Annotated in this window: 108 protein-coding genes and 8 pseudogenes (1 of these 116 running past the window's edge); 32 read left to right on the top strand and 84 right to left on the bottom strand. The window is 34.7% G+C overall.

Annotation, left to right across the window (positions count from 1 at the left end):
- Positions 1-989: the 3' portion of an ArsB/NhaD family transporter gene (locus ACVWY7_RS21055; protein WP_073525305.1), read on the top strand. Its footprint begins 337 nt before the window's first position; only the last 989 of its 1,326 coding nucleotides appear in the window; the start codon falls outside the window, past its left edge; the stop codon is at positions 987-989.
- A 169-nt stretch (positions 990-1,158) separates the two neighbouring features.
- On the opposite strand, the gene ACVWY7_RS21050 is transcribed toward ACVWY7_RS21055, so the two are convergent.
- Positions 1,159-1,386 carry a hypothetical protein gene (locus ACVWY7_RS21050; RefSeq protein WP_001047303.1) on the bottom strand — a complete coding sequence of 76 codons (228 nt, stop codon included), beginning with the start codon at positions 1,384-1,386 and terminating at the stop codon, positions 1,159-1,161.
- Between the two features lie 99 nt (positions 1,387-1,485).
- Positions 1,486-1,575 (bottom strand): annotated as a pseudogene (locus tag ACVWY7_RS21045) (GNAT family N-acetyltransferase); the annotation flags it as partial.
- Positions 1,576-1,855: 280 nt separating this feature from the next.
- Here ACVWY7_RS21045 and ACVWY7_RS21040 point away from each other — a divergent pair.
- Positions 1,856-2,620, top strand: a complete 765-nt coding sequence (locus tag ACVWY7_RS21040; protein ID WP_073525309.1) for a DUF817 domain-containing protein — start codon at positions 1,856-1,858, stop codon at positions 2,618-2,620.
- A 280-nt stretch (positions 2,621-2,900) separates the two neighbouring features.
- Here the strand turns inward: ACVWY7_RS21040 and ACVWY7_RS21035 are convergent, their stop codons facing one another.
- From ACVWY7_RS21035 to ACVWY7_RS21025, 3 genes and pseudogenes are all read right to left on the bottom strand, one after another.
- Positions 2,901-3,758, bottom strand: coding sequence for a PhzF family phenazine biosynthesis protein (locus ACVWY7_RS21035; protein ID WP_105989637.1), 858 nt, complete (start codon positions 3,756-3,758; stop codon positions 2,901-2,903).
- A 120-nt stretch (positions 3,759-3,878) separates the two neighbouring features.
- Positions 3,879-4,049: pseudogene (locus ACVWY7_RS21030) on the bottom strand (DUF4003 domain-containing protein); the annotation flags it as partial.
- A 216-nt stretch (positions 4,050-4,265) separates the two neighbouring features.
- Positions 4,266-4,721, bottom strand: coding sequence for a DinB family protein (locus ACVWY7_RS21025; RefSeq protein WP_001081142.1), 456 nt, complete (start codon positions 4,719-4,721; stop codon positions 4,266-4,268).
- A 195-nt stretch (positions 4,722-4,916) separates the two neighbouring features.
- On the opposite strand from ACVWY7_RS21025, the gene ACVWY7_RS21020 reads away from it, so the two are divergent.
- Complete coding sequence (locus ACVWY7_RS21020) at positions 4,917-5,360, top strand: DinB family protein (RefSeq protein WP_000903450.1); 444 nt, start codon at positions 4,917-4,919, stop codon at positions 5,358-5,360.
- Positions 5,361-5,440: 80 nt separating this feature from the next.
- The gene (locus ACVWY7_RS21015) at positions 5,441-5,977 is read left to right on the top strand and encodes a GNAT family N-acetyltransferase (protein WP_212114976.1); all 537 of its coding nucleotides are present in this window, start codon (positions 5,441-5,443) and stop codon (positions 5,975-5,977) included.
- A gap of 112 nt (positions 5,978-6,089) precedes the next feature.
- On the opposite strand, the pseudogene ACVWY7_RS21010 reads toward ACVWY7_RS21015, so the two are convergent.
- The 4 genes and pseudogenes from ACVWY7_RS21010 to ACVWY7_RS20995 form a co-directional block, all read right to left on the bottom strand.
- Positions 6,090-6,362: pseudogene (locus ACVWY7_RS21010) on the bottom strand (DUF2690 domain-containing protein); the annotation flags it as partial.
- Positions 6,363-6,522: 160 nt separating this feature from the next.
- The gene (locus ACVWY7_RS21005) at positions 6,523-7,227 is read right to left on the bottom strand and encodes a histidine phosphatase family protein (protein ID WP_000797133.1); all 705 of its coding nucleotides are present in this window, start codon (positions 7,225-7,227) and stop codon (positions 6,523-6,525) included.
- Positions 7,228-7,390: 163 nt separating this feature from the next.
- On the bottom strand, positions 7,391-7,915 hold the full coding sequence (locus ACVWY7_RS21000) for a GNAT family N-acetyltransferase (RefSeq protein ID WP_212114973.1): 525 nt from the start codon (positions 7,913-7,915) through the stop codon (positions 7,391-7,393).
- A 6-nt stretch (positions 7,916-7,921) separates the two neighbouring features.
- Positions 7,922-9,823 carry an endonuclease MutS2 gene (locus tag ACVWY7_RS20995; protein WP_073525313.1) on the bottom strand — a complete coding sequence of 634 codons (1,902 nt, stop codon included), beginning with the start codon at positions 9,821-9,823 and terminating at the stop codon, positions 7,922-7,924.
- Between the two features lie 612 nt (positions 9,824-10,435).
- Here ACVWY7_RS20995 and ACVWY7_RS20990 point away from each other — a divergent pair.
- The gene (locus tag ACVWY7_RS20990; protein WP_429667260.1) at positions 10,436-11,191 is read left to right on the top strand and encodes an exosporium leader peptide-containing protein; all 756 of its coding nucleotides are present in this window, start codon (positions 10,436-10,438) and stop codon (positions 11,189-11,191) included.
- Between the two features lie 94 nt (positions 11,192-11,285).
- Here the strand turns inward: ACVWY7_RS20990 and amyS are convergent, their stop codons facing one another.
- A complete protein-coding gene (gene amyS, locus ACVWY7_RS20985; protein ID WP_212114969.1) occupies positions 11,286-12,827 on the bottom strand; it encodes an alpha-amylase in 1,542 nt (513 codons plus the stop codon).
- 203 nt (positions 12,828-13,030) lie between these two features.
- On the opposite strand from amyS, the gene ACVWY7_RS20980 reads away from it, so the two are divergent.
- Together ACVWY7_RS20980 and pepF are read left to right on the top strand one after the other, a co-directional pair.
- Entirely contained in the window at positions 13,031-13,822 is a 792-nt protein-coding gene (locus ACVWY7_RS20980; protein WP_212114967.1) for an arylamine N-acetyltransferase family protein, read from the top strand.
- A gap of 117 nt (positions 13,823-13,939) precedes the next feature.
- Entirely contained in the window at positions 13,940-15,727 is a 1,788-nt protein-coding gene (gene pepF / locus ACVWY7_RS20975) for an oligoendopeptidase F (RefSeq protein WP_212114965.1), read from the top strand.
- A 35-nt stretch (positions 15,728-15,762) separates the two neighbouring features.
- On the opposite strand, the gene ACVWY7_RS20970 is transcribed toward pepF, so the two are convergent.
- A complete protein-coding gene (locus tag ACVWY7_RS20970) occupies positions 15,763-16,896 on the bottom strand; it encodes a serine hydrolase domain-containing protein (protein ID WP_000915213.1) in 1,134 nt (377 codons plus the stop codon).
- Between the two features lie 258 nt (positions 16,897-17,154).
- Between ACVWY7_RS20970 and ACVWY7_RS20965 the strand changes: the two are divergent.
- Positions 17,155-17,379, top strand: a pseudogene (locus tag ACVWY7_RS20965) (hypothetical protein).
- Positions 17,300-17,482 (top strand): hypothetical protein, encoded by a 183-nt coding sequence (locus ACVWY7_RS20960; RefSeq protein WP_001167458.1) that lies wholly within the window; start codon positions 17,300-17,302, stop codon positions 17,480-17,482. Before ACVWY7_RS20965 ends, ACVWY7_RS20960 begins: the two are co-directional and overlap by 80 nt.
- Here ACVWY7_RS20960 and ACVWY7_RS20955 read toward each other — a convergent pair.
- The gene (locus ACVWY7_RS20955) at positions 17,479-18,723 is read right to left on the bottom strand and encodes an MFS transporter (RefSeq protein ID WP_033681848.1); all 1,245 of its coding nucleotides are present in this window, start codon (positions 18,721-18,723) and stop codon (positions 17,479-17,481) included. The genes ACVWY7_RS20960 and ACVWY7_RS20955 overlap by 4 nt on opposite strands.
- An 85-nt stretch (positions 18,724-18,808) precedes the next feature.
- Between ACVWY7_RS20955 and ACVWY7_RS20950 the strand changes: the two genes are divergently transcribed.
- The 3 genes from ACVWY7_RS20950 to ACVWY7_RS20940 all read left to right on the top strand — a co-directional run bounded on the left by ACVWY7_RS20950 (position 18,809) and on the right by ACVWY7_RS20940 (position 20,933).
- Positions 18,809-19,660, top strand: a complete 852-nt coding sequence (locus ACVWY7_RS20950) for a LysR family transcriptional regulator (protein WP_000351666.1) — start codon at positions 18,809-18,811, stop codon at positions 19,658-19,660.
- Entirely contained in the window at positions 19,653-20,162 is a 510-nt protein-coding gene (locus ACVWY7_RS20945; RefSeq protein WP_000544591.1) for a DUF3916 domain-containing protein, read from the top strand. The genes ACVWY7_RS20950 and ACVWY7_RS20945 overlap by 8 nt, the downstream gene beginning before the upstream one ends.
- A 93-nt stretch (positions 20,163-20,255) precedes the next feature.
- Positions 20,256-20,933, top strand: a complete 678-nt coding sequence (locus tag ACVWY7_RS20940) for a YdcF family protein (RefSeq protein WP_000236548.1) — start codon at positions 20,256-20,258, stop codon at positions 20,931-20,933.
- A gap of 49 nt (positions 20,934-20,982) precedes the next feature.
- On the opposite strand, the gene ACVWY7_RS20935 is transcribed toward ACVWY7_RS20940, so the two are convergent.
- From ACVWY7_RS20935 to ACVWY7_RS20915, 5 genes and pseudogenes are all read right to left on the bottom strand, one after another.
- The gene (locus ACVWY7_RS20935) at positions 20,983-21,927 is read right to left on the bottom strand and encodes a glycerophosphodiester phosphodiesterase (RefSeq protein WP_073525320.1); all 945 of its coding nucleotides are present in this window, start codon (positions 21,925-21,927) and stop codon (positions 20,983-20,985) included.
- A 538-nt stretch (positions 21,928-22,465) separates the two neighbouring features.
- Positions 22,466-23,257 carry a hypothetical protein gene (locus tag ACVWY7_RS20930; RefSeq protein ID WP_000501768.1) on the bottom strand — a complete coding sequence of 264 codons (792 nt, stop codon included), beginning with the start codon at positions 23,255-23,257 and terminating at the stop codon, positions 22,466-22,468.
- A complete protein-coding gene (locus ACVWY7_RS20925; protein ID WP_326969401.1) occupies positions 23,232-23,885 on the bottom strand; it encodes a hypothetical protein in 654 nt (217 codons plus the stop codon). The genes ACVWY7_RS20930 and ACVWY7_RS20925 overlap by 26 nt, the downstream gene beginning before the upstream one ends.
- Before the next feature lie 16 nt (positions 23,886-23,901).
- Positions 23,902-24,273, bottom strand: a pseudogene (locus tag ACVWY7_RS20920) (type VII secretion protein); the annotation flags it as partial.
- 221 nt (positions 24,274-24,494) lie between these two features.
- Positions 24,495-26,114, bottom strand: coding sequence for an FAD-dependent oxidoreductase (locus ACVWY7_RS20915; protein ID WP_456523956.1), 1,620 nt, complete (start codon positions 26,112-26,114; stop codon positions 24,495-24,497).
- A gap of 463 nt (positions 26,115-26,577) precedes the next feature.
- Between ACVWY7_RS20915 and ACVWY7_RS20910 the strand changes: the two genes are divergently transcribed.
- The 5 genes from ACVWY7_RS20910 to ACVWY7_RS20890 all read left to right on the top strand — a co-directional run bounded on the left by ACVWY7_RS20910 (position 26,578) and on the right by ACVWY7_RS20890 (position 31,029).
- A complete protein-coding gene (locus tag ACVWY7_RS20910) occupies positions 26,578-26,922 on the top strand; it encodes an ArsR/SmtB family transcription factor (RefSeq protein WP_000571875.1) in 345 nt (114 codons plus the stop codon).
- 18 nt (positions 26,923-26,940) lie between these two features.
- On the top strand, positions 26,941-27,939 hold the full coding sequence (locus ACVWY7_RS20905; protein WP_456523955.1) for an NADP-dependent oxidoreductase: 999 nt from the start codon (positions 26,941-26,943) through the stop codon (positions 27,937-27,939).
- Between the two features lie 164 nt (positions 27,940-28,103).
- The gene (locus ACVWY7_RS20900) at positions 28,104-29,570 is read left to right on the top strand and encodes a protein adenylyltransferase SelO (RefSeq protein ID WP_212114948.1); all 1,467 of its coding nucleotides are present in this window, start codon (positions 28,104-28,106) and stop codon (positions 29,568-29,570) included.
- A gap of 215 nt (positions 29,571-29,785) precedes the next feature.
- Positions 29,786-30,898 (top strand): response regulator aspartate phosphatase, encoded by a 1,113-nt coding sequence (locus ACVWY7_RS20895; RefSeq protein WP_000495318.1) that lies wholly within the window; start codon positions 29,786-29,788, stop codon positions 30,896-30,898.
- Positions 30,895-31,029: a hypothetical protein gene (locus tag ACVWY7_RS20890; protein WP_260857899.1), complete on the top strand. Its 135-nt coding sequence runs from the start codon at positions 30,895-30,897 to the stop codon at positions 31,027-31,029. Before ACVWY7_RS20895 ends, ACVWY7_RS20890 begins: the two co-directional genes overlap by 4 nt.
- Positions 31,030-31,173: 144 nt before the next feature.
- Here ACVWY7_RS20890 and ACVWY7_RS20885 read toward each other — a convergent pair whose 3' ends face one another.
- The 14 genes from ACVWY7_RS20885 to ACVWY7_RS20820 form a co-directional block, all read right to left on the bottom strand.
- The gene (locus ACVWY7_RS20885) at positions 31,174-31,782 is read right to left on the bottom strand and encodes an FMN-binding negative transcriptional regulator (protein WP_144507937.1); all 609 of its coding nucleotides are present in this window, start codon (positions 31,780-31,782) and stop codon (positions 31,174-31,176) included.
- Between the two features lie 132 nt (positions 31,783-31,914).
- Positions 31,915-32,442, bottom strand: a complete 528-nt coding sequence (locus ACVWY7_RS20880) for a GrpB family protein (RefSeq protein WP_144507935.1) — start codon at positions 32,440-32,442, stop codon at positions 31,915-31,917.
- A 23-nt stretch (positions 32,443-32,465) separates the two neighbouring features.
- Positions 32,466-32,813 carry a DUF4260 domain-containing protein gene (locus tag ACVWY7_RS20875; RefSeq protein ID WP_001172049.1) on the bottom strand — a complete coding sequence of 116 codons (348 nt, stop codon included), beginning with the start codon at positions 32,811-32,813 and terminating at the stop codon, positions 32,466-32,468.
- Positions 32,814-32,825: 12 nt separating this feature from the next.
- Entirely contained in the window at positions 32,826-33,794 is a 969-nt protein-coding gene (locus tag ACVWY7_RS20870) for a bile acid:sodium symporter family protein (protein WP_000865841.1), read from the bottom strand.
- A gap of 4 nt (positions 33,795-33,798) precedes the next feature.
- A complete protein-coding gene (locus ACVWY7_RS20865; protein WP_000406944.1) occupies positions 33,799-35,190 on the bottom strand; it encodes an FAD-binding oxidoreductase in 1,392 nt (463 codons plus the stop codon).
- Positions 35,191-35,359: 169 nt separating this feature from the next.
- Entirely contained in the window at positions 35,360-35,758 is a 399-nt protein-coding gene (locus ACVWY7_RS20860) for a DUF2871 family protein (protein WP_000737904.1), read from the bottom strand.
- 355 nt (positions 35,759-36,113) lie between these two features.
- Positions 36,114-36,926 (bottom strand): glycosyltransferase, encoded by an 813-nt coding sequence (locus ACVWY7_RS20855; protein WP_000054587.1) that lies wholly within the window; start codon positions 36,924-36,926, stop codon positions 36,114-36,116.
- Positions 36,927-37,155: 229 nt separating this feature from the next.
- Positions 37,156-38,496, bottom strand: a complete 1,341-nt coding sequence (locus tag ACVWY7_RS20850; RefSeq protein WP_000426891.1) for an FkbM family methyltransferase — start codon at positions 38,494-38,496, stop codon at positions 37,156-37,158.
- Between the two features lie 453 nt (positions 38,497-38,949).
- Positions 38,950-39,516 carry an acyltransferase gene (locus ACVWY7_RS20845; RefSeq protein ID WP_001084175.1) on the bottom strand — a complete coding sequence of 189 codons (567 nt, stop codon included), beginning with the start codon at positions 39,514-39,516 and terminating at the stop codon, positions 38,950-38,952.
- On the bottom strand, positions 39,509-40,639 hold the full coding sequence (locus tag ACVWY7_RS20840) for an aminotransferase class I/II-fold pyridoxal phosphate-dependent enzyme (protein WP_001084734.1): 1,131 nt from the start codon (positions 40,637-40,639) through the stop codon (positions 39,509-39,511). Before ACVWY7_RS20840 ends, ACVWY7_RS20845 begins: the two co-directional genes overlap by 8 nt.
- 19 nt (positions 40,640-40,658) lie before the next feature.
- Positions 40,659-43,214 carry a glycosyltransferase gene (locus ACVWY7_RS20835; RefSeq protein ID WP_456523954.1) on the bottom strand — a complete coding sequence of 852 codons (2,556 nt, stop codon included), beginning with the start codon at positions 43,212-43,214 and terminating at the stop codon, positions 40,659-40,661.
- 152 nt (positions 43,215-43,366) lie between these two features.
- The gene (locus tag ACVWY7_RS20830) at positions 43,367-44,158 is read right to left on the bottom strand and encodes an enoyl-CoA hydratase (RefSeq protein WP_456523953.1); all 792 of its coding nucleotides are present in this window, start codon (positions 44,156-44,158) and stop codon (positions 43,367-43,369) included.
- A 339-nt stretch (positions 44,159-44,497) separates the two neighbouring features.
- Positions 44,498-47,413 carry a collagenase ColA gene (colA, locus tag ACVWY7_RS20825; protein WP_073525331.1) on the bottom strand — a complete coding sequence of 972 codons (2,916 nt, stop codon included), beginning with the start codon at positions 47,411-47,413 and terminating at the stop codon, positions 44,498-44,500.
- Between the two features lie 201 nt (positions 47,414-47,614).
- A complete protein-coding gene (locus ACVWY7_RS20820) occupies positions 47,615-48,292 on the bottom strand; it encodes an MgtC/SapB family protein (protein ID WP_001275624.1) in 678 nt (225 codons plus the stop codon).
- A 289-nt stretch (positions 48,293-48,581) separates the two neighbouring features.
- Here ACVWY7_RS20820 and ACVWY7_RS20815 point away from each other — a divergent pair, with 289 nt between their 5' ends.
- Both ACVWY7_RS20815 and ACVWY7_RS20810 read left to right on the top strand, forming a co-directional pair.
- On the top strand, positions 48,582-49,100 hold the full coding sequence (locus tag ACVWY7_RS20815; protein ID WP_001103107.1) for a GNAT family N-acetyltransferase: 519 nt from the start codon (positions 48,582-48,584) through the stop codon (positions 49,098-49,100).
- On the top strand, positions 49,097-50,014 hold the full coding sequence (locus ACVWY7_RS20810; protein WP_000749338.1) for a hypothetical protein: 918 nt from the start codon (positions 49,097-49,099) through the stop codon (positions 50,012-50,014). The genes ACVWY7_RS20815 and ACVWY7_RS20810 overlap by 4 nt, the downstream gene beginning before the upstream one ends.
- 21 nt (positions 50,015-50,035) lie before the next feature.
- Here the strand turns inward: ACVWY7_RS20810 and ACVWY7_RS20805 are convergent, their stop codons facing one another.
- A complete protein-coding gene (locus ACVWY7_RS20805) occupies positions 50,036-50,944 on the bottom strand; it encodes a VOC family protein (protein ID WP_000238838.1) in 909 nt (302 codons plus the stop codon).
- A gap of 174 nt (positions 50,945-51,118) precedes the next feature.
- Positions 51,119-52,030, bottom strand: a complete 912-nt coding sequence (locus tag ACVWY7_RS20800) for a VanW family protein (protein WP_000488991.1) — start codon at positions 52,028-52,030, stop codon at positions 51,119-51,121.
- Between the two features lie 363 nt (positions 52,031-52,393).
- Here ACVWY7_RS20800 and ACVWY7_RS20795 point away from each other — a divergent pair, with 363 nt between their 5' ends.
- The gene (locus ACVWY7_RS20795) at positions 52,394-52,735 is read left to right on the top strand and encodes a hypothetical protein (RefSeq protein WP_002054129.1); all 342 of its coding nucleotides are present in this window, start codon (positions 52,394-52,396) and stop codon (positions 52,733-52,735) included.
- Positions 52,736-52,851: 116 nt separating this feature from the next.
- On the top strand, positions 52,852-53,943 hold the full coding sequence (locus ACVWY7_RS20790) for a DUF3900 domain-containing protein (protein WP_000345026.1): 1,092 nt from the start codon (positions 52,852-52,854) through the stop codon (positions 53,941-53,943).
- A 311-nt stretch (positions 53,944-54,254) separates the two neighbouring features.
- Here ACVWY7_RS20790 and ACVWY7_RS20785 read toward each other — a convergent pair whose 3' ends face one another.
- The 9 genes from ACVWY7_RS20785 to ACVWY7_RS20745 form a co-directional block, all read right to left on the bottom strand.
- On the bottom strand, positions 54,255-54,602 hold the full coding sequence (locus ACVWY7_RS20785) for a hypothetical protein (protein ID WP_000566110.1): 348 nt from the start codon (positions 54,600-54,602) through the stop codon (positions 54,255-54,257).
- 31 nt (positions 54,603-54,633) lie between these two features.
- Positions 54,634-54,849, bottom strand: a complete 216-nt coding sequence (locus tag ACVWY7_RS20780) for a hypothetical protein (protein ID WP_073525337.1) — start codon at positions 54,847-54,849, stop codon at positions 54,634-54,636.
- Positions 54,850-54,943: 94 nt separating this feature from the next.
- Complete coding sequence (locus tag ACVWY7_RS20775) at positions 54,944-55,789, bottom strand: exonuclease (RefSeq protein ID WP_073525339.1); 846 nt, start codon at positions 55,787-55,789, stop codon at positions 54,944-54,946.
- Positions 55,790-55,977: 188 nt separating this feature from the next.
- Positions 55,978-56,178, bottom strand: coding sequence for a cold shock-like protein CspB (cspB, locus tag ACVWY7_RS20770; RefSeq protein ID WP_001179150.1), 201 nt, complete (start codon positions 56,176-56,178; stop codon positions 55,978-55,980).
- A gap of 216 nt (positions 56,179-56,394) precedes the next feature.
- Positions 56,395-57,294 (bottom strand): WD40/YVTN/BNR-like repeat-containing protein, encoded by a 900-nt coding sequence (locus ACVWY7_RS20765; protein WP_000449514.1) that lies wholly within the window; start codon positions 57,292-57,294, stop codon positions 56,395-56,397.
- 16 nt (positions 57,295-57,310) lie between these two features.
- The gene (locus tag ACVWY7_RS20760; protein WP_001062763.1) at positions 57,311-57,754 is read right to left on the bottom strand and encodes a flavodoxin; all 444 of its coding nucleotides are present in this window, start codon (positions 57,752-57,754) and stop codon (positions 57,311-57,313) included.
- A 141-nt stretch (positions 57,755-57,895) separates the two neighbouring features.
- Complete coding sequence (locus ACVWY7_RS20755) at positions 57,896-58,516, bottom strand: acetate uptake transporter (RefSeq protein ID WP_000070938.1); 621 nt, start codon at positions 58,514-58,516, stop codon at positions 57,896-57,898.
- A gap of 86 nt (positions 58,517-58,602) precedes the next feature.
- The gene (locus tag ACVWY7_RS20750) at positions 58,603-58,998 is read right to left on the bottom strand and encodes an NUDIX hydrolase (RefSeq protein ID WP_000620855.1); all 396 of its coding nucleotides are present in this window, start codon (positions 58,996-58,998) and stop codon (positions 58,603-58,605) included.
- Positions 58,995-59,336, bottom strand: coding sequence for an ASCH domain-containing protein (locus tag ACVWY7_RS20745; protein WP_001268360.1), 342 nt, complete (start codon positions 59,334-59,336; stop codon positions 58,995-58,997). Before ACVWY7_RS20745 ends, ACVWY7_RS20750 begins: the two co-directional genes overlap by 4 nt.
- A gap of 110 nt (positions 59,337-59,446) precedes the next feature.
- On the opposite strand from ACVWY7_RS20745, the gene ACVWY7_RS20740 reads away from it, so the two are divergent.
- Positions 59,447-60,004: a CatB-related O-acetyltransferase gene (locus ACVWY7_RS20740; protein WP_000966316.1), complete on the top strand. Its 558-nt coding sequence runs from the start codon at positions 59,447-59,449 to the stop codon at positions 60,002-60,004.
- A 34-nt stretch (positions 60,005-60,038) separates the two neighbouring features.
- Here the strand turns inward: ACVWY7_RS20740 and ACVWY7_RS20735 are convergent.
- A pseudogene (locus ACVWY7_RS20735) lies at positions 60,039-60,228 on the bottom strand (hypothetical protein); the annotation flags it as partial.
- 106 nt (positions 60,229-60,334) lie between these two features.
- The gene (tnpB, locus tag ACVWY7_RS20730; protein WP_456523952.1) at positions 60,335-61,462 is read right to left on the bottom strand and encodes an IS200/IS605 family element RNA-guided endonuclease TnpB; all 1,128 of its coding nucleotides are present in this window, start codon (positions 61,460-61,462) and stop codon (positions 60,335-60,337) included.
- Between the two features lie 450 nt (positions 61,463-61,912).
- On the opposite strand from tnpB, the gene ACVWY7_RS20725 reads away from it, so the two are divergent.
- Entirely contained in the window at positions 61,913-62,662 is a 750-nt protein-coding gene (locus ACVWY7_RS20725; RefSeq protein ID WP_456523951.1) for a (S)-benzoin forming benzil reductase, read from the top strand.
- 35 nt (positions 62,663-62,697) lie between these two features.
- On the opposite strand, the gene ACVWY7_RS20720 is transcribed toward ACVWY7_RS20725, so the two are convergent.
- The 6 genes from ACVWY7_RS20720 to ACVWY7_RS20695 all read right to left on the bottom strand — a co-directional run bounded on the left by ACVWY7_RS20720 (position 62,698) and on the right by ACVWY7_RS20695 (position 69,204).
- Positions 62,698-63,531 carry a GNAT family N-acetyltransferase gene (locus ACVWY7_RS20720; protein ID WP_073525349.1) on the bottom strand — a complete coding sequence of 278 codons (834 nt, stop codon included), beginning with the start codon at positions 63,529-63,531 and terminating at the stop codon, positions 62,698-62,700.
- 66 nt (positions 63,532-63,597) lie between these two features.
- The gene (gene argH / locus ACVWY7_RS20715; protein WP_212114983.1) at positions 63,598-65,124 is read right to left on the bottom strand and encodes an argininosuccinate lyase; all 1,527 of its coding nucleotides are present in this window, start codon (positions 65,122-65,124) and stop codon (positions 63,598-63,600) included.
- Between the two features lie 83 nt (positions 65,125-65,207).
- Positions 65,208-66,317 (bottom strand): serine hydrolase, encoded by a 1,110-nt coding sequence (locus ACVWY7_RS20710; RefSeq protein WP_000751372.1) that lies wholly within the window; start codon positions 66,315-66,317, stop codon positions 65,208-65,210.
- 116 nt (positions 66,318-66,433) lie between these two features.
- Positions 66,434-67,381 carry a nucleoside hydrolase gene (locus ACVWY7_RS20705; protein WP_009879443.1) on the bottom strand — a complete coding sequence of 316 codons (948 nt, stop codon included), beginning with the start codon at positions 67,379-67,381 and terminating at the stop codon, positions 66,434-66,436.
- 101 nt (positions 67,382-67,482) lie between these two features.
- Entirely contained in the window at positions 67,483-68,922 is a 1,440-nt protein-coding gene (gene panF, locus ACVWY7_RS20700) for a sodium/pantothenate symporter (protein WP_212114946.1), read from the bottom strand.
- A 3-nt stretch (positions 68,923-68,925) separates the two neighbouring features.
- Complete coding sequence (locus ACVWY7_RS20695) at positions 68,926-69,204, bottom strand: YhdT family protein (protein WP_000800722.1); 279 nt, start codon at positions 69,202-69,204, stop codon at positions 68,926-68,928.
- 273 nt (positions 69,205-69,477) lie between these two features.
- Between ACVWY7_RS20695 and dhaS the strand changes: the two genes are divergently transcribed.
- The gene (dhaS, locus tag ACVWY7_RS20690; protein WP_072192207.1) at positions 69,478-70,962 is read left to right on the top strand and encodes an aldehyde dehydrogenase DhaS; all 1,485 of its coding nucleotides are present in this window, start codon (positions 69,478-69,480) and stop codon (positions 70,960-70,962) included.
- Positions 70,963-71,012: 50 nt separating this feature from the next.
- Here dhaS and fabG read toward each other — a convergent pair whose 3' ends face one another.
- Complete coding sequence (gene fabG / locus ACVWY7_RS20685) at positions 71,013-71,753, bottom strand: 3-oxoacyl-ACP reductase FabG (RefSeq protein WP_144507897.1); 741 nt, start codon at positions 71,751-71,753, stop codon at positions 71,013-71,015.
- A 286-nt stretch (positions 71,754-72,039) separates the two neighbouring features.
- Between fabG and ACVWY7_RS20680 the strand changes: the two genes are divergently transcribed.
- Positions 72,040-72,189 (top strand): YfhD family protein, encoded by a 150-nt coding sequence (locus tag ACVWY7_RS20680; RefSeq protein ID WP_001035808.1) that lies wholly within the window; start codon positions 72,040-72,042, stop codon positions 72,187-72,189.
- Positions 72,190-72,260: 71 nt separating this feature from the next.
- Here ACVWY7_RS20680 and ACVWY7_RS20675 read toward each other — a convergent pair whose 3' ends face one another.
- The 18 genes from ACVWY7_RS20675 to ACVWY7_RS20590 form a co-directional block, all read right to left on the bottom strand.
- Positions 72,261-74,114, bottom strand: coding sequence for a terpene cyclase/mutase family protein (locus tag ACVWY7_RS20675; protein WP_144507896.1), 1,854 nt, complete (start codon positions 74,112-74,114; stop codon positions 72,261-72,263).
- A gap of 99 nt (positions 74,115-74,213) precedes the next feature.
- Positions 74,214-74,639, bottom strand: a complete 426-nt coding sequence (locus tag ACVWY7_RS20670; protein WP_000447812.1) for a divergent PAP2 family protein — start codon at positions 74,637-74,639, stop codon at positions 74,214-74,216.
- Positions 74,640-74,718: 79 nt separating this feature from the next.
- On the bottom strand, positions 74,719-75,660 hold the full coding sequence (gene rarD / locus ACVWY7_RS20665; protein WP_144507895.1) for an EamA family transporter RarD: 942 nt from the start codon (positions 75,658-75,660) through the stop codon (positions 74,719-74,721).
- Positions 75,661-75,750: 90 nt separating this feature from the next.
- Complete coding sequence (locus tag ACVWY7_RS20660; RefSeq protein WP_088120521.1) at positions 75,751-75,999, bottom strand: DUF1294 domain-containing protein; 249 nt, start codon at positions 75,997-75,999, stop codon at positions 75,751-75,753.
- A 168-nt stretch (positions 76,000-76,167) separates the two neighbouring features.
- Positions 76,168-76,566, bottom strand: a complete 399-nt coding sequence (locus ACVWY7_RS20655; RefSeq protein ID WP_088120522.1) for a hypothetical protein — start codon at positions 76,564-76,566, stop codon at positions 76,168-76,170.
- Between the two features lie 42 nt (positions 76,567-76,608).
- Positions 76,609-76,833 (bottom strand): hypothetical protein, encoded by a 225-nt coding sequence (locus ACVWY7_RS20650; protein WP_000501860.1) that lies wholly within the window; start codon positions 76,831-76,833, stop codon positions 76,609-76,611.
- Positions 76,834-76,848: 15 nt separating this feature from the next.
- Complete coding sequence (locus ACVWY7_RS20645) at positions 76,849-77,898, bottom strand: P-loop NTPase (protein ID WP_088120523.1); 1,050 nt, start codon at positions 77,896-77,898, stop codon at positions 76,849-76,851.
- Positions 77,899-77,964: 66 nt separating this feature from the next.
- Entirely contained in the window at positions 77,965-78,201 is a 237-nt protein-coding gene (gene moaD, locus ACVWY7_RS20640) for a molybdopterin converting factor subunit 1 (RefSeq protein WP_000628486.1), read from the bottom strand.
- A 4-nt stretch (positions 78,202-78,205) separates the two neighbouring features.
- Entirely contained in the window at positions 78,206-78,670 is a 465-nt protein-coding gene (gene moaE, locus ACVWY7_RS20635; protein ID WP_071735221.1) for a molybdopterin synthase catalytic subunit MoaE, read from the bottom strand.
- Positions 78,651-79,958 (bottom strand): molybdopterin molybdotransferase MoeA, encoded by a 1,308-nt coding sequence (gene moeA, locus ACVWY7_RS20630; protein WP_242263295.1) that lies wholly within the window; start codon positions 79,956-79,958, stop codon positions 78,651-78,653. Before moeA ends, moaE begins: the two co-directional genes overlap by 20 nt.
- A gap of 18 nt (positions 79,959-79,976) precedes the next feature.
- Complete coding sequence (locus tag ACVWY7_RS20625; RefSeq protein ID WP_000840957.1) at positions 79,977-80,993, bottom strand: molybdopterin-synthase adenylyltransferase MoeB; 1,017 nt, start codon at positions 80,991-80,993, stop codon at positions 79,977-79,979.
- Between the two features lie 24 nt (positions 80,994-81,017).
- Entirely contained in the window at positions 81,018-81,797 is a 780-nt protein-coding gene (locus ACVWY7_RS20620; RefSeq protein ID WP_000007897.1) for a formate/nitrite transporter family protein, read from the bottom strand.
- A 189-nt stretch (positions 81,798-81,986) separates the two neighbouring features.
- A complete protein-coding gene (moaA, locus tag ACVWY7_RS20615; protein WP_000844130.1) occupies positions 81,987-83,003 on the bottom strand; it encodes a GTP 3',8-cyclase MoaA in 1,017 nt (338 codons plus the stop codon).
- A 20-nt stretch (positions 83,004-83,023) separates the two neighbouring features.
- Positions 83,024-83,821: a formate dehydrogenase accessory sulfurtransferase FdhD gene (gene fdhD / locus ACVWY7_RS20610; protein WP_456523950.1), complete on the bottom strand. Its 798-nt coding sequence runs from the start codon at positions 83,819-83,821 to the stop codon at positions 83,024-83,026.
- Positions 83,822-83,837: 16 nt separating this feature from the next.
- The gene (locus ACVWY7_RS20605; RefSeq protein WP_000039583.1) at positions 83,838-84,182 is read right to left on the bottom strand and encodes a DUF2294 domain-containing protein; all 345 of its coding nucleotides are present in this window, start codon (positions 84,180-84,182) and stop codon (positions 83,838-83,840) included.
- A gap of 115 nt (positions 84,183-84,297) precedes the next feature.
- On the bottom strand, positions 84,298-84,780 hold the full coding sequence (locus tag ACVWY7_RS20600; RefSeq protein WP_000729893.1) for a DUF1641 domain-containing protein: 483 nt from the start codon (positions 84,778-84,780) through the stop codon (positions 84,298-84,300).
- A 12-nt stretch (positions 84,781-84,792) separates the two neighbouring features.
- The gene (gene fdhF, locus ACVWY7_RS20595; RefSeq protein WP_001063651.1) at positions 84,793-87,732 is read right to left on the bottom strand and encodes a formate dehydrogenase subunit alpha; all 2,940 of its coding nucleotides are present in this window, start codon (positions 87,730-87,732) and stop codon (positions 84,793-84,795) included.
- Complete coding sequence (locus ACVWY7_RS20590) at positions 87,725-87,892, bottom strand: hypothetical protein (protein WP_033665216.1); 168 nt, start codon at positions 87,890-87,892, stop codon at positions 87,725-87,727. The genes fdhF and ACVWY7_RS20590 overlap by 8 nt, the downstream gene beginning before the upstream one ends.
- Positions 87,893-88,181: 289 nt before the next feature.
- Here ACVWY7_RS20590 and gerSA point away from each other — a divergent pair, with 289 nt between their 5' ends.
- From gerSA to gerSC, 3 genes are read left to right on the top strand one after another with little or no spacing between them, the layout of a single operon-like run.
- Positions 88,182-89,720 (top strand): spore germination protein GerSA, encoded by a 1,539-nt coding sequence (gene gerSA, locus ACVWY7_RS20585; protein ID WP_000528987.1) that lies wholly within the window; start codon positions 88,182-88,184, stop codon positions 89,718-89,720.
- Positions 89,717-90,814: an endospore germination permease gene (locus ACVWY7_RS20580; protein WP_000166505.1), complete on the top strand. Its 1,098-nt coding sequence runs from the start codon at positions 89,717-89,719 to the stop codon at positions 90,812-90,814. The genes gerSA and ACVWY7_RS20580 overlap by 4 nt, the downstream gene beginning before the upstream one ends.
- Positions 90,815-91,951 (top strand): spore germination protein GerSC, encoded by a 1,137-nt coding sequence (gerSC, locus tag ACVWY7_RS20575; RefSeq protein ID WP_001252200.1) that lies wholly within the window; start codon positions 90,815-90,817, stop codon positions 91,949-91,951. It begins immediately after the preceding gene.
- Positions 91,952-92,030: 79 nt separating this feature from the next.
- Here gerSC and ACVWY7_RS20570 read toward each other — a convergent pair whose 3' ends face one another.
- From ACVWY7_RS20570 to ACVWY7_RS20555, 4 genes are all read right to left on the bottom strand, one after another.
- On the bottom strand, positions 92,031-92,165 hold the full coding sequence (locus tag ACVWY7_RS20570) for a hypothetical protein (protein ID WP_001116181.1): 135 nt from the start codon (positions 92,163-92,165) through the stop codon (positions 92,031-92,033).
- Positions 92,166-92,222: 57 nt separating this feature from the next.
- Complete coding sequence (locus ACVWY7_RS20565; protein ID WP_000175142.1) at positions 92,223-95,585, bottom strand: tubulin-like doman-containing protein; 3,363 nt, start codon at positions 95,583-95,585, stop codon at positions 92,223-92,225.
- A 73-nt stretch (positions 95,586-95,658) separates the two neighbouring features.
- A complete protein-coding gene (locus ACVWY7_RS20560; protein ID WP_000702097.1) occupies positions 95,659-97,758 on the bottom strand; it encodes a vWA domain-containing protein in 2,100 nt (699 codons plus the stop codon).
- A 250-nt stretch (positions 97,759-98,008) separates the two neighbouring features.
- Positions 98,009-98,344 (bottom strand): hypothetical protein, encoded by a 336-nt coding sequence (locus tag ACVWY7_RS20555; protein ID WP_000842891.1) that lies wholly within the window; start codon positions 98,342-98,344, stop codon positions 98,009-98,011.
- A 134-nt stretch (positions 98,345-98,478) separates the two neighbouring features.
- Between ACVWY7_RS20555 and ACVWY7_RS20550 the strand changes: the two genes are divergently transcribed.
- Positions 98,479-98,874: a hypothetical protein gene (locus tag ACVWY7_RS20550; RefSeq protein ID WP_000554994.1), complete on the top strand. Its 396-nt coding sequence runs from the start codon at positions 98,479-98,481 to the stop codon at positions 98,872-98,874.
- Positions 98,875-98,914: 40 nt separating this feature from the next.
- On the opposite strand, the gene ACVWY7_RS20545 is transcribed toward ACVWY7_RS20550, so the two are convergent.
- Both ACVWY7_RS20545 and ACVWY7_RS20540 read right to left on the bottom strand, forming a co-directional pair.
- Entirely contained in the window at positions 98,915-99,634 is a 720-nt protein-coding gene (locus ACVWY7_RS20545) for a class I SAM-dependent methyltransferase (protein ID WP_000828273.1), read from the bottom strand.
- 83 nt (positions 99,635-99,717) lie between these two features.
- Complete coding sequence (locus tag ACVWY7_RS20540) at positions 99,718-101,412, bottom strand: peptide ABC transporter substrate-binding protein (RefSeq protein ID WP_000823455.1); 1,695 nt, start codon at positions 101,410-101,412, stop codon at positions 99,718-99,720.
- A gap of 308 nt (positions 101,413-101,720) precedes the next feature.
- Between ACVWY7_RS20540 and ACVWY7_RS20535 the strand changes: the two are divergent.
- A pseudogene (locus tag ACVWY7_RS20535) lies at positions 101,721-103,075 on the top strand (IS3 family transposase).
- Between the two features lie 64 nt (positions 103,076-103,139).
- On the opposite strand, the gene ACVWY7_RS20530 reads toward ACVWY7_RS20535, so the two are convergent.
- The 6 genes from ACVWY7_RS20530 to ACVWY7_RS20505 all read right to left on the bottom strand — a co-directional run bounded on the left by ACVWY7_RS20530 (position 103,140) and on the right by ACVWY7_RS20505 (position 111,342).
- Positions 103,140-104,846, bottom strand: coding sequence for a peptide ABC transporter substrate-binding protein (locus tag ACVWY7_RS20530; RefSeq protein WP_000728475.1), 1,707 nt, complete (start codon positions 104,844-104,846; stop codon positions 103,140-103,142).
- Positions 104,847-105,222: 376 nt separating this feature from the next.
- Entirely contained in the window at positions 105,223-106,935 is a 1,713-nt protein-coding gene (locus ACVWY7_RS20525; RefSeq protein ID WP_000727518.1) for a peptide ABC transporter substrate-binding protein, read from the bottom strand.
- Between the two features lie 347 nt (positions 106,936-107,282).
- Positions 107,283-108,545, bottom strand: a complete 1,263-nt coding sequence (locus tag ACVWY7_RS20520; protein ID WP_001223623.1) for a dicarboxylate/amino acid:cation symporter — start codon at positions 108,543-108,545, stop codon at positions 107,283-107,285.
- Positions 108,546-108,744: 199 nt separating this feature from the next.
- Positions 108,745-109,782, bottom strand: a complete 1,038-nt coding sequence (locus ACVWY7_RS20515; RefSeq protein WP_000427610.1) for an LCP family protein — start codon at positions 109,780-109,782, stop codon at positions 108,745-108,747.
- Positions 109,783-109,797: 15 nt separating this feature from the next.
- A complete protein-coding gene (locus ACVWY7_RS20510; protein ID WP_105989626.1) occupies positions 109,798-110,796 on the bottom strand; it encodes an anti-sigma factor in 999 nt (332 codons plus the stop codon).
- Positions 110,797-110,808: 12 nt separating this feature from the next.
- Entirely contained in the window at positions 110,809-111,342 is a 534-nt protein-coding gene (locus ACVWY7_RS20505) for an RNA polymerase sigma factor (protein WP_212114934.1), read from the bottom strand.
- Positions 111,343-111,898: 556 nt separating this feature from the next.
- Between ACVWY7_RS20505 and ACVWY7_RS20500 the strand changes: the two genes are divergently transcribed.
- Entirely contained in the window at positions 111,899-112,324 is a 426-nt protein-coding gene (locus ACVWY7_RS20500; protein ID WP_078985229.1) for a DUF4064 domain-containing protein, read from the top strand.
- A 158-nt stretch (positions 112,325-112,482) separates the two neighbouring features.
- Here ACVWY7_RS20500 and ACVWY7_RS20495 read toward each other — a convergent pair.
- The 3 genes and pseudogenes from ACVWY7_RS20495 to ACVWY7_RS20485 all read right to left on the bottom strand — a co-directional run.
- Positions 112,483-112,809, bottom strand: a pseudogene (locus tag ACVWY7_RS20495) (VOC family protein); the annotation flags it as partial.
- On the bottom strand, positions 112,806-113,612 hold the full coding sequence (locus ACVWY7_RS20490) for an ABC transporter permease subunit (RefSeq protein WP_001041444.1): 807 nt from the start codon (positions 113,610-113,612) through the stop codon (positions 112,806-112,808). The pseudogene ACVWY7_RS20495 and the gene ACVWY7_RS20490, both read right to left, overlap by 4 nt.
- The gene (locus ACVWY7_RS20485) at positions 113,605-114,498 is read right to left on the bottom strand and encodes an ABC transporter ATP-binding protein (RefSeq protein WP_000626599.1); all 894 of its coding nucleotides are present in this window, start codon (positions 114,496-114,498) and stop codon (positions 113,605-113,607) included. The genes ACVWY7_RS20490 and ACVWY7_RS20485 overlap by 8 nt, the downstream gene beginning before the upstream one ends.
- A 155-nt stretch (positions 114,499-114,653) precedes the next feature.
- Here ACVWY7_RS20485 and ACVWY7_RS20480 point away from each other — a divergent pair, with 155 nt between their 5' ends.
- On the top strand, positions 114,654-115,253 hold the full coding sequence (locus ACVWY7_RS20480) for a TetR/AcrR family transcriptional regulator (RefSeq protein WP_139242342.1): 600 nt from the start codon (positions 114,654-114,656) through the stop codon (positions 115,251-115,253).
- Positions 115,254-115,343 lie beyond the last annotated feature (90 nt).

The raw sequence follows: 115,343 nt of genomic DNA, 5'->3' as shown, positions 1-115,343 counted from the left end.
TCGGTTCTGCATTTTTGGACAACGTAACGACCGTTTTATTAATCGTTCCTGTTACATTATCCATTACACGTATTTTAAAAGTTAATCCTATTCCTTATTTACTTTCAGAAGTACTATTTTCAAATATAGGCGGAACAGCAACATTAATCGGTGACCCACCTAATATTATGATTGGATCAGCAAATAAGCATTTAGACTTTAATGCCTTTTTACTAAACTTAGCTCCAATCGTAATTATTATTTCTATCGTTACACTTGGCATTATTTACTTCCTGTATCGCAACAAACTAAAAACAACAACTGAACAAATTAAAATATTAATGGAATTAAACGAAAAAGATTATATTAAAGATCACAGCCTCCTTTTAAAATCCATTTCGATTTTAGGACTAACTATTTTAGGCTTTATACTTCATTCGATTATTCACGTAGACGCTGCCGTTATCGCGATGACAGGCGCTACACTTCTTATGCTAATTGGAGTAAAAGACCATGATATTGAAGATGTATTTGCCCACGTTGAATGGGTAACCATCTTCTTCTTCGCCGGACTATTCGTTCTTGTTGGTGGTTTAATTGATATCGGGCTTATTACTTCACTTGCAAAAGAAGTAATCGACGTAACAAACGGGGATATCGGTTTCGCTGCGATACTTATCTTATGGGTATCCGGCATCGCATCTGCAACCATCGACAATATCCCATTTGTCGCAACGATGATCCCGCTTATTCAAGATTTAGCTACAGGACTCGGACTATCTGTCGATTCCCCGCAAATCGAAGTATTATGGTGGGCTTTATCACTTGGAGCTTGCTTAGGAGGAAACGGAACATTAATCGGAGCATCCGCAAACGTAGTCGTTGCTGGTATTGCAAAACGTGAAGGGCATGCTTTCTCTTATATGGACTTCTTAAAAATTGGTTTGCCGTTAACAATCATTGCATTACTATTATCACACGCTTATATATATTTACGTTATTTAATGTAGATGTTGTAGTGTGTGAAATTATATCGACGATTTTTAAAATATATCGATCGTTTCTTCGAATATATCAACGATTTTCTAATTATATCGACGATTCGACAGAAAATATCGAATTACCGACAAATAACGACAATAAAAAAGGTATGCAGCGCTAAACTGCATACCTTTTTTATCACCAAAATATACCAATAATTGCTAAACCACCTAAAATCATACCACCAATTTGTCCAATGATTGTTGGCGATAATTGGACACCTTTCCTCACTTCAACAACCGGTCTTTCATGCCTTAGTTGCTGCACTTCGCTTTGCAATTGATGTACACTTCCGTGCAATTCTTTAATTAACTCCTTTAACTCAGCAACCTCTTCATTTACTGGTTTTGCTTTTTCTAAATTCATCTCGCATGACTCCTTATAAATTCAATCCGTACACTGTAAATTTTCGCTAATTATCATTATATCTCCTGCATACTACATATATAATTTCGAATATACTTTCTAATCTTGCAGCTCTATCCATTCATTCCGCAATATCCCCATAATCATACGATCAAAACACTTCCCATCTCTTTGAACCGCTTCTCTCATAACTGATAATTTAATCGTTTTATGTTGAAAAAGATTCATCGCCATTTCAAACTCCTCCTTTTTTAATAACGGAAATACTTATTTTAGCCTATTTATCTCCTTGTTCCATAAACTACTTTATAAACGGGATACATACAATAAGCGCTGACATTAGCACATCTCCTCTACATTTAATCAATTTCATTTTACATTAGTTTTTGTTCTATTATTTAGAACTATAGTATACTTAACTATCATTCAGATTATTCAATCAAAACGAGAACTCATAGAAGGTGAAAACATGTTTTATATAAAACAACTTCTCTATTTTACTTATGAACAAGCATTATCTTGCTTATTCCCAGTCGTCATTTTTTTAACACTAGCTCTTTCAAAACTCATAACGATTCCAGGTTTATATCGGTATGATTTCATACTCATCGTATGTCTTCTTATGCAGTGGTTTATGTATAAGACTGAACTTGAGACGAAAGACGAATTAAAAGTAATTACTGTCTTCCATCTCATCGGTCTTTTACTTGAAATATATAAAGTACATTTCGGTTCGTGGAGTTATCCTGAAGAGGCGTATTCAAAGGTTTTTGGAGTTCCACTTTACAGCGGTTTTATGTATGCGAGTGTCGCAAGTTACATATGCCAAGCATGGAGAAGAATGCATTTACAAATGTATCATTGGCCAAAAGCTATTTTTGCAATACCTCTAGGAGCAATGATTTACTTCAATTTTTTCACCCACCATTTCATATACGATTTTAGATGGGTATTAACTTTACTTTTATTCATCGTTTTCTTTCGCACATTTGTAGAATTTTCATTACGAGGCTTTACATATAAAATGCCACTCGTTCTCTCCTTTTTCCTTATCGGGTTCTTTATTTGGATTGCAGAGAATATCGCAACATTTTTCGGAGCATGGCAATATCCAAATCAACATGAAACGTGGAATCTCGTTCACTTAAGCAAAATTAGCTCATGGTTTCTACTCGTTGTTATTAGCATTATGATTGTTACACAACTTAAACATTTGAAGCAGTTGAAAAAATAATGCTGATTATGTAAAAACAAAAAACACTTTCATTATCTGTCGTACTTACTTTTGTCTTTTTTACTTTTAAATCACTTCCTATTTTTCTTTTTAAGGACTTTTCCAATCATTTTTCTCTATCCTGCTCAACCTCTTCTTGTAAGCTTGTAATTTTCTTCTGTTACATCTGTGCCCTCATATTACAAAGAAAAAAGACAAAGCATCGAATAATCAAATACTTTGTCTACAGTCCGAGGTTGAGAAAGTATTTTCTCAACCTTTTTATTCGTTGTTTTTATTTTCACTCCATATTTTCTACATTTAAACACTTAGTTTCACAGTAATAGCCTTTGCCGCCAACATAAACCTTTTCTATTTCATTCTTGCTATTGGTTGCTAATTTAACTAATATTTCAGAAGGCGATTCCAAAGAATAACCTTGTTCAAATACATAGACTTCTTTTTGCAAGTTGTGCTGTTCATGAAGGTAGCAAGCTAATGCACCATTTGAAGTTCCAGTCGCTGCTTCTTCATTAATGTCGTATAGTGGCGCAAAATTCCTGCATATAATTCGATCGTCATTAAAAGTATATAGATGCATCCCGACAACATTATAATACTTGCTGATTTCTTTAATTTTTTCAAAACTAGGTTGCAGTGCATGTAATCGTGTTTCGCTTTTTATAGGAATTAAAATATCTTTTAAGCCCGTGGAGACAATTTGAATTGGATATTTATTATCTATAGCTTTCATGTCAAAACAGTCGATGAACTCGTTTGGAGATACAACATCATAGAATATCGGATTGTTTTGTTCCATGAATATGCTGTCATCTTTTATGGTAATAGTAAGAACACCGCTGTTTGTTTCAATTGTATAGCAATTCCTGAAAAGTTTATTTAAATGCATCAGTATCGCGAAAGAGCCAATTGTAGCATGACCACATAAATCAACTTCTTCTTTTGGTGTAAAATACTCAAATTTATAATCAGCAATTTCAGATTCTGATATAAATGCGGTTTCCGCATAACCCAGTTGTTTGGCTATTGCCATTTTTTGAGTAGTGGTCAATGCATTCTCAATAAATACCACTCCTGCTTTATTTCCGCCTTTATGATCCTTGCTAAATGCACTTGCAACATACACGGATAGTTTCATAAGACACCTTCCTCATCCAAGGAGTTATATAGATTCATCATAATTTACAACAGCATAAACAGTTACACATTATGAACTACTACTAGCGGAGGAAGTTGCTACAGATGAAGCGGCAATCGTTGCCATCATAGCAGCAATCATCATACCTGTTCGAGAATCACTCGTTTTCCATTTTAGTTCTCCCTTTAACTGTGAATATGTATGTGTATATTGTTCCAGCTTTCGTTCTAATGTAATCATAGTATTCACCCCTATTTCTAGTTCTTCTCTTTTATTATACGTATATTCCATATTTAGGAATACTATAATTAATAATCCATCATAAAAATAATAATTTTTTTATCCTTATATATTGGTTTTTCGCCCTTCTTCATCAGCATCACGATGATAACCCCTAATCCTTCAAGAAGTTATACAAAAAAAGGTAGATAATAATTTATCTACCTTTTTTGTATATATATTATTTAACAATACATCTGTCATTTTTCTCGTTATATGCAATTCAAACTAAAGAGCCTTAATAATACGTTCCATTGCTTTCATTTGACCAATATGATCTGCTTCATGATAAAGCATCATACCGTAAAGCTCACCAACTGTTTCTAGTCCTAAGAATGGCTCTGGCAGTTTATTTTCAAATGCTTCTGCTGGAATTTCGTTAATACGTTTTGCTTGTTCTTTTAATTGAGCCATTAACACGTCTAATGATGGTCCTTCTGTTTTCCATTTAGATGGTCTTGATCCATACCCAAACATACCTGGATATTCAGTTGGTAATTGCTTAAACTCTCTTCCAAACATGAAAGTCTCTGCTGCTGTTAATACATGACCAATATGCCAGCGAATTGTATTATTAAAACCATCCGGCTGTGTATCTACAGTTTTATCATCTAGCGTCTCCATAAATTTAAGCAATTCCCCACGCGTTATTTCCAATTGTTTTAAACCAACTAGTCTATTCATTTTATCGCTCTCCTTCTTGATTTGCATTTTATTACGAACTAATAATGTTCAATTCATTAAAGTTTCATCTTGTTTAATTTATCAGAAACCCTTAAGAAACACACCTAATATGCTTAATAAAAAGGTTCATCTCTCATAAATATAGAATTACTTACTACACAAATACTTTAGTAAATAAAAGAGGAGTGTCATGGCATGTTACATGTTTTAAAACAACAATATAATCATATTAGCTCTACAAGAGAAACTCTATTTTCGTTTTTGGAAGAAATCCCATTAGAAAAATTACATAGCACTGTTCCGAATTTCGGGAGCGGTAGCATTATAAAGACACATATTCATGTAGCCGATTGTTATCGATACTGGCTTGGATCATTCGCATTCAAGCAAAAACGAGCAGATTTTTCATTCGCTAGTAATTATGAAATTGAACATGCAGATGTAGAAAAAGTTCGTGCTAGATTTAAGTTAGTAGATGAGACCGTACAACGCTTTTTAGATGAATACACTGACCGATGGCTCGATAATATAGCAAATGAAGTAAAATGGCAAAAAGAACCTTGGAGTACAACGCCGCTATGGCTTTTAACTCATACGGAGACACATGAGTTTCATCATAAAGGACAAATATCGAATTAAGATTCATATTTTTTATGTAACTCATTGAAGAAAGTTTAAGTATTTATACATTCAATTACTAACTAAAGGAGAAAATTATAATGAGATTAGAGAGTGAAAGAATTTATTTAAGGCCTCTTTGTCAGCTAGATGCTCCTATTATGTTAGAAAGTACAATGGATGATGAAATAAGATATATGACTGGAACCAAGTCTACTTTTTCGTTGGAGCAAATTAAAACACATATAGATCATATAAATAATGATTCAAGTCGCTATGATTTCGCTATTTGTTTACAAAGCAATGACGAGATGATTGGAGAGTTGTCGATTTTAGATATCGATGAGGAGAACAAAAGAGCAGGATTCAGAATATCAATGCTTTCAATAGCATTAACAGGACAAGGCTATGGAACTGAAGCTATTAAAATCGTTTTAAGATTTGTTTTTAAACAACTATCATTAAATCGTTTACAGTTAGAAGTATTTAGCCATAATTTACGAGAAATTAAAGCTTATGAAAAAGTTGGTTTTGTAAAAGAAGGAATCTTACGTCAATCTTTATTTTATAACGATACATACTCAGATGAAATGATTATGGCCATACTTAAAAGCGATTATATAGAGAGACCTTTGTAAATGACTGTACTTAATCTATTAAACAACTTTAAAGAACCTTACCACAATAAAATGCAGTAAGGCTCTTTCTTTTTTATATTAAATAACAGCTCTTAACACATTTATAATCGTATTAATACCAAATAGTCTCCGCATAATTATATGCATCACTATTCGGAATGGCATGTTTCCCCTGCGCTTGCGCTTTTCTTGGATCTAAATCATATACCATTCCAGTATAAGTGCTCCTTTGCCCCGTTTTAATTGCTCCATTACCACTATTAGAATCTACTGATTTTTGGAATACACCATTTTTATATTTATTTATAACAACGTAATTATATAATCCTCCAGAAACAGAAGGTGCTGGTTGATTTAAAACAAGCTTAGACCATGTCGCTTGACATTTTTTATAGCATCCTTTATTTCAAACATAAAAGAACCGATACTTGTTGCATGCAAGCATCGGTTCTCTCTATACAAATCCACTATTTCCCTTTCATTGAAAAAATATTTCTCCACTTATTTCGTTGTCTCTCCGTAAAGAGAGCCAAAATGTTGTACGATTATATTTCCACACTCTCTTTCCCTTTTGCAACATAACTCATATCACCAACTGACTCGACTGTATATATTCCATCTTGATATACAATCTTCGTCACACTAGCATTTTCCACGCCAAGTTTTGTTTTACTACTGTCTAGCATTTCTATTAAGGTAGTAATCAAAAGCCCATGAACGACAACTAAAACGTTCCCGCCGCCATCTTTAGCTGCTTCTTCACTAATTTTATCAATCTCTGCTTTTATACGAGTAGAAAATAATTCCCAATCTTCCGCCTGTTTTGTAGGGTCTGCTGCTCTAATAAGATCAATAACTTCTTGAATAGAAAACTTCATAAGTTCTTCTGGTGATGTAACGCCCGCAGCTTTTCCAACCGCATCCCACATATTATCAAGTTTTTCACCTTCAAAAATACCAAAATTTAATTCTCGTAATTTTTTTCTTTGCTCAAGTTTCAATTTTGACTGCTCACTATATTTTAATACTAAATTAGCAGTTTCAATCGCTCGGCCGCTATCACTACTATACGCATTCATAAAATGAATATCTTTTAATCCCGTTCCTAAATTTGTGGCAACTTCCACACCTTTTTCCACTAACGGAGAGTCTGCCCAACCTTGCGCGCGATGGTTCGTATTTAATATTGTTTTACCATGTCTTGTAACATATAACGTAACGACATTGCTATCTGTTTCTCGATTCTTCATTCTTTTTTCTCTCCCTTTACATTTCTATCTCAATATTAACACCTCAATTATTCATTGAGCAAAATATATGTAAGTAGCTTCGCTTAATAAAAAAATGCTACCTTTCTGTATATCCATACAAAAAGGTAGCGTCTTTTATGATTATATTTCTTAACCGATACTCCTACTCAGCAAAAGCACTCGAATATTGTACAACTCCTTCTACACTTTCAAGAGCATTTTCTGCTAATTCTATTACCATAAACACTTCTTCAGGCACTTCAAATGGTGCTTTTATATTCCACTCACTTGCTTTTTTAAAACCAAATTGCGGATAGTACTCTGGATGTCCTAATACTACAACTGATCCGTATCCAAGTTCTTTCGCTTTTTCTAAAGCATAAGCGATAAGTTTACCGCCAATTCCTTTTTTCTGATGGCCCCTAGCAACTGAAATTGGTGCAAGTGCTAATGATTCTTCAGAAGTTCCATCCTGTTCTATCGTAATTTTCGATAACATAATGTGACCGACTATTTCCTCATCTACCGCAACAATTGATAATTCCGGAATAAATGCGTCACATTCTCTAATACGTCTTACAAGTTCATGTTCTTTTTTATCACTAAACTCTTCATGTAAAAATGCTTCTTTTACAACTTCTTCTGTTTTTCTATAATCATTTTTTTGTTCTTGTCTAATCGTTACCACTCTAGATCACCCTCTATTCTTTCTTATTTCTTTTTGAATTTTACGAAGTGCTTTTTTCGATCCACGCTCTATATCATGTTGCATTTTTCTTTCTTTATAATCGACAAATAGCGTATTTAAATCGTATCCCTCTGGATATAATTCCTTTGCTGCTACTTCTAAAGTAATACGTTTTACATTCACTTCAATGAATTCACCGTTATAATATACAACCACGTTATAGAAATTATCTATTTCCTTATAGATGATACCAAAATCATCATGATCCAATAAATTTACACGGTCGCCTATTTTATACTCGTAATGATTTTCTCTTTTTTCTTGCAGGAATTTCGGTTTTCTAATTTTACTTTCATTCACTTTTTCTAAAGTATATTCTTTATTTCCCATGTACGCTTTCGCTCTTTTCAGTACATGTTCTCTTACGTGCATTTTATTTGCAATCCAAAGTGCATTACTTTCACCTGATTTACCGATCACTAATTTATAAAGCGGTTCTAGTGTCTCGCTATTAAATTGCATCGCTGCATTCATAAAATCATCGTGCATTTCTGAGAAGCGTTTAATTTCACCGTAATGCGTACTCGCAACTGTAATACATCCGGCAAGATAAAACTCCTCTAAAATAGAAATTGCAAGTGCTGCTCCTTCGTTCGGTTCAGTCCCACTTCCTATTTCATCAAACAATAGCAACGTATTATTATTTGACATCCTCATAATCTCAGATAAATTTTTCATATGTGATGAAAACGTACTGAGTGCATTTTCGATACTTTGATTATCACCAATATCTACAAATACATTTTCGAAAATAGCAATTTCTGTTTCTTTATCTCCAGCGATATGAAGACCTGACATCGTCGCTAATGTTAGTAATCCAATTGTTTTTAGCACAATTGTCTTACCGCCCGCATTTGGCCCTGTAATAATTAAACTACGATAGTTTTGACCGATTTCAAAGTTTAACGGTACTACTTTTCCACTTAAAAGCGGATGCTTACAATTTACTAAATGAATATAGCCATGATCATTTAACTTCGGCTCTATTCCATCGATTGATTTACTAAACTTCGCTTTCGCAAACACCATATCATACTGACTAATTAATTCCATATTAATTTTTATATGATATATATTTTCTACTACCATTCCTGATAAAGTCGCTAAAATTTGATATTCTTCCATCGCTTCTTCTGCTTTCAAACTTGCAAGTTCCGCATTTAACTTTGTAACCGTATGCGGTTCTATAAATACAGTAGAACCTTTAGCCGACGCTTCAACTATACTTCCCGCAACTTGATTTTTATAAGAAGATTTAATCGGAATCGTATACCTATCATCCTTCTTACTAATAAAGAATTCTTGAATATACTTCTTATTTGCACTACTATTTAAAAACTTCGTTAAACGTTCTTTTATTTTCCCGTCTACCGAATCAATGTTATTTCGAATTCGTTTTAACTCTTTACTAGCGGCAGAATCAATACTATTTCCTTTAATTGAAAAGTTAATTTCCTCTTCAATACTTTTATATTCAGTCATTGAATTTGCATAAGAAGCTAATACTGGTGCAAAAAATTCTTTATCTAACATAAATTTTTTAATCTTTCTACATCCGCGTAAAAAGTCTGAAACACTTACTAACTCTTCTGGATCTAAAATCATTCCTTTTTCTAATTTTTGAATTGTACTAGCAATATTTGAAATACCGAAAAAAGGCACATGCCCTTCTGCATCTAATATAGCTCGCGCTTCGGTTGTTTCATTTAATCGATTCCTTACCACTTTTATACTCGTACTCGGCTCTAATTTATTTATTAATTCTTTTCCTAATCCACTTACACAATAAAATTTCACTATATCCTTTAATTCGTTATATTGTAACTTTTCAAAAGTCATCGTATTCATTTTGTTTCTCCTCACTATGATTAATTTATATCATAAATGAAGATACCTACTCATTAGATTCCAATGAGCTCTACATTATTCAATTACCATTTTTATACATTAAAAATATATATAAAAAAGCTGCGGGGATACCGCAGCTTTTACATTTACAAGGCATAAGTAATAACATATGAGGAAATAAGCCATAAAAACGGATGGCAATCCCCTTATTACACGCTTTATAAAGTATTGTAGGTATCTTCATAGGTATCGAAATAAATCCATGACAAAATTAGGGGTATGATATACATAAAAATCCCCTGTTCTTATCTGATTTATTTCATTCAATTTTTCCTATTTAGTACCTACCGCACTCACAAAAAGCACCTCTCAATAATTTATATTATAGTCATTGAAATCTAATTTACTGAAATCATCATACTATATGTTTTGTAAGAAGTAAAGGTACCATACTTAATTAATACATATCTATACACTTCAATATCACAGCATGCAGTTGAATTATATCCAACTTTCATTTCAAATTAAATAAGTGCCTCCGCTATTGTGAATGTCATTTACTCTCCCTACTACATTTAATAATTATGACAAGCAATCATAGGAGGTTACTACATGAGCGAAAAATATATTATTTTACACGGAACTGCTCTCGAACCAAATTTAATTGGCCCCACACTACCACCAATTCCACCATTTACATTTCCGATCGGACCTACTGGAATCACAGGACCTACCGGTGCGACAGGTTTTACTGGAATTGGAATTACTGGTCCTACTGGGGTTACAGGACCCACTGGAATTGGAATTACTGGTCCTACTGGGATTACAGGACCTACCGGAATTGGAATTACTGGTCCTACTGGGATTACAGGACCTACCGGAATTGGAATTACTGGTCCTACTGGGGGTACAGGACCTACCGGAATTGGAATTACTGGTCCTACTGGAGCAACCGGTTTAGGGATTCTTCCCGTATTTGGAACAATAACTACTGACGTAGGTATTGGTTTTTCAGTAGTAGTTAATACAAATATTAATTTTACCCTTCCAGGACCTGTTAGTGGAACTACTCTAAATCCAGTAGACAACTCCATTACAATTAATACTACTGGTGTATACTCAGTATCGTTTTCAATCGTATTTGTGATACAAGCTATTTCGTCAAGTATATTAAATCTTACAATAAACGATTCAATTCAATTCGCAATTGAATCACGAGTTGGTGGTGGTCCTGGGGTAAGAGCTACATCCGCCAGAACTGATCTATTATCTTTAAACCAAGGAGATGTTCTTCGAGTACGAATAAGAGAAGCCACGGGTGACATTATTTATTCCAACGCATCCCTTGTTGTCTCAAAAGTCGACTAGTTCATTTATTAAAATAACGATTTAGTAATGATAACAATATAAAAAGAAGAGGAAAACTTATATTTCAGTCTACCTCTTCTTTTCTATTAACAATTCACTGCTGAACATATATAGAAACTGATCCGCCACTTACATGGAACTGCCCCCATCCATCCTTATTAATCGTTACAGTATTTGTTTGATTACCCGTCATATCGTGCCATACTTCCCCTGCATTATTCTTTCCAACATCCATCCACTTTGATTCTCCCGGTCCATCAGAGATTAATGTCGCTAAACCAGAATTAGCATGTACACTATCACCTTCTCTCGTCCAACCAATCACATCTGGATGGTCTAAATAATCACGCTGCGTACCATATGCAAAGTTTTTTCGTGCTGTCAAAATCGGATCAATTTTATCTTTTAACGCTGGAATTTCATAACTACTATTTCCGCTTGTCCCATAGTAATCACCATAAAAAACTGAAGGATAGCCCTCTGCACGAGTTAAAATAAATGCATATGCCAACGGTTTAAACCACGGACTTACTACAGATTCCAATGACTGACCAGGCTGCGAATCATGATTCTCAACAAGAGTAACTGCGAGTGCAGGATGATTTTGCATTACTGTTCCATTTAAAATATTTCTCATATCATAATTCCCATTTCCTTTTGAAGCATAATGAAAATTGTAATGCAGTGGTGCATCAAATACAGATTGATTATAATTGACTTTCGCTAAATAATTATTTAAAGTTCGGATATCATTTTGCCAATATTCAGCCACCGTAAACATTTCTTTCCCCGTTTGCTGCCTAACATGATTTACCCAATCGCGTAAATATTCATGATCAATATGTTTAACAGCATCTAAACGAAAGCCATCTAAATTTAATTCATTCGCATACCACGTCCCCCAATTTTTCAGCTCATTCGCAACATCTGGATGATCAAAATCAAGGTCTGCATACATCAAATAATCATAATTTCCATTCTCACTAGATACTTCCCAGTCCCATGCTTTACCTATACCCCTAAATTTATAAATTCGATTTAATTTCCTTCCTTCATCCCAATCCGTTCCGTCAAAATGATACCATTTCCATTTGAAATTAGAATAAGTATCTCCACGCCCAGGAAAGTTAAACCCTGTCCATGCATTAATTTCATAATCACCTGATACGTCAATATTTCGATTGTTACGGTCTACCTCAACAGCTGTTACAATTTCAGTATAATCTGCTCCACCTTTATGATTCATAACTACATCGCCGTATACATCGATGTTTTGCTTATGTAAAGCTTCAATTGCAGATTTCAATTGTGCTTTCGTCCCATATTTCGTCCGCACTGTTCCCTTTTGATTGAATTCACCCAAATCATATAAATCATATGCTCCATATCCTACATCATTTTGCGTAGTTCCTTTATACGCAGGAGGTATCCAAACAGATGTAATTCCTTTTTGCGCTAAATTTTCAGCATCAGTGCGCAAACGATTCCAATGATTTCCATCACTTGGAGCATACCACTCAAAATACTGCATTAACGTTCCATTGTTAATCGTATCTGCATACACTTTACTCCCCCCATATATACTAGGTAAAAACAAAACAACCGACAAGCCGACTATTGTTATTTTTTTAAACATCTGTATACCATCCCCTTTTAAGAAAGCGTTTGCATAGTTTATCAGAATTATTATAATATTCGTCCCTCTGTTAGTAAAGTATCAATCTTTCACTCTTCCATATTATTTTTAATCCACCTTCAAATATTCAACGGAGTTTTCATTTCACATCCCATTCAAGATTGTTTACAATTTATCTATAAAAGCATAACGGAGGGATTTCTATGACCGACTTTCAAAAACAATTTTTTACAAGATTAAATATAGAAGAAAAACAAAAAGTTTCATTTGAAGATTTATCTAACATTATGTACGCAATGGCACAAACTGTCCCCTTTGAAAACTTAAATGTTCTCGAAAAGAATTTTAAGGAAATATCAAAAGAAAATCTAAAAGAAAAAATTTTAGTAAACAATCGTGGTGGTCTTTGTTATGAACTCAATCCTACTATGTATTATTTCCTTAAAGATGCTGGATTTGATGTTTATCTCGTTTCAGGAACAGTGTATAACGCTGCAAATTCCATATGGGCCGTTGATTCCGGACATATCGCAACCATTTTAAAACATCATAATGAGCTTTATTTAATTGAAGTTGGATTCGGATCATACTTACCGCTTGCACCTGTTCCTTTCTCAGGTGAAGTCGTTCACTCCGTTACAGGAGATTATCGTATTCGTAAAGAAATGACCGAAAAAGGAAACTACATGTTAGAGATGCGTAAAAACGATGAGTTTTTGGATCAATCTTCTACTGATGATTGGACGTTAGGCTATGCATTTTATATAGAAGAAGTGGATGAAAAAAAAGCAAATGCAGCACAAAAAATTATTGTTGAACACGATGGCTCACCATTTAACAAAGTACCTCTTATTGTAAAACTAACTGAAGGTGGGCATGCCTCTTTAACGAAGGATAGTCTGACAATAGTGAAAAACGGTAAAAAAACGAAAGAAAAAGTTACAGATGTGCAATATAAAAATCTTTTACATTCAAAATTCGGAATTACATTATAATTTTTTTAGCCTTGCCTTTTAAGCAAGGCTTTTTGATTTTCAGCAGGGATTTTTTGCAATTTGTTGTATTTCATAGTTATATAGAAATATAACTACATATTTAGAAAGGAAATGATTATGACAGAACTTAAAGATCGACTACAAGTAGCTGATAAAGAAAAATGGGATTTAACGGATATTTACGATACCATTGAAGATTGGGAAAGCGATTTTCATAAAATTGAAGTATTAACGAATGAATTACACGAGTTTAATGGAAATATTCACGATGGCAATAGTTTATTAGCCTATTTAACAAAGAGTGAAGAAATTTCTAGCATAATATCTTTAATGTTCGCTTATGCACGATTACAATCTGATCTTGATACGCGTGATACTGACGCTCAATCTCTTGTTGATAAAGTGTCACAATTGCACGTGAAAGTAAGTGCGGCTAAATCTTTCTTTTCTCCATTCTTACTTAGCATAGATGAAGACACATTACACACTTACATAGAAGAAGCAGAAGGCTTACAATATTATAAAGAAGACTTATTTGAATTATATCGTTATAAAAAACACGTATTGAATAAGGACCAAGAAGAGATTTTATCACAAATGGGCGAAGCACTCTCCTCTCCTCAGCATACATATGGCATGTTAAATAATGCAGATATATTATTTGGTGAAGTGACTACTAATGATGGAGAAAAAGTTACTTTAACACGAGGAATGTATGCAAAGTTAATAGAAGATGAGAACCGCGAAAAACGTAAAGAAGCCTATAAAGCTTACTACAAGCCATACGTTCAATTGAAAAATTCTATTGCTTCTACTTTATCTGCTGCTATTAAAAATAATGTTACTGTTTCTAAGCTAAGAAAATATCCATCAGCGTTAGAGAAATCATTATTTGGCGACACGGTTCCGAAAGAAGTATATGACAATTTAATTGAAACGACGAAAAAAAACATTCAATCTTTACATACATATAATGAACTTCGAAAAGAGAAATTAAATGTCGATGAACTAAGACAATATGACTTAAGTGTCGATTTAGTAAAAGGTGTAAAACAAGACATTCCATATGATAACGCGTTTGATATCATGATTGAATCACTAGCTCCTTTAGGTGAAGAATATATTGAAACATTAAAAAGCTTTAAAGATAAACGTTATATTGACGTAAGAGAAACGCCAGGAAAACGTTCCGGTGCTTATAACTTTGGTGTATACGGCGTTCATCCTTTCATTCTTTTAAATCATCATGATGATTTAAATAGCCTTTTCACTCTTACTCACGAATGTGGGCACGGTATGCATACGCACTACTCACACGGATACCAACCAAGAATTTCTGCACACTATACTATCTTTGTCGCAGAAGTCGCTTCTACAGTAAATGAAGTGCTATTAATTCATCATTTATTAAAAGAAGCAAAAGATGCTAACGTACGTAACCATTTAGTAAACCATTTCATTGAGAAATTTAAAGGCACTTTCTTTACACAAATCATGTTCGCTGAATTTGAAAAAATCACGCATGAAATGGCACAGCAAGGTAAACCATTAAATGCCCAAGTCTTTAGCAAGGTTTATGAAAACTTATTCAGAGAGTATAATGGCGACTCCCTCGTATTTGACGAAGAAGTAAAATACGGATGGGCTAGAATACCGCATTTCTACCGTCCATTTTACGTATACAAATACGCAACTGGATTCGCTTCTGCAATCCAAATTGCTGATAATTTATTGAGCGGCGATCCAAATGTTCAAAAACATTATATTGAATTCCTTAAAGGCGGAAGTTCAGACTACCCATTAAACTTATTGAAAAAAGCTGGTGTTGATTTAACTACGCCAGAACCGATTGAAAGTGCATTAAATCGTTTTAGTGAACTTGTTAAAGAGTTTTCAACTTTATAAAAAAGAAGAGCCTCTCGCTAGAGGCTCTTTCTCTTTCATGCTCCCTTTCCTTCTATTAAATCATTCGCCATTTTCCTAAACTCTTGATTAAATGCATCATTCATACCATTTTGGACGTTAGAGAACAATATGACAAACGTTCTTTTATCCCAGTTAAAATTATTAAAAGTATTCCAGCCTGCTAATACCCCGTGGTTATGATAATAATCTGGATACGTATAGAAACTAAATCCATATTTTCTTGCAGGTGATGCAGTAAACATATCTAATACACTTTGTTTAGATAACAGTTTTTCATTCATAATAGCTTCATCTAGCCTTTTCATATCTTCAACAGTCGTATACATTTCACCACATCCATACAACCAGTTCATTTTTAAGCGGGGTGCAGCTATTAATTCATTATCTTTTCTCGTATAACCTTCTGCTAAAAAAATATCTTCTGGGAGAGTTGCCCCCATTCCAGATTCATGCATTTCAACAGGAGTGAAAATATTTTCTTTCACGTATTCAGCGAGCGGTTTATTCGTAATTTTTTCTACAATATACGCAAGCACCATATAATTATAGTCTGTATATTTCCATCCTGTCCCTGCAGGAAATTGTAACGCTTGCGAACCAATCCACGTTACTAACTTTAAACGTGACGCCGCATCCACCCTACCTTTTCCTTGATCTGGTAACCCTGATGTGTGCGTTAATAAATTTCGTAACGTAATATTTTTATCTGCCGGAAACGATGGAATATACTTATTTACATTGTCTTCAATATTTAATTTTCCTTTTTCTTTTAGTTGCATAATAGATATTGCAACAACTGTTTTCGTAATAGAACCAATGCGATATTTCGTTCTTGGCGTTGTGAATACTTTATCTTTCACATTTGCATACCCATAACCTTTTCGTAAAATCACATGGTCTTTACTAGCTACAAGAACACTACCATTAAATCCTTTATCTTTTAAATATTGATCTAGTTTTCCAGCTACAACTTCATAGTGCTTTTTCTCATTGGCATCAACTTCTTGCATATCGTGCTTTTGCTTATTATTCAAATTAGAAAATGCCTTTATATCATATTTCTTACCTTTACTTGCATGTATGAGTGCAACGACACTTCCAGAAAAAACAGCAAAAATAAAGAAAACGATTAACCATTTCTTTAACATAATAGGAACCCTCTTTTATCTAGTTTCACTTAACGCGCATCCATTCTATTCTATATCTATTAATTTTTAATTTTTTTATAATACTACCTATTATTCACCTAAATGAACTAGATTCCTTTTTCTCATATTCAGTTTTCGGCTACTCTCTATTGTATTTCTTTCTTGCAAAATTTCCACCATACAATCGGATGCACCCTACTATAATTTCAATATCTTATGTAACATTTGTTACACACTATAAGAAACGGAGTTGTTAAGATGAAAAACACAGATAGAGACAATTGTTTAGATGATATGACGTTTCATTATCCTACAATAAAACATAGTTATAATTTAATATTAAGTAAAATAGATTATAACTTTAAAAGGAAATGATACTAAAAATTTTCAAACAAAACAAATCATGCAAATAACGATAAAGAAAAACAAATCATTATGGCTAAAATTACAGGCAATTTCAAAAGAGGCAATGAACTTCATTGAAAATGAATCTCATTTATACTTTGATTATACAACAAATAAAAAAAGAAATGTCGCTCACTCGGCATTTCTTTATATTTTCTTCATAAAAAATTTACATTGCTAACTTTCTTTTATTGTTTTGTTTTTTCTATATAAACTGACTGCCGAGATACTTAACAATACTACTATACATAACCACGCATACGCATACCCTTTCTCATCCACAATATAACCAAATAAAACAGGTGCAACAATAATAGCAATTTGATTTAATGTAAGTGCCAAACTAACTGTTATCCCAACAGAATCTTCACTCGCCAATTCAGCAACTTCGGCTATAAAAAGACTAAACCATCCAATTGAAAAGAACCCTAACAATGCACTTACACCATACAATACTCCACTCGTTATTGTATGTATGCCAATGACTAACAATAGAATCAAACCGATAGAAGCACAGACAGCTATAAATAATGGCGTGCGCCGATTCCCCTTATAAAACAAATCACTACTAGCTGCTAATACAACACGACCAATCATTCCAGAAAAGAACATAACTGAAAATACTGTTCCGGCTACAATAGATGTAATCGATTGTTCCCCTGCTAAAAACTTCATGAAGTGTCCAACTAACACCATTTGTAATGAAATCATGCAAATACCCGTTATATAAATTGGATACAACTCTTTTTTACATATCACTACTTTTAGCTCCATCCAAAAGGAAATTTTAATATGTCCTTTCCTCGCTTCCTCCTGAACATATGGCTCTTTATAAAACACAAAAAATAATACTCCTCCAATTATACAAATGCATGCGATACTATTTATCGCGTAAGTCATATTATATTGTACTGTAAGAAACGGGATTAACACTCCCGCTAACGCGCCACCAATCGGTATACCAGCTTGCCTTATCCCCATCGCTAATCCGCGATTTTCTTTTGGGAACCATTTTAAAATCACTTTACTTCCTCCTGGCTGGGAAACACTATAAAACATTCCTATTAATAAAAGTACAAATAATAACCCATTAAATCCACTTACTATATTAGTCAGTAAAAGCGAACTCCCTAGCAAAAATGAACTGATAGAAATTACTATTTTTTCATTATATTGATCAAGTAGCCGACCGACAAAAAGCATACAAAATAACGGTCCAACATTTACAACACTTACTAACAATCCACTCTCCATATTCGTAAGCGCATATTCTTCTTTCCAAAATAAAGCGAAAACCCCGACACCATATGTTATAAGTGTCGCTGTTGTTTGAGCAATCGTCGCAACAATTAACATCACCCACTTATAAGTACTGTTCATCCTTTCTTCCATTAACACAATAATCCCTCCATCCTCTTCCATTGTATGAAAGTTCTGATATCATATAAAATAAAGATTCATCATATAATCCATCAAAAAAATTGATATCTTTTTGGAGGGATGATACGTGGACATAAAAGATTTAACTGTATTTTGCGAAGTCGCGAAGGAAAATAATATTTCTCACGCAGCGAAAAATTTGAATTATGTACAATCAGGCGTAACAATGCGTATGAAACAACTAGAAAATGAATTAGGTGTGCCTTTATTTTACCGAAACGGAAAAGGTGTAACTTTAACTTCTAACGGTGAAATTTTATTAACGTACGCCAAACAAATTATCCACTTAATGGATCAATCTATAAAAGCGGTTCAAAGTAATGGAACTGAGCCAAAAGGTACTTTGAAAATTGGATGTACAGAATCTACAACTGCAGTAAGGCTCCCCTCTATATTAACGACCTACTATGAGAAGTACCCAGAAGTCGAATTGATTTTAGAAACAAATACGACCGAACAACTAATTAAGCTTGTATTAGATCGAAAACTTGACGGAGCATTTATAGCTGGCTCTACTCAGCATAATGAACTTCATTCAAATGTATTTCATGAAGAAGAATTAGTTCTCATTAGTAAAAAAACTTTATCCTCTCTTAAAGACATAGAAGATATGAATTTACTTGCCTTTAGTCACGGTTGCTATTATAGAAGTTTATTAGAAGACTGGCTTCAAGAAGAAGACATCTCACCTAAGCGAGTATTAGAGTTCGGAACAATTGAAGCGATACTTGCATGTGTAAAATCAAGTATGGGCGTAGCGATTATGATGAAATCCATTTTAAAGGGGCATGAACATGGCGTATCATTCAATCCTTTACCAAATAGCTTCAAAAAAGTTCCTACTACTTTCATTACTAGAAACGATATATTTCGCTCAGCTGCATTACAAAAATTTATGGAGGTGATTCACAATGCATGAAAAGAAAATACGTGGGATAAAACGAAAAACAAACGCTATGATAAAACGAATTGAGGAACATACAAAAACGTTCCCTTCTACTTTCTATAACGATGAATATTGGTATATGCCTTTACCCGTTTCGCAAGATTTTATCGAGTCTCATAAAACACCTAGAAAAGTAAAACGGTTATGTATACAAACCTTAATAGATCGAGTAAATCATTTAATAAAAATAAAACCGAGTGATACACATACATATCGAGTTGTTGCTTTAATTTCTATAGAGAATTTATGGAGATCGCAAATTATCGTATTCAAAAACGATGACTACTTTCATAACTTTTTCAATAGAAATAATGAATTTCAAAAATGGATTCTTCTTTCGAATGAAATTGATTTTTGGGAAACATGGGGAATTTCAATTTGTCCTACTCCTCAAATATTGCGCTTTCAAGAAGTCATTTATGATGAGGATGCAATCGATGAAAAAGAGATTTGGTTTATTGGAGAGTTATCTTAAAAGGGGTACTTTCAAATGAAAAGCTTCCCTTTTTCCACTTATCAAAATCGCTATATAATGAATTTGTCATTTTATTATATAGGAGGTTTTCAAATGGTAATACCTAAATATCCTGATGTCCCTACTCTTACGAAAAAACAAATCGATCAAATTACAGAAATCACTTTTCTAAAAGAAATAACACCACAAAAATGTGATGTCATTTTCGTTTTCGGCGGTTCTCACCCCGGCAATTGGCAAGCTCCTCTAGAAGCTTATCGACAAGGTTTAGGAAATCAAATTATCGTTACAGGTGGTACTAGTTTACATGGCATGAAACATCCGAGCTGGAATTACGGGGATTTGTCAGAAGCAGAAGTAATTGTAAATAAATTAATGGAACATAGCATACCAAAAGACGCTATCATATTCGAGACAAACTCCCTTCATTCTATCGCTAATGTAATAGAAGCGAAAAAGATTTTTGATTTCACAAAGGTTAATCGGCTACTATTTGTATGCAAAAGCTTAGGCGCTGGTCGGCAATATAGAGTCTTAAAAAAACATTTACCTAAAACTATTACTTGTATCCCATATACATTTGATACAAGTTTCGATGGTGAGTTTATAATTAATAGATATAATTGGATGGAAAATGAGAAAAGCCGCTCTATGATTTTTGGAGAATACTTGAGAAATGTTTGCTACGGTAGAAAAGGTGGTATTGAGCCACCTGAAAAAGAGGTTCATGGTCTAGAAGAATATGTTTCCTATTACTATAATCTAGCATAATAGAAAAAGGTATACCTAAAACACCGGTATACCTTTTATGCTATCTCACTTATTTTTCTTTTAACACACTATGTAATCGATCCGGATAATTTGTAAACATTCCTGTAGCACCCCATTTCATTAACAATCTCATATCTGGTTTCTCATTAATTGTATAAGGATGAATTAACAGACCATTTTGCCTAGCCATTTTCATATATGACTCATTGATAATTAAATCTCCGTTATCATTACGTAAGTTTGGTCCAATACCGACTGCATACTTTTTAATTTCTTGAAAATCATCATTCGTTACACGTTTCGGCTCATGTGTAATGCCAGACCATTCAACAATCTCATTGTTTTCATTTGGATAATACCAAAGCAATTGAACTAACGGAATATTTTTATTCATACTATGAATCTTTTTTAAACTATCTTTACTAAATGATTGAATCATCACACGGCTAGAAGACATGTTTTGACCTATTAAATTATATTTTTCTAATAAAGCTAATAACTTCTCTTCCATTCCTGGATACACATCTGGTGATTTTGTTTCAATGTAATACTTCATGCTTCTTCCGTACTTTTGGAAAATTTCTTCAAGAGTCGGAACTTTTTGACCAACATACTCTTGTTTAGCCTTTTCTGGATACGCTTTATTGAACCACGATCCTGCATCTAAACTCTTTATTTCGCTTAACGTTTTATCTCGCACTTCGCCTGTTCCATTTGTCGTGCGATCAACCGCTGTATCATGCATTGCAATTAATTGGCCATCCTTAGTTAATTGAATATCTAACTCTAAATAATCCGCTTTCATTTCTTTTACTAAATCATAAGAAGCAAAAGTATGCTCAGGTGCATGTCCACTTGCTCCGCGATGTGCAATATTTAAAAACTTATTCTTATTCCACTCATGCTTTCCTTCTGCTTTCGCATGAACAGCTCCCCCAGCAAAAATACTTCCCGTCATAAAGAAAATAACTAATACGCTAATAATTTTTCTCATCCTTTTAACCCTTCCTACGTTGTAAATTTCAACAAGTTAATGAGATTTACACGAAATAGAAGATATACTTTCATTATTTTTATAAGCTTATATTAAAATTTCAGTCTTACAAATATACTTTCCCTATTTTATTAATATAGAAAACTATTTATTTTCTATCCCCCTCCTTTCCACATGTAAATTCCCTATTGTGTACGGTTCATCCAATAAAAAAAGCCATAAATTATTTAGAGGGCACTTCTGTATCCCTAAATAAATTTATGGCTTATCTCAAATATCTCCGGCCTCGATTAACTTGTCGAAATTAATCATACCAAACCTATTAAATTTTGCAAATATTATTTTTCCGGTACAGTGAAGCTTTAATCAGTATAAGTTATATATCTATCTTATACTAATTAGTATTTGAACACATCGAATTTTTCCGAACAGCCCGATTCCTATCTAACTTCTTTAATTTCCATTCATACAAGATAAAATTCTATTGTCATTTGACATGATATTTACGTAAATCTAAGTTTTACTTAATTACAAATTCTTAATTTCGTATATCCGTTCTTGTAAGTTTAGGTTTCTTTTGAGAATGTGGTATATTTACATGCCCCGAAGTAGCCGTGGATTGTCTCCTTTCCTTCCTTGACAATTTAGGTTTCTTTTGAGAATGTAATTCTTTTAAATGTTCCGAAGTAATACCTTGTTTTCTAAAATCAAAGTAAAAATATACATGTGTACTTAGAGCTAAGAACACAACGGAAAAAAATGATAAGAGAATGATTAATAAAATAGCCATAGTCTTTTGGCTCAAAATTCCAATACTAATTTGACCAATCATATAACCTAAACTTGAAAAAAATACAATTTTAGGGATTTTCACATCTTGATCCGTTGTTCCTCTTAAGCGGGCTGTAAAATATTTAATCCAGAATAATTCAGATTTATAAACAATTAAACTATATGCAATAAGCGATAGAATAAAAAATAAAGACGACTCTATTTTTACGAATTCGTAAGCTAACTTTTGCACAGCTATAAAACTACAAAATGAAATACTTAACGCAACAAATCCAGAATATAGTAAATGTTGCAATTGAGGCTGCCGAGGCTTATGAATAAAAACCCAAATTCCCCATAGATTACATATCACATAAAATGGTAAAGCTACGTAAGAGTATATATTGAACGGTGGAAATATGAATAAAATGATAAGTAGCATAAAATTCATGATAACCCACATAAAGGCCCCTACAATATTTCTTATATCAAATGGTATTAATATTCGTATACAATCGACTATGTTGTTGCCATTATATTTGTCCATTATGCATCCCATCCATTTCCTTCCTCTTCAAATCAACATATACCCATATATATACTCCAGATATACTAAGCACAACAGCAAATAAAGAAAAGACTAAAATTAAGACCGTCGCTAAACCGTTTTGTGATAATGTACCTATACATATTTGTCCAATAACATATCCCAACCCTGATACATACACAATTGGAGAAATTTTTATATTGTCATTTTCTTCATTGTTTAATCGCCTTAAAAAACTTTTCATTCCAATAGAAATCAATTTATAAATTGTAAAAATGTAAAGCACAAAAGTAACAATAAAAAACAGCGGTGTTTCAATTTTAATAAAGGTATATGCCATCTTTTGAATCACTATAAAGCTTCCAAAAGAAAAAGTTATTCCCATAAATCCATTATATAAAATGTGTACCAACCTTAGCTCATTTGGTTTATAAAAAAATACCCATACTCCCCATATATTAGCAATCAAAAGAAAAGGTAAAATTATATATAAGTATATAGTAAAGGTTGGAGGAAATAAAAATGGGGTTAAAATCATAAAATTAATAACTACCCATACCATAACGACACTCGATCTTACACTGCCAGGCATCAATTTCTGAATAATTTGTTCCGTGCTCTTTCCGTGATATTTTTCCATATTAATCTCCCAAAAACTAAATAATTTTATCTAAAGCTGCTCCGATTCCAGTTTTAACTTTATCTTTTATCGAATCCTGTTTACCATCATGATTCCAATCACCTTTATTAAACTTAATTCCATCTGTTACTATACTAGCTCCTATAGAAACACCAAAGCCAATACAAGCCCCAGCAGCAGTTCCGATTGGACCTCCAAAAAAAGTTCCAACCAATGCACCTGCTTTGGCTCCCGCAAAGGCACTTACAGCAGTTGTACCAACCCCCATTGCTGCATAGCCTAAAGCACTTGTTTTTAATTTTAATCAAGCTTTAAGAAATTCTTTTGGTGATAAAATATGTCTTTTTACATCGTCTATTTGCTTTACTTCGGCTAGAGGTAATGTAGTATGTAATCTCTAGGAAATATAATACAATAAAAAAATGATTCAATCTAGTAATTGCCAACACTTATAACTAAAAACTAAAAAAATTCTAATAACAAAAATAGAAAGAGAATTAATTTACATATATTTTTATAATAATAATGTCTCTTCACTACACAATCTTTATTTTTTAAGCTAAAAAAATAGAAGTATCGTCCTATAAAAGACAATACTTCCTTAGTTACTTAAAAATCACATAATAAATTACCCATTACCTCTTCAAGCACTACATCTAGATTTACTACCTCTTTTTCCAAACGCCATCCTATAAAAGCATCTGGTCTAATTAATACAGCTCCTCCATTCTCTATTCCATATAATTTGCTAAAAATATCTTCTTGAGCAATAAAGTCTCCCCTTAAACCAACGCTATAAAATTTTATATTTATTCCTAATGTAGATGAAACATTCTGTACACACTCAGCCCAAGTACGATTTTCTGCTATAGTAAGTAATACAAAATCGTTACCTAACAAATCAAGTATTGAAATTTCTTTCCCATCATATGTTCCAAAAAAGTGTGGCGCTCGCGTTCCAGGTCTCCCGTTCAACTCTACGCTATCCATTCTATGTGGAGTGACTGAGTCATCTATAATCGCCTCTGAACAATACTGATATCCAACTGTAACAGCTAAACCGTCCATATTATTTAAAATACCTTCTTCTCTATTCGCCGCATGAAACAGTAAACTACTCGCATAATCTGTCGTTAATTTTGCAACAGGATATCTCTCTTCATGATATGTTTCTAACAGTTTTGGTTTTGCCTTTCCTTTTATAACAGCCGCTAATTTCCAGGCTAGATTGTGTGCATCTTGTATTCCTGTATTGGAACCAAACCCTCCTGTTGGCGGCATAATATGTGCAGAATCACCAACTAAAAAAATGCGATTATCTTGAAATTTTGTAGCAGTACTTTCAGCCGCTTTCCACGGTAAAACACTTACTATTTCCGGCTCAACATTTGTGCTTCCAATTGCGGTTTGAATAATTTGTTTACAACGTTCTATCGTGAAATCTTCTGGTTGCTCTCCTTTTAATGGATCGTAGGATACATGGTAAATCCATCTTCTTTCGTTATCAACTGGAATAAGCGCACCAAGAACTTCCGGATGAAGTACCATAGAAAAACCAAATGCATCTCCTTGTATAAACTCACTTAAATCCGCTTCAAAATAAATATTCATATAATAGCCACCGATTGTACCTCGTCCCTCAGTACTTATCCCTAGTTGTTCACGTATTTTACTTTTCGCTCCATCCGCTGCAATTACATAATCACAATGTATAATACTTTCTTCTTCCGTTTCGCGATTCCGAATCGTTGCGATTACTCCTTGCTCATTTTGTTCATAAGAAACTAATTCATGATAAAAAGATAATTCTCCGCCTAATGTTCTCGCTTCTTGTAACATGATCTCTTCTAAAGTAATTTGATAACAAGCAGTTTGTTTTGATGGACTAATCTCTTCTATTTTCTGAAGTAACTTTTCATCATTTTCATACTGATTCGCCCTCATTTGTGCCAATTCTTCCTGATTCGCCTCAGCTATTGTATGAACCGCTATTCTTCCTCGGCAATTTTCTAACGCTTTACCCGCTGATCTAATTCTTTGTTCTAAACCTAATTCTCGAAATAACTCCATCGTACGAAAAGTGATTCCACCTGCTTTTGGATGAATTGCAGTAGACGTGTGCCTTTCAACCAGCGAATAATCAACGTTATGTTTTGCAAGAAATAACGCAGATGCTAACCCTGATAATCCCCCTCCAACAATTAAAACTGGTACATAATTCAATTCCATATACTTATCCTCCACATCATTGTTCTGAGCTCAGTGACATAAATATAATCAAAAAAACAACAAAGATATAGACTTATATTTCATTTCAAATTATCATATAGATAGATTACGCCCCAAATTACTTTTACTTTTTCATACATCTATAATCTGCTTGAATTATGCATGTATGAAAGAGTAAAACGAAACAACTCACTTTAAAATAATAAAAACATGATAAGCGGTCGTACCCTATAAGTTATTCAGGGTACGACCGCTTATTTTTTTTAAAATCCTTATCTTTTCTCATCTGTAAATAACATATCATTAAAGTCTTTTCTATCCTCTACCATTTTCAACTCATAAAATTTCATTCGTCTCGATTTTCTTTCCCAATATTGCAGCTCATTCAACAATGATGTAGCATTACCGTATCGATGTAATGGTCCATCATCTTAAACCTTTCGACTAACTCATTGGAGGTAAAGTGATTGAAATGAATAAACAAGAACAATTAAACGTTATAAAAAAAGATTTTATTGATTCTCAAAAAGTATTATTGGCAATTGGTGATGAAACACGGCAAGCTATTTTGTTCGTTCTCATGGAAACAGAATGTCAAACCGGATTACGTGTAGGTGAAATTACGAAACAAACACACCTTTCTCGCCCAGCAGTATCACATCACCTTAGAATTTTACGAGAAGCCGGTATTATTTTAATGCGAAAAGAAGGCACAAAAAACTTTTATTATATTGATATACGTACAAAATTAGGCTTATTAAAAAATCTTGTATTAGATATTGAAAAGCTATTGCACAACTTTTATTGAAATTTGGAGGTATAAGAAATGAAAGCAATGATAATTGATAAGTACGGGAAAGTTCCAATGCGTATGGCAGAGGTACCTACTCCTGAAATAAATGAATATGAAGTACTCGCTGAAATTCATGCAGCTAGTATTAACCCAATTGACTTTAAAATACGTGATGGAAAAGTAAAGATGTTACTTAAATATGAAATGCCCTTAATTCTTGGTAATGACTTTTCCGGTGTCATCGTAAAGGTTGGATCAAAAGTGACTCGTTTTAAAGTCGGCGATGAAATATATGCACGTCCAAGAAAAAATAAGATTGGTACTTTCGCGGAGTATATAGCCATTCATGAAGATGATATAGCTTTAAAACCGAAAAATTTAAGTTTTGAAGAAGCTGCTTCAATTCCACTTGTTGGCTTAACATCATATCAAGCATTACATGACATTATGCAATTACAAAAAGATCAAAAGATTTTAATTCACGCTGGATCTGGTGGTGTTGGTACTTTCGCAATTCAGTTAGCAAAAATAATGGGCGCTACCGTTACAACAACTGCTAGTGAAGCTGGTTCCGATTTAGTAAAGTCTCTTGGAGCAGATCAAATTATTAATTACAAAACAGAAAAATTTGAAGAAATACTAAAAGATTATGATGCAGTATTTGATACCATTGGTGGTACAACACTTGAAAAATCATTCAATATTATAAAAAGCGGCGGCAACATTGTTTCCGTTTCAGGAATGCCGAATGCTCGATTCGGTAAAGAATTCGGTTCAGGATTTTTCAAAACACTCTTATTTTCATTAGCAAGTAAAAAACTTACTGCACTTGAAAAGAAGCATCATGCTCAATATTCATTTTTATTTATGAAGCCAAGCGGGGATCAATTACGTATTATCGCAAATTATATTGAAGCCGGAAAAATCAAACCTGTAATCGATCGCGTTTTCCCTTTTGAAGATGCGCAAAAAGCAATGGAATATTCAGAGGCTGGCAGAGCAAAAGGAAAAATAATTGTAAAAATAAAATAATAATAAAGACTCCATTTTCTTAAGATGGGGTCTTTATATTTACTGTTAAATAGACATAGTGCAGTGAAGTCCTTACAATAGATTGCAAGGGGAAATATCATATTATACTTTTAGCTAATTTTACAAAGAATACATAATAAAAAAATAAACAAGGAGGAGATAAAATGACTAAAAATAATGAAGCTGGTTGGAATTTAGACCATAGTTATACGACTTTACCACAATCATTTTATACAGAAATCCCCCCTACTCCCGTAAGTTCACCGGAGCTAGTTAAACTAAATCATTCATTAGCAATATCTCTTGGCTTTAATCCTGAAGAATTGAAAAAAGAAGTTGAAATTGCTGTTTTTGCTGGTAATGCACTCCCAGAAGGAGCTCACCCATTAGCACAAGCATATGCCGGTCATCAATTCGGACATTTTAATATGTTAGGCGACGGTCGTGCTCTTTTAATTGGTGAACAAATTACTCCTTCAGGTAAACGTTTTGACATTCAACTGAAAGGTTCTGGCCCTACTCCGTATTCACGCCGCGGTGATGGTCGTGCTGCACTCGGTCCGATGCTACGTGAATATATTATAAGCGAAGCAATGTATGCACTTGATATTCCAACTACCCGCAGCTTAGCAGTTGTCACAACTGGGGAACCAACCTATCGTGAAACAAAGTTACCTGGAGCTATTTTGACTAGAGTAGCTAGTAGCCATATTCGCGTTGGTACATTTCAATATGCTGCAGCTCGTGGTTCTATCGAGGATCTTCAATCGCTAGCTGACTATACGATAAAAAGACATTATCCAGAAATTGAAGCTCATGAAAACCGATATACTGCATTGCTACAAGAAGTCATAAAGAAACAAGCAAGTCTCATCGCTAAATGGCAACTTGTTGGATTTATCCACGGTGTAATGAACACTGACAATATAACAATTAGCGGAGAAACGATTGATTACGGTCCTTGTGCATTTATGAATAATTATGATCAAGGAACCGTATTTAGCTCGATTGATACACAAGGTCGCTACGCATATGGAAATCAGCCATATATGGCCGCATGGGATCTCGCGCGACTAGCTGAATCTTTAATACCAATCCTGCACGAAGATGAAGAAGAAGCATTAAAGATTGCTCAAGACGAAATTTCAAAATTTAGCGTACAATATGAAAACAATTGGTTCCTTGGGATGAAAAAGAAATTAGGACTATTTGGCAAAGAAGAACAAGATCAATCACTTATTGAACAACTTTTAAAAATGATGGAGAAATTTAAAGCGGATTACACAAATACATTCCGTTCATTAACTCTTGATACGTTAGAAAATACGCCTCTATTCGAAAGTCCAGAATTTAAAGAATGGTACAAACTGTGGCAATCTCGATTAGAACGACAAGAAGAATCGAAAGAAAATGCCTACGAAATGATGAAAAATAATAACCCATCCATCATCCCAAGAAACCATCGCGTAGAAGAAGCACTAGAAGCTGCTGTTACAAATGGCGACTATAGCGTAATGGAGAAACTTCTTGAAGCTCTAGCAAATCCTTATGCGTATTCTACAGATCAAGAAGAATACTGCGTTCCACCTGCGCCTACGAATCGTCCTTATCGTACTTTTTGTGGGACTTGACGGTTTAATCTCTTTTAATGTGCTTTCAATTATTGAAGGCACATTTTTTACATAGGCATAAATCGTACTCCAATCAAACCACACATATATCACTATTCCAATCATATTAATTGATTATCTTCGTGAAAAATGTTGAGAAATATAAGTTTTGCTTTTTAGTATTATTATTTTTGTTATTATTATTTATAAGAATATTCTAAAAAGGAGGAATCTTCATGTTTACATCCACTAAAAGTGAACAAATCACACAACTATTAAATGAGTGGTACATAGAAATCCGTTTAAGACGCATTGATAGCGCAAACCGTTTTAAAGAACAAATAGATAATAAAATCAACATTTTAAAAAACGACTATCCAAAAGGTATACCTGATCAAAACTTATTGCTATATTATTCTTTACTAAATTTCCGATATAATTATTTAATTGATAATTTAGGCGTCTCTAAAGACAGTTTTAATAAAATTGAGTCGTTTGAAATTCCAACAAATAATTTCTTATCATATTACTATCATTTCTTTAAAGCTATTCACTCAGATGCAATTGGAAACTATATACTAGCGAGAGAACATTATGATAAAGCTGAAGCTTTGCTTCAATACATTCCAGATGAAATTGAGAAAGCAGAGTTCTACTATAAACTAGGATATTCCTACTATGATAATCAACAAGCACTTCAAGCCATCAAAGAAGTAACAAAAGCTAAAGATATGTTTTCTAATCATCTAGGATATGAAGTGAATGTAGCTTTTTGTGATAACATTTTAGGTTTAGCATGTATAAACTTAAAAGAATGGGAACTTGCTGAAGAACACTTTACAGCTGCAATGAATCAATTCCAAAAAACAGGAGAAGAAAAATTCATTTTAATGGTTCGACATAACTTAGGATGGATGTATTCAAATCAAAATCTTAATGCATTAGCTATTCGTTATCTCTCTGAAGTTATCGAGAAATCCCCAAATCATTATAAAGCTATCTTTGCTAGCGCTTTAGAATACTACAAATTAAAGGAACTTAGCGTCGCAGACGAACTAATAAAAAGGGGATTAAGTATTAGTAACGAACTAAAACAAGAGGAGTTCCAACATCGCTTTATGATTTTACAAGAACTAAATAACAGTTCACCTGCTAAAACATTTGAAAAAATAGCATTGGCAGGAATTAAATATTTCGAACGCGAAGAATTATATGAAGATGTTCAGGAACAATATGAAACATTGGCAATTAAATTCTATGATGAAAATGAACATTCTGAAGCAAGTAAATATTTTTATATGGCATTACAAGCAAAGAAAAAAGCAAATGCTAAAGGAGGATTAAAATGAAAAAATTACTCTTAAGTTTTATGGGGATCTTTACAATTCTAGCATTTAGTACTGGTATAACAAGTCCAACAAATTTAGACCATTCCAATACTAAGATACAAAGCCTTTCTGTAGGTGATGGAGGCGGTTGATCTATACATTTTTTCACGCGAAAAAATGAAGTCATGCATTATCGTATGACTTCATTTTTATTCGTTGAAACTTTTGCTTCTTTTTCTTAGCTCTCTTATTTCATTTACATTACCAAAATCAATAATATATAACTTGTTTTTCTATCACAACGAATTCCACGTCATCATTCTAGCAATCCCCCTACTCCCCTCACTCCCAACTTTCTCAAGTTCCCCCACAACTAATTTCCGCCTCTCCACAGAATGATTTTGACTTAACTTCGCTTTTCCTTCTATTTTACTAATCTTAATTTTAAAACCAACTATCCCTTTACTTAATCCTGCCATATAATTCGGATCTACATCATTAAGTGAGTACGTACTCTGTGGCTCTTCATATGTATGTACTAAATCTTGAAGTGAATTTAATAATTCCTGTTCATCCTCAACAATTTCTAATTCACCGTATACATGTACTGCAACGTAATTCCATGTTGGCACTGCATCCTTTGTTTCATACCATGACGGCGATATGTAACTGTGCGGCCCTTGGAATATAGCAAGTACTTGTTGACTCTCAATATCTTTCCACTGTTCATTCGGAAGTGCCAAATGGCCATGTAAAGTTAGAGTCTCCCTATTTAATAACAAAGGCAAATGCGTTGCATATGGTTCCCCGTTATGTTGAGAAAATAATGTTGCAAAGCTATTTTGTTCCATTATTTCGTACTTCATCTCTTTATCTTGTATTGCGAAATATTTTGGTATGTACATAAGTTTCCTCTTTTCCAATCTTTTATTTCTCATTATATTTAAGTCTTGTGGCATTCAACAGGGCCAGTTTGTATTTCTTTTACAATGGCAGCTTTCTATCAAAAAAACAGGCGACATATACCCCATGCCGCCTTAGTTTATCTTTTCTAATATATTTGTAATAAATGCCGTCTTACCTTCACTATAGCTCGTTCTACTTTTTGTCTCTCTTGCTAACTCTTCCTTTAAACGTCCATATTCAACAGCAACATCTTCATGTTCACGAAGATAATCCCGAAACGCTATATGTCTTCTTAGCTCTTCACTTTCTTTATCACACACATACAAATGATGTTCCATCCAATCTGTACTTTCTCCGTCCCACGGAACGAAAGCGTCCTTTCTGCCGAACGCCTCTCTCCCTTTGTAACTCCATTCTGCCTGATGATAGTATCCTATCGCTTCTAGCTTTGTTACTACTTTAGGAAAAAAACCATAATCTTCTATTACAATATCAATATCTAATACTGGTTTTGCTGCAAGTCCTTTAATAGATGTACTCCCAACATGTTCAATGGATAAAATGCTGTCTTCCATTACATCATTAATGAGAGTTTGTAACTTATTAAATTCACTTTCCCATTTGATGTTATACTCTTCGATAGTAATTCTCTGTTTCAAAGTATCCCTCTCCTCAAAAGCAATTATAACCTCTGAATATGAGTATCCTTAAACTCCGTCTCATATTTCAATCCATATCCAAACATTCGATCCATTCCAATATGCGCTGTCCATATTAAACCAATCATTATAACGGTATCTACCTTAAAATAAACACCTATGATAACAATTAATATCGATATAATATACGTGTGAAATAGATTATAAATGTTAGCACCAATATGATTATTTATCCCATAAGCTAACATTGATAAATCCGGCGCTAATAGGAATATCAAAAATACAATCCAACTAAATTCATATAATGAATACATATAAATCGCAGCTACGAATACAACTAAGCCTTCAAAATGTACAATGCGTTTTTGCATTCTTTATCATTCCTATTTTTCTATATTTACCGATACATTTTCATCACTAAAAGTATTCTTTGCATTTTTTGACCAAATGGTTGCTAATATTGGTCCTGCAATGTTATGCCATACTGCTGCTAATACACTTGGAAGTGCAGCAGCTGGTCCAAAATGTGCTGTTGCTAGCGCAACACCTAAGCCTGAATTTTGCATTCCTACTTCTATTGAAATAGCCCTTCTTGTCCCTTCGTCTAGTCTAAGTATGAATGCTGTTATATACCCTAGTAAAAAACCGAAAGCATTATGAAGCATAACGGCAATAAAGATGAGAAGACCTGAAGAAGTAATACTACTTACATTTGCTGAAACTACCGCTGAAACAATAATGATAATTGCTAAAACTGATATGAAAGGGATAACGGTCATTCCTTTCGTAACAGTTTTCGGGAAAAACTTCTTCACTACTAATCCTAAAATAATCGGTATGATAATAACTTGTACGATAGAAAGAAACATAGACATAGGATTAACCGGCATCCATTGTCCTGCAAGTAATAGTAAAATAAGAGGTGTAGCGATTGGTGCTAGTAACGTTGATAATGACGTCATCGCAATAGACAGCGCTAAGTTCCCTTTTGCTAAATAAACCATAACATTTGATGCAGTGCCACCCGGTACTGAACCGAGCAACACTAATCCAGCTGCTAATTCGGCTGGCAGATTCATAACGTAGGCTAGTACGTATGCGACAAGTGGCATAATAATAAACTGAGCACATACACCGATAATAACTGGCAATGGTTTTGTAGCAATGATTTTAAAATCAACAGCCTTTAATGTTAACCCCATCCCAAACATGACAACTCCAAGTAAAATCGTTATGTAACTATTTAACCCGAGAAATGGAGCGGGAATAAAATACGCAATAGTTGCAATACAAATAACCCAAAATGCAAAATACTTTCCAGCTATATTACTTATCGCTTCTAGTACTTTCACCCGATCAGCTCCTATCCTTTAATTGAAACACCTTATTCGGATTCAAAATATTTTGCGGATCAAGAGCTTTCTTTATTTTTCCCATTACGAATAATGCCGCCCCATGTTCTTCTTCCTGATACTTCCGTTTTCCAATTCCAACGCCATGTTCCCCTGTACACGTTCCTCCTCGTTTAAGAGCATACAAAACGATATTTTCATTTATTTCATCCGCTTTTTCCACTTCTTCTTTATCGTTTGGATCAACCATTAAAAGCACATGAAAATTCCCGTCTCCTACATGGCCAAGAATACCACCAACAAGACCATTCTTTTCTAATGTTTCTTTCGCATGTTGGATGGCACCAGCTAATTCTGAAATAGGTACACATACGTCTGTACTCATAAGCTTTTTACCAGGGTAGCTATGAACGTAAGCATATGCTAGATTATGCCGTGCATCCCATAATTTATTTCTCGCTGCAGTTTCCGTTTCAAAAGCAACTTCTTTACATTTATGATCAAAAACAATTTCCTTCGTAAATTCAACATCTTGCTTTAACCCTGCTTCATTACCGTGAAACTCTAAAAACAATGTAGGTTCTTCTCTGTAACTTGTTTCACTATAATGATTGACTTGTTTCATAGATAGTTCATCAACGAGTTCAATTCTCGCAATCGGAATACCCGCTTGCAATATGTTAATAACAGCTTCTACTGCATCATTTATAGCTGGAAACGATGCTCTTGCGGCCATAACATGCTCTGGTATGCCATATACTTTTAATGTTAACTCTGTAAAGCATCCAAGCGTACCTTCTGATCCTACGAAAACACCATTTAAATGGTAACCTGATGACGACTTCGCAGCTAAATTCCCAGTATGTATTACTTCTCCATCAGCAAGAACGACTTCTAAATCACGAACTTGATCACGCATAACACCATACTTCACCGCTGTCGTTCCACTTGCATTTGTAGCAGCCATTCCACCTAACGTTGCATCTGCCCCTGGATCTACACTAAAAAACAAACCGTATTTCTTCAATTCTTTATTGAGCTGAGAACGAGTCACTCCTGGCTGTACTTTCACCAGAAAATCTTTCTCTCTTATTTCAAGAATTTTGTTCATTAATGAAAAATCAACTGTAATTCCCTTTTCATAAGGGATTACATGTCCTTCTAAACTAGAACCTACCCCAAACGGAACGACAGCTGTCCCGTGCTCACTCGCTATTTTCATTATCATGCTAACCTCTTCTGTCGTTTTCGGAAAAACTACTACATCAGGTAAACTACTAGCATGATAAGATTCATCTTTACTATGTAACTCTCTTACTGTCGTATTGATTACTACTCGATCTTCGGGAAGCACACCCTTTAATTCATTTACTAAACGCTCTACTGTTATTTCCATCGTACACTCTCCTACTCTCTATAAATTTGAATTACAAAATATGTTAAGCGTTTTATACATAATAATCCGAAAAATTAAATAATTCAAGTTTTACATATACGAAATTCATTTCTTACTTTCGAATAAAAAAAGAACTTGCAACAATTACTGCAAGTTCTTTTCTATAAAACTATATTTTAAATGACTTCTTTATTAACAACATAAACCAAATTAAAGTAACTGCCATCAGCGAATGAGAAAACCCAACAATATAAGTTAACCCTTTAAAGTCCGCTCCATTTAGCTGAAGAAGCCCTCTTGCTGCCAATGAACCTAACATTAAAATTAATGCGATATTATGTACAACAAACCACTTATTAAAACTTTTCGCTTCATGAAACGCGAATACTTTTGCTAACCCTAAAGCAATTAAAAAGAAGAAAAAACCAAGTACAAGTGTATGTGTATGCAAAAGATTTAACAACGTAGATCCTACAATCCCCTTATACTTTCCATATTCCCTAGCGAAAATTCCTGATAATAAACCGATAATCAAATACGTAAACGATGCATTATATAATTTCTTCATTATGTACCTCCTTGAGTAGAATGTGTAGTGTGTCATATTTAGCAATAATGATAGTTATATAGTAAAAACTCCTAGTCACCTAGGAGTCATTGTATAAGCATCTCACTCTTTACAATCAAATCTAATTATAAAATATCCTTTTATACAAAACAAACGAACTTTATGTGAACAAGCATTTCTCCTATCATGAAATAACATATAAGAGTGTAAAGAAATGAAAAAACACCTCAATCACTCCCTAAAAGAAGTTGATTGAGGTTCTTAAGAATCAAGCTTATTTTGAAGCTATATCAAAGATGGTTAAATAAAACAATTTAATTATTTTAGAACAAATAAACAAATAAATAATAATAGATTAAAATATATGGGATAACTTAAAATTCACATTTGTTTTATAGTTAAAATATTTATCCATTTTAATTGCACCACTTTTCCCTATCTCTAGTGCTTTTTCAAAATTCATCTTAATCCAAAATAAGTTACTTAATATGGAATTGCTATCTGCTTCTATCTTCAAATAGTCTTCACCAGGCTTAAGTATACGATTATCGTTTCGGTGGTTTGTTGAAACTAAAATACACCCTGTCGCCATTGCATCAGCTGCAGCAGTAGTTGGAAACCCATCAATAGCAAATTTATCTTTTGTACTACAACTAATAAATACATGTGATTGTTCATATAATTGTTTTAATTTTTCTAAATCTAACATACCCCAAAAAGTATAATTGTTGTTTGTTAATAGATGCAAACTATTTTCCCAGTTTCCTACAATATGTAAATGAAATTGATCATCAAGTTTATTAAAAGCTTGCGCTAATAAAGGAAACCCTTTTCTTTCTGCATTGTGAGCCGCAAATATCATCTGTATTGTCTTAGTACTAACCTTTTGATTATAATGATAAAATTCTGTATTAATTATCCCTGGAACATAAATACTATTTGGAATAGTATTTAATACCTCATTCGCATTCGAAAATACTGTTTTACAATGTTTAGATACTATATTTAAAAACTCAACAGAAGTATAAGGGTCTAGTCCTCCACCTGGATATACTGTAGTATGAAGGTCAATATGATTTTCCTTTAAAAAAGCAGCTATATTAAGGTTAGGGTTTGCTCCTGGCATATGTGTTCCGTCAGGAAGATAACCAGTACCTAATAAACTCAAAACGAAATTTAAAAAAACACAGTATATATCAGTAATCCCTTCTTCTTTCGCTATCTTATTGAATAATTGAAAATCATAAACTTTGGTCGGGAAATCATCTGTATATACCTCAGTAGAAAAAAAAAGAGTATCAGGTCGTTCTTTATAGATTTGGTAATTCTCCCAGTAACGAAATCCGCTTAACTTCCAAGGAAATTTAGTATCAATTACCGCGAGCCGCCTATTGGATTTACTCTTCATTTTCATCACTCACTTCCATCTTTTCTCTTGCAACTGCAAATAGGATGGTTTCTTGAGCATTGACGGTATAGTGTCCTAAATAAAATTGATATCCCAAATTCAAATCATTAATAAATTTCATAACATGAACAAAATCACTGATTTGGTGATAAATCGCAATAGCAAGCGTAGGGCGAAATGTAGTTATAGAATGAATAGCGCCTTTTAATGCATTCATTTCAGCACCTTCAATATCCATTTTAATAAAATCCAATTTATGAAGTTTATGTTCTACTACCAAGTTATCTATGGTGATGGTACTAACTTTATCTGTAACACCTGATTCTTCCGAAAACGTAACAAAACTTGCAGCGCCTTGATCTTTATAATATAGCGAAGTATTTGAAACATTCCAAAGAGGGTGTTTCACAATTGTAATATTATTTTGAAGTTTTTCATTTAAATTGATGTTTTTCGACATAATTTCTAAATTACTTGGTATAAATTCAATTGTGTAAACATGACCTGTTTCTCCAACTTCATGAGCAAAATAAAGCGCAGTATCTCCAAAACACCCACCTGCGTCAATAACAACGTCCCCTTCTTTTACTTTTATTACAGGTGAAATTTTATTATATTCATATTGCTTATCTAAAAAAGTTGCACTAATTCCCATTGGAACATAAAATAGCCGTAAATTATACTTTAAAGGGGTCAAATCAAACAATTGTAGCGTCCAGTTATGATAATTTGTTTGTAGTGTTTCTGAAGAATGGATGAGGTTTGGAATAGATTTTCTTTGCTTCCAATAATCAATAGTATTCAAAGGCATCTTGACTTTATGATTCCCTAATAATCGAAATGTCAGAAGTTTAATTAATAACTCTTTAGAAAAGGAGTCGTTCAGGTTAAAATATAATTCTTCTAGTCCTTGTAAGTGCTTCACAATTTCTTCTTTTTCATTTTGAGTATTTACCACAATGGAATCAACAGAAGGTCGAACATGCATAAGTTCAAATAACTCTATATCGATATTATAGTAATAATGGTTCTTTAAACAATTGAGAAGTTCCATTATAAGTGTATCTAAAAATTCAAAAGTAGAAAACATCTTATCGTTGTTGTTAATCTGAATTGCACGTTCTGCTAAAAATAATAATTGATTCGATTTTTCATATAATGCAGCATCGTTAGTCATTTTCATAACATAAGATAAATAATTAGCTGCTAAATAGTATCGCCCACTAGAATAGTAAATCTCACCTAGCTGTAATAGTGTCTTACAATCATTAATATTTGCAATCAAATTTTTTCTCAACTCTACCTCTGATAAATTTGTTTCATTTTCCATTATTAAAGTTCCCACCCTTCTTTTAACACAAATTACATTTCATTTTTTTAGATACGCATGTTTTAAATTTATTTCTTATCATTGTTATTACGTGAGACACCCTTATAAGATATTATTCTTAAAGTACAGAAATACATGTTAAAACGCTAGAAAGAACCTCTGTACAAATTTTAAATTTAGTCCTTTAGCTCTTTACATATCTAAATACATTCAACTCATATAAAGTATTTCAATTAAGAAATTCAGAAAAAAACGTTATCCTTTTTCTACTTTAGTTTAATTAGAAAGAATAACGTTTTCTTACTTTATTTAAGAAAGGGATAGTAATGTGTTATAACCTTCTTTATAACAAATAAGACCACATATAAAAACTGCTCCTTACATAATATCCCCTCATACACACATATCTTTGTTTATTTTTTGAGAAACTCTGTAATACAATTTTTTAAATACTCAAGAGTTCATACTTTTTAAAAATTCATTTTCTAATTCTACTATCTTTCTTTTGCGGGCTTTTATTTTTCTTACAGGTACCCCAACATAAATATACCAATCATCTAAACTTTCTTTTACCATGCTCATTGCACCAACTGCCACTCCTTCTCCTATCACTACATTTGGAAAAATAATAGAGTGCGCACCAATAATCACATGCTTTTTCAAAATAACTTTTCCAGTTTTCACATTTTTATATTGATTTGGAATAGTTGGCCCCATTAATGCATTTCCACTAAAATCATCAATGGCTGCATATACAATTGTTCTCGATGAAATATTTGCAAAGTCATACATTTCAATCCCAACTTCCCCTCCATATAACGCTGTATACGCTGCTATATGCGAGTAACTTCCAATCGTTACTTTGCCACTTAAAATACAAAAGTCATCAATCCTTACATTATTACCAATTGATATAACACCTGGATTATATATACTTGCTTTTTTACTAATCAATACATTTTTCCCAACAGATAAAAACCCAATTTTCTTTAGCTCTTCTTGACTATAAAAACTATTCATCTGTCGACACCACCTTCTGCATTAAACACATTATAATTTGCTCCACTATTTCTTGCGTCATTCCTTCCCATAAAGGTAGACTAATTATTTGTTTTGCTATTTTATTTGTATTTGTCAAATCTGTAGATTTATAGTGTTTAAAGAAATCTTGTTGGTGACAAGATGGTGAAAAATATAATCTAGCTTCTATATTTTGCTTTTTCAATACTTCTATTACTTGCGTATTGTGAATTTTTTCTGGGCAGAGAATAGGCATAAATTGATGAATAACTGCTTCTGTCTTTTGAACTTTCCATCCTTTTTTCATTAATCCTGTACTTTGTAATAACTGTGTATACCATTCGGAGATACGATTTCGTTCTTGCACTTTTTGATTCCATTTATTCATCGTTGCGATTCCAATAGCTGCTGCATACTCAGTCATTTTGCAGTTAAACCCCATCATCGTACATTCACGATTATGATCAAATCCAAAATTACCCATTCTTTTTATTTGATTTATCTCTTCTTCATTATTGCTATATATCATACCACCTTCACCAATTCCGAAAGGCTTTGTTGCATGAAAGCTATATACAATCATTCCACTAAAATTCTGACCGTAATGTATACCCTCATGCATTAACCCAAACCCTGGTGCCGCGTCTACAACAACTGGAATACCTTTTCTTTCTAATTCTTCATATTCTTTTAAATCCATCCATGATCCGAATGTTGCATACGGAACCACTACCGCTACTTCATCTTTTAATTCATCAATCTTATCTAAAAGTAGCGTTTTATCCATACACCAATCATCTAATGAAACATCAATAAAATAAGGTTCTAATCCACACCAAATAGCTGCCAATGGAGTAGCTGGGAATGTAAAGCTAGGCATGAGCGCATATTTTCCTTTTTTTCTTTTTTTAAATTGAATTGCTGCCATTAACCCGAGTGTTGCGTTTGCTACTGTTGTAACAGCCCCTTTACTATCGAAAAATTCCGACATAATTTTTTCTTCAAAGTGTTGATTTAAAGGTCCATAATTCGTATATATGTGGGATATATCCATTTTCTCCAATTCACCTAAATACTCATTCACAGGTACAATTGACGCACGTAAAAAAGGAATACTATTCATATTTTTCTATTCCTTTCTATCATTTTCGGACAATATACAGCATATCCGTTTTAGATAATCCAAATTTCCTAGCAATTTTCATTCCTTGTTTCTCAGCTATGTTATACAATTCCACCTTAAATCCTGCATCTGTTAATCGTTGAATAAAACCCGATCGATTATAAATCCTCACATGATCTTCTTGACCAAAAGCTATTTTTCTTAATATTGGTGATACGATAGATTTATTCTCTATAATATAATCTACATTCATTACGATCGGCACTTGAATAATTCCCCACCCATTTGGTTTTAATACTCTATATAATTCTCGCATTGCTTTTTCATCATCTATAATGTGTTCTAACACATGACTACATAAAATCACATCAAAGGTATTATTTTCGTATGCAATTCTTGTAATATCAATTTCCTCCATTACAGAATCCTTTGGCTCTAAATCCCCACATACATAAGTAATATTTTTATACTGGTTAAGCCATTCTCTTACCTTTACTTCAGGTGCAATATGAAGCATTGTATAATTCTTACTTAACAAATCCGTTTCCGTTTCAATGTACGCACGATATAACCTTTCACGATCCATTGAATAGCAAACTGGACAGATACCTGTATATTTATTCCACATCTCAAATTGATATTTTAAAAAATCGTAATGTGCTGGCCAAGGGGAAAATTCCCCAAATCCTTGATTACAATATTGACAATAACAAATCTCTTTCTCGAATATATGAGTAACTAATTTATTTAATCCGATTTTTATCTTTTCATTATAAATTTGATTAAGTCCTCCACTTCTAACTGCATCTTTAAGTATAAAACCCGCATTCTCTAAACAATAAGATAAGCTCTCTTTATAATCTTGTTCAGAATTTAAAAATCCACTATTATGTGCATCCGTAATTAATTCAATCCATTCTTCAATTGTCATTAATATAAAGTGCATTTGCTTTTGATTTTGCCCACTATGTTGTCTAAAGTAACTAAGAGGTTCTTGTATATATACTACTTTCCCTTTCCTCATCATATCTAGCCAAGTTGCAATGTCATTAATGGCTGAATACGCTTTTCCCTTAAAATAACCAAACTTGCCTCCAAAAAAATTACGATTAAACAAAACCGTTGTCGGTTCTCCAACTACATTTTTCAAATGTTTCAACATATAATTCCCTAGTGCTTCTCCTTCAAAAATTGTAGTTTCTGTGGCAATTTTCACATTTAAGGTTGAGGGAGGTAATATTTCTCCATTCTCATCAATCAGTTCGCGATATGACGTCACAAACGAGATATTTTCTAATTCCAAAAAATATTTCATCATTCTTTCAATCTTTTCATGATGAAACAAATCGTCATCTAATAAAAAATTTATATATTCACCAGTAGCAAGCTCTATGCATTGATTAAAATTTTCAGCTACTAATGGAGTTTCATTTTTCACATATGTTATATAATTATATTCTTTTAAGTATGGCTGGATCATTACTTTCACTTCATCATTTGTACTATCGTCAGATATAATAATTTCTATATTTTCATAGGTTTGGTTTAAAGCACTTTTAAGGGCTAATTCTAAGTAATGAGGTCTATTGTAGGCAGGAAGAAGTATACTGACTTTTGGAAGATGCGAACTGTTATTTATATGTTGGTTTTTCTTTTCTAAATTTATTTTCTTTAACTTAATTTGTTGATAATAGTCCAATGAATATAGTATGGATGATGGAACGATTCTTCTTGCATAGTCTAGAAAATTAGTAATAGCTTTATCTAACTCCTGTTCAGAAGATAAGAAACCATATTTTTCTCCAGCTATAATCCCATGCGAAAAATCTTCTAATCCATCCATAAGCTGATTCGATTTATTCAACTGCTGATTTGAATGTAATCGAAAGTAACTGAGTGTTTCCGTTATATATACTGCTTTTCCTTTACTTAGTAAGGATAACCATGAAGCTACATCTACGTTACAAAGATACCGTCTCTGATCAAACATACCATACGGTTCTGTTAAATCACTTTTACGGAATAATACTGTCGTCGGCTCTCCTATATAATTCTTTTGATTCGTAATCACCAGATTTCCTAATTGTGTCCCCTCTATAATTGTATCTGTATCAAATAACCGCATTGTTGAATAAACATCTGGCAATAGGTTGCCTTCCTCATCTATTACTTGGCGATGCGATGTTACAAGCTTAATTTCATTATCTATGTCATTTAAAAAGTATTGCATCATTTTTTGAATTTTATTTACATGAAATAAGTCATCATCCATCAAGAAATTTATATATTCACCGTTCGCCTTATTCAATAACATAAGTGCATTTTCAAATTGTCCAAAAGTTGATCTATTTTTTATATAGATAATATTTGAATGCTTACATAAATACTTTTGTAACACCTTTTCTGTTTCATCATTCGTACTATCATCCCCTATAATAATTTCCACATTTGGATATGTTTGTTCTAACACGCTACATAATGCTTTTTCAAAATAATGTGGACGATTATACGTAGGAATTAATACACTTACTAACGGCATTTTATTTATGTTCTTTTCATTTGTACCATTACTCATTATACTCCTCCGCTTTTTTATTTATTTTCATTTAATGCTAATACAAATGTAGTTCTTAGATGAAACAGCTCTGAAAGATATTTTAAGAATCAAATAAATAGCTTTAAAAGTAGCATCTGTGTGGGCAATTGTAAAATACACCCCAATACTTTTTATTTATTGGTGAAACGCGGTACTCTTTTTTCAATAAATGCCTTTACCCCCTCCTTCACATCTTCTGTTTGAAACACTTTCCCAAAATAACGCGCTTCGATCTGAAGCCCTTCTTGTAAAGGTACTGCCAAACCTTCGCGAATTGCTAACTTCATATAGGAAAGTGCTGGAAGAGAAAATTCACTTATATCTTTAGCAATCTCTTTTGCTTTATTTAACGCCTCTCCTCGAGAGGTAATGTAGTTAACTAAATTTATTTCTTTTGCTTCTTTCGCTGTAATTGGTTTTCCTGTGAACATCATCTCTTTTGCTTTTCCTTCTCCAATTAATCTAGGTAAGCGCTGAGTTCCTCCAGCCCCAGGAAATAGACCTAACGTAATTTCTGGTAATCCAATTAAGGCTTGTTCTTCTATTACTCTTAAATCACAAGCAAGTGCTAATTCACAACCTCCGCCTAGTGCTAACCCATTAATAGCAGCTATAGTTGGTTTAGACAAATTCTCTAGTTGATTAAGAGGCTTTTGTAATTCTATTGATTTCATCTCAGCATATTTTTCACCTTTTCCTATCCAATCTGGAAATTCTTTTATATCCCCTCCAGCTACAAAGGCTTTCTCCCCAATTCCAGTTATAATTACGACTGCAATATCATCGTCCATCTCTATTTCCTCTAATACATTTATTAATTGTTGCACTACTTCTAAACTTAAAGTGTTGACTGGTGGGTTTTGAATTGTAATGACTGCACTACTCCCTTTCTTACTGTATATTACTAATCGTTCATTTTTCATAAAAAGTCCCCTTTTAAATCCCTAATTTTTCTCAAATTCAAGTTTCTTCGATTTACTCACTGTTAGCCTGAATTAGTGAATATATTTCCCTTTTTAGAAATCCATCAATTTATTGTATGTACTGCAGAATCATAAAATGAGCAATCCTTTCTTAGTCTCCTTTTTTAATCTCTTCGTATCTTTAAATTATTCTACTACCATATTAATCCATCTTTACATTCCTTCGGTTTCCGTTACACAGTTTCTAGGGATAAAATAAGTGGACAATACAAGAAATACCCTATCGAATTGACTTTTTAATTGTCTATTCGATAGGGTACACTTTTCCTTTTTCGTTTACTACTTCACTTCTACCGTATAATTCCCAAATCCACCACCATACTGATACACATGTAAATAATACTTACCTGGATACGTATAGTAACTTCCTACTAATTTATTCCCTTCTTGCTGTGCATACGTAATATAGTTATTTAAATCTGCTTCCGAATAAAGAACCCAGTTTACTCCAATATTATTTTCCTTCGTTACATTAATTTGCAGATTTTTCGCTGTTTCCACATTTATTTCAAAGAAATCACTCGTATCACCATTTCCTAAACTAGCACGTAAAACTTGATTGAATTGCAGTGTATTTGCTGTCTGGAATGAATTGTTTGGTTCTTTTTCTACACTGTTATCTTCTTTCTTTTGAACCGTTACATTCGTTGTAACAGTATTCGTTAATCCTTTGTCATCTGTTACTGTTAATTTCGCTGTATATGTTCCTTCTTTTGTATACACGTGAGTCGGATTTTGCTCATTACTCACTGCTCCATTACCAAACTCCCATTTATACGAAGTGATTTTCCCATCTTCATCTTTTGATCCATCGCTTTTAAACGAAATTGCTTCATTTACATTCCCACTATAGGGACCATTTATAATCGCAACTGGCGCTTTATTCACAGCGCCTTCTTCTGTATTAATACCATGGAATACAACGTCATATTCAAATTGTCCTGATGCATTCACACGGTAATTTACGAAATAAGCTGTTACTGTTTTATAGCCTGTCCATTCTTTTGCACTTAAACGTTTTAACGTATCATTTACGTTTTGTGTAATTGATTTCCAGTCTTCATATTCTCCTTTTGCAGTCGTACCTGTATATGTTCCTTGTAGTGTAAATGTATGAAAGAACTGTGATTTGTTTTTCTTAACCGATACATTACTTAATTTTGCTTCTGCTGTAATTTCTGCTGCAATATCTGAAACTGGTTTTGGTGCGTGCGTCGCTAAATAATCATCTGATACTAATGGAACATTATATTTATCACGATTGTCGACTAACATTTGCATATAGTCTTGATACTCTTTATTTAAATTCGCATCTTTACTTAATGCAGAGCGATATGCATCATATGCTGTTACATCATTTTTTCTAATAAGATCATGAACTTTGTCAAACATATCATATCTCTTATTGTACATGTACGATTGTAAAGCGAAGGAATAATTATAAAAATCCCATGTTCCGTACTTTGCATTTAACGTTCTCTCTGCCGTATAACGTTCTGCCGGATTTGAAGATATTCCTCCTATAATGCTCTTTCTCGGTACAACATTATCTGTTCTCGTTGCACCTGCAAAAAACTCTGCATTGCCTTCTTCAAACCAAGATAATCTCTCATTCTCATAAATCTTACCTTGTCCCCAAAGTCCTGGCACTTCATATCTACCTTGTAAGTAATGTGTGAACTCGTGTCGGAACAATTCCTCTAAACTATAAATACTTTCTTCTGGCGTACGCTCATAAGTAAAGAACGTACCTGTTCCTTCTATATAAAGACCGCCGTTATTCGTTTCATACCCGTACAATTGACGGTTAAATTGATATTCAGCTGGGCTATTATAAATAACCATCGTTAATACATCATCAGCATTCCCTTTTTCTAACGGCTGGTCACTTTCAACCGTACGATGGAATTGAGCCTTCACTTCTTTTGCCGCCCAATATAGACGTTTTACTTTTTCTTCTGTCACCTTATCTCCAGCTTTTAAAACAATTGTCCCATCGTCAAATGTATATGTTTTCGGTAAATATTTCTTCTTACCATCTTCTCGTATTTGATCTAAATTCACAACGTTCCCATTTGCATCTTTCCCGCCATAATTCGTCGCAATTTGCTCAGCCGCTACGAAATATTGCTCCCCTAAATACGGATACATTTTCATTGCGTCCGTTACAACTTGTAATCCTTTCGTCCCTGTACTATGGAACGTACCGAGTCTACCTGTATAATAAATACCATTATTAATAAGCCAACCATTCTTCTCTGTCACCGTTCCAATTAAAGCAAAACGACTTAATTCATTAATATAGCTATCAATTTTTTGATACCATACTGTATCTTTCGGTGCTTTTCTCGTATCGTACAAATACGATTGAATATCGTAGTCAACGCCTTGCATAATATCGTAAATCGCATTTCCAGCTGAAAGGTTATCTACCCATGTAGAAAAATTATCATTATATTGTTTAAAAACCTTTGCAGCTGATGTTATCGTTTCCACATCACTCGAAGCATTTCCTATTAATTTCCCGTATGACGAGACAACTCTATTTTGTTCTAACGTACCTAGTTTGAAATTCGGGTTATTCGCAATCGCTTTTAGTGCAGGTAAGCATTTATCATGATAGCTTCGCTCATTTAGTTTACTTAATTCTGTATGATAAAACCCTAAATAAAAACCAGATCGTAATACCTCTACTAAAGTCTCAATCCCTTTTGAATCATCTTTCGTATAATCTTGTCCTTGCTGGTTCAATTTATCAATAATTGCCTGTATCCTACTATCATTTTGATAGAATGCAAGACTATCCTTGTTAAACTGAAATAGCCCAGTAATTTGCTCCCAATCGATTGTTACAAGTAAATCTACTAACTGCTGATTGCTCAATTGATTTAATTCAGCAATTGTATACGTTTTCGCCACAGCTAATTGCTTACTTTCCTTTTTCACTTCAGGTGGCCTTTGTGACAAATCAGCAAATTGTAGCCTTTTCTCAAAAGACTTATTTTCCAGCACTTTTGATGAATGAGCTAATTCTTGCACAGGTAATTGTACACCAACTGGTTCCATTTTGAGCACATTCCGATATGAAACTTGCTCTCCCTTTGTACCTTCTGCCAATGCGCCCCCTTGAAAACTCCCTAACATTAAACTAGCAAAACTTACCCCTACTAACACTTTTTTTGAATAACCTTTCATGCTCTCCCCTACCTTACATTTTTAGTTTACCGCACCATTATTTTACTATTTTTACTTTTTATACTGTATTGAGAAAAAATAAGGTAACGTTCACACATGTATCCATGCCATGCAAAATTCACACTTGACTTTGCGTTCATTTTATATCAAAAAAGATAGATCATAGCAAAACTCCTGCTACATCTATCCTTTTTTCCAATGTTATGATTTTAACTTTATAAACGTAACTTCTGGTAATGTTTGCATATGCTGAATAAACTCATTCTTTTCTTCTGGCGATATATTTTTCAGCTGCATCCCTACCTTATAAACTATTTCCGTGCCTTGCTGTGAAGCTTCCACTTCATATGAAAGTATTGATATGCCTTTCATTTGTAATGTTTCTAATATTTGTTGTACCGCTTCATGCTTATTTATACACATTTGCACCGTTATATTTTGCGGAAATAAAAATTGCACCTTAAAAATGCGACTTACAATCTCTAAACCAATTAAAACGAGAATCGTCGCTCCAATCCCTACTACATACATACCAGCCCCAATTGCCAATCCAATTCCTGCGGTAGCCCATAAACCAGCCGCTGTCGTTAATCCTTTCACCGCCTGCTTTTGAATAATAATTGTCCCTGCACCTAAAAAACCGACTCCACTAACAACTTGTGCTGCAATACGGCTCGGATCTAGTGCCATATGTTCTTCATTCATACTATCTGAAAAAGCATATTTCGAAACGACCATTATTAATGCACTCCCTACCGCTACTAGGAAATGTGTTTTTAAGCCTGCTTCTTTTGATCGAATTTCCCTTTCAATACCGATTATTGCCCCTAACAAACCCGCAACACCGATTCGTATAATGAAATCAAAATTTGCACTCACGAGCCCTTCCCCCTTTCATTCATTATAGATAGATAAAACAAAAATTATCACACGCATCTATTTATCGATATGAAGAATTTTACTAAAACACACTTAATACCTCAGCCGTTTTATGTTAATATTTAAAATATTAACATAAAATGAACAACTTTTAATTTTAAACATCCATTCATTTGCTTGAAAAACAAAGGTGGATTATATGAAATGAGGTTGAGAAAGTTTAGAAAACGCTTACATTTTGTATTGTAATTTTTTATTCATACTACATAAATAAAGGAGCTTACTAACAATGAACGTCTCTCTGCTTACACCTACTACCGATTTACAAGACGAATACTTAGATTTTTATAACGAATGGAAAGATAGCGGTGAAACGATGATTCCGTGGGTTATTACAAAGGACCCTTCTAACTTCCCCGCTATGGTGCAAGAACTACTCGATGCACATAACGGAATAAATCTTCCTGAATCTTGGGTACCAGATTCTACGTATTGGCTCGTTACAGATCATAATAGGATCGTAGGAGCTGTTAATATACGTCATAGTTTAACCGAACATTTATTTAACGCTGGCGGTCATATCGGTTATGGCATTCGCCCTTCTGAAAGAAGAAAAGGTTACGCTACGAAGTTACTAGCATTATCACTGGAAAAAGCGAAGGAATTAAACATCACGAAAGCACTTGTCGTTTGCGATGAAGTAAATACTGCTTCAGAAAAAACAATTTTACATAACGGCGGCCTTCGTGATGATGATTTCACTGAGGAAGACGGAAATGTAGTAAGACGTTTTTGGATTGAGCTATGAAGAAGTCATTGAATGAACATAATCTTGTTATAGAGAAATATAGTAAAAATAATGAGCTACAAGTAAAACAACTTATTGATTTATACAATGAAGAATCGTACCTATTTCACTTATTACGAAATAATAAAACAAAATGTGCGTATGTTGCCTACTATAAAAAAGATGTAGTAGGCATCTTTTTCACCTGGGGCAGTAACTTCCATCCATACTGCACATACTTTCGAATATATACGCATCCTTTCTATACAGAGCTACACATTGAAGAATTTTTATTAAACGAGATTCAAAAACGAGAAAACTTCAAACTACCATTACAAACCTCTATATGGGAAACGTCAGCTCATTTAAAAGACTATTATGAACAAAATAATTTTATGGAAATCCGAAGAACATATATGCCGATATTAGACGTACAAAAAATCCTACCTATCAAAGCAACGCTTCATTCAAATTATCGTGTACAAACCTTATCCACCATCTTGTCCAATAATAACTTCTTTGAAAAACTAGCTCACTTAGTAAAAACGAATTACGAATATACTCACTTAGCAAATCCCGTTGCCCCATTCCCACTACAAACTTGGAAAGAAATGATTTTAGCTGATGATGTACTACTAGATGAGAGCTTACTCATTATAAATGAAGAGCATCAAATTAAGGCATACTCTTTCCTCCATACATCAGAAAAGGATAATACGGTAGAACTAGGATGGTGTGGAACTCACACGATAGACGATTTATCCTTACTGAAACTGCTCGTTTTCGAACAATTTATGTATGCAAATAAACACGGCTATTCTTTCATTCAAGGTGAATTCGATTCAACTAGTATATATGCAACGGAAATCTTAAAATCCTTTCCTTTTAACCCTTGTCCTACTTGGATTACGTATCAAAAAGAAGCGAGAAAGTGATTATATACTTTCTCGCTTTTCTTATGCTACTTCTATTTCAAACTGTACTGTAATACCACTCGGATCCACTACAGTAAATCCATTTGTAATTTCGTGTATTTCATGCTGTTTTTCTATTAATCTTTCTTTTACTTCATCTAATGCTTCTTTATGCGGTAATACAATCGTATATACCTTAAGTCCAGTTGCATGTGCTGGTGGATGCGGGTTATTTACTCCGTTCCACGTATTTGCGCCTATATGGTGATGATATCCTCCTGCAGAAATGAATAAGCAGTCATCTTCGCGTTGCTGTACTTCAAAGCCTACTGTATCTACATAAAAGTCATGTGACTCTTCTACATTAGCTATTCGTAAATGTACATGTCCAACGACAGTATTAGCAGGCAATCCATCAAACTCATAATCAACAAGCGTTGCTAGTTCTTTTAAATCCAGCGGGGTACTTCCTCCTGGCCCATCTCCCCATTGATCACGCGGACGATCCGCATAAATTTCAATACCATTTCCCTCTAAGTCTTGTAAATAAAACGCTTCGCTATACGTATGATCGCTTGCGCTATTAAACCTTGAAATTGGTAAAATTTCATTTGAATATGTATAACGTCCCTCTTGCTCAGCCGGACTATCAATTACATTCTTATTACGAATCACACCAAATAGTGCAGAAGCAAACGCCTCACGAGTCGGAACTAAAAAGGCTACATGATATATACCAGTCGTACGCGGTTCTTGCAGTACCCCGTCCTCTAATTTCTCAAGAATTAGTAACGTGTTCTTTCCACCTTTTCCAGCTAAATGTGCTTTATTTCCCTCTTGTTTCATTACTTCTAACCCTACTACATTCTCATAAAAAGCAATTTGACGCTCTAAATCTTTCACTTTAAATTCCACATGACCAATACGTGTCTTTGGATGAATTTTTACCATGAATAACTTCATCTCCTTATCCCAATATGTTTCTATTTCATATAACCGTTACTATGAAGGATACAACTAAAATCACCCTATGTAAATATGAAAAGTCAGAATTTATACACATTTTTATTTTCGTAATAAAAAAGCCACCTCTTCTAGTTTTTAGAAAAGATGACTTTATAATTCTTATCTCATTTTATGTACTTCAGCAACTAACTTCCCGCCCTGAATACCCATATAAAGTTTCACAGGTGCATCATTCGTGTTTTCAAATACTAAGTCTAGGTATGGATATGCAATTGTAGCATCTCTTCCTTTTGGAACGTAACCTACCGTTTTAGAATGCGTCGTTCTCTCTACCATTTTCAAACCAGCTTGATCTGCTGCATTGTATAAAGTTGATGATGTTTGACAAACGCCACCACCATATCCATCTACTAATTTACCATCTACAATTTCTTTTCCTAATTGATATCCTTTATCTGGCGTTGTATCACCAATTAATGCATTGAAAGAGAAACGGTCTCCTTTTGCTAATACAACCCCATTTATGCTCGCTGCTGACAAACGAATATTTTCAATACGGCCACCTGTTGAGCCACCTAAATTCGTTTCATATCTACCAATTACCGTACCACTTCCTTGTGCATCACTTAATGTTGCAGTAGGTTTTTTCTCAACAATAGGTAATTGATAGGAAGAATCCCACATACCAACGTTTAATAATTTATCTACTAATTCTTTTTCCATTAATTCATAAGAAGGTTTTCCTTCTTGCCAACTTCCATCAGGTGCTACACGTGATGGAACCATCTTTTTATCAACGCTTTTCCCAACCTCGCTAGCAACCTTCGTTACCGATTTTTTAAATTTTGCTTCGTCTTCAAAATAGCCTAGACTCGATAAATCTAGCTTTTTCACTTCAGTACCTGTACGACCATCTACTAAACTAATAGAATCCTGTACTTCTGCTTTAGCCTCTACTGTGTGGCCACCAATATCACTTACTAATGCAACATCACTTACTTTTGTACCACAACCACTCACTACAGCTACACATAACACCCCAACTAATATACCCTTTACTTTACGGAACAATATACTCTCCCCTTTTTCCCAATATTACTTTTATGTATTATTTCATTTTTATGTATGTTTTGTTACAATCATTTTACAATATATTTATAAAATGTTACAAGTTATTTTTTACTCTATATAAATTACCCTTTTCTTTTCTAAATGTCTACACATATTTACATAAAAGTTTGTGTTTGATAGAATTGTAACCTTTATGTAACCCCACCCTATTATCCAGTATATACCATCAGATAAACGAAATACAAATGTAAAAACTACATATTTTTATTTATAAAGAACTATCTCATGAACATAAATAGGTATTTGCCGTGCCACACTCCGCTTTTACACATACATTATGGTGAATTAACCTATTTTAAAGAAATGGAGGATGTTTTTATGTACCCCTACAATCCATACGATCCATATAACCAAAATGGTTATCAGCCTCAATATGATTTACAAGCACAATACCAACAATATGTAGATCCAGCAGAACAAGTTAATCCATATGATCAAAATCGACAATTTCAACTTCCAATCTCTTTTCCTGGTGCTGGAAATCGTCAACTAGAAAGACGAGTAAATGAGCTGGAGCAAAGAGTACGTCAATTAGAAAACACGGTTGAGCGTCATACACGTAGATTAAACCGCTTAAACCAACGTTTACGTACAATAGAAAACAGACTAAACATTCCATTTTCAGCATTAGAAGACGGATTTTAATTCCAAAAGTAAAAAATATATGAAGGAAGGGGCTCCCCCTTCCTTATATAAATTGACGAAAGTTTTTTCCATCTCTATACTGATAAGAGTTAATGAAATGAAACAAGGTGATAAATATGGATTTTGAAATAAATTATCTTTCCTTTTATGTTGTACAAGTAGAAGGAAAAGGTGAAGCTGTTGATAAACGTTACAAACATTTTCAAACATTAGATGCTGAAGAGTATGAAGATAGCTCCTTAAAAGAATTTTTGGATGGAGAATTATTAAAAATTTCAAAGCGAAAAGTAGAACGTCATGCGAAAACAGAACAAGCTCCGACAAAGATCGGTCGCTTCATTGTAGAAGAAGGGCACGAACTTGATTCAAACCCTCATTACAACCTATTTAATCGCATTCGCTTTGCGGAAACTAAGGAAAACTTCAAAGATATGAGCGAACCTCTCGTTTATACATATCTTGACACAAGTGCTGTGCGCGGTGGTGTGTTTTTAATTGCACAAGCAAAACTACGCAAATACTTTGATGATCCATTCGTCTTCGTTATGAAATGTGACTTCGAGCCGAAAGTTGCTTCTATTTCCGATGAGTCCACACTGATTCGTAACGTTGAAATGGCTATCACAACAAAAAATATGAAATCTATCCAATATCCGTACATGCCTGAAGAGGGTATGGTCGAAATGGGCGAGCTAAAAATTCACCAAGCATCACACGCCCGTTACTTTGAAGACTTCTTAAAATTCGTCGAGTACGAACGCTCTATGCCTGAAATTATGAAAACACAAGTAATGGACATGGTATACGACCAAATTGAAGATGTATTTGAAGAAGGTACGGAAGAACGTGAACAATTCGACCAAGCAATGGAGGTATGGGCTGCCAGTCCAAAACGCGAAATTATGGAACAATTTTCAACCGAAGAAGTAATGGAAGCTACCGCTCAAATCGTCGAGCATGCTCCTGAAGTGGAATTAAAGCTAAAAGCAGATCATATCTCTGTGAAAGCCCTGCTTGCTGATTTCGGGGATCAAATACATATTGCAAAGGTAAATGACCGATACGTATTAATGATTGAAGCTGATACACTTACGTTTGAGAAAGGCTTCTCTCCGATTGAGTTCCTGAAGCCAGACGAGTTACAAGACGTGATTGAGCGAATTGAGAATAAGCAGCAGTATACTTATGATCCGAACGGGATTGAATAATTCCTTCCATTTAACTGTTTTTACTGAGCGCTGTTAACAAGCGCTCTCTTCTTTGTAATATAGTTGATATTTATATTAAAAACTGATTCTACTAAGAATCAGTTTTTCTACTTTATAACAAAATATGCTTATTTTTAAATTTTTTTTGATACAAGATGACATTTGTTGCAGAGTCAAGTACATCCCTTCCTTGTTATACAAGCGGATGTCCATTAGAGATATCTGCTTCAATATTTCTAGTTGACCAAGTCCTTCTATAAGTTTTTATATTTTCCCTTTTAGTCACTATGTATGTTCTCAAAATTAAAACTTCACTTCACTACCTCAAACTTATTGTACTCATAAAAAGATAATTGAAAACGATATTCCGGATGCTCTCTCACCCAATCGTAGGCTTCTTCTAAAATTTCCATTTTATTTTGTAAGTCATTAAGTTCACTACATACGTCCTTTTTCTGTTTGCACAAAGGACAGAATCCATTCACTATTTCGACACTCGTTGCCCTAATCGTTTTACTTTCTAAATCAACTACTAGACGAAGAATAAAAGAATGCTCCGCTTTTGTAGTCACCATCATTTCAGCAGTCCCATCCTCATTCCAAAAGACTCCGTTTAATTCCATCTGTACGGTGACATCTTTAATATCCAAGTCTATCACTATTATACCTCCCATATATAAGACTCTTAGCTTACTCTTCTATTTTAATCTTTAATACACCACGATTTAAAGATATATTAAGCCTTTTCCAATTCTTCTTCTTTGCTATGAAAGGAAGTGTAATAAACGCTAATAGTGCGGGACATATTATCCCAAAAGCTAAAACGGTTAAAATGTTAAAGATTGCTTCCATTAAACTACACTCTTTTCTATGTATATTCATACCAAAAACAATAAAATACTCCATTACTAATACGGGACAAGCCGTTAATTTTCCAACTAAACTTCAGCAACTTAATCCTGAAGTCTAGTTGTACATATGAATAAAATAGACTATGTCATTAACTTTCTTCTACTACTTTCTCCATCTCAGCCAAATACCTAATCTGCCTTTCCGCTTTTCTAACCGCCGTACGAAAATGTTTTTTCAGAAGTTCTATTGTAGGTTCACTTATATAATATCTTTCTGTTATACTTTCCCACGTGTCACTACTTTCAAATGTACTCCAAGCGAAAGGACGCTCTGTATTTTTTCTCATTTCTTTAAATACCCATTTTCGCATCTTTTTTTTCGCTTTTTCTGTTAGTTTTCCGTTCTCAACAAGTTCAAGTTCACCATGTCTTTTATATCTTTTAGTAATATCTCTCTCGCTATATGCTTTAAGAAGTATGTTCGCTGTATTCTCAGCATCCGCTAAAGCTCGGTGCTGCTTCCCTTCCCATATTAAACCGAGCTGTTCTACTGCAGATTGTAAACTTGGTGTATGCTCAAACAATTCTTCATACGCTTGAAAAACAAATTTTTGTAAATCAATTCTTCTTTCTTTTTCCATACAAGGGCATTCTACACTATGTAACGTACAATCATGAGATAGAAATCGATAATCTTCTTTTCCCCATGTAACAAATATAGAATCTTCTCCAATAAACCGAATAAATTTTTCTATAATTTGCGGGAATTTCTCGACACCCATTAAGTCTTTCTTTGTAATTCCCGTTAATTTTGTCGTATGACGAGTAAGTCGTGCCCCCGGTTTTACTAACTCCGAAAATTCTCCAATTACCTTCATTGTACTTGCTTCTATTTTTACAGCTCCGATATCAACTATCTCTGACGGATCTTCTGATTTATACGGCCTAAAATTTCTCTCTATATCAAACACAATAAAATGTGTAGCGTTTTCCAATTTATTTACCTCTTTCTACATTCCTTTTCACACACATACTTTATTTTCAGTATTTATTTATTCGTACACTTTATGCATGTAATACTTCGTCTAAAAAACGAAAATTCAATCTCATTATGCTATGTACATAGGAGGTTATTCAATAAAAATGCAAAAAAAAGAAGGGCAAGCCCTTCTTTTTTTCACAATTACTTCTTGTTAACGTTTGTAGCTTGAGGTCCACGGTTACCTTGTTCTACTTCGAAAGTAACTTCTTGACCTTCTTCTAAAGTTTTGAAACCTTCGCCTTGGATAGCTGAGAAATGAACGAATACGTCTTCTCCGCCTTCAACTTCGATGAATCCGAAACCTTTTTCTGAGTTAAACCATTTTACTTTACCGTTTTGCATGTAAAAAATCCTCCTACAATGTACCTATATGTACATATTCATTTTCAACCACTTTACAAAAATAAGTCAGACATTAAAAAAACTGCAACTCTGAGGAGATTTAACATTGCTATCCTCCTCGGAAGTTACAGCTCATTTAAATCTCTATATTATTAAAAGTAAAATGGTTTAAATATAATATATCATATCAATATAATAAAAGCAAAGTTTTTTTCGCTATATGACTTTTTTCTTCCACTGCATCGCTTTTGATTCACCTGATCCAGCTACAAAATAGCCTTCTTTTTCGTTCACAATGCGCCAGCCATGCCCTTTAACTGAGTCACATACTGTTACAATTCCTTCTTCTAAAAGTACACGACAAACGGTACTAATCCCCGCCTTATTTTGCGTTGACGTTGTATATAACACATGTTGATCTACACTTAAGTCTAAATAGCTACTTGCTTTCTGCTCGCTTTGACATGTGTGCCAATATGTTTTTTCACTCTCAATGCTTTCATCTATTTTACAAAAAGAAATATTCCCGCTAATCCCTTTGCACGATCCACTGGCTGCTACTAAATAAGAGTTGTGTAAAGTCAACGCTGAGATCATTTGATTCATCACGATTTTAATCCTCTTTAATTTACGTGTCTCCAAATTAAAGAGCCAAACACCACCATATTTAGCATGTATTTTCGTACCGATAAATAAGTAATGTTTATATAAAAACAACGATCGAATAGACGGTGCCCCGCCACCATACTCAAGAAATGGATGAATGGTTTCCCATGTCGAACCAAAATCATTCGAATGATACAACGTTTTATCTCCATGAGCAATGACAGTTCCTTCTATATTACTACACACATTCCAACTCGTTGCCTTTGTTGGAAAACGTTGAACTGTCCAATTCTCTCCACCATTCATACTACGAATAAAAATTCCTTCGTCACCTACACCATACACTACATTATCTTCGCTATGTAAATCCCTAATTCGTTTTTGAAAACCATTTAAAATTTGTTTCCATTCTCCGTTTTGTTCAATAAATAAACCATTATATGTAGTAGCTAACATAAGCTTCCCATCTCTTAACTTTGTAATAGCGGTCGCACTTAACATTGTCTCCACGTTGACACTCCCATTCTTAGAACTTCTCAGCAAATGCAATTGCAAAATTACTGCATTTTTCAACATCCTCTTCATCTTCTGGAGCTAGTTCGATTTTCAATCCTTCTTGTACAAGCTCTGCACCGCGTTCTACAAGCCTTTCTTCAAATATCGTTACCGCTTCACAAAACAGTTCATACGCCGTATCACCTGATCCAAATACCGCTACTTTCTTCCCTGATAAATCAATATTTTCTAAGTCCTCATGGAAATCTTCCGCTTCAAATGGCAATTCACCATCGCCCCACGTATAAGATCCTAAAATGATTCCATCATAAGCTAATAATTCTTCAGCATCCATGCCTTCCATTTCTTGCAATACTACTTCATGATCAAAAGCATCTAAACTAACTTTAATTAAATCAGCAATACTCTCTGTATTTCCTGACATACTTGCATAAGCTATTAAAATTTTCGCCACTTTGGCATCCCCCTCTAACAATAAACGATTCTCATTCTCATTATATTAATAATGATAATCAATTTCAATTGTATTTTTTATTATTTCTGTTTACTCAATAAAAAAAGCACAGATGACTATACAATCATCTGTGCTTTTTTATTACTTTTTAAAAATACCAAACGGCTTTCCAACTGGTAAAACAACTTTTCCGAAGTGTGTATTTAACACTGCTGCTGCTGAACCATAGAAAGATAATAATGAAATAAGAAGTTCTGAATATGCTGCTAAATTATGCATCGCATGCGGCATAACACCTAAAGTACTTAATGAAAGACCGATAAATAAGAAATCAATAAGGACGAAAATCATAAATAATACTTTATGTGTTTCCATTGCACCAATTGTCATAAAGATTGTGAAAATCAAATATCCGATAAAGGCTACACCAAGCTGTTTTGAATCTGCAGCTTGTGCTAATTTTTCGCCAAATACTCCAAGTTGAATTAACCAAGTCATTCCAACACCTAACCAAAATAGGCCGTATGCACCGAATGCTGTTGTACCGAACGTATTATTATGCTTTGCATCGTGAATGCACGCAAAGATTTGTGCAAATCCTCCTAAAAAGATTGCCCACGGTAATACTAGTGAAACGCCATCTGTTAAGCCTAACTTTTGAGATGATGCTACAAGTGTTACCATCGCTAATCCAAATAGACCAATTCCAGATGGATCTGCTGTTGTCATTTTCACATGATGTGTAGTAGTTTGATTGCTCATATAAACCTCCTGATTATAAACATACTCGAATACAATACTTAAATCAGAAGACTATGTCAATGGTTTTTTTTGTATGTTGTCAGACCTTATATTTTATAATGTTCTAATATACTTTCAACCACTTCATACGGTTTTATATTCACTTTTTCCAACTCGTGTATCGGTAACCACAATGGAATATAACTCCCTCTACCTTTCAGCTCGAATTCCTCAGCTTTACCACTTCCGAAAACTCCACCTATAATATGGGCGTTAAAATAATACTCCGTCCCTTTATACTCCAACTTCGCAATAAGATTCCTCACTTTTATATGTACCCCTAATTCTTCATAAGCTTCTCGCTTCGTTGCTTCTTCAGGTGTTTCTCCTTCTTCAATTCCTCCGCCTGGAAAAACATAATATGTTTCCCCTCCTCTAATACGTTTTATAAGAGCAATTTTCCCTTCCTGCACAATGACAGCCACGCCGCGATTTCTTATCATTTTATTACCTCAATACCAATCGCAACCGTTCCCCACTGTTCTTCTTGTTCTTTCGTATATATTTTGTATGTACTTTCTAACATTTCCTCTAAACTATCATTTTCACAATCCAATAATTTTTTATCAATTTGTTCGTACATTGCTTGGAAGCTTTCGTATCGTTTTATTTCTGTTACTTTTACAGTCATCGTTGCTGCTGTCGTAAGGTTTGTAAATACAATTTCATCGCCTTTGTTTATTAGTTGACGTTTTTTATCATATAAGCGTACTTCATATACTTTTTTTCCTGATTGAATTGACTGAAACGGTTTATTATATAAACCCATTTCGTATCTCATACAACCCACTCCTTTTTGTTCAATCCACCTACTAACACAGCTCACCTTGCTACATCTTGCATATAATATTCCATACGTATCGCTTAATTGAGAAAGGAGGCTGAAGAATCATGTTATATTTAAATCAAAAACCAGAATATAGTAAGTATGATATCGGTGATTATACTTATAGTAAAGTCGGACCAACTATTTTTTCTTGGAACGATGAAACGAAATTAAAAATAGGTAAGTTTTGTTCATTAGGAGAAGAAGTCGTTTTCATACTCGGCGGTGAGCATCGTGCAGACTGGATAACAACTTACCCATTCAATGCACTTTTTGATGAAGGAGCACATATCACTGGTCACCCTTCTTCAAAAGGTGATATCATAGTCGGCAATGATGTATGGATTGGTTATCAATCCTGCATTTTATCTGGTGTTACAATTGGTAACGGGGCCATTATTGGCGCAAAGAGTGTCGTTACAAAAGATGTACCTCCATATGCAATTGCAGCTGGTAATCCTGCAAAATTTATTCGATATCGCTTCCCGCAAGAAACAATTGACAAACTAGAGAAGCTCGCATGGTGGGACTGGGACATATCTGTTATAAAAGGAGCTATTCCATTTCTACTCTCCAACAAAATTAACGAGTTTTTTACCTCATCTGAAAAAGAATCTTCATGAAAAAAAGATCATCCTCTTTTTCTTGCAGGATGATCTTTTTATTTATCTGAAAGTGATTACAAGGCAAACATATAAATGGAATATTTCTAAAAATTACAGTTTATTTCACAAATTTGGTCTATCGTTGAAACAAACGGAATAACAACCAAGTTACTATCTATTATTTGTGTCACAGGTGGGAATACTGTACCTATTTGATATTCAAAACGAATGCTCGCTTCATTTCCTTTATAGTAAAAAGTGCTCTATACTTTGAACTCCCCCCACTTAACACTCTAACGAGCTGTTTGAAGTGGGGGATTCCTACGAACACCAAGGTATCCCTTAGTTTTATGAGTAGGCAATCCCCGTAATCCCTACGGTTAGGAGCCTTATGGCCTCTTTTCTCAGATTTTCCGCTGCGTTCACATCTCTATCATGATACATACCACAAGAAGGACACTTCCATTCACGCAGGTTCAGGCTTTTCACATCTTTATTTTTGTAGTCGCAATGCGAACAAGTTTGGGAACTAGCGAATGTTTTCGACACCACAATCACTTGTTTCCCATACCAGCATGCCTTATACAACAACATCGCTTTGAATTGTGACCATGATACTTCTTGAATCGCTTTCGCTAGTTTGTGATTCTGTAACATATTCGATACTTGCAAATCTTCTATCCCAATCACATCGTGGTTTTTGATGATCCTTGTAGAGAGTTTTTGCAAGTAATCCGTTCTTGCATTTTTGATTCGTTCATGAATACGAGCGACTTTCATTCGCTGTTTATGCCAATTCGCTCCGCCTTTTGTACGTCTAGATAGAATACGCTGGGCATGAGCCAGTTTCTTTTCTAATACCCGAGACCATTTTGGATTACCGAATACCTCACCCGTTGAAAGAATAGCAAAGTTTTTCACACCAACATCTATACCAACAGCGGAATCGGTCTTCGGCAATTCTTGTACTTCTGCTTCAGCAAGAATCGAGACAAAATATTTTCCACTTGGATTCCTTCTGACAGTAGCACTCAAAATTCGTCCTTCTACCTCACGATTTTTGACAAATTTGACAAGACCAAGTTTCGGTAACTTCAATTTATTATCTATAATCGCAATGTTTCCATTTGTATGTTTCGTTGTATAGGATTGGACTTTATTGTTTTTCGATTTAAACCGGGGTGCTTTGTTTTGTTTTTTGAAGAATCTTGCATACGAGTCAGCGAGGTTGTGAAGAGAAGATTGAAGAGCGATACTGTCCACATCTTTTAGCCATACAAATTCTTTTTTGAGAGTAGGTAATTGCGAAGAACAAGTGCCATAGGATAACCCTTTTCCTGTTTCTTTATATCTATCATTCCACTTTTCCAAAAAGTAGTTAAATACAAATCGTGAACAACCAATTGTTTTCATAATAGCGATTTTTTGTTCTAAACTAGGATAGATCCGAAACTGATACGCTTTATGGGTAAACACCGCTTTTCACCTCATTTCCTTTTTTTATTTGTTTACAATATTTTTCACGATATGCATGAGAACGATATCATGATATAGCAAAAAAATACTGATCACGTATCATTTCTTCTTTTTTGTCGAAAGTCCTCTGTCCCTTTCAAAAAAATATACAAATGAAAGAACTTTTACAATGAAACAATTTCGTAGATGGAAAAACGCCTCAGAGCTATAACATTTTCTTTCTATAGGAACGAACTGATTACGATAACGGTACCTGATACTGATTCTTCACCAAAAAGAACCTTTAGGCTGTTGCCTAACCGTCATTCAGCTCCCACCTACTCATTGGACCATGTCCTACCCATTCCTTGAGGTGGAAGTTCTCTGTCGAAAAATGATAGAATGTAGACAAACTATGCAATGTACTTTGTCCAACAAAATTCCGCACGTACGAGAGGAGCTTACGAAACTATGCGCTATGTTATCATAACAGGAACTTCACAAGGTTTAGGTGAGGCAATCACCGCGCAATTGTTAGAAGAAAACACGAGTATCATCTCTATTTCTAGAAGAGAAAATAAAGAGCTTACGAAACTCGCAAAACAATATAATAGCAATTGTGTTTTCCACTCCTTAGATATTCAAGATGTACATAATTTAGAAACGAACTTTAACGAAATCATTTCATCTATTCAAGAAGACACTGTATCATCTATTCATTTAATTAATAACGCTGGTACACTCGCACCTATGAAGCCGATTGAAAAAGCTGAAAGCGAACAATTCATTGCGAACGTTCACATTAATTTACTTGCTCCAATGATTCTTACATCTACTTTCATGAAACATACAAAAGACTGGAAAGTAGATAAACGCGTTATAAATATTTCATCTGGCGCAGGAAAAAATCCTTATTTCGGATGGGGCGCTTATTGTACGACGAAAGCTGGTGTAAATATGTTTACACAGTGCGTAGCGACTGAAGAAGGGGAAAAAGAATATCCAGTAAAAATCGTCGCTTTTGCACCTGGTGTTGTTGATACTAATATGCAAGCACAAATTCGTGAAACAAATAAAGAAGACTTCACAAATTTAGACCGTTTCATCACATTAAAAGAAGAAGGAAAACTATTATCACCTGAATATGTGGCGAAAGCTATTCGTAACTTACTAGAAACTGAAGACTTCCCTCAAGGCCAGGTTATTAGAATTGATGAATAACAAAAAGGCGTGCTAAATTAGCACGCCTTTTTGTTCTACTTCTCTAAAAATATAAGCACAGACTCCGCAATTTGTTCATAACCAATTTCTTGATAAATTTTATTCGATGTTGGATTTGCCAGGTCTGTATATAATGTCGTTGTTTTGTAACCTTCATCTAACATACGTTGACTAAGTGCCGCTACACAATTAGATGCGTATCCTTTTTTCCTTTCTTCTTTCGGCGTATACACGAAATTAATTGTTATATTATTTTTAGTTGGACGTGTTTTTGCAGCTACAGAAACAAGTTTTCCGTCTATTTCTAGACCGAATAAACGATGATTAGTGATTAATGTATGGGCCGTTTGTTCCGCTTCTTCTTTTGTAGTAGGAAGGTTCACATCTTCGCAAAATTGATATATCCATTTTTCTATTACAGGTAGCTCATCACTATTTATTTCTCGAAAAATCCCCTCCTCAGTCCACTTCTTCTTAACTTGTTGTAATGCATACACACCTTGTTCCATTACAACATTCATTTTCTTATTTTCTAACACCGCAATCTCTTCCGCTAATTTCTGTACAACTTTCTTATTACCGATCAATCCAGGAATATCCGGATATACTTTCGTTAACTCTTTTGCAAGCTCCTTGATATCTACTCCCATAACTTCAGAAGTTGCAACAATAATTTGTTTCTTTTCTTCTGTTTGAAGAAATACAATTGCAATTTCTTCCTCTTGTTTTGCTACCCCCATAAATATCGGTTGTTGGACCATTTGTAATACACCTAGTATGAGATTATTTTCCTGTTCATTCTTTTCTAAAAATGATATAACCTCTTTTTTAAAATTAACAACCTCTTCATATACATGTAACTGAAGCATCGACAATCTCTTCTCTCTATTTATGGTTTTATTAAGTATTGGCGATTAATTCATTAAATCCCTCTTTTACGATTCAATAATATTCGAAGCTAACATATTCAAATCATTTTCAGCTTGTAAAATCCTCTGTTTTTCCTTTTCAAATACCTCTTCTTCTTTTCGAAATAACTCTTTTCGATTGTTAATCATGCGCTCCATTTCTTTTTTACTCGGTCCACCATATACATTTCTTTTTTGTATAAAAGCTTCTGGCGATATAATTTCTTCCCACTCTTTTTCTAATAATTGTATTTTAAATTTTTCTTGTAAGTATATATTTACATCTTTGAAACATAATTCATGTAGCTCCTTTTTCTGTTCCAACGACATATTCGCAATAACACTTGCCGCATGATGAGCATGCCGAAATGGGATGCCATAGTTTTTCGTTAAAACATCTGCGAAATCTGTAATCGTAATTGCATGTTTATATGAACGTCTTTTTAAGGTATCCTCTTCTACTTTCATCGTTCGAATGACTGCATTCAAAATGCAAAATACACGAATAGCCTTTTCAATTCCTTTATATAAATACGGCTGCAAGTCATCTTCTGTATCGACAATATCACCAAATGGTGTATTATGAATCATTTGAAATACTGTAAATGCTTCCCCTAGAGCACTACTCGTAATTGCACGGGCGTGTTCAATCGAAACTGGATTTCGCTTTTGTGGCATAATACTACTAATTTGTACATATGGCCTTGCAACAGTAATACCATCATATTCTTTCGTCGCTAATAGTAAGAAATCATGAATCCATCTACCCGTATTCGTCATCATTACCATAAGTAACGAGCTAACCTCTAATAAATAATCCGCTCCAGCGACAGCATCATATGAGTTCTCAATTACATTAGTAAATCCAAGTAAATCGGCAACTCGCTCTCGTTTAATTGGGAAACTTGTTGTAGAAAGCGCAGCAGCTCCCATTGGCGATTGATTTAAAAGTTTGTACGTTTTTTTCATGCGTTCTAAATCTCTCTGCATCGTATCATAAATCGCTAACGTATAATGACCAAATGTTGTTGGCTGAGCTGGTTGTGTATGTGTATAGGCTGGCATAATCGTTTCCTTATAATCAGCAGCAAGTTGCAATATACTTTCTTGCAATAACAAATGATGTTCCATTAATCGTAGCACATATCGCCTTAAACTCATGCGATACATCGTAACACCCATATCATTTCTACTTCTACCAATATGCATATTACTTACAAAATCGCTTTTCGCTTCTTGAGAAATTAAATGTTCCACTAAAAAAAAGAGATCTTCATGCTGCTCTGTATAGAGCAATTGTTCTTTTGGAATTTCCTCAACCTTTTTTAATGCGTGTAATATAAATTTAGCTTCTTCCTTTTTCATTAAATTTTCTTCCGTCAACATCACAATATGTGCTTTATGCACTTGAAACATATCTTTCAATAAGTAATTTCGTTGAAAATTAAATACATGTTGTAATACACAATCCACATATGTTTTCCCAGGGAAATCAGCGCCTTCACTCTTGATAAACTCTTCTTTGCTTTGTTTCATCACTTTTTCCCCTTTCACCTCAGTATTACTACCCATCATACCCAGAGATAGGAAAAAGGTGCTTGTACACAAAAATAAACTCGGTGCTCTCTGCACCGAGTTTATTTAATAAAAGTCGCATCATACTTATCACTTTGCAACACTTGGAAGTGTAAGTTTGCTAAATGTTTCCGTATTTCTGCACTGTCATCTTCATTTAAATTATTTGCTAAGAACACTATTTCTGTACAGTTCCCGCGTTTGTCCATCGCATAAACTGCTTTTGTAACTGTCCATGGCGTATAGCCATTTTTTTGCCCTGCATGTCTAAATGTTTTACGGTATTTCTTAGCGCTCATATCTGTTTCAACGATATTGGCCCATACTTTTTCTTCTGCTTCTGTCAGGCCGCCTTTATGATTCGCCTTTTGAAGTAGTACCATATAATCGTTTGCAGAAGCAGCTGGCAATCGATCTGACCAAATTTTATCGTAACGTTCCTCTAAATAAAGAGGAATTTCCTTCTGTAATAATGGTCCCTTCTTTTTTAAACGCTCATGAATAATCATCGCATATTCACGATATTGCTCTTGAGACATTTCTTTTAACCTTTTCTCTATTTTATATTTCGGAACATGTAATTCTTTATGCAAATATCCAGGGATGTATAAAGATGAAACGATTGGAAATATTGGTTGATGTGCAGGAAGCGATAAACTTTGTAAATTCCGATTAATATTATCTAATCCTAACACTTCCATTAAGTACTCAGCATTTGCATTCGAGCTAAACCTAACCATTCCTCTTGCAACTTCTTCTAAAGAAACCGCTCCTTCAGTTATCTTGCCTTTCTTCTCCAAATAGCTTTGCCATCTATCTTGCGCTCCACCATCTGTATTCGGCACATAATAACGATTCACATCATTAATCGAAACGAAACGAGACGAATCAATTTTCCCTTCTGTAACTTGTCTCGTATATTCAAGCGCTACAATTAATTTCATCGTACTAGCAACTGGCAATACAACATTCGGGTTTACAGAATAAACAACTTTATCATTTCTCTTTACTAGAAGTGCACTATTTTTTTCATCTTTATGTTCTTCAATAAAGGATGCGATATACTGCGCATCATCATTATTTGAACTCCAAACTTTTTTCACTAAAAAATTACCCGATATTAGCAAAACGAAAATACCCACAATCACTGCGCATACTATAGTTTTTTTCAAGTAAAATTCCTCTCCTATTGTGTAACTCTTTCTCTCTATCTTAAAAAAACAAAATAATGGAGATGGTTATTTGAATAACCATCTCCATTATTTTAACTTGTATACTCCCATTATGTCTACGTCATGATTTTCACAAAATCCTCAAGGAATTTTTTATAATGTAATGACCAACCAATTCGCACCCAATTTTTTAAGGCTTTTGCATCAGGTTGAGGACGGAAATCTGCAATACTTTCTCCTTTTGCAATCCCTACTGTATCTACATCTACACGACGATACACATAATCCAATATTGAAGGATTCGCCGCGACCATCATTGTAACAACGTCATGTACCGGACTTCCTGTTATTTTCGGATTTAATTTTCTATAAGCTTTATAATAATACGTAAAAATCGGTTCAATTAATTTATTAAAACTCGTTTTAGAATGTTTCGTAATGTACTTTACCATCTCTGGCGTGATTATAGCTTCAGATGTAACATTAAGCGGCACCAACGTCACATTCTTGGCATTTTGCATGACTAATTGTGACGCAATAGGATCACCATGAAAATTCGCTTCTGCGACTGGTGTAACATTTCCAGGCATTAAAAAAGCACCGCCCATTATATAATATTCTTTCACATACTTCATCAATGGTTTTTCTAAAATAAATGCTGTCGCAAGTGTCGTTGACCTCCCGGCATCAACTATAATTAATTCTCCTTTATATTTTTCAAGAATGTCAAAAAACTCACAAAAAGGCCTTATATTTGGAGAAAGATTTTTTGGCGGTCGAATTGGTCCTAAACCTTCCGCCCCATGAATTTCTGGATAATACGTTGTAATATCTCCAGATAAAGGGATTTTCGCACCATTAATAATAGGTATATCTTCCCGCCCTGCCAGTTGCAATAAATATGCCGCATTACTTGTCGCCTTTTCTTGCGTTACATTTCCATATCCAGTTACTACACCAACAATATCAATATCAGGATGCAACAATCCATACATAATTGCTAAAGAGTCATCAATTCCTGGGTCTCCTAAAAATAATACTTTTTTCATCGCCCTCAACTCCATCCCCTCAATTGTTATTAATTTATGAATATTCACAGGATTACAGAATAAAAAGAACAAATTTATACGAAAAAACGCAGTCCTGTAAGGACTACGTTTTTCATCTAACCTATACTGTTTTTCTTCACAGCAACCATGCTTCCTAAGATATAAGCGATAAACGCAAAACAAATCGGGAAGACAACTGTATGTATACCGAACGGATTTGGATAGAAAAGATGAATGCACATATATGAGCTTACTCCAACTAAAATGGAGGCAAGCGCTCCTGTTGCATTTCCTTTCCTCCAATATAACCCTAATACAATCGGCCAAATGAATGCTGCTTCTAATCCACCGAAAGAAAATAAATTTAACCATATTAAAAAATCTGGTGGTTTAATTGCTGCTGCATAAACGAGCAATCCTACGATAGCCGTAATCCATAAACTTCCTTTTCTAATCGTACTGTCTGCCGCATCTTTATTTATGTAATTTACGTATATATCTTTAATGATTGATGAACTTACAAGTAATAATAGCGAGTTTACTGTAGACATAATTGCCGCCATCGGTGCAGCTAAGAAAACTCCAGCTAACCAAGGAGGTAACACTTCCATTGCGAGTAGCGGCATTACTTTGTCTGGTACCGCTATACCCGGAAGTACGACTCGTGCAAATACACCCGTTAAATGCGTACCAATCATAATTGTACCGACAACAATCGTCCCAATTATTAACGCTTGATGCATCGCTTTTGAATTTTTATAAGACATGGCGCGCACACTAATTTGCGGTAAACCGACAACGCCAATTCCAATTAAAATCCAAAATGATGTCACATATGATTTCGTTAAACTACCATCCGCTCCAAATGGTGTAATTAAATTCGGATTGATTTGAACAAGTTCCTGCATAATCTTTTCAATTCCACCACCGGCAATGACAGTAGCAATTAAAATGATTGTCGTTCCAACTAACATAATGATACCTAATAACGTATCTGATAAAGCAACTGCACGAAATCCACCAATTAATACATACACAAGTACAGAAAAAGTAAATAAAAATAGTGCTGTTGTATAAGAGAGACCCGTTAGTGACTCAATTAATCGACCACCGCCGACCCACTGAGCTACTGTTGCTGAAAATAAAAAGATAATAATACATACCGCAGAAAGTATAACAACTGCTTTATTATTGTATCTTCCCTTTAAATAATCAATAAGAGTAATAGCTTCCATCTTCCTAGCGATAATTGCAAACTTTTTACCGATAACCGTTAAAACGATATATCCTGTTACAACTTGAATCGCAGACAACAATACCCATCCAAGCCCCATATTGTAAGCAATACCAGGACCACCAATAAAGCTACTAGCACTACCGTATGTAGCAATCATTGTCATCGCTAATAATAAACCACCAAGCTCACGCCCACCTAAAAAATATTCTTGTAAAAATTTATTATGTGCGGTTGCTTGTACACGTCTTGAAGCATATACACCAATTAAAAATACAACGATAAACGAAATTATCATTGGAATGATTACATACCAATTCATCTATTATTCCTCACTTTTTTCTTCCTCATCGAGTGAAATATCTTGAAATACAAAACGAACAACTAAACTAAGTAAAATAACCATAACGATAAATCCAACGATACAGCTATAAAAAAACCATGCTGGAAAACCGAATACATATGTATATTCACTTGGATTTTTACTACCAAGCCCATAAGCAAATCCGTACCATATTATAAAATTAATAATTGCAAGTCCAAGACCAATTAACGCTTCTCTATGGGCGATTCGAAAGCGTGGATCATCATGATAATTCTTCATTTTTCTCCCTCCTCTCACGATGTATTATTGTACCACTGTTCCTCTAGTTTTTCCTACTAGAAAGCAAAAACAAGCAGGATTTTTTATAATTATATAGAAGATTCTCTTACATTACATATTTTTTACAATTGTAACACAAATGAAATTTGAATTTTCAGTATTTGTTAATTATGATTTAAATTAGAGGCTTTCCATCTAGTTCCTACATCCTTGATTTCGGAATAAACGCTGTCTCGTACTGCGTTTACATTATATTTTCAAGGGGGTTATACAATGAGTCAACTAGCTGTAAATCTTCATGAAAAGGTAGAAAAGTTTCTTCAAGGTACGAAAAAGTTATATGTGAATGGATCATTCATTGAAAGCGCTTCCGGCAAGACATTTAATACACCTAATCCAGCAACTGGCGAAACACTTGCCGTCGTTTCTGAAGCCGGTCGCGAAGATATTCATAAAGCTGTAGTTGCAGCTCGCATGGCTTTTGACGAAGGTCCTTGGTCTCGCATGAGCACTGCGGAGCGAAGCCGTCTTATGTACAAGTTAGCTGATTTAATGGAAGAACATAAAGAAGAGCTTGCACAGCTCGAGACGTTAGATAACGGAAAGCCAATCCGTGAAACAATGGCAGCAGACATACCACTTGCAATTGAGCACATGCGCTATTATGCTGGCTGGGCGACGAAAATCGTTGGTCAAACAATCCCTGTTTCCGGTGATTTCTTTAACTATACACGCCATGAAGCTGTTGGTGTCGTTGGTCAAATTATTCCTTGGAACTTCCCGCTTCTTATGGCCATGTGGAAAATGGGAGCAGCGCTTGCTACAGGATGTACAATCATTTTAAAACCTGCAGAACAAACTCCACTATCTGCTCTATACTTAGCTGAATTAATTGAAGAAGCTGGATTCCCGAAAGGCGTTATTAATATCGTTCCTGGATTCGGTGAATCAGCTGGACAAGCTCTCGTTAATCATCCACTCGTTGATAAAATTGCATTTACCGGTTCTACTCCAGTCGGTAAACAAATTATGCGACAAGCATCTGAATCCTTGAAACGTGTTACTTTAGAGCTTGGTGGTAAATCACCAAACATTATTTTACCAGACGCTGATTTATCTCGCGCAATCCCTGGTGCACTTTCTGGTGTTATGTTTAACCAAGGGCAAGTATGCTCTGCTGGATCACGCCTATTTGTTCCGAAGAAAATGTATGATAATGTCATGGCAGATCTCGTCCTCTATTCTAAAAAATTAAATCAAGGTGTCGGTCTTAACCCTGAAACAACAATCGGTCCTCTCGTTTCGGAAGAACAACAAAAACGTGTAATGGGCTACATTGAAAAAGGGATTGAAGAAGGCGCTGAAGTACTTTGCGGAGGAAATAATCCATTCGATCAAGGCTACTTCATTTCTCCTACAGTATTCGCTGACGTAAATGATGAGATGACGATCGCAAAAGAAGAAATTTTCGGTCCAGTTATTTCTGCAATACCGTTTAACGATATTGATGAAGTAATTGAACGTGCAAATAAATCACAATTCGGCTTAGCGGCTGGTGTGTGGACAGAAAATGTTAAAACAGCACACTATGTTGCAAGTAAAGTACGTGCTGGTACAGTTTGGGTAAACTGTTATAACGTCTTTGATGCAGCATCTCCATTTGGAGGATTTAAACAATCCGGTCTTGGTCGTGAAATGGGATCATACGCATTAAATAACTATACAGAAGTGAAGAGCGTTTGGCTTAACTTAAATTAATGAGAAAGAACCTGACCTACCTGGTCAGGTTCTTTTCATTATGTATGCCTTTAAACTTGCAGTCCTCCGCTCACATTTAATACTTCTCCTGTAATATAGGATGCGTATTCTGATGCTAAAAAGGCAGCTGCGTTCGCAATATCTTCTGGCGTTCCAATTCTACCAACTGGAATTGCGCCGACCATCTTTTCTTTCACTTTATCTGGTATCGTTTTTGTCATATCTGTATCCATAAATCCTGGGCAAATTGCATTACACGTAATACCGAAACTTCCAACTTCTTTCGCTGCCGTTTTCGTTAAACCGACAACTCCAGCTTTCGTTGCAGCATAATTTGCCTGCCCAATATTCCCCTCTCTACTTATAGAAGAAATATTAATAATTCTTCCATATCCTTGTTGTCTCATATAAAGAAGTGCTGGTTGCATACAATAAAAAACACCAGTTAAATTCACTTGTAATACTTGTTCCCACGCAGACTTCTCCATTTTATGTAACATGGCATCTCTTGTAATTCCAGCGTTATTTACTAATATATGTAATGTACCGAATTTTTGAACCGCATATTCAATTAACGACTTCGCTTCATTTTGATTACTCACATCACATCGATATAAGCTCACTTCATATCCTTCATCCAATAACTCACGTGTCGTTTTTTGTAACTTCTCTTCATTTACATCGCTAATTAATACTTTCGCCCCTAGTTTTGCATACACCCTTGCAATCTCTTTGCCAATTCCCTGTGCAGCTCCTGTTACAACAGCTGTTTTCCCGTTTAAAAACTCCATCCCTATCCCCCATTTCTATTACTTATACTGTATATTTCGGCTTTTTACTTTCCAATTCCTCTTTGCATAAAAAAGTCTATTTGTGTCAAACTAACTTTGCAACGTCGCATAAAGTGAAACTTTAATCAGTGGGGATTTTCTTCATCCCCCACTGATTATCAGCTCTCACCAATCGGACTTTTATGGGCAGTTGATCCCCCACCTAACTTCTTTGCTTTCACTGAATTTTAAGATGGGGGTCTTACTGCCCATTAAAGCGGGATAAAGTGCAAGGAGATTGTGTCGAATGAACAAAAAAAATTTCAAACAAAACAAAGCTACTGATGGCATTGATGTAGAGTTCTCTCGTGAACTTGCTGACCACAATGACTTAGAAGCAAACGCACGTGCAAATGCCGCTGATGCACGTCAAAAACGCCAGTCAACAGAAAAATAAGGAAGCACAACCTTATTCTTTTCAACAGGGACCTACTACCCGACGAAATAAACCGAGAGATATCTCTCGGTTTATTTTCTATATTTTTTTATATAATGTGCCAAAGTAAGTAGTGGATATATATGGGCATAGCTATGATATCTAATATAAAACGCACCTGGTAAACCTGTTCCAGTAGGATATCTTTCATTCACATAAGGATTCGAAAGCAAATATGAAACACCTTTTCGAATAGCTGGCGTTTCTGTATCATAGTAAGAAATGAGAGCATCTAACGCCCATGCAGTTTGGGATGGTGTACTAAATGGTAAAGTAACGAACCTTTTCTCCACACTACTGTGGCATGATTCTCCCCAACCACCATCTTCATGCTGTATATGTTCAAGCCATGAAGCTGCTCGTTTTAATGAAGGATTGCTAGACGGAATTCCGAGTGACCGTAAACCAGTCATAACAGCCCAAGTACCATATATATAACAAATCCCCCATTTCCCATACCATGATCCATTTTCCTCTTGTACATTCATTAACCAATTTATTGCCCTTTGTATCTGTTTCTCAGGCAATTCGTTTTGTGCATACGTCCCGAAAAACTCTAGCACTCTCCCCGTAATATCTGGCGTAGAAGGATCTGTAATCATATCACTTGCATTTTCGATTGGTAATTTTGCTAATAATTTGCTCGTCACACCTTTTTCAAATGCTCCCCAGCCACCATCATTATTTTGTAATCCTTTAATCCAATTGACCCCTTTCTTCCAAGCATTATCTATATTTTTGTTTCCTCTACTTCGTGCCAATGCCCTTAGCACAGCTGTTGTATCATCTATATCTGGAATTGTCGTATTCACATCCGAAAAACCCCAACCGCCAGGAGTAAGCGCCGGAGCATGTACGCTCCAATCAGCTTTTTTTGTATGCTGTTTTTTTAATAAATACGCTGTTGCACTTTGAATCATCTTATTATCCTTTGAAACTTGAGCCTCTTGTAACGCATAGCTTAGTAAAGCTGTATCCCACACGGTTGAAGGAGAGTTTTGCAAATGATTCCCTCTTTCCATCTTCCATATATAAGATGTTATCCCAGCTATAGCCTTTTGAATCATTGATGATTGAAGAGAATGCCCTAACGCAAGTAAAGCATAAATCATATAAAACGAGGCAGTTGCGTAACTATATAACGTTCCATTTTCATCGATACGCTCTTTCATAAAACGTTCTATTTCCTCATATCCTTTATGATGTAACGAAAGTGGATACGATATAATTTGTTTTACATCACTTAATAACGTTTGAAAAACTGGAGACCGATCCTCCCGAAACCATTCTCCGCCTCCGCCCGCAATGTGATTTAAATTTGGTAATAGCTTTTTCCCTACTCGAAATCTTTTATTTAAACATAGCATCATCGGAATTAAATGAATACGTGCTGAGCTACTTAATTCAAATATACTAAAGGGGGAATCATTCTGTAGAAACATAATTGGTGTTGGTAAATGAAAGAGTGAAGGATATTCATATTCTCCATGAATTGCTAATAAAAACTTCGTCATAAAATGAGCACGCGCCACACCACCGCGTTCCTTAATAAAATTTTCTGCTCGTTTCATATTCGCATCTTCTTTTGTATATTTTTTCGATGCAAGTAAGGCGGCATAAGATTGAATTGTAGCTGATAAATTACCTCCTACTTCATCTTCGTGCAATTTCCATGTTCCTTCATTTGTTTGGAGTGATGCTACTCTTTCTACGAACGGTTCTATCTCTTTATCTCTACCTAATAATTTTAATAAAAAAATCATATGGCAATCTGTTAATGGAGCTCCTTCAAAACAAAATCGCCACGTACCATCTTGCCATTGCATTGTTTGAAGTGCAGTTGCTCTTCTCACTATTTCTTCATGCGCTTTTTCGTATAATAACAAGTTACTCACCCACCCTTTCGAAATCCGTATAACGATATTCAAGAAAGTAGCTGAATATGTATGAATACAAAGAAAAGCAGAACATATAAAATGTTCTGCTCATAAACAATATCCTACTCCGACAATAATCCCTAATAAAGCACCAACTACTACTTCATACGGTGTATGCCCGACAAGTTCATTTAACTTCTTATATTCCGTTTGTCTACCGTGAAAAAACTCATTCAATATTTTCGCTTGTTTACTTACTGCAAGCCTTACTCCTGAAGCGTCATACATAACTATAATGGCAAAAATAGCAGCAATTGCAAATAAAGTACTTTCCACACCTTCCACAACGCCAACACCTGTCGCCAGTGCTGTAACAGTTGAAGCATGAGAACTTGGCATCCCACCTGAAGCGAAAAACTTTGCAAAATCAAATTCACCCGTTTTGACTAATTTAAAAATCACTTTCGTAAACTGTGCTAAAAACCATGAAATTACAGCGGCCATAAGCGGATCGTTATGTAAAATTGTTTCCACGTTCTCAGCTCCCTACTAGCTATAATGGAAATCCTTTATAGTATCAGTATAAAGAAAAATGCGTAGAAAATACTACGCATTATGATACTTTTGCTGATTTATTTTTTATAAATTTCGGTTGTTTCTGCACTAAGAACTTTGTTTTCGCTACCGAGAATACAAACAATGCAACCCATATACAGAAAAATGCAATCATATGAGTAGATGTGAAATGTTCACCAAATACGAACACACCTAAAATTAAACTAATCGTTGGTGCAATATATTGTAAAAAACCTACCATATAAAGCGGAATAAGTTGTGCTCCTTTTGCAAAATAAAAAAGTGGTAGAGCTGTAACAATGCCCGCTCCTATTAATAATAATGTCGATGACATTGAGATAGAGCCAAATGAGCCGAAACCATGTACTCCTGTCATTACTAAATAAATAATCGCAAACGGCGTTACTAACATCGTTTCCATCGTGAGTCCAATTGTCGCATCATAGTTTAACAATTTTTTCGTTAATCCATATAATCCAAATGAAAGAGCAAGTGATAAAGAAACCCATGGAATAGCCCCGAAACGTACTGTTAAAATGATAACTCCTACTCCAGCTAAACCAACTGCAACGTATTGCCAAAAGTTTAACTTTTCCTTTAAAACGACTGTACCAAGTAAAATACTAATAAGCGGATTAATATAATAGCCAAGACTTGCTTCAATGACATGATTATGATTAACGGCCCATATGTAGACAAACCAGTTTCCGCTAATCAAGACTGAAGCTATTGTTAATGACATTAATAATTTAGGTCGTTTAAAAAGATTCACGAACTCCCCAATAAAGTGACGAAATCTCTTCGTAACACCTAATACGATTAACATAAACACGAATGCCCAAACGATGCGGTGTGCTAATATTTCATCTGCTGGAACTTCCTCAACCCATTTCCAATAGATTGGTAGGATTCCCCACATCGTATAGGCACCAGCCGCATATATGATCCCTTTTTTCTGCTGTGCTGATTGACTCCCCATCTTCCTTTTCTCCTCTTCTCGTTTTTCTCCATTATACGGTCCCACGTGCTCACTTTACCAATAATCAATCTTCAATTCTTTCGACATTTCTCATACAGCAAAAAATAAACATATTGTGATAACGACAAGTAACGGTATACCGAAAACAAATTTCTTTTTATGAGTTTTATGGTGAAACATATACATACCGATCCAAGCACCAACTGCGCCCCCAGCTGCCGCTGATAAAAACAACGTACTTTCTGGCGTTCTCCACTGTTTCTTCTTCGCTTTCCGTTTATCAAGCCCCATAAGGCTAAAAGCTATAACGTTAATAAGAATAAAATAAATCCATTTCATCGCTTTCTCTCCCTATGAAAAATTCGCTTAATCGTAACATGAAAAAACGATGGAAACAACTGAAGAACACTTTTTATCAAACTAGTTTAATTCATTACTTGCATATTTATATAACCAATTAAAATCGCAGTTATAGCAATTAAATAGAAAAATGTTATGAGCAAAATCTTATACTTCATTTCCTTCACCCACAACCCTATCATCGAAAAAACTTCTCTCAATCACTTTTTCATCAAAGTGAAGAACTACAATTAGCCCTACATATAAAGAAACGAAATTTAAAAACCATTCCCCATTATCATCCTTATTAGCTAAACATTTAAATATCTCTTGAAATTGCATACGCTCGTCTATAGCAACAACCGGTCGCACACCAAAATATTTCAATACGAAATGTAAATCAAGCTGCACGGATAAGGATAAAATATATTTTAATAACTCCGTATAATGAGCAACATTTTTTTGACTATATAGCTTCACGAGCTTTTGATGTAAATGAGCAATCGATAATTCTTCATCAGTCATTTTTGTTGCTTCTATCGTTTCAATCATCTTCTTCATATTCATTACATTTACCCCTCCTGTTACAAAACAAAAGCCAAAGCGTATTTATTTTATAATCAGCAATAATTGAGTATTTCTCGTCTCTCTTTCTTCTTCACTAACTAAGTCATACTTTTTTAGAAGATGAAAGACATCATTTAATATTTCCTGTGAATGATTACCTTGCAAAAATCCCTTTACCTCTTTAAAAATAACTTCTGGTAAAAAACTCTTTTGACTTTCAAGCTTATTCATTACATCTTCAATAGAATGATCGATATTACACCCCATAATAACATTCCTCCTCTATCCTTTATAAATAATATCTTCCGCTAACGATGTAAACACTTCTCCAACAAGAGAATCTTCATCATATACAGATGAACCATTATTTTCTTCACGTTTTGCAAAAGGTACTTGTGCGATTACTTCTGTTTTCAATTGTTCTGCCAACATTTCGCCGCCGCCTTTGCCGAACAGATAATTTTTCGATCCATCTTGTTCTTCGTAATAAGCCATGTTTTCCACAATACCTAAAATCTCGTGTTTCGTATGTTTTGCCATTACGCCTACTCTAGATGCTACGAATGAAGCTACATTATGCGGAGTTGTAACGATAATTTCTTTCGCCTGCGGAATCATTGCTGCAACATCAATGGCAACATCTCCTGTACCAGGTGGTAAATCAAGAAGTAAATAATCTAATTCTCCCCAGTGCGTATTCGCAAGGAAATTTTGAATCCATTTATTTAACATCGGTCCGCGCCACATAACCGGATTATTTCCTTCTGTAAAAAATCCCATAGACATAATTTTAACACCGTGACTAATTACCGGAATTGCTGTTTGATCAATCATCGTTGGTTTTTGATTGGTTTCCATCATAGCTGGAATGCTAAAACCATATATATCTGCATCTAATATCCCCACTTTTTTGCCCATACGAGCTAAAGCCGTTGCAAGATTAATTGTCACAGTTGATTTTCCGACTCCACCTTTTCCGCTCGTTACAGTAAGAAATTGTACCCCTGAATCAGGACGGAGCATGTTCGGCATACCAGTTTCTGTTCTAGTATTTTTCTTTAACTTCTCTGTTAAGTCTGCACGTTCTTCACTTGTCATAGAACCGAATGTTAAATCTACTTTAGATGCACCAATTGCGTAAAGTGATTCTTCAATATCTTGTTGAATTTTTGCTTTTAACGGACAACCTTGAATCGTTAGCACTACTTCAAGTTTAACCTCTGTTCCATTCATTTGTATATTTCTAACCATGTTTAACTCTACAATACTTTTGTGTAATTCTGGATCCTCTACATGTTTTAACGCATTCATTATTTGTTCTTGAGTAAGCATAGAACTCATCCCTTCTCATATTCGAATTTATATACATTATCTTCTTGTCGTTGCGAGAAACGCTTATTATCCACCACTAACAGGCGGGATGAATGCGACAATATCTCCAGCTTGTATCATCTCTTCATTCGTTACAAACTCTTCATTAACAGCTACCATCACTCTATCAAGCGATTGTAAACAATAGTTTGCTTTGAGCCAGCCTTTTAATTGCTGCACAGTCATTTCTTGTTTTTCGGAAATTACTAATCGATCTAATCCGACTTCCTCACGCAAATTTGCAAACAGTAAAATTGTAATCATTTTCTCATTCTTCCTTCTTCGGTTTTCCATCTGGATAAGGTGTATTTTCAAGCTGATCTCCAATCCACATCGTTCCATCTTCCCAAAATTCTTTTTTCCATATTGGGACAATTCGCTTTATCCGTTCAATTGCGTATTCATTCGCTTCATAAGCTACTTTACGATGCGGTGATGAAACTGCAATAACTACCGCAATATCCATTATTTCTAGCCGTCCTACTCGGTGCGTAATTGCTACTTTTGCGTCTGGCCACTTTTCATTTATTTCTTCCCCAATTCTCGTAAGTTGTTTTACTGCCATCGGTTTATATGCTTCATACTCTAAATGCAGTGTTCGTTTTCCTTTTGTTAATTCTCTCACTGTACCAATAAAAGTTGTAATCGCACCCGCGTCTCTTCTTGCAACCTTATTCGTTACTTCTTCAACTACAATCGGTATATCTACAATTTCAAATAGCACTTGCCCCATTAGAATCACCTCTCACTTTATAAAATGTCCAAGGCCATTCACTACCTTCGTTATCTTCCAACAAGAGCACATCTACGAACATATCTTTTTTATACCCTCTCGTACCACCTGGAAGTACAATAAATATATTTGTCTCCGCTAGAGAGGAAACTGAGCTAGATTTATCAAACCCTGACGGATAAGCGATTAACTGCCCTTCGTTATATGTTAGTTTTCCTCGTACAAACCTTGTAAATGGATTTGGCTTTAAAAAATCTTCTCCTAATAACGCTTTTTCTCTTTTTACATGTGCTTTTTCACTAAACATATACGTTCGAATACAAGGTCTTACAAACAATTCAAATCCTACGTAACAAGCAGATGGATTTCCTGATAAACCGAATAATAACTTGCCATTTAATTGCGCTACAGTCGTAACACTTCCTGGCCGCATTGCAACTTTATTGAAAAGAACTGATGCACCTAATTTTTCATATATAGCTGGCAAATAATCGTAATCCCCTACTGATACACCACCTGTTGTAATGAGCATATCTACTTGGCTTAATGCTTCTTTTACAGCCGTAAAACACGTATGAAAATCATCGCTAAACTTCCCAAAATATTTTACTCTTCCGCCTGCTCTTCGGATTTGAGACAATATCATATACGTATTACTATTTCGGATTTTCCCTGGCTGTAATGAATCGTTTACATCCAGTAATTCACTGCCAGTCGCTAATAGTCCAATTACAGGCTTTCTCGCAACTGGCACCTCGCTATACCCGAACGTAGCAAGAAGAGCTGAAATACCTGGATTAATGTATGTTCCTTTCTTTGCAAGAACCGTTCCTTTACGAGCATCTTCACCTTGAAAAGAAATATTATCGCCCGCTTTGAATGACCGCTTCAATTCCATATACTTACTGCCAGCCTCCTCGTATTGACGAGTCAGCTCTAGCATAACAACTGCATCACATCCATTCGGAATTTGCGCTCCCGTCATAATTCGAACTGCTTGAAACGGACCTACTTTCTCATCGAATAGCGATCCTGCACCAATTTCACCCACTACTTCAAATACAATTGGCGTTTCATAACTTGCTAAATTCGTATCTTCTGCTCTAATAGCAAATCCGTCATACGGTGAACGATTGAATGAAGGTACGTCATGGTCAGCTACTAAATCCTCCGCTAATACACGTCCGTAAGCTAATTCAATAGGTAGTAGCTCCTTTAAACCCTCATTAGCAAATTCCATTACTTTACGAACAGCTTCTTCAACCGTAATTGGCACTCTTCTTTCCATTATTGACAACCCTTTCTATTAACCGAATACGCGATAATATAACTGTTTCGCTTTTAAAATATCATTTGTACCATGAATGAAAACACGACCATCTCGAAAAATAACGACGCGGTACTCATCTAGTTGGCAAGATAGTAAATACGGATTCCGATCTACTTTCCCCAGTTTATTTAATACTTTTTCTATATCATCAAAATTGTACTGTCTATTTTCTACCGGTCTAATTTGAACTGTATTTCTTCCGCACAAAACAGCTACCTTCGTTTGGTTTTCGTATGATAAATAAGGATAAGTTCCATTCAAACCACATGAGAGACAAGCGTCTGTTTTTATTTTCCCTAGTTTTATAAAATGGTTTTGATTACTCCATATATCAAACATGAAAAATGTTTTTCTAATAGCTGAAAAATCTTCTACTAAAATTTTGAGTGCTTCCGCCACTTGATATGCTGCAACGATTTGAACAGTCGGGCTAATAATTCCAGTTGTATCACACGTCACACCTGTAACTGGAACGTTCTTCAGCACACAATGTAAACACGGTGTCTCTTGCGGAATAATTGTATAACTCATACCGTACGAGCCAACGCAAGAACCATATACCCACGGGATATTATGTTTTTGTGATAAATCATTTATTATAAATCGGATATCGAAATTATCTGTTGCATCAATTATTACATCAACATTTTCTAGTAGTCCTTCCAAGTTTTCTGCACATGCATCCATTACGAAAGCATCTATTTGTACTTCCGAATTAAGTTTTTCTAGCCGATTTTTAGCAGCAATTGTTTTTGGCAATTTCTCTCTCGCATCTTCTTCAGAGTACAGTTGTTGCCTTTGTAAATTACTCCATTCAACGTAATCACGATCAATAATCGTCAACTTGCCAATACCTGCACGTACGAAACTTTCAGCACTTGCACTTCCTAATGCACCAGCTCCTATAATTAACACATGTTTATTTCGAATTTTTTCTTGCCCTCTATTCCCAATTGGTTTGAACAACTGTTGTCGTGAATACCGCTCAGCCATTGCATACCCTTCCTCTCACGAACTCTATTTCATATTAGAATGTTGTTTTTGATAACAAGCAAAGTAAGCAAATCCAACAAATCCAGCTCCTCCAATTACATTTCCGATAAAAACAGGAACAAAATTTCTAGCAAGATCCATCCACGTCAGATGCCCTGCAAAAATGACTGCTGAGATGACGAACATATTTGCTACTACTTGCTGAAATCCAATCACTACAAATGCCATTATTGGAATCCAAATTCCGATTATTTTTCCGACAAAATCACTCGTCCCATAAGCGAGCCAAAGCGCCAAACAAACGAGCCAATTACACCCAATTGCTAAAATTAAAGTTCTCCCAAATGATTCGTGTAACTTGCCTTCCGCTATCGCTACTGTTTTATTTAAATAATCCCCTTCTGTTAATCCGCCAAGATGCCCGAAACAATACGCTACGAAAATAGCTCCTACAAAATTCATGAAAGTAATCCAAATCCAGTTATTCAGCACACTTACGAATGTAATTTTCTTTGCATAAAGCGCCATAGACATTGACATCATATTTCCGGTAATTAATTCTCCTCCTGCTAATACGACGAGCATGAGTCCAACAGGAAAAACCGCGCCCCCTAAAACATTTACTAAACTCCCCCAGTGCTCAGGTAAATTACCTAAAACGCGAATGTTAAGTAAAAAACCGAGCGAAATAAATGCTCCTCCTAAAAAACCGAGAATAAGCATTGCTGGCAAGGTCTGACTTACTTTTTGAACACCGGCCTCAATAACAAGCTCAGCAATTTGTTCCGGTTTATGAAATGACATTACCAATTCCTCCATTTTCTCCAAATAAAAAAGCAGCTTCAAAAAACCTCTTCAAAATAAAGGTTTTTGAATGCTGCTTAATTTCTCTGCACATCTTTTACAGAGAGATCAATCATCACTTTTACTATAAAATAGAAAATCTACAATTCTTGTACACCTTCCATTTTTCACTTTTATGTCAACTTTATATTAACCACCGATATGTGACATTTCAATTTTAGGCATAGCTTTTTTATTACTATTACTTAACCGTTCATCTGAATAACGGTCTTCTCGGTTGTTCCATATGTCGCGTACGACATCTGTTATTTCCTCGTCAGTGTAGTCAGATCGAAGCAGTTCTCTCAAGTCATTTCCTTTAGAAGCGAATAAACAAGTATATAATTTTCCTTCTGCAGAAATACGAGCTCTCGTACATGAAGAGCAGAAAGAATCTGTTACTGATGAAATAACACCTATTTCTTCATCACTTCCAATATAACGATAGCGAGTCGCAACCTCACCTGCATAATTCGCTTCTATCCGTTCTAATGGCATAACTTGATGAATCATATCTACTATTTCTTGTTTAGATACGACCTCTTTTAACTCCCAACCGTTATAATTTCCAACGTCCATATACTCAATAAAACGAAGAATATGCTTGTTTTCCTTAAAGTATTGCGCCATCTGCAAGATGTCCTGTTCGTTTTTCCCCTTTTGAACGACCATGTTTATTTTAATTTTCATTCCAACTTCAGCTGCAGCTTGTATGCCTTCCAGAACCCTTTGTACTTTGCTTCTATTACCATTTAAATAGAAAAACCGCTCTTCTTCTAAGGAATCTAAACTAACTGTCAACCGTGATAAACCCGCCTTATATAAATCAGGAGCAAACTTTTTAAGTAACGATCCATTGGTTGTTAAGCCGATATCCTCTACACCATCTATTTTATTAAGACGCTCAATAAGCTGTGGAAGACCTCTTCGAAGTAACGGTTCTCCGCCTGTAATCCGTAATTTTCTAACACCTAAAGAAACGAAAATACGCGTTATCCTTTCAATTTCATCAAAAGATAAAATTTTATCATTAGACAAAAACGAGTAATCCGGACCAAATATTTCTTCTGGCATACAATATCGACAGCGAAAATTACAGCGATCAGTAACTGAAATACGTAAATCCTTTAACGGACGTTGTAGTTTGTCTAATGTGACAGATTTCATATTTATTGCCTCGCTTTTAATTATTTTATATTTAAAACACGCTCTGGGTGCGTATATACATTTAAGGATTGATTCCGAATAAATCCTATCGTAGTAATACCTAATTCTTCTCCTAGCTGCAAAGCTAACTCAGTTGGAGCTGATTTTGACAATATAATTTCACAACCAATTTTTGCAACTTTCAATAATATTTCCGAAGAAATACGACCGCTAAAAACAATGATTTTATCTCCTATAGAAATATTATTTTTTAAGCAATAACCATAAATTTTATCTAACGCATTATGCCTTCCGATATCCATTCGACTTAAAATAATACCATTCACATCACATAAAGACGCATTATGAACGCCCCCTGTATGACGAAATGTCTCCGCAGATTGTTGCATTTCTTTCATTAATCGAAAACAGTCTTCTGCAGTAACTTGTACATGCACGCCATTCATTTTCTTTGCGCTTAGTGCATCATTTGCAAAGACAAATCCTTGTCTACTCATACCACAGCATGAAGTAATGTAACGTTTATTTTGCATTTGTTCGTAATACGGATTTACTTTTGCCGTCGTGACATGTACAAATCCTTCTTTCTCTTGTACCCATATGTCATCAATATCTTCATACTTCCGAATGATTCCTTCAGATGCTAAGAAGCCTATTACCATATCTTCTATATATTCTGGAGTACTAACCATTGTAACAAACTCCTGTCCGTTCATTTTAATCGTGACTGGAAACTCTGTTACAATGCTGTCCTCTATATGTTTAAACGCCCCTTGTTCATAACGAAAGATTTCTCTTTCTACCTGTATCGGTTTCACGATCAGTATCCTTCTCTCACGTTATATTTTTATCAAAAACAAATACCGAAACTGCAATATCTTCTTCTACTTTCATATCTGAAAATAGGTTCACTAATTTCGCTCCAACAAGTTCCTCCAAATGTTCACGGGAATTTACAGCATACACTTCTTGAATCATTTTCGTTCTAGCCATATGAACCATTTCCGCACCGTCCATCGTACTTGAAATGAATTTTTCAGTAGGTGTTAAGTTTCCATAAAGAGTCGCAATCGCCATATTTTCAGCAAAAACAGTATGAATTCGTTCTGGTCCTTTTCCGAAAAGTTCCTTTCGAAGTTTTCGTATCATATCATTAAATTCATGTACTTTTTTTGACATACCATTATACCTCCCACAAACCTCATTTTACTTTATTATATATTTTACCAAAATGAGCCTTCCGCCCAAACTATTTCGTACAACCATTTGGGCGAAAAGGTTCACTTCATGAAGTTTATTCTTCTTTTAATCCTTTTCCCATACCTTTTAAGAAATGAAGCCCAAACCCGATAGCACGGTTAATATCTGGGTCTTTCAATACTTTCATAAGATCGAATACTCCTACTTTTTTATTACTCTCTAGATGTTCATTACCTTTTTCTAGCCCTACTAATAAGCTACCTATAAGCTTTTTCGTAAGCTCCGGATCAAGTTCTGTTAAAGCACCGGCAGCCCCCATCATATTATTAATTAAATTTGTAACAGGCTCACGAGTCACTTGGCCAAGAACAATCTTGGCGATTGGTTCTTTCGCCTTTAGCATAGAATTTGCTGCTTCTAGCATGCCAATATCATTCAATTCCCCTACTATATTAAACATTTGATTTAGAGCGTCTTCATTATTAGCTAGAAGCTCTTTTAAATCATCTAATTTTTGCTGTTTTATTTCTTCCTCAGTTAATTCTTGTTTTTGAATCATTTTTATAGGTGCAGCCATATTTTTTTCCTCCTACTTATCCGTTAAATGCACATACCCTGGACGTGCCCACTTACGATGTACCTCAATACCGGATTGAGGATGACGTTTTTTATTACGCGGGTTCGCTTTTGGCATCGGATTTTCGCCATCAACTTCTAGTACTTCCATACGCACTTTCGTCTGTTTATAAGCAGGTGTGTTCGTACGCGTATCAACCGCAGGACCTGTTAAGAAATTAATTGCTGTTTCATTATCTGTAGAGTTCATCGGTAAATATAACTCATTCGCTTTTACACGGTCTGTTACAAGTGCACGTAATTTTAACGCTCCAAACGGAGAGACAAGACGAACTAATGAACCTGTTTTCACTCCACGTTCTTTTGCAAGTGCTGGAGAAACTTCAACGAAAACGCCAGGCACTTTCGTTTGAATACCTGTTGATTTATTTGTCATATTCCCTTCATGGAAATGCTCAAGCATACGACCGTTGTTAATATGAAGGTCGAACTCCGCTGGGAATTCAGCTGGGCGTACCCAGTCAGCAATCGCAAAACGAGCTTTTTTATCTGGGAAGTTAAATCCGTCTTGGAAAAGGAGCGGTGTATTCGTTCCATCAAAACTTCCCCAATGGAAACTATTCCATCCTTCAAGCACTTCATAGTTTGCTTGTGAGAATAGTGGTGATAAACTTGCCATTTCAGCAAAAATTTCACTTGGATGACTATAATTCCAGTTTGCACCTAATTTATTCGCAATCGCCTGCACAATCCACCAGTCTGGTTTCGCATCTCCAAGCGTAGGAAGCACTTGATATAGTCTTTGAACACGGCGCTCTGTATTTGTGAAAGTACCTTCTTTCTCAAGAGACGGTGCTGCTGGTAATACAACATCTGCATATTGAGCCGTTTTAGATAAGAAAACATCTTGCACAACGAAGAAATCAAGGCTTGATAATACTTCATGTACATGGTTCGCATTAGAGTCTACAAGAGCCATATCTTCTCCGACAAGATACATAGCTTTCATTTTCCCTTCATCAATTGCGTGAAGCATTTCAATATTATTAAGACCTGGTTCACTATTAATTTTCACTCCGTAAGCCATTTCAAATTTCTCGCGTTCCATATCGTTCGTAACGTGCTGGTATCCTGGGAGCCATCCTGGTAAAGTACCCATATCACAAGCACCTTGCACGTTATTATGACCTCGAAGCGGATATGCACCAGCACCTGGACGACGATAATTACCTGTAGCAAGAAGTAAGTTTGAAATCGCAGCGGAAGTATCAGATCCACCTGTATTTTGCGTTACACCCATGCCCCAAAGGATACATGTACCATCTGCATCACGAATCATTTCAGCCATTTGAATAAACGTTTCTTTTGAAATACCAGTCATTTCTTCAGCATATTCAAGTGTATATTCTGTAAGACTCTCTTTAAAATCTTCAAAGAAGTTTACATTCTCATCAATAAATTGTTGATCGTGCCAGCCTTGATCAATCATATATTTCGTAACTGCCATTAACCAGACTTGATCCGTTCCTTGTTTCGGACTAATAAAGACGTCTGAACGCTCTGCCATTTCTGTTTTACGAAGATCAGCTACAATTAATTTTTGTCCGTGTAATTTATGTGCACGTTTAATACGTGTAGCTAAAACAGGATGACCTTCTGTTGGATTACAACCTACAATAATAACTAGACCAGATTGTGCGATATCTTTAATCGTCCCAGCATCTCCGCCCATACCAATCGTACGGAATAATCCGTCTGTTGCTGGTGATTGACAATAACGTGAGCAGTTATCAATATTATTCGTTTCAAATACTTGTCGAGCTAATTTTTGAATCACATAATTGTCTTCATTCGTAATTTTAGAGGAAGAAATAAAACCGATAGCGCCTTTACCGTACTCTTCTTTAATAGATCCTAATTTACTTGCAACTACATTCAACGCTTCTTCCCATGTAGATTCAACAAACGTTCCATTTTTACGAATTAAAGGTTTCGTAATTCGTTCTTTAGAATTTACGAAATCCCAGCCAAATTTTCCTTTTACACAAGTAGAAATTGCGTTAACTGGCGCATCAGAAGAAGGTTGTACTTTAAGAATTTTACGCCCTTTCGTCCACACTTCAAATGAACACCCTACACCACAAAATGTACATACTGTTTTCGTTTTCTTCGTACGAGTATCACGCATGGCCGCTTCCACTTCTGATACCGCAAAAATACCGCTATATCCAGGCTCAACTTCTTTAATTAAGTCTACCATCGGTTCAAGAATATCTGGTTTTAATCCCGTCATAAATCCAGCTTCACCGAGCATCGTTTTCTCCATTAAAGCATTACAAGGACAAATCGTTACACATTGACCACAGCTCACGCATGAAGAATCATTAATATTTACTCCTTCATCCCAAATCACTCGCGGGCGTTCTGCTTCCCAGTCTATTGATAACGTTTCATTTACTTGTAAGTTTTGACATACCTCAACACATTGACCGCATGCAATACATTGATTCGGGTCATAACGATAAAACGGATGCGTCATATCCACTTCACTTGCATCCACTTTCGGTTCATATGGATATTTTTGATGTTCGATTTCCATTAATTCTGCTGTATTATGCAGCTTACAGTTCCCATTATTGTTGTCACATACAGTACAATATAATAAATGATTTTCTAATAACCGATCCATCGCCTCTGTTTGTGCTTCTTTCGCACGAGTAGAATTACGTTCAATGTTCATACCTTCTATCACTACTGTCGAACAAGAGCGCATTAACTTCCCGTCAACTTCTACAATACAAGTGTCACATGTTTGAATAGGATCTACTTCTGGCACGTAACAAATTTGCGGATGTTCAATCCCGTTCTCATTTATAACACCCAATATCGTTGAACCGGGCTCCGCTGTATACTTTTTTCCGTCAATTGTAATATGAACCATGTTGTTATTCATGGTCTTTCCCCCTTTTTGAGAATAAAAAAAACTCCACCACGAAAATATACGCACCACATTTCGGCACGTTATTATCATGGTGGAGTAGTTTATTAGCACATCTTGCTAAAATACCAATCCATTTATTCATAAATAAAACGATAGATTCATAACAGGTCATATCACGATTCCATCTTTAACACTATAATTATAGCGTTAAAGTTAAAAATATACAATATAAAATTTAAACTACGCATATGTCCGTATGGAACTATCCATAATAACCCATATAAAGTGAAACTTTAATCAGTGGGGGGTTTCTTCATCCCCCACTGATTATCAGCCCTCACCAATCGGGCTTTTATGGGCAGCCCGACCCCTACCTAACTTCTTTGCTTCCGCTGAATTTTGAGGGGGGGGCTTACTGCCCATTAAAGCGGGATAAAACATAACAAGGAGTAAGCGAATAAATGGGGCCTTTTAATAAATGGATACGTGGTGAAAAATCTTTTTCTGGACAAGAGCAAGCTGATCACATATTAAATAAATCTATCTCTTCTTCCCTTTCCCTTAATTTAAAGCACTTGTCCAAATTGTTTAGTGGTATTCCAGAATTAATTACACGCACTTTTCCGTTAAAAAATGGAAAAGAAGCCGCTCTGATATATATGGAAGGAATTGTAGATAAAACTGTTATTAATGTAGATATTCTTCGTCCCCTCTTATTTAAAGAATGGAATGAGGACGATTCTTGGGAATCTTCTATTTCTATCGGAAATATTAAAGAGGTTCAGAAGTGGACAGACATTGAACAATCTCTTTTACACGGCAAAAGTATTTTATTTATAAACGGGCAACTATCTGCTTTAGAACTAGATACACAAGCGGCACCAAAAAGGAGTATTGAAGAACCTACAACCGAGAGCTCACTAAAAAGCTCACACGAAGGATTTAATGAAGTCGCGAGCGACAGTATCGCGCTTATTCGCCGATATATTCCAAATCGCGAATTAAAAGTGCAAGCGTTCACTGTCGGTGAGCGGGCCGCTTCTAAAGTTTTTATGCTTTATTTAGCGGATGTTGCAAACGAAGATGTCATACAAGAAATGTCATGCCGCATCGAATCCATTAAAGTGGATGCCATTCTTACTACCGGTGAATTAGAAGGGTTTGTTGAAGATAATTCTTATACTCTTTTTCCGCAATTATCAATAACTGAACGTCCTGATACGACAGCACATCACATTCTAAACGGGCGTATCGCTGTTGTTGTAGATCGCTCACCAGGCGTATTAATTGGACCTATGACCTTTTCGTCTTTTTTTCAGACGATAGATGATTACAGCTTCAGACCAATAATCCCATCTTTCATACGATTACTTCGTTTCACCGGATTATTTATTGCAATATTTGCTCCTGCTCTTTATATCGCTATGATTTCCTTCCATTATGAAGTGATTCCACTTAAATTACTTTTAACAATTGGAGAATCGCGAGCTAAAATTCCTTTTCCACCTATATTAGAAGCACTTTTAATGGAATTAGTACTTGAAATGCTCCGCGAAGCTGCAGTTCGGCTTCCTGGACCTGTTGGACAAACGATTGGCGTCGTAGGAGGGATTGTCATTGGACAAGCTGCAGTTCAAGCAGGAATAGTAAGTAATGTTATGGTTATCGTCGTATCTATTACCGCAGTCGCTTCTTTTATCATCCCTAACATGGAAATGTCAGCAGGAATTCGGCTTCTTCGCTTTCCAATGATGATAATCGCTTCTTTATTTGGGATCATTGGCATTATGGTTGGGATGGCAGTTATTATCATCCATATTCTTTCTATGGAATCACTTAGTGTTCCTTATGGTAGTCCTTTTTCTCCGTTATTTGCTTCGGATTTAAAAGACACTCTTATACGTTTACCTCGGAAAATAATGAAGAAACGACCACTATCCTTTAACTTAAAACAAGAAAATCGACAAAGTGATATAGAAGAAATGGAGGAAGATAAGTGACAAAGCGTGCAAAGAGGGAGATTAGTTTATTTCAATACATTTTAACGATTAGTGGTGTTCAAGTAGGATTCGGTGTCCTTACACTTCCGCGTGAAGTTGCACAAGGTGCGAATACAGATGGCTGGATGTCTATTATTATCGGATGCGCTATCACTACTTTAGTCAGTTTATGTATTGTAAAAATTATGGAAAAGCATCCTGGATATACTTTACTTGATGTGCTGACTCGTTATCTTGGAAAGTGGCTAGGAAGAATAGGAATGATTTTTTGGATTTTATATGCTGTACTTGCAGCCGTTTCCTTAGTTTTTTCCCTCCTGTATGTTATTCACATTTGGATTTTACCTAGATCTCCTATGTTTTTAATTATGATTTTGCTTTCTATTCCAATGCTTATGCTTGCATGTAAAGGTGTACTTATTATTAGTCGCTTTGCCGTCTTCACTGTGATTTTTACCCTTTGGATGCCATTACTATTGTTTATTCCTCTTAAAGATGGTCATTGGATATATCTTCTTCCCTTTCTAAAGGAAGGATGGATACCAGTTGTAACCACAGTGAAATCAACTATCATTGCGTTTCTCGGATTCGAGTTCGCATTCGTCCTTTATCCCTATCTAACTAACAAATCAGCTGCAAAAAAAGGAATCATTATTGCAAATATGATTACGCTATGCGTTTACCTACAAGTTACATTCGTTTCTTTCGTTTATTTTAGCCCAGATGGTATAACTAAGTTTTTATGGCCGACTCTTTCTCTTGTTACACCATTTCACTTTTCATTTCTAGAACGATTTGAAATTATCTTTTTATCATTTTATCTCTTCATTATTTTCGATTCTTGTATTCCTTATATTTTCACTGCTTCAGATGGAATCAATCAATTACTTAACAAAAAAGGGAGTCCATTACCTGTTTGGATTTTATTATTCGGGTGCATTTTCGTTCTATTCTTTTATATCCCTTCCTCTTACCAAATAAGTGCGTTGCGAGAATTTTGGGGAACTGCCAGTTATTGTATCGTTATTCTATTCCCAGTCGTATTTCTCTTATACATGACACTTTATCAGCATTGGAAAAGGAGAAAAATTTAAATGAGGCGCTTTATTCATTTCACTATACTTTGCTTTCTCATAACCTTATTAACAGGCTGTGGAGATCGGCTAGACTTAGAAAAACAATCCATTTCATTAATTTACGGTTTTGACGCAAAAGCAAAAGGAAAATTAATTGTGTACCACGTAAATCCTATTTTTAATGAAGATGTAGAAAAGAAGTACGAAACACATGAAGCGAAAGTACGTACACCTCGAGAAGCCAAAGCAACGTTTAATAGTTCAAGTGGCGGTTTAGTATCTACAGAAAAGTTACAGCTCATTTTATTTAGCACGAAATTTTTAAAACAAGAAGGGGCTATGCCCTACCTTGATGTTTGGTATCGCGATCCTAAAAATACTGGAAACATGCGCATGGTTGCAGTAGACGGGCCAATTTCTTCTGTTATATATAATAACTTTAAAGATAAACCTGCTCTTCCTGAGTATTTAACAGATTTAATTAATACAAATAAATTATACAATCGGACAGTTTTCACACCATTTCATGAATTTCATAGGCAAACGTTTAATAAAGGTATAACACCTGCTATTTCAGAAATAAAAAAAGGAAAAAAAGATGTTATCGTTACAGGCTCTGCACTATTAACTTCTCGCGGAATTTATAAGATGTCTTTAAATCGCTATGAAAGTGCCCTTCTGCTCATGTTGCAAAAAAAAGCTAATATACCTGTTTCACTTACAATGAAAATCCCTTCTCATTCAGTTGAAAGTAATAGTCATCTAAAAGATACAGAAGGTGAAGATTTCGTATCAATAAACGTTCTTAGCATGAATCGTGATATTCGTACAGACTATAGCGATAACCATTTCAAATTTAATGTTAAAATGGATTTTAAAATTGCCGTATCTGAACTTACATTCAATATGGATATAGATAAAGATAGGAAGAAATTAACTTCTCTTATTACAAAACAACTAAACAAAGATTTGAACAATTTAATCCACAAAATTCAAAAACAACAACTCGATCCATTCGGATTTGGTGATTATGCGAGAGCGTTTCAATATGAAGAATGGAAAAAAGTTGAAGACGATTGGCCGAGTGCCTTTTCAAAAGCTAACGTGAAAGTAGCACCTACTATTAAAATTTTAGAAAACGGGATTATTAAATAGCAAAAAACACGCTACTTGTTCTTATACGTTTAAAGAATAAGTAGCGTGTTATCATTTTATTTTGAAACTCCCTATATAGTTACGCTTCTGTTTCTGATTCTTCGTTTTCCGCTTGTTCCAATCTTTGCTGCTCTGCAAGTTCAGCTGAAATCATCCCATAATAAATTTCTGGATACAATCCAAATATTTGATATACACTTCCTAAAAACGGCATCGGAATCCCTCTTTTCTAAAGTTGTATTGCCACTTTTAAGGATTCCCTTTTCATTCATTATACATTCGTTTTTGGCGTTTCTTCTTCATCATGAACGCTTAATAAATTTTGCCACTTTTTATAAGGAGCACTATTTGGATCTACATAACCTTTCGCATACGAACGATCCCACAATTGTTTAATAAACATTTCTTTCTCTTTCTTTGCAACCATATCGGCACCTGTACCGTAATAGTTTTGGAAATACAACTCAATTTCATCAAGGAATAATCTTAATAATTCATCAGAAGTTTCTTCTAACGTCGGGTCATATTTCGCTTCACGGTCATACATTAAAATCATATCTAAAATATTATGGACATGCTCTTTACGTAGCCATCTAATATCTTGAGCACCTAATACAAATGGATGTGTATATAAATGCCCACCTTGTATCATCGCCTTTTCTTGTTCTTCTTCAAATCTGGATAAGATGTTTTCATAAATGAACGGATTATGAAGTAACGCTCTGTGCAATTTATAACTTTCGCTTGAAATATTTTTCCCCATCGACTGAATTAAGAAACTACGTCCAACGCCGTTATATTGATACACGAATTGACCATCAACAGCAACTAAACTAATCCAGCGATATATATACGCGTATAGAAGAGCTCGATTGCATTTATCGTAATCTAACTTTGTTTGCGTTGCATTTAAATCCGGCATGAAGGCTGGTAAGTGCCAATACTTATCTAAATGCGGCGTTAAACTAGATTTTTTACTATTCAACTTATTTACACGGCGATAGTAAGACTGAAAATAATCACCTTTATCATTCATAAATCCATTTGCAATATGTCCAGACGAAAGCTTAGGAAAGTCTTGCAACGATAAGCCGTAATGCGCACGATAACAAATGACCTCAAATGGTGAAAAAGCTTCATTTACTGTATCTTTTTCTTTAAACATTTCTTGCATTAATTCCTCTTGCAGTTCTTTCTTTAAAGATGGATGTATACCCCAATATTGTAATTCCCTATGATGAGAAACTTTTGGCACGAATGGACTTGCTAAATGGAACAAGTCTTCAATTTTTTCACGAACATATTCATCACGATCACGATTCTTATAATCCGCTTCTTTTCGTAATGCTTCAACGATGTTCAGCTCTAATTTATCGCGATAGCGTATTTGTAATTCATCGTAACAATAGTTTAGTATGTGCTCACGATAAAAGTCTTCTACCTTTTTCGATTGAATCTCTTCTGTTTTCGCATCCCGGCAATATTCCCCGTATAAGCTCATATAAATTTCCGCGCATATATCTTTCGGTAATATACCTAAATTTAAATGTTGTTGCATATCTTGCCATATCTTTTCTTGCAACTTCTCTTCAGCTAATACGTATACATTCGTTGGGTTTGTTTTTCCTTCAAATTCCTTGCTTCGTTTTTGAATTTCGAACAATAAATTTTCACGTGTTTCATGTAAATTATCAAAAAATCTTTCCCAATATTGAATCATTTTATTAACTGCTTGATATAGCGATTGATACACGAGTTCTAATAGCATTTCTTTACGGTATTCGTTTAATTTGTGTACGTACTGCGTTACAATATCTTCAAATTCCTTTTTAAATAAACGCTGCTGGTTATTAATCATTTTTCCAAACCAGCCTTGTTGCTGTGCAATTTCTACTCGGCGTACAGCTGTTACCGTTCCATCAATATTACTCACATTAAATTTCTTATCGTAGTTTTGAATTAAATTACGCTTTTGTTCATTATTTTCATGTAGTCGATTCATTTTTTCGACTAACTGCTTTCGAATTTCATACAACATAAAACGAGCTGCTACTGGATGAACAGAATCTGTTTTCTTTAAAAACCATGTATTTAGTTGATATGACTGTCCTTCAGAACCACTTGGTGAAAAACGGTCTGATTCAATCATGTCATATAAAAGTGTCGTTACATGTTCATGTACGCGGCTCGGAATCGCATACGCATATAAACGAACCGCATGGTCTACCCTTGCTACTTCACCTTTCATTTGTTCCGTCATTTTCAGCTTGGCAGCAGAAATTTTACACTCATGCTGCAGACGATTTAATTCTTCGTCTTTTTGTACCGTACGCTGTACATAACTTTCTACAGCTTCTAAAAACAGTTTAGATTTCGCAACACCAACCTTGCCACCCTCTGCTCCTTCACGCGTTTCATTGTACATTTGTCTATAAAAAATATGAGCCTGTTCTGGACGGGTAGCAAGATGTTCTAAGTCTTCTAAATAACTTTTCCCACGCTCTGGCTTTTCACGCTGCATACCACGTTTTACATCTTGATCATATCTATGCTTCTTCTCTTGAAACAATTGATCTAAATGAAGCCACGATTCATCTAAACCTTGCACGGCCCATTTTAAAGCACAATATTTTAACACATGCTCATATGGGTAAATAATCTTTGCCGTTCCGGCCCCGCAATATCGCCCTTTCCCACTTGATTCTGCTAATTGCTGAATTTGATTATCTTCCTGTGCAAAATGATTTGCAGACATCGGACTAAATAATTGTAAATAAATCGTATTTGCCATTTGCTCCATATAATCTGATAAATTATGCAGATGGTGTCCATGTAAATTTTCGTAATCGTATAAGAAACAATAATTGTACGGTAAATGATGTTGTTTAATCGTGTGATTTGTTCTCCCATCCTCATCTACTTGATCCGGTCGATACTCTAATTCAATCGTCACGCCACCGCGTTTTGATAACTCTCCAGTAGAACCGAGTGTAATGGCATGTAATTCTTTTAACGAAGCATAGCCGTTTGCTTGCACCGTTTCAAACTCTTTCGCACTAACCGTTCTCGTCTTCACTAACACATCCGGCATTAGAAACGCACCACGTATTAAAATGTTGTGATGTTGCAGTTTTTTCCGAAGCATTTCACGTAAATATAATGCAATTTGTAGAAACATTCCTGAACCTGTTCCACCTGCTAGTGATGTTACGATAATGACACGCACACCATATTCCGTTTGATCGCTTGTAACCGGAAAAATTTTCTCGATTTCTTGCCAAAAGGACGTTAATTTATCTTCTTTCATCGCAGCACGTAACGCTAAACGTGAAATGACGCGCAACTGTCCTGCTCCTTCTGTTAATGGTTTATCAAGTATAGTCGGGTCCATCGGAAACCATTCTGGAATCGTTGGATCTCCTGCAATATACTCCCTAGGTGTTTTACTAGAGCTCGTTTGTGTCTTAAACTTTCGAATATGATCGAATTTACTTAATGTATTCACATCTGTATCAAATACGTGCATTGCTACTTTTTTTCGACGCTCCTCAGGTAGTCTTTCATATATTTGATGTGTCACAGTACTACCGATTCCACCTAAACCAATTAATATTGTTGGAACTTGTAACGTCATGTGAACCACCTTCCTATTCTTGCTTGTTTGAAAAAAGGAGGGAAAAATAATACTCTCCTCTTTTCCCCATCTACTATTCACACTCGTATTTGTAAATCTCCTTACCATATCCTCTATCAATTACTAAAAGTTCATTTGGATATAGCGTCTTATGTTCCATTCCAACCTCATCCTCTGTTATAAACATCCCATCAATAATCATTCCTACTACTTGTGACTCTTTCGCTACAAATATCGATTTCGATCCTTTCTTTGCTATAAACGTAACGGATTGCACAGTCTTTCTTTCTGCTCTATACGGAATACCAAAATAATGTTTCCACCATTTATTTTTGAGTAACTCTGGCTCAGATTGATATAACCAATCTTTTGCTACCTCTTGATCCCATTCATAATACAAAAGTGCTTTCCGGTGAAATCTCGGACGGACAATCCATCCTAAAACGATTATTCCTACTATTATCAGCAATAAAGTAATAGGAATCACAAACTTAAAAATAAGCGCATACTTTTCATAAAACGGTGCATCTTGAATATGGAGTGATATTTTTTTCTTTACTTCTTGTAATTTTGAATCCTGCACTGCGATGGTAGCTTCTACGGTGCCGGTATCTGTAAAATTGAATGTGTCGGAGTAATGGGGTCGAGGATAAATATAAATTTGATTATCATGTTGTTTTATTTCATAGTTGATTGATTGTTTAGATGTGACACCAGTAGATTTTAATAGTTTCTTTACAGCCTCTTCTGTCATCGGCTTACCATCTAACTGTGGTTGTATAATAAACGGTTTACTATTCTCTAAGTTTGTTACTTTTTCTTTATAATCTTTCGTGACAGTTTGAAGTGATAATTCAGGCTTTTTAGTTGTTTCGATTTTAAATTCTTTCGTCTGTCTGTAAAACCCCTTTATGTTCATATGGACTTTCCCACGTACTAATCCTGTAGTAAGCTTAGTTTCGTAATAAAACACATGTCTTTTATCGTCCCACTTCATCGCATATTGCTTTCCATCTATTTCTACTTCTGCCTGGAAGTAAGAAGACTCAACGGGCAACTCAGTAGGCTTTGCTTCAATAACAGCTGTCACACCTTCATACATTTCCTCAACATTTTTTCTATCCTTATCTTCTTTGTCATAAGTAGAAACCGTGTAATTAAGCGCCGGTTCAACAAGTACTTGTAACCCTTCTTTCTCAATATCCTGGTCCACTTCTATCGTATAAGTTCCTGGTTTAATAACTTCCTCATTTTCCGTACTTATATGAACTATATTTCCAAACAATTTCGCTTCGCCTGGTGCATGTATAGAAAAAGAAGATTGTAATTGTAATGGTTTAGAAATTTGTTTGACCTGATAATTAGATAAAGAAGGCGATTGTCGTACAAGCGTCATACGCTTTAACGGAAATGGTGTTGTAATCTCTACTTTCTTCCCTACTACTTTCGTTTTTACAATCGATTCAACAGAGGAAAACGGATCACGATTTGCAACTAATGCTGCCACTTGATTGACGCTTTTTACAATACCATCCTCTCCACTAGATGGCATCGTAACTCCATTTATCTCTTTCTTCCATATTTCTTTAAACGTATTTAGTTGTGCCTTTTCTTGCTGTCCTAAATCCTCTTCCATCGTAATTAAAACCGGATGTAATGATATCTTTTTTACATCCATTTCTTTCTTAAACTGCGCTAACTTCTGCAAAAGTTGTTCTTTTCCGCCAACCTTATCTTTCTCTAAATCATTAAATGCCCCGTCAGTTAACACAATAAGCCAAAATTCACGTTTCCCATCTATATCGGCTTCCTTTTTTATAGATTGCATCGCCGTTTCTACTGCGCTAAACGGAGTATTTAAATACGTTTTCCATGCTCCAATTCCCTCAATTTCCGTTTGTCTCTTATCCTTCGTTAACGAAATGTTTAATGGATCATTTGGCTTGCTCATTGGAACGTAAGAAAATTTATCTTTTTCATCTAATAGCGCAACCAAACTTTGCAAAGCGTAATTGGCATATTTCCAGCGATCGTTATTTCTCATGCTGCCCGAATCATCATATACAAGTGAAACGACCCTTTCCTTTGCCTCCTCTCCTTTTGCAAAAGTCCAAAAAGGATGTAACCATATAAATAAAAACAACATGAATGTGGCACAAATTCGAATTTTCATGATGAGGCTTCGCCACCTTTGTAGACAAATTCCTATGTTTAAATTTATGAAAGGATACAAGATATATGACTTGTATTTTAGGACAACGAACACAGCATAACTTTATTATGTAAACAGTTATAAAAATTGAATATGATTCCTTCTAGCGTTTCCTATCCGATCATATAAGTAAAAAAGCCTGTTTAAGCTCTACACTTAAAACAGACTTTTCCTACTTTTCATATTGAAAACACTTAACAAAAAGTTTGATTTATTGCTTCACATACACTTCAACAATCGGATTATCTTTATGATCCGCATGTAAGCGTATATTCTCTTCACTTGTACTATAAATGCTAGCTAATAACATAATTGTTAACACGTTAGGAGTTTTTGCATCACTCCCGTACTTCCTTTCCAGCGCTTCCTTATATTCAAAATCCAAATCCCCCTGCACATACGTATACACTTCAAAGCCGTCTTCTAAATTACAAACTACTGTATCAATAATATCCGCCCCTACTTGCTTCTTCATTTCCTCTCGCAATGCTGCAATAAACTCTTCCCACGGTACTTCGTATGTCTGAAACTGATCTGTCGATTTCATGCCTTTTCCTCCTTAAATATCCTCTTCCTATATTTCCCCTTTCCTATAACAATTATGATAGATAGGGCATTCGTACAAGCCGCACTTGTCCCCTTTACATATCGTATTACTGTAATGGGGAAGGAGGAATGAATATGCATAGACAAAAATGTTATGATACATGCCGACGTTACTTCGGAAAAGTTGTTCGGATTGAAGACCGTGATGGCCGTATACATTTAGGGAAAATAATCGATGTGACACAAAGCTCTGTATGGATTGAGCCGGTGCAACAGCGCTCATCTTTTGATTCAGGATTCGGATACTATGACGCTTATGCAAACGGTGGTTGCGACCTTTGCGGCGGCCTTAGCAGATGTGATAGTTGTGGATTTGGATGCGGTGGTGGATTCAGTAGCTGCGGTTGTGGTGGTCGTGGTTGTAGTAATTGTGGTTGCGGCGGCTGGGGAGGCGGCGGTTGTGGCTGGGGTGTTGAACTCGGATTTGGTTTCATCTTCGGAATTACATTGGCTGCATTATTTTTCATTTAACATAGTAAAGAGTTGACTACCTTTAGCCAACTCTTTTTCTTTATTTTTCACATATAAAAATACGATGCCCTAAAATATGTTGGTACATAAGCCGTACAGTTTCATGCTGTACCCATGCCTCATATAACTCATTCGGAATAAATTGTGATACATTCCATTCTGGCTCTTCTATATAGCTAGAGATTGTTTCTGCAATTGTACCACCGCCAGCAATTGTAACCCGCCTAAAGTTTGCTTTCTGAAATAATTGTACCCACTCACTCTCAGTTAATAGTTCATTCATGCCATATAGTTGGGCGATTTTTTCTTCCTCTTCCCTCCCAATGTGGGCATTAATAATCATTTCAATTACAACTAACTTTCCGGCCTTCTGTAATACACGATAGCACTCCGAGATAACCCTTTCTTTCTCTGTAAAAGCAAGTATCGATTCTCCGAGTACGAATTCAAATGAGTCATGCAAACAAGGTAATTGCTCTGCCTTTCCTTCAATTAATTGAATATCTATTCCTTCAGACGACCATCTATCTTTCGCCTTTTGAATCATAATCTCATTCTTTTCCACCGCTGTTACTTTATAACCACATTCTTTTGTCATATACGCTGCTGTTTTCCCCGTACCGCAGCCTATCTCAAGGACGTTAGCTCCATATCTAAAAGGCAGTTGTGCTAACAATTGTTTTGTTAACGTAAAACCGCCAGGGTGAGCACTCCCTATTCCGTAATACGCTAAGAAATCGATGTATGTGTTTCGTTTCATGGGATTCTCCCTTTTTTATTTTATATATTCGAAGACGGAAGAAAAGTGCATAGAAAAAGGGGCGTATTGTACGCCCCCCCATCTTACTTATCCTCTGTAATATATGCCCATTTATAGCTGTAGTCTCCACCAACTGGATGGTGAACAATACCTTTTACTTTAGGTCTTTGAACGATAGCATCACCACGTTGATATAATGGTGCAATTGCCGCATCTTCCAGTAACATTTTCTCCGCTTTCAGTAAGCTATCCCAACGCTCTTTCGTTTTCGTTAATAGCTCGCCTTTACCTTTTTGTACAATTTCATCATATTTAGGATTTGAATATCCTGTTTGGTTATGAGGGCCATTTGTAACGAACATATCAATGAATGTCATTGGATCTAAGTAGTCAGGGCCCCAACCAGCGTAAGATAAATCATAATCTAGATCTGATTCTAATTTTAACTTTTGTTTAAATGGCTGGTTTTTCAAATTCACTGTTAAACCTGGCAAGTTTTTCTCAAGTTCTCCTTTTAAGAATTCTCCTACTTTTTTCGCACCATCCCCATCATAGTTTAATAGTTCCACTGTAATTGCATCTTTTCCAAGTTCTTTCTTCGCTTTTTCCCAATGCTCTTTTGCTTTTTTTACATCTGTTTTTAAAATATCTCCATTTTCTTTACGGAAGTCTTTTCCATCTGGGCTCTTAGCAAATTCTTTTGGTACTAAGTAATCCGCAGGTGTAGAACCATCATTTAAAATTACATTCGTTAAGCCTTTTTTATCGTACGCTTTTGCAATCGCTAAACGTAAATCTTTGCTCTTTAACACTGTATCTTGCCCACCACGTTTTTGGTTTAAGCGTAAGAAGTACGTTGACGGTGTTTTTTGTGTAAAGAAGTCAGGGCTTGATTTATATTTGTCAACAAATTCAGATGTAAGTCCTGAACGATCAATTTGTCCACTTTCATATAAGTTAACACGTGTACCGCTATCTTTTACTACGTTAAAATTAATTTCTTCCAACTTAACTGTCTTATTATCCCAGTATTGTGCATTTTTCTTTAACTTCCAACCTTCTTCATGTTGCCAGTCTGTTAATGTAAACGGTCCGTTGTATAACGTCGTATCTGATTCTAAACCGTACTTTTCTCCTTTTTCTTTTACAAATTTCTCGTTTAATGGATAAAATGTTCCAAATGAAGTTAATTCTACAAAGTAAGGAACTGGATTTTCTAATTCTACTTCTAACGTATAGTCATCTACAGCTTTTACTCCTAACGTATCTAGTTCAGCTTTTCCTTCATTAATCGCTTGTGCATTTTTCAAATCAAACATAATGTATGCATATTCTGCTGCTGTATTTTTATCTACCGCACGTTTCCAAGCAAACACGAAATCTTTCGCTGTTACAGGCTCTCCATTTGACCATTTTGCATTTTTATTTAATGTAAATGTGTATTTTTTACCATCATCACTCTTTTTATATGACTCAGCAACTCCTGGTGTCGCTTTATTATCTTTATCAAGTCGATATAAACCTTCCATTACGTTGTTTAAAGCGAGAAACGATACTTGGTCTGTCGCTTTAGCAGAGTCCATAGATGGAATCTCTTGAGACTCTGTTAAATTAAGCACTTGCTTCGCTGCTAGTTTTCCGCCTTCTTTTTCACCGCTTTTTGGTGTTGTGCTTGCTTTATCTTTTTCCCCAGATCCAGAGCAAGCTGTTAATGCCATACTCATTACTAAAACCGGTGCTACAACCGCTGTTAATTTTTTCATCTTTTTTCTCTTCATTTTTGTACCCTCCCCAATTATATGTACGATATTAACTTTGAGAGATTTCTCTTTAATTATTAGAAAATTCTTACTTATTATCATTCTACTAATTTCTCTGGATTTGTAAAGTGTTTTTATGAATATTCTGAATAATTAACTTAACAACCGCAATAACTATTACTATACGAATTCTCCCACATCTACTATATGTAAGTACCACTTTTCTTATTCTTCTCTATTTAATTTAATAGTAAAAGAGCGTTCTAAAAGTGAACTGCACCTCCAATTGTTAGACTGTGTCTAACAATTGGAGGTGCAGTTTTTCTATGGCTAAATTTACAGCTGATGAAAAAATACAAATCGTTCTACGTTATTTGAACGGAAATGAAAGTTATCGAGAAATGGGTAAATCGATTGGTATAAGTGACACAATTATTTTGAATTGGGTAAACCAATATAAACAGAATGGTATAGAAGCTTTTCTAAAACGATGTACAAATTACACACAACAATTTAAACTAGACGTACTAAATTTTATGATTGAAAACGGTATGTCCTTATTTGAGCCGGCAGCTATCTTTAACATTCCTGCCCCTTCAACGATTTCTGTTTGGAAAAAACAGCTCGAAACACAAGGAATTGATGCCCTTCAATCTAAGAAAAAGGGACGTCCATCCATGAAAAAAGATTCAAATAAACAATTAAAACAAGCTTTAGCTGAAGGGTCAGTCGAAGCACTTGAAGCACGTATTCAACAGCTTGAAATGGAAAATGAGTACTTAAAAAAGTTGAATGCCTTAGTTCAAAACAAGGAAAAATCACGAAACAAGACAAAGCACAAGTAGTCTATGAATTAAGGCATAAATATTCGGTGAAGGCACTCGTGGAGCTAGCTGGTATTCCACGGAGTACGTATTATGATTTAATAAAGAAAATGAATCGTCCGGATCAAGATACCGATTTGAAAGCTGAAATTAAAGCGATTTATGAGGAAAATGAAGGTCGTTATGGCTACCGTCGCATTCGTGATGAGTTAACGAATCGTGGTCAAAAAGTGAATCACAAGAAGGTTCAGCGCATTATGAAAGAGCTTGGATTAAAGTGTGTTGTGCGTATGAAGAAATATAAATCCTATAAAGAGAAAGTCAGTAAAATTGCACCTAATATTTTAGAGGATAATTTTTGTACAGATGTCCCCAATCAAAAATAGATAACGGACATCACAGAGTTTAAATTATTTGGAGAGAAACTGTATGTATCACCTGTATTAGACTTGTATAATGGTGAAATTATTACCTATACAATTGGTTCTAGACTGACGTATTCACTTGTTTCAGAGATGTTAAAGAAAGCATTAGAACGTTTACCTGAAGCCCACCAGCTACTAATGCATTCGGATCAAGGATGGCATTATCAAATGGGACAGTACGCCCGTACACTTGAATCAAGGGGGATCGTACAGAGTATGTCTCGAAAAGGAAACTGTTACGACAATGCAGTAATAGAGAATTTCTTTGGGATTATGAAGTCGGAATTCCTCTACATGAAAGAATTTGAAAGTGTAGAACATTTTAAAATAGAATTAGAAAAATATATAGATTATTATAATACGAAACGGATTAAGGCAAATTTAAAAATGAGTCCGGTACAATACCGAACTCACTTTTATCAAGCTGCCTAATGAAATAACCGTGTCTAACTTTTAGGGGTCACTTCATATCTACTTTTAAACACGCTCTTTTTTATTATTTACCTTCCGTTACATAAGCCCACTTAAAGCTATATTCTGGACTAATGTTATGTTTCACAATTCCTTTTACATTCGGTTTCATTACATACGCTCTTCCTGTTTGATATAAAGGAACTAATCCTGCATCTTCTTCAAGGAATAATTTCTCTGCTTTTCCTAACGTTTCCCAACGCTTCTTCGGATCAGACAGTAATTCATTACCTGCTTTCGCTACCATTTCATCATATTTTGGATTCGAATAACTCATTTGGTTATATGGGCTCTTCGATTCAAACATATCAATAAATGTCATTGGATCCGAATAATCTGGACTCCAACCTGCAAACGAAACTTCATAATCTTGTGCTGACTCTAATTTTAGTTTTTGTTTGAACGGTTGAATTTTCGTGTTAACCGTTACACCTTTTAAGTTTTTCTCAATTTGATCTTTAAAGTAGTCAGCAATTTTTTTCGCAGTTCCATCATCATAGCTTAGTAATTCAATTGTCACTTGATCTTTACCAAGTTCTTTTTTCGCTGCTTCCCAAGCTGCTGCACCTTTTTTCGGATCATATTTTAGACCATTTTTAAACGTATCTTGGTAGTCTTTACCGTCTGGTCCTGTCGCAAGCCCTTTTGGTACTAATTGATCTGTTGCTTTTGAACCGTTATTTAAAATAACGTTTGCTAATCCTTTTTTATCAATTGATAATGCAATCGCTTCACGAAGTTTTTTGCTCTTTAACGGTGTATCTTGTCCGTTACGCTTTTGATTTAAACGTAAGAAGAATGTACTTGCTTCCGAATACTCGCCGTACTCTTCTTTGTTCGATTTATATTTATCAACGAATTCTCCTGATAAGAGCGTGAAATCAATTGATCCTGTATCATATAAGTTTACTTTCGTCGCAACTTCTTTTACTACACTATAGTTAATTTCTTCTAATTTTACAGTCTTATTATCCCAGTACTTATCATTTTTCTTTAGCTGCCATCCTTGTTCATGTTTCCATGAAGCCATAACGAACGGTCCGTTATACAACGTTGTATCTGCTTCTAAACCGAATTTATCTCCTTTTTCTTTTACGAACTTTTCATTTAATGGATAGTAAGATGGGAATGCCATTAAATTCAAGAAATAAGGTACTGGTTTCTCTAATTCTACTTCTAGCGTATAATCATCTACCGCTTTTGCTCCTAAATCTGTTAGTGGCTTTTCACCTTTATTAATTGCTTCTGCGTTTTTAATATAGAAGGCAATAAACGCATATTCTGCAGCTGTATTTTTATCAAGTAAGCGCTGCCATGCGTATACGAAATCTTTCGCTGTTACAGGATCACCATTTGACCATTTTGCATCTTTACGTAATTTAAATGTATATTTTTTGCCATCCTCGCTTTTCGTACTAGATTCTGCTGCAGCTGGGATTGGCTTATTATCTTTATCTAATCGATATAAACCTTCCATCGTGTTCCCTAAAATTTGAGAACCTAATGTATCAGTAGATTTTGAAACATCCATCGTCGGAATCTCTTGATTCTCTGTACGATTTAACACTTGTTTTGCTGCGTATTTAATTTCAGACTTTTTCTCTTCCCCACCACCACTAGACGTCGTAGTTGATTTCTTCTCCCCACCAGATCCAGAACAAGCTGTCAACGCCACACTCATCGCTAAAACTGGCGCTACAACTGCCGTGAACTTCTTCATCTTTTTCTTCATTTTTGTACCCTCCCCAATTATATGTACGAAACTCATTTTGAGAGATTTTCTAATGTTTATTTATCAGAAAATTCTTATTAATTAATATTCTACTAATTTTTTTGGTTTTGTAAAGTTATTTTTAAAATATTCTAATAATTATTTTTTTGTGATAGTAACGAGCACTCTTTACAATTATCACGATACAAGCTCTTTCTTACATCTATCGATTTATTTACATATAATCTCATAACAAAAGAGCACTCCAAAAGTAAATAGTCTACTTTTGGAATGCTCTATCATTTTATCTTTCTATTGTGGACGATGAGATACTCACTACAAAATAAGCTAAGAAACCTATATACATCCACTTAAATATAGCCTCACTGCTTAAAAATTATTTTCCATCTTTTTCAGTCATGTACGCCCACTTGAAGCTATACTCTGGGCTAATGTTATGGTGAACGATGCCTTTTGCATTTGGTTTTTGAACGTATGCATCACCACGTTGGTATAAAGGTACAAGTGCTACATCTTGCTCAAGAAGTAATTTCTCAGCTTTTCCTAGCTCTTCCCAACGTTTCTTCGCATCACCCATTAATTCTCCGCCAGCTTTTTTGATCATATCATCATACTTCGGATCAGCGAAGCTCATTTGGTTATGAGAATGATTAGACTGGAACATATCTAAGAATGTCATTGGGTCAGCGTAGTCAGGTCCCCAACCAGCATATGATAAATCATAATCTTGCTCTGTTTCTAATTTCAGTTTTTGTTTGAATGGTTGAAGTTTAATATTAACAGTTACACCTTTTAAGTTTTTCTCAATTTGGTCTTTTACATATTCCCCAACTTTTTTCGCATTACCAGTGTCATAGTTTAATAGCTCAATTGTAACTTGGTCTTTTCCAAGCTCTTTTTTCGCTTCATCCCATGCAGCAGCTGCTTTTTTCGCATCTGGTTTAATACCGTTTTTAAATGTTTCTTGGAAGTCTTTCCCATCAGGTCCAGTTGCTAATCCTTTCGGTACTAAGAAGTTCGCAGGTTTAGATCCATCATTTAAAATAACGTTTGATAGATTTTTCTTATCGATTGAAAGCGCGATTGCTTCACGTAATTTTTGGCTCTTTAACGGTGTATCTTGTCCGCCACGTTTTTGGTTCATACGTAAGAAGTAAGTACTTACTTGTGAGTATGTGCCAAACTCTTCTTTATTATTTCTATACTTATCAACAAATTCTCCTGATAGAAGTGCAAAATCAATTGCATTTGTATCATATAAGTTTACTCTTGTAGCTACTTCTTTTACTACACTATAGTTGATTTCATCTAGTTTTACAGTCTTTTTATCCCAATATTGATCGTTTTTCTTCAATTTCCATCCTTGCTCATGCTTCCAATCAGTAAGAACGAACGGTCCGTTATATACTGTCGTATCAGACTCTAAACCGAATTTATCCCCTTTTTCTTTTACGAATTTCTCATTTAACGGATAGTACGATGGGAATGCTACTAAGTTTAAGAAATATGGTACCGCTTGATCTAATTCAACTTCTAAAGTAAGGTCGTCTACTGCCTTTACTCCTAATTCTGCTACAGGTTTTTCACCTTTATTAACCGCTTCTGCATTTTTAATTGGGAATGCGATAAACGCATACTCAGCAGCTGTTTTTGGATCTAATAAACGTTGCCATGCATATACGAAATCTTTCGCTGTTACAGGATCACCATTTGACCATTTTGCATCTTTACGTAGTTTAAATGTATATTTTTTACCATCCTCACTCTTCGTGCTTGATTCTGCCGCAGCTGGGATTGGTTTGTTATCTTTATCTAATCGATATAAACCTTCCATTGTGTTCCCTAAAATTTGAGAACCTAATGTATCAGTATTTTTAGAAGTATCCATTGTTGGAATCTCATTTGTTTCTGTACGATTTAGCACTTGTTTCGCTGCTAATTTTTCTTCTGATTTGCTATCTCCGCCAGAGCTAGAATTTGTGCTTGTCTTCTTATCTCCACCTGATGTAGAACATGCTGTTAATGCCATACTCATTGCTAAAACTGGTGCTACAACTGCTGTTAGTTTTTTCATTTTTTTCTTTTTCACTTTCTGTACCCTCCCTAATTCTTAACGCTCTCATTTAAGAATTTTCTGATAATTCTGTTTTTCTTTATATATTTATCAGAAGATTCTTATTAACTATTATTCTACTAATTTTTTGAGTTTTGTAAAGTGTTATTATTGAAAATTTTTAAAAAATTATTTTATTACAGTAATATTCATAAAAATTCCATAATCTTTTAAAACACTCTACCTCATTGAATTGTATGTATTGATTTAATAGTCTTTATATCCCTTCTCTACAAAATACCTGTAAATTATTGTTAATAAATAATGTATATTATAACAAACCTCTTTTCTACAAAAATAAAAAAGTCAGCAAAGCTGACTTTTTATCCGGCCATTTTCTCTCTTTTCATTTCTTCTAGTACTTTCATATACTTCTCATTATCAAATTCATTTTCACTTTTTGCAACTACTACAGTCGCAATACCATTACCAATTAAATTAACGATAGCACGTGCTTCTGACATGAAACGATCTACACCAAGTAATAGTGCTAACCCTTCTAATGGAATAACATTCATTGCAGATAGAGTAGATGCTAGTACAATGAAACCTCCACCTGTTACTGCGGCTGCTCCTTTAGATGTAACTAACAAAATAGCTATTATAGTTAATTGTTGACCTAGTGAAAGATCGACGTGAAAGACTTGAGCTAAAAATATAGTAGCCATGGATAAATAAATCGTTGTTCCATCTAAATTGAAAGAATATCCTGTCGGAATGACTAAACCTACTACTGGCTTCGAACATCCGAAGTCCTCCATCTTTGTCATCATTCGCGGCAGTACTGATTCTGATGATGATGTCCCAAGAACAATAAGTAATTCTTCTTTAATATGCGCTAAATATTTCCACAAACTAAATTTGTACAGTTTACAAATGAAATTTAAAACAATAAAAACAAATAATGCCATTGTCGCATATACACAAATCATTAGTTTACCAAGTGGTATGAGCGTGCTTAAACCGTATTTTCCAATTGTAAATGCCATTCCACCGAATGCTCCAACCGGTGCTAATTTCATTACAATTGATAAAATGTTAAAAAATACTTTCGATAATCTTTCAAAAAAGTCGATTACCGGCTGTCCATTTTTCCCTAACATCGTTAACCCTGCGCCAAATAAAATAGAGAAAAATAAAACTTGTAAAATATCACCTTTTGCAAATGCTTCAAACATGTTAGACGGCACAATATGTAAAAAGAAATCCATCCATTTCATTTCTTGCCCGCTTTGTACATATTGTGAAACATCTCCGCCCTTTAGTTTTGAAGGGTCTAATCCGTCTCCTGGACGCACAACATTCGCTACAATGATACCAATTATTAAAGCTGCTGTTGTAACAATTTCAAAATATAATAGTGCCTTCCCGCCAACACGGCCTACCTTTTTCATACTTCCCATACTTGCAATACCAAGCACAATTGTTAAAAAGATAATTGGTGCAATAACCATTTTAATCATATTGATGAATGTTTCACCAATTGGCTTCATCTCTTGTCCAACACTCGGCCAAATTGCTCCTACTGCAATACCACAAATAATGGCCACAATAACTTGGAATGTTAAATTCTTTACAATTCTCATTTTTAATACTCCCTTATTTTTTCATTTCTCCCAAACTATTTTCATCAATAACATTTATTCTATGTGATGGCCCCCCTGTTATGTAACTTAAACCTTAACTTTATGTTATACTATTATATTATTTTTGAAAATAGTATATAACATTTAATGATAAACGACATACTATTAGACATAATAAAAAGCAGACATTTCGCCTGCTTCAATTTTCCTCAATCTCCTTTTCACTTAATCCTAGATGTGTCCTAAGAGTATTACTCAAACTCTGTAAATCTTTTTTATTAGGATTATAATAATATACACGTTGGCCGTTTGGGCCATTAGGTAAGTATAAATCATCACCTGCTAATTGAATTTTTTCAACCGAACAATTTAAACCGTATTTATAAAAAGATAAAATATCATCCATTGCTAAATTTGTTTTAAAATCACCGTCAACCGCCTCAACTATTTTTTCTAGCTTCGTAATTGATCCTACACTTTTTAATTTACTTAAAATCGCTTCCATAACAAGTTGTTGCCGCTGCCCTCTCATTGCATCACTATCGATATGACGCGTTCTTGCTAGAGCAAGTGCTTCTTCCCCATTTAATTTTTGTAGTCCTTTTTTCAAATGGATCGCATCAGGTTCATCTTTACTATTTTGCTCCGTAAATTCAACTGGAACATCTACTTCAATCCCATCTAACCCATCAATAATTTTAGTAAATGAATTAAAATTAAACTTCACAAAATAATCAACAGGCACTTGTAATAATTTTTCTACCGCTTCCACTGAAGCTTGCGGTCCTCCATCTTTACCATTTTTAACGAAACCACTTCCATATGCATGCGTTATTTTATCTTTTTTCTTTTCAACCGGAACATATGTGTATGTATCACGTGGTATGCTCGTTAGTTTCACTGTTTTATCATCTTTATTAAAAGTAGCTAACAGTAGCGCATCTGTATGAAATGCACCATTATACTCTTTTTGTCGTTCCTTATTTTCATCTATTCCCATAATTAAAAGTGAAACATTATTGGTGATCGGTTTAACAGTTTCTTCACGTAAATTTGATTTTTCACCACGTGCTAAATTAACATTTGACTTTTGTACGAGATTAGAAGTTTTCATATATACGTAAGTACCATATCCAACTCCGCCAAATAGTAATATTGCTAACAATACACTTATTATCGTTGTCTTTTTATATTTTCGTTTATATTTCCTTTCTCTTGAAGAAGAGTGATTCTCCATATAATTATCCCCTTTTTATTCAGATAAAATGTTTTTCATTTTTTCATAATTAGTACTATCCTTTTGAAATACATTCTCTTTCAATCCTTTGTTTATTTGTATCCATTCGGTCGTAATCGAATATTGAATCATACCTTGGTGGAAACTAAGGAATTTTAGCATAATCCCTGTATTTTTCTCTACAACCATTTCAAATTTACCTCTTAAATCTTCAGATGTACTTACAGGCATTTCTATATTTACTGTTCCTTCGATTTTGTAGCAATCAAGTCCAAGATACTTCGTTTCTTTATAATTCCAATCTTTATATCGAATTAATAGATCAGCAAATTCTGATTGAATACTATACTTTGCGAATCCCACATATTCATCATCATATCGTTTCTTCTCACCTGATTTTCTCAATAACCTTTCCGTAGGATTTAATTTTAATAGTTCATCGTTTCTTTCTTTTCGGTTCCATTTTGTCTCTTTATATGTATACTTCGCATCATCAAACTCTTTTTTCTTTCCCTCGTTATATATAATTGTTCGTTTTTTCGCTAGTTTATCTTCTTTCGAAGAGATACCTCTTAGTTTCTCCGTATCAATCGCATACTTATACGTTGTAGCAATTCTTGACGAACTAGAATATTCCTCAAATTGTCCTGAAATATTTTTAAAATGATCAATGGAATCTAGCATCTTTTCATGAATTTTTTCCTTATCTGGATAATTTACATTTGATTTTATTTCCTCTTCATTTTCATAATCAGAAAATGCCTTTTTCTTTACATATTCAAATACTCCTCCGTTTTGAGCAAAAATTTGATCAGAAAACTCCGACATAGACACAATTGAGAGCACTAGGACAGCAGCACTTATAGCCATCATATAAACTCTATAACCTTTCTTTTTTACGGGAAGATTATGTAGTGTACTATTAATCGTTTCATTTAACCCTGGCGGCACTATAACATTCCCTTCTTTTATTCTCTTTTTTAATTTCTCATCAAATAATTTTTCACCATCCATCCTTTGCACCCCCTATTCCATCTTTAATCGTTTCTGTAGTTGTTCCCTCGCACGTGACAATCTCGATTTCACTGTTCCTTTTGGTATTTCTAAAAGCTTCGCTATACTCTCTTGATTCATATCTTCATAATAATAAAGCACCGTAACAGCTCTTAACTCTTCATGTAACGATTGAATCGCATTACACAAATCTATATCTTCATACTGATCGCACGCACTCATATTGTAATCATTCTCTTCTGTCACAATTATCTTTTTATACGTTCTAATAATGTTATTACATTCGTTCATTAAAATTCGAATTAACCAAGTTTGAAAAAACTCTTCCTTCTTTAATTTTTTTATATTTTCATAGGCTTTTAAAATTGTTGTTTGTATCGCATCCTCTATATTTGTCTCATCAAGTAACATAGCCTTTGCAATACGATACATCTTCACTTTTTCTGTATGTATAAGCGTCATAAATGCTTCATGATCACCTTTTTTCGCTAAGGAAACATCTGTTTCTTCTTTTACAAACATTTTATATAAAGGGATTACTTTCACAATTGCTCCTCCTGTTTCATCCTCGCTTCAAATTTAACTTTACATGTATTAGACGGATGAGCCTAGAAAAAGGTTCATTTTTTTGAATATTTTCACACAAAATAATATATTCCAAAGTCTTCCTAAACGAATAAAACCCACAGAGAAAGTAAATTTTCTCTGTGGGTTTTGATTTCTCTCTTTGAACAATCGGTTCTTCTCCGCGTGTTTGAGGAAATTATGAGCCACGGCACTCCGTCCAAACTCAATCATCCCCCTTTGCTAATCCTTTTAATGAGAATCAACGAAACGACCGATTACCTTTGATGTGACAAGAATATAAAAAAATAGTGTTTTTTAGATTTTTTCTTTATTTTACCAAGTTTAATATATTATCATGCTATTTAAATACACAATAGATAAGACTATACGAAAAGAATTTAAAAAGAAAGGAAATAGCTTTATTACCTATAAAAAAGGGGTTAATGAGTAATTGGAACAACTCGCAATTTGACTTATTCGGAGAAACTATAGTCGGTAAACATCATATACTCCCATTCTAAACATCTCTATTACTATGAATGAGTTATTACAAATTGTACAATCAAATATTACAACTGAAGATGAAAAGGATGATATTATTATGACAAACAAATTCGAATTTATTTTAGGATTAATTGGAGGCATTTTAGGGATTTTATTTTCATCATTTGCAATATTCATCGGATTTATAAGTGATTTAGGTCCTATCATGGATTCTACAACTGGTGAAATACCAACTAATACAACTATGATTTTAGGTAGTATTTCTTTAATTGCTTCAATTTTAGGAATTATAGGTTCAATATTAATAAAAACAAAGAGAACATTAGGCAGTTTAATCATGATAATTTCAGCGATAGTTGGATTTTTATGTATCTCAATTGTGTATATTTTACCAGGTATTTTTTTCTTAATTAGTAGTTTAATGATTATATTCAGAAAAAACAAAACTTCTACATAAAAATAAACCATCAATATTAGGTTTATTAATTTTGAAATGTATTCTCTTTATGAGCCGGCACTCACATCAAAAAATAGTTGGAAACTTTTCTAACAGATTTTTTTGATCACTTTTGTTGTTCTTTTAAACGCTGGAAAAAGAGTCTGTTCAAGTCTGTCTCACCGACTTGAACAGACCCTTTCCTTAGATATGACCCTAAGGAAATATCTAAGGAAATATCCGTCTGGATCCACAACTTTAAATCCTCTCATCTCCCACGGATAAGTTCGAATTTCTTCTTGTATTTTGCATCGCTTCTCTTTACAACGTTCATATACATCTTCAATGCGGTCGACAACAATAATCAGTTCAAAGCCATTACCCTTCCTTTCTTTTCTAGCGTAAAAATAATGATTTTCATTCAATGTTGAATCACTAGCTAGTAATAAGGAGAACTGGTCGTGATTAAAACGCACTGCATGCATATTTCTTTTATACAGCTCTACAACGGTAAATCCCTCTTCTTAAACAATACAATCGCTACTATAAAAATACAAAGCGCTCCCGCAGCTAAACCTATACTTACCGGCCATATATTATACGTTCCTTCCGCAATTTCTTTTGGACGAAACAGTGTAAATAACGATAGATTTTTCATCCACTCTAACTTATCACTTAATTTACCTACCATATTTAGTACAAAAAATAAAATAGTTAAACTTGCTGAGTAGCTAAGTGCTTTTCTTTCATCATTACATATACAAGAAAAGAAAAATGAATAAGCACTAACGACTAAAAATATGAGCCCTCCAACTATATTTATCTTCAGGAATAATTCTTTATTTAAATTATTATCTTGTAAAAACCATTCCGCACCTACTATGCCCGCTACATACGTAACAACTACAATAATTAGTAGTCCTAATATGAGAACAGCGGCTTGCGTGATTGCAATTTTCACTCTAGATACAGGTGTCGCTAATAAATATGCCATTGCCCCTTTATCTACATGCCGCGCAATTAAATGTGTTGCAACTGTAACGCAAAAAATTGTTAATATGATAATAAACAATAGACTATAGTACTCACCAGCTAAAAAATCCATTACGTTTTGAATCGGACTTTCCATGCCAACAATTTTTTTCACACTATCAGGCATAGCGCTTATTAATTCATTTAAACCTTTCGCTGATACCATTGAAGGGAAGATCCAAATTAACAACCATAAATATAGAGCTGCACCAGTTGCGTAACTCAAAATACTTTTTTGCGTCTCTTTCAAACTAGCTAAAAACAATTGCTTATTCATGCTTTACCCCTTCTTTCTTATCGTAATAATGCATAAATAAATGTTCTAAATCCATCGCTCGCGTTTGAAGCGCCGTTACATTATAGTTTGAAAGTGTTTGTAAAACAGTTTGATAGTTTCCTTGCACAATAATCGATGCCTCTCTACCTTTTACCGCTTCAAATTGTAAATCACACTTTGTAAGAGATTCAATTTCTTCTTGTGACGATACTGTTACATCTATCACTTGTCGTCTCATTTCTTGTAAATCATGAATATTTTCAACCGTTACAAGGCGACCATCTTTAATAATTGCTACTCGGTCGCATGTACGTTCAATTTCAGTGAAAATATGCGACGACATAAGAATCGTTTTTCCTCTTTGCTTTTCCTCTACTATTAAATCTATAAACACTTGTTGCATAAGTGGATCAAGTCCTGATGTTGGTTCATCTAAAATTAACACTTCTGGCTCATGCATAAATGCAGCGACAATTCCTACTTTTTGTTTCATTCCTTTAGACATTTTGCGAATTGGTGTTTTCACATCAAATTGTAGACGTTCTATTAGTTCATCTCGTCTTTTCGTATCCTTTAAGCCACGCATTCCTTGCATTAACTTCAGAAATTCTAATCCGTTCATTCCTTCAATAAAAGAAATTTCACCCGGCAAATAACCAACTTCCCTTTGAATTTTCGCTGCTTCATTCCAACAATCCAATCCAAAAATTAAAGATTTTCCAGATGTCGGTTTTATAAATCCCATTAAATTACGAATCGTTGTTGATTTACCTGCACCATTCGGTCCTAAGTAACCGAACACTTCTCCTTCTTTTACATCAAATGTAATATGAAACAAGCCTTTTCCATTCGAAAATTGTTTTGTGACATTTTGAACTGAAATCATAAATACACCTCATTTTTTGAAATATTTAATGCATGATATTTCAAAATTATTGTACTCCTCCTCTTCCATATTCGCAACAACTTTTTGAAATATTATTAAGTCCATATTTCAAAATTATTGTTTTCACCTATATTTTCCTGTATATTTTTATTGAGGTGATTGTATTGAATGGCTTTGAAAAAGTGAAAGAAAAGAAAAAACGTGCTATTAAAGAGGCAGCTTTCGTATTATTTTCAGAACGTGGGTTTAATGAAGTGAAAATAGAACACATTGCAAAAGAAGCAAACGTTTCTCAAGTTACCATTTATAATCATTTTGGAAGTAAAGATGCGTTATTTAGAGAACTTATACAAGAGTTTATCATATGTGAATTTCAATATTATAAAGACCTTGCTGAAGAAAAATTACCTTTTCATGATATGATGCAAAAAATGATTGTAAGAAAAATGAATACTGGCGGATTGTTTCAGCCTGATATGTTGCTACAAATGATGCAAAGAGACGAAATTCTCCGAGAGTTTATTTATAGTTATCAAAATGAAAAAATACTGCCATGGTATTTAGAAATATTAGAACGAGCGCAGCGTAATAATGAAATTAATCCTCATCTTACTAAAGAAATGATGTTACTTTACATTCAAATGTTTACTAAATTAGGTGATGATTTCGGGGCACAGCTTCTTGAAGGGGATCGTGAAAAACATATACAAGATATTGTCACTATGTTCTTCTATGGTCTTTCTGTTCCACAGTAGAGTAGAAAACTGAAACAGATTATATTTTCTTTAGGGGTGGCTTTGCCATCCCTTTTCTGTTTCAGTTTCCCCTCATCAAACCGTACGTGA

This window comes from Bacillus sp. TE9106W, from assembly GCF_054062215.1.
Note: the sequence above shows the minus strand (reverse complement) of the source record. Positions and strands in the feature narration are given on the sequence as shown.

Coding starts and splice junctions, on each gene's coding strand:
- ACVWY7_RS21050 (WP_001047303.1), bottom strand. CDS start 1,386: ATGAATTTAGAAAAAGCAAAACCAGTAAATGAAGAGGTTGCTGAGTTA.
- ACVWY7_RS21040 (WP_073525309.1), top strand. CDS start 1,856: ATGTTTTATATAAAACAACTTCTCTATTTTACTTATGAACAAGCATTA.
- ACVWY7_RS21035 (WP_105989637.1), bottom strand. CDS start 3,758: ATGAAACTATCCGTGTATGTTGCAAGTGCATTTAGCAAGGATCATAAA.
- ACVWY7_RS21025 (WP_001081142.1), bottom strand. CDS start 4,721: ATGAATAGACTAGTTGGTTTAAAACAATTGGAAATAACGCGTGGGGAA.
- ACVWY7_RS21020 (WP_000903450.1), top strand. CDS start 4,917: ATGTTACATGTTTTAAAACAACAATATAATCATATTAGCTCTACAAGA.
- ACVWY7_RS21015 (WP_212114976.1), top strand. CDS start 5,441: ATGAGATTAGAGAGTGAAAGAATTTATTTAAGGCCTCTTTGTCAGCTA.
- ACVWY7_RS21005 (WP_000797133.1), bottom strand. CDS start 7,227: ATGAAGAATCGAGAAACAGATAGCAATGTCGTTACGTTATATGTTACA.
- ACVWY7_RS20995 (WP_073525313.1), bottom strand. CDS start 9,823: ATGAATACGATGACTTTTGAAAAGTTACAATATAACGAATTAAAGGAT.
- ACVWY7_RS20990 (WP_429667260.1), top strand. CDS start 10,436: ATGAGCGAAAAATATATTATTTTACACGGAACTGCTCTCGAACCAAAT.
- amyS (WP_212114969.1), bottom strand. CDS start 12,827: ATGTTTAAAAAAATAACAATAGTCGGCTTGTCGGTTGTTTTGTTTTTA.
- ACVWY7_RS20980 (WP_212114967.1), top strand. CDS start 13,031: ATGACCGACTTTCAAAAACAATTTTTTACAAGATTAAATATAGAAGAA.
- pepF (WP_212114965.1), top strand. CDS start 13,940: ATGACAGAACTTAAAGATCGACTACAAGTAGCTGATAAAGAAAAATGG.
- ACVWY7_RS20970 (WP_000915213.1), bottom strand. CDS start 16,896: ATGTTAAAGAAATGGTTAATCGTTTTCTTTATTTTTGCTGTTTTTTCT.
- ACVWY7_RS20960 (WP_001167458.1), top strand. CDS start 17,300: ATGCAAATAACGATAAAGAAAAACAAATCATTATGGCTAAAATTACAG.
- ACVWY7_RS20955 (WP_033681848.1), bottom strand. CDS start 18,723: ATGGAAGAGGATGGAGGGATTATTGTGTTAATGGAAGAAAGGATGAAC.
- ACVWY7_RS20945 (WP_000544591.1), top strand. CDS start 19,653: ATGCATGAAAAGAAAATACGTGGGATAAAACGAAAAACAAACGCTATG.
- ACVWY7_RS20940 (WP_000236548.1), top strand. CDS start 20,256: ATGGTAATACCTAAATATCCTGATGTCCCTACTCTTACGAAAAAACAA.
- ACVWY7_RS20935 (WP_073525320.1), bottom strand. CDS start 21,927: ATGAGAAAAATTATTAGCGTATTAGTTATTTTCTTTATGACGGGAAGT.
- ACVWY7_RS20930 (WP_000501768.1), bottom strand. CDS start 23,257: ATGGGATGCATAATGGACAAATATAATGGCAACAACATAGTCGATTGT.
- ACVWY7_RS20925 (WP_326969401.1), bottom strand. CDS start 23,885: ATGGAAAAATATCACGGAAAGAGCACGGAACAAATTATTCAGAAATTG.
- ACVWY7_RS20915 (WP_456523956.1), bottom strand. CDS start 26,114: ATGGAATTGAATTATGTACCAGTTTTAATTGTTGGAGGGGGATTATCA.
- ACVWY7_RS20905 (WP_456523955.1), top strand. CDS start 26,941: ATGAAAGCAATGATAATTGATAAGTACGGGAAAGTTCCAATGCGTATG.
- ACVWY7_RS20900 (WP_212114948.1), top strand. CDS start 28,104: ATGACTAAAAATAATGAAGCTGGTTGGAATTTAGACCATAGTTATACG.
- ACVWY7_RS20895 (WP_000495318.1), top strand. CDS start 29,786: ATGTTTACATCCACTAAAAGTGAACAAATCACACAACTATTAAATGAG.
- ACVWY7_RS20890 (WP_260857899.1), top strand. CDS start 30,895: ATGAAAAAATTACTCTTAAGTTTTATGGGGATCTTTACAATTCTAGCA.
- ACVWY7_RS20885 (WP_144507937.1), bottom strand. CDS start 31,782: ATGTACATACCAAAATATTTCGCAATACAAGATAAAGAGATGAAGTAC.
- ACVWY7_RS20875 (WP_001172049.1), bottom strand. CDS start 32,813: ATGCAAAAACGCATTGTACATTTTGAAGGCTTAGTTGTATTCGTAGCT.
- ACVWY7_RS20865 (WP_000406944.1), bottom strand. CDS start 35,190: ATGGAAATAACAGTAGAGCGTTTAGTAAATGAATTAAAGGGTGTGCTT.
- ACVWY7_RS20860 (WP_000737904.1), bottom strand. CDS start 35,758: ATGAAGAAATTATATAATGCATCGTTTACGTATTTGATTATCGGTTTA.
- ACVWY7_RS20850 (WP_000426891.1), bottom strand. CDS start 38,496: ATGGAAAATGAAACAAATTTATCAGAGGTAGAGTTGAGAAAAAATTTG.
- ACVWY7_RS20845 (WP_001084175.1), bottom strand. CDS start 39,516: ATGAATAGTTTTTATAGTCAAGAAGAGCTAAAGAAAATTGGGTTTTTA.
- ACVWY7_RS20840 (WP_001084734.1), bottom strand. CDS start 40,639: ATGAATAGTATTCCTTTTTTACGTGCGTCAATTGTACCTGTGAATGAG.
- ACVWY7_RS20835 (WP_456523954.1), bottom strand. CDS start 43,214: ATGAGTAATGGTACAAATGAAAAGAACATAAATAAAATGCCGTTAGTA.
- ACVWY7_RS20830 (WP_456523953.1), bottom strand. CDS start 44,158: ATGAAAAATGAACGATTAGTAATATACAGTAAGAAAGGGAGTAGTGCA.
- colA (WP_073525331.1), bottom strand. CDS start 47,413: ATGAAAGGTTATTCAAAAAAAGTGTTAGTAGGGGTAAGTTTTGCTAGT.
- ACVWY7_RS20815 (WP_001103107.1), top strand. CDS start 48,582: ATGAACGTCTCTCTGCTTACACCTACTACCGATTTACAAGACGAATAC.
- ACVWY7_RS20810 (WP_000749338.1), top strand. CDS start 49,097: ATGAAGAAGTCATTGAATGAACATAATCTTGTTATAGAGAAATATAGT.
- ACVWY7_RS20805 (WP_000238838.1), bottom strand. CDS start 50,944: ATGGTAAAAATTCATCCAAAGACACGTATTGGTCATGTGGAATTTAAA.
- ACVWY7_RS20795 (WP_002054129.1), top strand. CDS start 52,394: ATGGAGGATGTTTTTATGTACCCCTACAATCCATACGATCCATATAAC.
- ACVWY7_RS20790 (WP_000345026.1), top strand. CDS start 52,852: ATGGATTTTGAAATAAATTATCTTTCCTTTTATGTTGTACAAGTAGAA.
- ACVWY7_RS20780 (WP_073525337.1), bottom strand. CDS start 54,849: ATGGAGTATTTTATTGTTTTTGGTATGAATATACATAGAAAAGAGTGT.
- cspB (WP_001179150.1), bottom strand. CDS start 56,178: ATGCAAAACGGTAAAGTAAAATGGTTTAACTCAGAAAAAGGTTTCGGA.
- ACVWY7_RS20755 (WP_000070938.1), bottom strand. CDS start 58,516: ATGAGCAATCAAACTACTACACATCATGTGAAAATGACAACAGCAGAT.
- ACVWY7_RS20750 (WP_000620855.1), bottom strand. CDS start 58,998: ATGATAAGAAATCGCGGCGTGGCTGTCATTGTGCAGGAAGGGAAAATT.
- ACVWY7_RS20745 (WP_001268360.1), bottom strand. CDS start 59,336: ATGAGATACGAAATGGGTTTATATAATAAACCGTTTCAGTCAATTCAA.
- ACVWY7_RS20740 (WP_000966316.1), top strand. CDS start 59,447: ATGTTATATTTAAATCAAAAACCAGAATATAGTAAGTATGATATCGGT.
- ACVWY7_RS20725 (WP_456523951.1), top strand. CDS start 61,913: ATGCGCTATGTTATCATAACAGGAACTTCACAAGGTTTAGGTGAGGCA.
- ACVWY7_RS20720 (WP_073525349.1), bottom strand. CDS start 63,531: ATGCTTCAGTTACATGTATATGAAGAGGTTGTTAATTTTAAAAAAGAG.
- ACVWY7_RS20705 (WP_009879443.1), bottom strand. CDS start 67,381: ATGGAGTTGAGGGCGATGAAAAAAGTATTATTTTTAGGAGACCCAGGA.
- panF (WP_212114946.1), bottom strand. CDS start 68,922: ATGAATTGGTATGTAATCATTCCAATGATAATTTCGTTTATCGTTGTA.
- ACVWY7_RS20695 (WP_000800722.1), bottom strand. CDS start 69,204: ATGAAGAATTATCATGATGATCCACGCTTTCGAATCGCCCATAGAGAA.
- dhaS (WP_072192207.1), top strand. CDS start 69,478: ATGAGTCAACTAGCTGTAAATCTTCATGAAAAGGTAGAAAAGTTTCTT.
- fabG (WP_144507897.1), bottom strand. CDS start 71,753: ATGGAGTTTTTAAACGGGAAAACAGCTGTTGTAACAGGAGCTGCACAG.
- ACVWY7_RS20680 (WP_001035808.1), top strand. CDS start 72,040: ATGAACAAAAAAAATTTCAAACAAAACAAAGCTACTGATGGCATTGAT.
- rarD (WP_144507895.1), bottom strand. CDS start 75,660: ATGGGGAGTCAATCAGCACAGCAGAAAAAAGGGATCATATATGCGGCT.
- ACVWY7_RS20660 (WP_088120521.1), bottom strand. CDS start 75,999: ATGAAATGGATTTATTTTATTCTTATTAACGTTATAGCTTTTAGCCTT.
- ACVWY7_RS20655 (WP_088120522.1), bottom strand. CDS start 76,566: ATGAATATGAAGAAGATGATTGAAACGATAGAAGCAACAAAAATGACT.
- ACVWY7_RS20650 (WP_000501860.1), bottom strand. CDS start 76,833: ATGGGGTGTAATATCGATCATTCTATTGAAGATGTAATGAATAAGCTT.
- ACVWY7_RS20645 (WP_088120523.1), bottom strand. CDS start 77,898: ATGCTTACTCAAGAACAAATAATGAATGCGTTAAAACATGTAGAGGAT.
- moaD (WP_000628486.1), bottom strand. CDS start 78,201: ATGATTACAATTTTACTGTTTGCAAATTTGCGTGAGGAAGTCGGATTA.
- moaE (WP_071735221.1), bottom strand. CDS start 78,670: ATGGGGCAAGTGCTATTTGAAATTGTAGATATACCGATTGTAGTTGAA.
- moeA (WP_242263295.1), bottom strand. CDS start 79,958: ATGGAAAGAAGAGTGCCAATTACGGTTGAAGAAGCTGTTCGTAAAGTA.
- ACVWY7_RS20625 (WP_000840957.1), bottom strand. CDS start 80,993: ATGGCTGAGCGGTATTCACGACAACAGTTGTTCAAACCAATTGGGAAT.
- ACVWY7_RS20620 (WP_000007897.1), bottom strand. CDS start 81,797: ATGTCATTTCATAAACCGGAACAAATTGCTGAGCTTGTTATTGAGGCC.
- moaA (WP_000844130.1), bottom strand. CDS start 83,003: ATGAAATCTGTCACATTAGACAAACTACAACGTCCGTTAAAGGATTTA.
- ACVWY7_RS20605 (WP_000039583.1), bottom strand. CDS start 84,182: ATGTCAAAAAAAGTACATGAATTTAATGATATGATACGAAAACTTCGA.
- ACVWY7_RS20600 (WP_000729893.1), bottom strand. CDS start 84,780: ATGGCTGCACCTATAAAAATGATTCAAAAACAAGAATTAACTGAGGAA.
- fdhF (WP_001063651.1), bottom strand. CDS start 87,732: ATGAATAACAACATGGTTCATATTACAATTGACGGAAAAAAGTATACA.
- ACVWY7_RS20590 (WP_033665216.1), bottom strand. CDS start 87,892: ATGACCTGTTATGAATCTATCGTTTTATTTATGAATAAATGGATTGGT.
- gerSA (WP_000528987.1), top strand. CDS start 88,182: ATGGGGCCTTTTAATAAATGGATACGTGGTGAAAAATCTTTTTCTGGA.
- gerSC (WP_001252200.1), top strand. CDS start 90,815: ATGAGGCGCTTTATTCATTTCACTATACTTTGCTTTCTCATAACCTTA.
- ACVWY7_RS20570 (WP_001116181.1), bottom strand. CDS start 92,165: ATGCCGTTTTTAGGAAGTGTATATCAAATATTTGGATTGTATCCAGAA.
- ACVWY7_RS20565 (WP_000175142.1), bottom strand. CDS start 95,585: ATGACGTTACAAGTTCCAACAATATTAATTGGTTTAGGTGGAATCGGT.
- ACVWY7_RS20560 (WP_000702097.1), bottom strand. CDS start 97,758: ATGAAAATTCGAATTTGTGCCACATTCATGTTGTTTTTATTTATATGG.
- ACVWY7_RS20555 (WP_000842891.1), bottom strand. CDS start 98,344: ATGAAATCGACAGATCAGTTTCAGACATACGAAGTACCGTGGGAAGAG.
- ACVWY7_RS20550 (WP_000554994.1), top strand. CDS start 98,479: ATGCATAGACAAAAATGTTATGATACATGCCGACGTTACTTCGGAAAA.
- ACVWY7_RS20545 (WP_000828273.1), bottom strand. CDS start 99,634: ATGAAACGAAACACATACATCGATTTCTTAGCGTATTACGGAATAGGG.
- ACVWY7_RS20540 (WP_000823455.1), bottom strand. CDS start 101,412: ATGAAGAGAAAAAAGATGAAAAAATTAACAGCGGTTGTAGCACCGGTT.
- ACVWY7_RS20530 (WP_000728475.1), bottom strand. CDS start 104,846: ATGAAGAAAAAGATGAAGAAGTTCACGGCAGTTGTAGCGCCAGTTTTA.
- ACVWY7_RS20520 (WP_001223623.1), bottom strand. CDS start 108,545: ATGAGAATTGTAAAGAATTTAACATTCCAAGTTATTGTGGCCATTATT.
- ACVWY7_RS20515 (WP_000427610.1), bottom strand. CDS start 109,782: ATGGAGAATCACTCTTCTTCAAGAGAAAGGAAATATAAACGAAAATAT.
- ACVWY7_RS20510 (WP_105989626.1), bottom strand. CDS start 110,796: ATGGATGGTGAAAAATTATTTGATGAGAAATTAAAAAAGAGAATAAAA.
- ACVWY7_RS20500 (WP_078985229.1), top strand. CDS start 111,899: ATGAATGAGTTATTACAAATTGTACAATCAAATATTACAACTGAAGAT.
- ACVWY7_RS20490 (WP_001041444.1), bottom strand. CDS start 113,612: ATGAATAAGCAATTGTTTTTAGCTAGTTTGAAAGAGACGCAAAAAAGT.
- ACVWY7_RS20485 (WP_000626599.1), bottom strand. CDS start 114,498: ATGATTTCAGTTCAAAATGTCACAAAACAATTTTCGAATGGAAAAGGC.